This window comes from Paenibacillus nasutitermitis (genome assembly GCF_014641075.1).
In the GTDB taxonomy this organism is placed as follows: domain Bacteria; phylum Bacillota; class Bacilli; order Paenibacillales; family Paenibacillaceae; genus Paenibacillus_Z; species Paenibacillus_Z nasutitermitis.
On the sequence record NZ_BMHP01000002.1, the window covers coordinates 115343 to 230685 of the forward strand.

The following is a 115343-nucleotide window of genomic DNA, read 5'->3' on the forward strand; positions in this document are numbered from 1 at the left end:
GCAAGCACCCCCATCCAGTTTGCCATGTTGTTGTAAAGTGGAAATTCAGTGGTCCCCACTGGGAATTGCAGCAGCAGCATCGCAAATAATACGAAGCCGAAAATAAAGGTATAGACGATGGATAAAAACATAGCCCACGGAATATTGGCCCGCGGATCATGAGTCTCCTCAGCCACATAAGCGGCCGAATCAGCACCCAGGAACATCCGCTGAAGAAGCAGCATGCCCAGCAGAAGGACCGGTTCATTGCCTGAAACGGCGCCTGTCCCGGATGAGGAGCCCAGTGCAAACCCGTAAATCAGCTCCAGCGGATATGCGCTGGGCCAGGCAAGCGCAGCAAGCCCCGCCACAATCGCCACTACACTGAGCGCCTGCAGCCACGCAGCTGCTCTGAACAATCGCCCAAGTCTGCCCGCTCCTCCTAATCCGGCATACACTTGTGTAAGAAACAGGAAAAGGATTAACAAGCAGACTGTTCCTATTCTTGACTCATACCCGAGCTTTGTTTCGATCAGCCGGCTTACCCACTCTGCGCATACGATGTTCATGGTAATAATCATCAGTAGATTTCCGGCTATATGCAGCCAGCCCGTCAGAAGGCCCAGGCGGCGTCCCCCTGCCGCTCTTGCCCAATGGTAGCAGCCTCCAGCGGTCGGTATGGAAGATGCGAATGAGGCCAGCGAACAGGCTGTAATGATACCAAACAAGGCAAGAATGGGAAAGCCAAAACCGACCACAGCAGGCCCGCCGACTGATATTGCGGGGCCGAGCAGAAAGACCGCTGCCCCGATAACGGAAAGCGTGGAGAAGGAAATGCCGAATGCCGCAAAACCGCTCATACGCCTCGTCAATTGCTGGGCTAAGCCCAGTTGGTTCAATTCATGTTTATCCTGCATGAAACGGACATAGCCCGTATGCCGGGTAAAGGGCTGCTTAAGCGGGTCGGAATAGCCTCGGTTCGCTCGAATGCCAAGATACAGAGCAATTACGCAAACGATCACGAATAACAGAAGACCCAGAGCCATGATTAACAATGCTTCACCCCCATACTTGACTGTATGAGGGTATCTTGCAAATCAGCACAGCGAAGAACACGTCTGCTTTATGATTCTAATCGGGCAGGTGGAATTGCTTGGCGCTCCCGCCACTCAGACAAATCTGCGACCATGAAAAATCAAGAACAATGGGGAATGGTCTCTACGAAACAAAAAGACGTCCTTCAACCCCGACAGCGCGGAATTAAAAGTCGTCTTTATCACTTATGCTTCTCGTCCAAAACATAAATCTATTTTCTAACTCTGGCGTCAACGGCAGAGCCTATCAACTTCCTATTTTCTCCAGTTTGGTACGGGCTGGGCCCTGAAGCTCAGTCATCACAAACTGTTTGACGTGCTCAATATCAAACGGCTTTGTAAAAAAGTTCAGTACGCCTAACTGCTTGGCCGTATCTATTTTGTCAGGATCACCATAAGCCGTTATCATCGCCACTTTTATATCCCTGTCAAATTTGCGGATTTCCACCAAAGCCTCGATCCCGTCCATATCCGGCATTTTCAGATCCAACAATATAAAATCTATGGGATAGCGCTGCACCTGCTCAATGGCCATCCTCCCATGGGGCGCTTCATAAACCGTATACCCTTCCAGCTCAAACAACTCCCTTAGCAGCCTTCTTATGGCTGACTGGTCGTCAACAATAAGAATGCTGTAGGGGAGTGTGCCTGGTGTAGGGGGCAGCCACTCCTGCTCAGCCACCGGTTCCGTGGAATCGAAAGGCGAACTGGATCCAAGCGGATTAACCCCTCCGGTCTGAATGGGTTCAAAAACAGGATGTCGGCTCCGTTGCTTATTCCATTGGCGCATGCCGAAAGCAATAAGAGCTGCCGCTGCAGGCAGCAATAAGATCAAATAAATCATCATGAACTCCTCGTATTAACGTCTCTCCTAACTATTTTCGACATTTATTGCACAAAACCTGCCATCGGCGGAAAAAGATTGTTCAATCATTTACATCCATCGGCGCCAGAGGCCCGGCCGGATTAATAATATCGCTTAAATCATAGACCGAAATCGGAAAATACGGAAATCCGTAAGCGTAAGGCGTCAGCTCATACAACGAAAAATAAATGACGAGCGCCCGGTCAGCAATATAAAAAGGCTGGTCAGGACGGATGGATACAAAGGGCTCCAGCGTATCGATCTGCCGCTCTGCGATTTGCGCGGCAATCAGCGCCGACAATCTTTTGATGTAGGCGCTTCCCGGTTTGAACAAATCCGCCAAGGAATAGGATCTTCCTGTCTTGACGTCAAAGGTTAGCGACTGCTGCAGCGTTAAGCCATGCGCGCCTCCCGTAAAGGCGTAATTAAACAGCGACAGGCTGAGCACGTTTTTCTCGTTTGTTTTGATTTCGAAGTAACCTAACATTTCCGAACGCGGATCCTCCAGCGATCCTTGATCCGCAACGAGGCCGCGGACGGCACGACGGATGGATTCATTCATCGTATTTCGAGCGGATGCATGTTGTACGCCGCTAATGACGGGGACCCACAATTCCGCTTTAGGGAAGGTTACACGGGATGCGTGGATAACAGCCGGGAATTGAAATGCCATATGGACACCTGCCTATTCGGGTTGATGTTCCATTATATGCGCAGACCAAGCTTCCCTTGCTATTTCCATTTCTAACGGGAAAAGGCTATCTGGTCCCAAGCTCCCGTTTCATCTCATGCCACTGGATGCCCCCGTGCCGCGAGGATGAAAGCCTGACATATTCAAAGCCCACCCGTTCGTAAAAGGAAATCAGATGAGCCTCGCACATCAGGATTATGCTTGCAAGACGGTCCTCTTCAGCCTGTCTGACAAGCGCTTCCACAAGCTCCGTGCCTATGCCCCCGCGCCTGCTTTCGGAATCGACCGCGACGGATAATACGCATAAATGAATGCCCTCAGGGTCGGTGCCGGTATCTCCTTTAACCGACTCTTCACCGCTGTCAGGGGATGAAGTCCGTACGCCGCAGGCCAAACCGACAAGTGCCGAATTCTCCCAGGCAGACAGAAAATAGGATGGGAAATACCGCTGCCGATATATAAACGCTTCGCAGGTAGCCGCAGCCTCATGCGGATAACACGAAAGCTCAAGCCGATAGGCGGCTTCCAGCTCCGAATAAGCAATCGGACGGATAATACGAACAGGGTGGTCCGGTCTCATATCAACTGTTTTTCCCGCTCGGTCAGTCTTCTCCCCTTCACATCCAGTACAAGCTCTCCGCCGCTCAGGCCCAGTATCCGGTCTGCGAAGCGCTCCGCCCAATCTCCCTGGTGCATAACTGCAATGACGGATATCCCTTGAATTTTGCACATCCGCTTCAAATCCGATAGGACCTGCTCAGCGGCATGGGGATCAAGACCGGAAACCGGTTCATCGGCCAGCAGGGTCTGTGCTCCGTGGACAAGCGCCCTTGCGATGGCGATCCGCTGTTTCTCCCCACCACTGAGCTTATCACCTTTCTGTTTTGCCTTGTCTAGCAGACCCACCTTCTCGATCATATCCATCGCGCCCATATAATCGTCATTGCGGACCATTCCGGTAACCCTCCGCCAGATGGGAGTCTGGTAAGCGGACCCGATAAGCACATTTTTCAATGCCGTCCTGTTCGGATACAGCGTCGGCTTCTCTTCCAGATAGGCCATTTCACGGCGCACTTTCATCTTTCCTGCAAAACCCTTTTCCAGAATATTAACGCCATCTACCATATACGTGCCGCTGGTCCATTTCTCACGCAGGGCCAAACATTTCAGCAGCATGGATTTGCCACTGCCGCTTGCCCCCTTGACCGCTACGAATTCGCCGGGCTGAATTTCAAAGCTGATACCCGAGAGAACCTGCGGGCCGCCTGGTATTTGCTTCGTCAATTGAGATACTCTAATCATGAATGGCGCTCCTTTTCCAAGTAACGATATGCAGTCTATCAATCTAGTGTACGGGAAACAAAAAATAGTTTCCATCCGAACAAATGTTTGGTATAATAAAAACAGGAACACTTGTTCTAATCTTGTTTCCCAAGGAGGCTGATCATCATGAACAACTGCGAAAATTATCGATTTATTGAAAGGTACCGCCCATACCGCGATTTGACTTTCAAATTTTATTCCAATGGCTCTCTCACCATTATCGATAACACTGCAGAGGAGGTGATCACGCCACGGGAACTCAAGGGAGAGAGTTATGACTTCTACGTTCGCAAGCGGCTGGCTTTTATCAAGCAGGATCTTCGCACCAAACTGCAGAAGTTTGCGTAATTTACAGATCCTTCTCTGCCCGGCTGGCGGACATACCATCCGCCAAATGCATTCCATATCCGGCTTTCGGTCTGTTAAGTATTTGTAACCGCGTTCACTTATATTCAATTTGACGGCGAATCCCCATATACGGTAGATTGAATTTACTGCCGAATCATATGGAGAAGGAGCCTGGCTTTGATGAAGCAACAACTTTTGTTTGATCTTGATGATACACTGATCCATTGCAATCGCTATTTCTATCTCGTCATCGACCAGTTTGCCGCTGCAATGACAACCTGGTTTCGCGGCTATAGCATATCTAATGAACGCATCCGGAGCAAGCAGACGGAAATCGATATCGCCCGCGTTCAAGCTCTTGGATTCAAGAGTGAGCATTTTCCTCAATCCTTAGTCGACACTTACCGTTATTTTTCGGAATTAACGGGAAGAGCCCGTTCTGTAATAGAAGAGGATCAGCTGTGGAAGCTTGGGCGAAGCGTTTATGAGCAAGTAGTGGAGCCCTATCCGTTCATGGAAGAAACGTTGGATGCTCTTGCAACGAGCGGGCATGAGCTGCATCTGTATACCGGGGGCGAGATCCTTATCCAGGAACGCAAGATTCGCCAGCTGCAGCTTGAGCGCTACTTTGATACTCGTATCTATGTCCGTTCGCACAAGAACATGGATGCGATGGAGAGTATCTTAAGCGAAGGGCGTTTCGATCGTGACTCGACCTGGATGATTGGCAATTCCATGCGGACCGATGTGATCCCAGCTCTTACCTCCGGTATTCACGCCATTCATATGAAAAGTGAATCGGAATGGATTTATAATGTAGTTGGTATGGATGTGGAACCTAAGGGCGCATTTTTTACCCTGCACCAGTTATGTGACGTACCTGATAAAATTCACGGCTATGTCCAGCAGCGGGGAGACACGGCTGCTCCCTGATGCATCGGGATGCGGTCATTGTGCAACCTGCAATCAATCCAAATAGGCTCGCCTTACCCTTGAATCTCATCACGCAGGGTAGGCAAGCCTAATTCTGTTGGTACAGGAAGCACCTCTGTATTGCGTTCTGATCCCCAATTTGTTGACTCCTGCCCCATACTTACATCTATGGAGTACTGCGGGCTCATAAAACAACTATTCTGAACGGCTAACAGATAACCCTTAAGCGTTCACAAATTCGAGTGCACCCGTACTGGAATCCGCCAGCACCCACTTTCCTGAAACAGCTGTGTCACTACCGGCCCTATTCGTGATTTTGCGGGTCTCTCCTTTGGCAGCGAGCTGCTTGGCCATTGCCGCCGTTACAGATCGACCCTGCTGCTGCTTCCAGATAACGAAACTGCAGCCCTCACGGAACCGCAGACAGCCGTAACCTCGTTTTCCTTCCACCAGCTGCCCGCCGCAGCCGGGGCGCGGACAATCGCCTATAACGGCCGGTGAAGACGTTTCTTCCTTGATGGGTTTCGCTTTTTTGGTTGCGGGTTGCTTGCTGACCGTGGAAGCGGATTTCTTCCCGCCTTGTTCGGCTGCCGGCTTTTCCCCGGCAGCATACGGTTTGCTGCCCCGTCCTTTGCCTTTGCCGCCTCTCTTGCTCTGCTGGCTATCACCGAACAGGCTCGGAGCTGCCTGAGGCTGATGCCTGACCTTGCCGACAATCATTTGGGCAAACTCTTTCACCTTCTGCATGAACAGTTCATCGGAGGCTTCCCCTTTGGATATCTGATGCAGCCGCTGCTCCCAGCGTCCTGTCATCTCCGGAGAAGCGAGCAGCTCTACGCCAGCCCCCCTGATGAGTTCGATGGCGGCACAGCCTTTGGTGGTAATGTCCAGCCTTTTGCCTGCCGTCACGATATAACCGACATATTTGAGCCGCTCGATCGTTGCCGCCCGAGTGGCTGGTGTGCCAAGTCCGATCTGCTTCATCGCATCTCGCAGCTCTTCGTCTTCAATCGATTTGCCCGCGCTTTCCATTGCTTTAAGCAGGGTACCTTCCGTATAAGGCTTCGGCGGTTTGGTTGCTTTCTCCAGAGCAGCAGCTTCGACGCAGTGAACAGCCCCATCTTTGTTGACCTCAAATGGACGGTCGGTCAGCAGCAGCTCGTCCTCTTTCTCATCGGTCTGCTCTTCCGGTTTTTTCTTGCGGCTTTTCTCTTTGGCCGCACTTACTTCATCGTTGGCCAGTACAACACGCCATCCCGGATCCAGCTGCTGCTTGGCGCGCGTCTTAAACAGCTCCTTCTCGACTTCCGTTAGGACTTCGTGATTGTTGTATAGAGCCGGCGGATAATAATGAGACAGGAAACGGCGGACAATGAGGTCATAAATATTCTGTTCCTCTGTGCTGAGCGTTCCAGGGCGCTTTGGCGTTGGCAGAATAGCATGGTGATCCTCGACCTTCGCCGGATTACACACTGCTTTGTTTCCTTTATGAACACGGCTGCGGTCCGCTCCCTGCGCAAGCGGACCGTAGGGGGTCTGCTCAAGCATCTGGAGCACCTTGCCCATAACCGGTATGTTCTCTTCCGTCACATAGTTGGAGCTGGTCCGCGGATACGTGATAACCTTATGCTTCTCATAAAGAGCTTGGGCGATATCCAGCGTTTTTTTGGCCGGATAGCCATATTTCCCGTTAGCCTCCCGCTGCAGCAGCGTCAAATCATATAACCGAAATGGATATTCTTTGGTTTCATTGGTTTCATAGCTGAGAATCCTTGCCGGTTTGCCGCTAACCCTGGCTGCCAGCTCTTCTGCTTTTTCCTTGCTGGTGATGCGGTCGCCCTGCCACAGACCTTTATAGGTGATATCCTCCTGGCTGAAGCTGGCCTGCACCACAAAATAGGTTTCACTGTCAAACGCCGTTATTTCTTTATGTCGATCATATAAAAGCGCCAGTACAGGAGTCTGTACACGCCCGACCGACAGCAAAGTTTTGTGGCGGATTGTGAATGCCCTGGAAGCATTCATGCCCACCAGCCAGTCCGCTTCGCTGCGTGCCCGCGCAGCGCGGGTAAGCGGATCGTATTCCTGGTCGCTGCGAAGCGAGTCGAAGCCGCGACGGATCGTCTCGGGCGTCAAATCCGAAATCCACAGCCGCTGCGTCGGCTGCGACATTTTCAAATACTGCCGGATTAAATGAAAAATAAGCTGCCCCTCGCGTCCGGCATCGCAGGCATTTACGAGCCTGTCGCTGCGTTTGGCCAGCTCTCCGATCGTCTTGAGCTGCTCCCTGGTTTTAGGATTGGGCCACAGAATAAAACGGTCGGGAATAATCGGCAGGTCGGCGTCATTCCATCGTTTATATTTGGGATCGTATTGATCCGGCTCTGCAAGCGACACCAGATGTCCGATTGCCCAGGTGATGATGTAACGCTCTCCTTCCAGATAAGACCGTTTATTTTGCGCTTTCGGCTCGATGACTGCCGCTATCGTACGCCCCATATCCGGTTTCTCTGCAATGATTAATGTTTTCAATTAATCCCCTCTTTACGGCTCATTTGTCAAAGTTCCACGTATCGTTTCAAGGCAGTCAGGATGCTGCGGACACCTTTGGACCAATTCGGATCCTCGGCATACTCCCGGTTAATCCAGGTAATCGCATCCGCGCCATCAGGTCTGTCCTTGCTAATGCGCAAGATCGTCCGCGCCGCAATCGCGGCGGATTGTTCAATCGTTGTATTATAATCCTTCCAACTATGAAAGACATTAAATGGATTATTGGCAATCTCCTTGGCTTGCTTATGCGTTGTGGGTACAAAAGCCTGCTCCTGCCCCGTAATTGCAAAAAGCAGCAGCGGATGAATATTTTTTTCTTTGGCTGTTGATAATATCGCCTTAAAATATGGCGGCTCCGCCAGGAGAGATGATTTTGTCAGCAAATACTGCTTCAACCGGTTCTCATCCACCTTCGTATACCGCAGCTCAGGAGGCAGGCCGTTGGCAGGAAGTACTTCCACCGGACTGACTGCCGCCGGAGCTGCAGCATTCTGAACAGGCTGGTCTATAGCGGGGGCAGGTTTAAGCAAGCCCCCGCTATAAACCAGCGTAGAACCGATGAGAAGCGCAGACAACAAGGTGTAGAGCATCGATTTAACGCTGCGCTGTCCGGCTGCTGGAAGCAGTGGGATCACTTCCGCCATCATGTCCGCTTCGGGCTTGTCCCGAGAATCCCCTTGGAGCAGAGCCTCAGTGGCAAAAACAGACCAAGCGGTTGCTTCCTCCGCGGCGGCTTCTCCGGACATCTGCTTGGCAGATGTCATTAACTTGTTGAATGCTTTTAACGAGAGCGCAGAACCCAGCCGCTGCTGTGTCCATACATACAGCGGTTCGCTGATCGCGCTGTCTTCCAGATTCAAGGCCAGGCAGCCATGAAAAATATGCTCCGGGCCGACGGGCCGCTGCTGCCCAGCCACAACCTGGCGGAGCAGCTCATGGGTCAGCCGGAGCCTGATTTCCTCGGCAAATGCCGGGAGCTGCCGGAGCACAATACGCTGCATCGCATCGGCAACGATTTCTGCTCGGCGTTCCGTAGGCAAATCTGCGTATTTGTGCTGCACGTAATGGCGAATATTTGAAATCTCCGACTTGGTAAGCACATGGGCTGCATTGGATGGCATTACGATTCCTCCCATGCCTGGCTTATTGGTCTCTCGATTTTACCACAACTTACCTCCCTTTGGGGATCACAGATTTTGGATCGTATGCTGAATGTCCGGTTGTTCAATATAAGCGTTTATTTGTTCCTTCTCGTCCATGGTAAATTGAAATTCACAATCGCATCCCTCATCAATCAAGCGGGTCCAGTATGGGACGTAAACATGCCTTGCTCGCTGCTGCTCACACTCTCGCGGCACTGCCTACGTTATTCCTTCCGGGCATCCAGAAGGCCGGAAACCTTTGGGGTCCCCCTCTGGGGGATTTAGGGGGAGAACTTATATAAAAAGCGCCCGGGGGGCGCTTTTTTGGAAGATAAAGATTATTCACATTTAAGGAAGCATAGTCGTACCCATCAGATAACGATCAACCTCGCGGGCTGCTTCCCGTCCTTCATTTATTGCCCATACGACCAGACTTTGCCCGCGGCGCATATCGCCGGCCGCAAACACCTTGTCTACGCTCGTGCGGTACTGGCCGTAAGCAGCTTTGACATTGGAGCGGCGGTCCTGTTCCAGACCAAGCTGTTCGATAATGGTCGTTTCCGGTCCTTCGAAGCCGACCGCTATCATAACCAGATCGGCAGGCCATACCTGCTCGGTGCCTGGGATTTCTTTATAGATCCGGCGCCCTGTTTCGTCAACTGTACGTTCGATCTGTATCGTGTGAAGCTCTTTCACATTACCGCTCTCGTCACCGACGAATTTCGTGGTCAGGACGGAGAACGCACGCGGATCCTTGCCGTATATAGCCCGTGCTTCTTCCTGCGCATAGTCCAGTGTATACACATTCGGAAATTGCGGCCAAGGGTTTTTGACCGGATCACGCTCCAGTGGCGCCTTGGAAACCGTACCGAACTGGGTAATGGAACTGCAGCCGTGACGCAGTGCCGTTGCCACACAGTCGGTCCCCGTATCGCCGCCTCCGATAACAATGACATTCTTGTCTTTCGCGGAAATATAATTGCCGTCTTCCAGATTGGAATCCAGGTAGCTTTTGATGGTGCCGTTCAAATAATCCATTGCTTTATGAATGCCTTTCAGATGACGGCCTTCAATATCGACTTCACGTGCTTTTGTAGCTCCGCCGCACAATACCACCGCATCAAATTCATCCATAAGCTGGGAAGAGGAAATATCAATGCCGATTTCCGTGTTCGTGACGAACTGTACCCCTTCGGCTTCCAGCAGGTCGACCCGGCGCTGAACGACTCCCTTGTCCAGCTTCATCGTCGGAATGCCGTATACGAGCAACCCGCCGATTCGGTCGGCACGCTCATAAACGGTAACCGTGTGGCCCGCTTTATTCAATTGGGCTGCGCAGGCCATGCCGGCAGGTCCGGAGCCTACGACGGCTACCTTTTTGGAAGTCCGCATTTTTGGCGGGTGAGGCACCACCCAGCCTTCCTCAAACCCTTTATCAATAATGGCCTGTTCGATCGTCTTGATCGTTACCGGATCGCCAATCAGTCCAACTGTGCATGAACCTTCACATGGTGCCGGACAGACACGCCCTGTAAATTCCGGAAAATTATTCGTTTTATGCAAACGCTCAAGCGCTTCCTGCCATAGGCCGCGATAGATTAAATTATTCCACTCAGGGATCAGATTGTTCACAGGACAGCCCGAAGCGCCTCCCGGGAGCTCAATACCCGTGTGACAGTAAGGAGTGCCGCAATCCATGCAGCGCGCACCTTGCGTGCGAAGCTGATCATCGCTAAAATGTTTATGAAATTCTTCCCAATCCTTGATGCGCTCCAGCGGATCGCGATCTGCTGGCAACTCGCGTTTATAATCCATAAATCCAGTAGGTGTCGACATTTCGCTTATCCTCCATCTCTTTATCCCCTGGCTGCAAAGAAGAAATAAACACAGGATCCCCCAGAAACCTGCATTGCTGCGACTATTTATTCACCCTGAATCAATTTCATAATTAGGAAAAAACGCTTAATTTACACTACATATAGTTTTGTTGGAGTTATACAATCAACATATTGTGAAAAATTAAGCTGAATATGCAATTATGAAATTGATTCCCTAACTAAAAATATATCGGGATAATAAATAACATTCAATATCAAACTTTCCCATCCAGAAGGAATCTATTTATCATATCGTAGCAATTGCTACCCCTCTAGTCCAATGGATTATCCGTACAATCATTTGCACTAAATCACATAGGGTCCGTCATAAACAGGATGTCAGATGTCAGCTTTGCGGCGTTTTTCGGATATAAGTGCGGATACAGAAATCATAAGCATTCTTGTCGTCCTGCTTATAGGGCTCACTATCCATCAGCTGCCAATGATTCTCGTCAAAGGCTGGAAAATAAGCATCTCCTTCAACTACAGCTTCAACTTCCGTTAACAGCAGCTTGTCCGCAAAAGGCAGAAAAAGCTTGTATACTTCTTCCCCGCCCATGACCACCAGCTCTTCATTCGGATTTGTATTGTAACGTGACAAAGCTTCATCCAGGCTGTGAACAACCTCACAGCCCTCATGCGCGAATTGGCTGCTTCGGGTAAGAATTACATTGCGTCTGTCTTTAAGGGGCTTGCCCAAGGACTGAAAGGTTTTACGGCCCATCAGCACCGTTCTTCCCACTGTGGAACGACGGAAATGGGCACTCTCGGCTGGAAGGCGCCACGGCATGGCATTATCTGCACCGATGACCCGGTTCCGGGCCATAGCGGCTATCATCGTAATCGGCATATTGGCTTTAGCCCCCCCTTTTTAAATCGCAACCTCCGCCTTGATGGTCGGATGATGCTGATAATTCGCAATTTCGAAATCTTCATATACATAATCGAAAATGGAATCCGGCTTGCGTTTGATCACCAGCTGCGGCAGCGGCAGCGGCTCGCGGGTCAGCTGCAGCTTAACCTGCTCAATATGATTGCTGTAAACATGAACGTCTCCTCCGGAGTAAATGAAATCGCCTACTCCCAGACCGCATTGTTGGGCAATCATGTGCGTCAGAAGCGCGTATTGCGCGATATTGAAGGGCAGCCCAAGGAAGGTATCCGAGGAGCGCATGGTCAGCATACAGGAAAGCTTGCCTTCAGCTACATAAAACTGAAAAACAAAATGGCAAGGCGGCAGCTTCATTTGCTCGATCTCCGCAACGTTCCAGGCGCTGACAATATGTCTGCGCGAATCAGGACTGCGTTTAATGGATTCCACCACTTGGGCGATCTGATCGATCCGACGTCCGTCCGGCGTCTCCCAGGCCCGCCACTGCGAGCCGTATACGGGACCCAAATCGCCGTTCTCATCCGCCCACTCATTCCAGATCCGAACGCCATTCTCCTGGAGGTAGCGAACATTGGTCTCGCCTTTCAAAAACCAAAGCAGCTCGTGGATAATAGACTTCACATGCATACGTTTTGTGGTAACAAGGGGAAAACCTTGATTTAAATCAAAACGGATCTGACGGCCGAACACCGATTTTGTTCCCGTTCCCGTGCGGTCTTCCTTCACTGTTCCATGTTCCAGCACATCCTGCAATAAATCCAAATAGGCTCTCAAAGCCATTTCGGCCCCCTTTACGCATTGGTATATTCTTTTATTTTATCATTTATTGTGTGCGCTGTCTGTCCCGTTTTCGCTGCATTCGCAGTTCGTAACGACCCGGAGCCGAGGCATGCAGCGCTTTTTCTTCGTCGGTTACCGGTACAACAGCCGGCACCCTGGACGCTTTCCCCGTCTCATCAAGGGCTACAAAGGAGAAGAATGCCGTTACAGCCGTTTTGCGCTCGCCGCTGTAAACATTTTCCGTCTGCACCTTTACGAAGATTTCCATAGAGCTTTTATGAGTCCAGGTGACAAAAGCCTCTACTTCGATTACTTCCCCCACACGTATCGGCGCAACGAAATCAAGGCTGTCCGTAGAAGCGGTGACGACTGGCTTCCTAGCATGACGCATGCTGGTGATGGCGGCAATTTTGTCCATGTATTCCATTACTTTGCCGCCGAACATCGTACCATGATAATTCGTATCGGAAGGAAATATCAACTGCATCATGGTCGAGCGCGATTCGCTTGAGAGCTTGCTTTCTTCTTCCATTCAAGTAGCCTCCGGATCACTCTTATTTCATATTCTAGTTAACAAAAGAGGCCACGCGCTTTATGAAGCGGCCCGTGACCTCTTTCTATTGTCCGTTGAAATGGACTTGTTCATGCATTTATTTGCTAATGGCGTGAATCGGATGTCCAAGTGCCATTTCGACCGCATCGAGCACGATCTCGCCCAACGTTGGATGCGCATGAATGGTGAGGGCAATATCTTCAAGCGTTGCTCCCATTTCAATAGCAAGACCAAGCTCAGCAATCATGTTGGACGCTTCAATACCGGCAATTTGGGCACCGAGCACAAGACCGTTGTCCGCATCGGCAATAATTTTGACGAAACCTTCTTTAACGCCAAGCGACAATGCGCGTCCATTAATATTGAACGGGAATTTGCCGACCTTCACATTATGGCCTTTGTCTTTTGCTTCCTTCTCGGTGTACCCTACGCTGGAGAGCTCAGGATCGGAGAATACAACAAGCGGAATACATTTGTAATCGACCGCGCTAGCTTGTCCGGCAATGGCTTCAGCGGCTACACGCGCTTCATACATCGCTTTGTGGGCAAGAGCAGGTCCTTCGGTAATATCGCCAATCGCATAGATATGCGGGATATTGGTGCGGCATTGCTCGTCAATTTCAATCAGACCGCGGTCCGTCATTTTGACGTTAATCAGATCCAGGCCAAGCTCGCCGTCTGTATTCGGACGACGTCCTACTGTAACCAGCAGGTAATCAGCTGTTACTTGCTTGTCTTCGCCGCCAACCGTATACGTAACCGTGACGTCCTTGTCGGTTTGTTCCGCACTTTTGGCTTGCGCGCCCGTTACGATTTCCGCCTTGGCACCTTTGAGCTTCTTCGCGACAAGCGAGGACATATCGGTGTCAAAGCCCGGCAGGATTGATTCCGTGCCTTCGATGATGGTCACTTTTGTTCCGAAACGGGCATACATTTGGCTCAGCTCGATTCCAATGTAGCCGCCGCCGATTACAACGAGGCTTTTTGGAATCTCAGGCAGGGACAATGCGCCGGTCGAAGATACAATACGGCCGCCATACGGGAATGCTTTCAACTCGATCGGACGTGAGCCAGTGGCAATAATACAATTCTTGAAACGGTAGCGCGGAGCTTCGTTATCGTTGAAAACACGGGCTTCCGTTTCGTTGATGAACATAACTTCGCCATTGAAATATTCAATTTTGTTGGCCTTGAGCAGAGAAGCCACGCCGCCGGTCAATTTCTTGACGACACCGTTCTTGAATTCCTGCACTTTGCTCCATTCCACTTTGACATCCGAAGCGGTAATGCCGAAATCAGCAGCATGGCCGATGGAATCATATTGATGGGAAGCGGAGATCAAAGCCTTGGAAGGGATACATCCAACATTCAGACATACTCCGCCGACGTATTCTTTATCCACAACCAGAACATTTTGTCCAAGCTGGGCGGCACGAATAGCCGCGACGTAACCGCCTGGACCAGCACCGATGACCAACAAATCAATATCTAGTGATGCGTCACCTACTACCATGAGTTACACCTCCATAACAAGCAATTGGGGATCGGCGAGCAGCTGCTTGATATAATTCAAGAAATTTTGTGCTGTCGCGCCGTCGATAAGCCGATGATCGAAACTGAGTGAAAGTGCCATAACCGATGCTACAACGATTTCGCCGTTCTTGACAACCGGTTTTTCGGAAATACGACCCGTGCCGAGGATAGCGACTTCCGGGAAGTTGATGACCGGCGTGAAGAACATGCCGCCCGCCGAACCAATGTTGGTAATCGTGATCGTGCCGCCCTTCATCTCATGCGGAGCGAGCTTGCCGTCACGGCCGCGGACTGCAAGATCCTTGATTGCTTCCGCAATCATCCAGACATTCTTGCGGTCGGCATCCGGAATGACTGGTACGACCAGTCCATTTTCCGTATCCGTTGCAATACCGATGTTATAGTATTTCTTAAAGACGATTTCCTGCGCTTCTTCATCCAATGTGGAATTGAGCGCCGGGAATTGACGGCAAGCGGCTACCAGCGCCTTCACAATGAAAGGAAGATACGTCAGCTTGATGCCTTTCTTCTCCGCAACTGGCTTGGCTTTGGTACGGAGGGCGACAAGCTCGGTTACATCAATCTCATCCATTAACGTGACATGAGGGGCCGTATATACCGACTTGGACATCGCGCCGGCAATGACTTTACGGATGCCTTTGAAAGGTACGCGTTCTTCTACGCGATCACCGATCGCAGCAGGAGCCTGCGGCTTCGATTCCTTAGCCGGAGCGTTCTGTGCCGCGTCAGCTTGCTTGCCGGCTGCCTGTTTGCCTCCGCCAGATGCAAAAGCTTCAACATCTTCACGCGTGATGCGGCCGTTCTTGCCGGATCCTTCGATCGCCGAGATATCCGCACCTTTCTCGCGGGCAAATTTGCGGACACTTGGCGTAGCCAGAACAAGGCTGTCTTCTGATTTTGCCGGTTTAGCTGATCCGTCCGCTTTGGCTGCGTCTGCCACTTCAGGAGCCGCATCCTTGGCAGTATCAGCAGCTTTCGTGTCGGGAAGCTCTGTTTTAGCCGGTTCTTTTGCTTCTTTAGGAGCTTCCGCTTCCGCTTGTGGTTCTTCCTGGTAAGGAAGCTCCCCTTCCGCATCAATAATGGCAACGATATCGCCAATATGGCATACCTGCCCATCCTTCACGAGAACTTCAAGCACTTTGCCGTTTACCGGGCAAGGAACTTCCACGATTGCTTTATCGTTTTGCACTTCCATAATGATATCTTCGTCCGTTACTGTGTCACCGGGTTTAATATGCATCTTGACAATTTCGCCTTCATGCAGCCCTTCACCCAGCTCCGGGAACCGATACTCAAATTTCGCCACGTCCCGTGACCTCCTTTCAGGTCCTGTTGACCTGCTTGTCTATTAGGTACTAGTTAAATGCGAAATAAAGACAATTAAAAGTTTATCACGTTGTTTACCGCTTTGATAATACGTTCGGGACTTGGAAGCCAGATTTTCTCGATTTGCGCAAACGGATAAACCGTATCCGGACCAGCAACACGAAGTACCGGAGCCTCCAAATGAAGAATCGCTTTTTCATTGATTTGGGCAATAATTTCTGCAGCTGCTCCAGATGTTTTTTGTGCTTCCTGTACGACGATCGCACGGTTTGTTTTCTGAATCGAAGCCACGATCGTATCAATATCAAGAGGCATCAAGGTTCTCAGATCGATTACTTCTGCTTTGACTCCATCCTTCTCCAGCTGTTCAGCGGCTTTCACAGCCGTATGAACCATTGCGCCGTAGGCGATAATCGTCACGTCGCTGCCTTCGCGCACGATATTGGCTTTGCCGATCGGAATCGTATAGGCATCTTCCGGTACGTCCTGACGGAAAGCATGATATAAATTCAAATGCTCCATGAAGAATACCGGATCATTGTCGCGAATGGCCGAAACGAGCAAGCCTTTGGCATCATAGGGATTGGAAGGTACGATAACCTTGATGCCTGGCGTTTGGATAGCCAAGCCTTCCAGCGAGTCCGTATGCAGCTCGGCCGCATTAACGCCTCCGCCAAAAGGAGTACGGAATACGATCGGCGCATTATAGCGGCCGCCTGAGCGGTAACGCATGCGTGCAGCCTGGACCAGCATCTGGTCAAGCGCTTCATAGATAAAACCGACAAACTGGATTTCCGCAACCGGACGGAAGCCCTGTATTCCCATTCCAACCGCCATACCGGCAATCGCTGATTCCGCCAGCGGCGTATCGAATACGCGATCTTCGCCAAATTCGCCCTGCAAACCTTCAGTCGCACGGAATACGCCGCCGACTTTACCGACATCCTCCCCGAATACAAGCACATTCGGATCATTTTTCAACTCGACGCGCATTGCGTCGCGAATCGCTTCTTTCATATTCATTTGCGCCATTGCTGAAGTTTCCTCCTAAGAGTTTTCTTGTACTTCCTTGAATATGCTTCTCTGCAACAAGAAAGCTCGCATCGGAAGCATCGGCTTAAGTTTTCTTGTACTTCCTTGAATATGCTTTCTCTGCAACAAGAAAACTCGCTTCGGAAGCAAATACTGAGTTTTCTTGTACTTCCTTGAATATGCTTCTCTGCAACAAGAAAACTCACTTCGGAAGCAAAACCTGAGTTTTCTTGTACTTCCTTGAATATGCTTTCTCTGCATCTATATTTGCAATTTCTTATTCGAAATCCGCTTTCTGCTCTTCCAGATGCTGCGGCGTGCTTTCAAACATCGTATCAATCAGGCCGCTGACCGTCATCTTCTCGGTCGCTTCGGCTTTCTTGATGTTCTCGTTTACGGAAGCTTTCGCTTCTTCTTTCACCCGCGCCGTGTCTTCTTCCGACCACAGGCCTTTTTGTTCCAGGTATTTTCCGAAACGAACGATCGGATCTTTCAGGCTCCACTCGCCTTCTTCTTCTTTCGTGCGGTACTTGGAGGTATCGTCTGCCATGGAATGAGGACGGAACCGGTAGGTCAGCAGCTCGATCAAGGTCGCGCCTTCGCCGTTGCGGCCACGTTCGGCGGCTTCCGAAACAGCTTTGATTACAGCCAGAACATCCATCCCGTCCACTTGCACGCCCTTAATTCCGGCAGCGATGGCTTTATGGGCAATCGACGGGGCAGCGGTTTGTTTCTCGAACGGAGTCGTAATGGCATATCCATTGTTCTGAACCACGTAGATAACCGGAAGCTTGAACACGCCGGCGAAATTCATGCCTTCGTAGAAATCGCCTTCGGAAGATCCACCGTCGCCTGTAAAGGTAATAGCCACACGCTTTTCATTGCGTTTCTTGAATGCCATTGCTACACCGGTAGCATGCAGAATTTGCGCCCCGATAATAATTTGAGGCATGAGCACGTTGACGCCTTCCGGAATCTGGCCGCCATGCTGATGACCGCGCGAGTATAGGAAAGCCTGATAGAGGGGCAATCCGTGCCAAACGATTTGCGGCATATCGCGATAGCCGGGACATACGAAATCATCTTTATTCAAAGCATAGACGCTGCCCACCATCGATGCTTCCTGACCGGAAACCGGCGCATAGAAACCAAGGCGGCCCTGACGGCCAAGGTTGACGGCGCGCTCATCCCACGTGCGGGTAAATACCATACGGTACATAATTTCTTTTAGCTGATCATCCGTCAATTCGGGCAGATATTCCTTGTTAACGATTTCACCGTCTGGCGATAATACGGATAGCGGTTGAACCGGTTCTGTCTGAACTTCGTAAGGAACCTTACTCATATCGTTCACCTCAGTTAAATATTTGATAAACCGTGAGTCTCTGTTATAGAATGATTATAACCCTGTTTAACCAGGATGGTCAAAGCATAAAATAGATAAAACCTTGTATTTTTCTAAGTTTCGGACTATTTACTCCTATCATTGTATATGTAACAGTTCCAAAATTCGACTGATACAGTGTAGTACAATATCGCCGAAAACAGAGCCCGAATAATCCTTCGGCACACCAGGGACAAGCTTCTTAATCCGTTGATCTCACTCCCTTTTGTTTACCCACATCAGCGCCAAAGCATGCAGTACCGAGAGGAGATATTTACCCATGACCGATGATCGTTATTTAAAAAGGACCATTGTAAAGGAAGTTATCAGCAGCCGGTATCTGCCGGAGGGTACGCGCGAGTTGCGCGTTTATTTGCCGCCAGGATATAATGAGCTTCTATCCTATCCGGTCGTCTACTGCCAGGATGGCGAGGATTTCTTTAATTTCGGACGGATCGCCACAATTGCCAATCAGCTGATTCTGGATGAAGGCGTGGAGCCTTTTCTGATTGTCGGCGTGGATGTGGACAAGAAGAAGCGTTCGGCGGAGTATACGCCAGATGGACAGCTTTTTGCCGGATATACCGCTTTCTTCGCAGAGGAGCTTATTTCCTTTATCGAAAATAAATACCCGGCACGCCGGGAAGCGGACCAGCGGATACTGGCTGGAGACTCGCTGGGCGGTACGGTCAGCCTGCATCTTGCACTTGCATACCCGGAGCTGTTCCGTCAGGTTATTTCATTGTCCGGCGCCTTCTATCTGCGGTCACGCTCCCTCGCTTCGCAGGAGACCGATTTATCGAAGCTTGAGCTTTATATGATTGTTGGTCTGCAGGAAACCAATTATGAAACAGATACTGGCGTGTACGACTTCGTGGACATCAACCGGGAAATGAAAAGCATCCTGGAGCAAAAAGGAGCACGCATCCATTACGGCGAGCATGAGGGCAGGCATGTTTGGGGCTTCTGGCAGAAATTCATTCCCGCAGCGCTTAAGACATTCCTTCAGATCGAAGCATAAGGAAGCCATATAACGAAAGCCCGCGTCAGTTGTCTGATATGAGATCGGACAACAGATACGGGCTTTTTTCAATACTTGTTATATTTTCGCTAACTTCCCACTGGTAAATCCAAACATATTAAACCTGGGTCAGTTTTTCTTCCTGTATACGCTGCAGCAGGCGGGTGCAACCGAGTGATACCAGCTCATAGACTTCATCAAAATTACCGGTATAATACGGATCCGGAACATCGCAGGTTTTGTGTTCGGGCAGCAGGTCCATAAATTTGAATACCTTGGAATGGCCGTCCGACCGGCTTCCGAACAGCTGCCTGACATCCTGTTCATTATTGTTGTCCATGCAAACGATATAGTCATTGTTGCTGTAATCTTCAAGCGTAACTTGTCTTGAGCGCATCCCCTCGTATGAAATTCCATACCGGTCCAGCAGTACTCGAGTACCCTCATGAGGCTGTTTCCCTAAATGCCAGTCTCCGGTTCCTGCGGAATCCACAGCAATAATGCCTTCCAATCCATGCTGCACCAGTTGATGTCGAAATACAGCTTCAGCCATGGGCGACCGGCAAATATTGCCAAGGCATACGAATAATACGGAAATCATACACGACCTTCTTTCTTCTTGTTTTCCTTTGTCTCTGCAGCCCGCTCTTCCTGAAGCTCCTCCGCGTGAACGGATTGGGCAAGCACAAATTTAAGCGAGCGGCGCGGCAGCTTCCATTTGTAGTGTACCGACAACATCCTGAAAACAATCACAATAACGAAAAGAAACAGCAGCTCGAAGGTAGTCTCGAACCATCCAAGTCCGATTGCAGCCCCGGCCATCATCGCCCACACCGCATAAATCTCATCTCGCAGCACAAGCGGCTTGCGGCCTGCCAGCACATCGCGGATCATGCCCCCGCCAATTCCTGTGAGCATAGCAGCGACGATGACCGCACTGAGCGGATGTTTGCCTGTAGCGTACAAAGCCCCTTGAATGGCAAAAGCCGACAGCCCGATGGCGTCAAAAAACGCTTCACTGCGTTTCCAATGCTTGATCCATTTGACCGGCAGCACAAAGGCGATGGTCATCGCAACAACAGCTGTTTTTAGCAGCATTCCCTGCGACCATAGCATCGTTATCGGGACATCAATGAGCAAATTCCGGATGACTCCCCCGCCAAAAGCAGTCACCAATCCAAGCACATATACACCAAGTATATCGTACTCCTCTTCCATGGCCACAATGGCTCCGCTCACTGCGAAAGCAATCGTACCGATGATGCTGAACCAGGTGAAAATGTCCATGTCAAGATGAAAATTCACGTCCTATTGCCTCCGTTTGCCAACACGGCTGCATCAAGCAGATGATGCCCGATGCCTTGTTGCCGGGAGTGACTCGTTATAATCCTCTCTCATTTTAGCCGCGGTCAGCCCAATGGGCAAGAGCCAATCCAAATATTTTAAACTGGTCAATGCCATCAGCCGCGGGTATACTGACAAAAAGAATGCTTAGAGAGGAACGGTTTGCTGCAGTGACGATCAATCGGATTTTAATTTTTTCGGGCGGAGCTCTGGGCTCCTGGGCGCTTGACGAAATCAGGCAGGATGACTATATTATCGGAGCGGATGCCGGCGCTCTTTTTCTGGTCAATCATGGGACTCGCCCCCATCTGTCTCTGGGCGACTTTGACTCTGTGACACCGGAGCAGCTCATGCAGATACAGGCCAACAGCGGTGAGACTCTGCCCTGTGATCCCATCGACAAAAACTTTACCGATACCGAGCTTGCCTGGAATCTGGCTTTATCCAAACAGCCGTCCAAGATCATCCTGTTTGGTGCCTTGGGCACACGCTTTGACCATTCGCTGGCTAATGTGCATCTTCTGCGATCTGCACTTCAGCTGCAAATAGATGCCGTCATTATGGATAACCACAATCGAATATCGCTAATCACAGACTGGAAAACGATTGAAGACAGGCAATTTACCTATGTGTCCCTGCTCCCACTCAGCGAAACGGTCACCGGCATCACGTTGACCGGCTTTCAATATCCGCTGAATGAAGCCACGCTCACGATCGGGCAGTCGCTCGGAATCAGCAATGTGATGGAAGCCAGTCAAGCGGTGATCCGGATACGGGAGGGCATGCTGCTGGTCATTGAAAGCCGCGATTGATTAAGCACGAATACGTCTTTCGCTTTGCATTATGCCATCGGATCCTCCGGAGGAGATTCAATCCTCAGGCCCGGCACATATTTTCGGCTCATCGCTTTTCTGGCTTTGCGGTTCTCTTTGGTATCAAATACAATATCCATATCATATCCGCTGCCGGGATACAGCTGAACGCCAGAGATATATAAGGACAATCGTTTGTGATTGAAGCTTATTTTATTCTTCTCCACCTGAACGATGACATCACCGCGCTCGTTGGCCGGTTTGTAAACGATGCCCGTTCGCTTCAGTGGGCTGATCCAGACACAATCCCCTACTGACAATGGACGGGAAACCGATGTTTCCATGTTCTGATCCCCGGACACTGAACCCTTGATTATTTTCTCTTTAGGCAGGTCTTCTGACGAAGTCCTTACCCCTTCATAAACGGCCGGAACAGGCTCTGCCTTTTCCGTAGGCCTGTCAGGTTTATTTGACCGGTCAACGAGTTCTTCCGGCGACTCCTTGCCTGTCCGGTAAGCTGCAGCCCTTTCCTCAGCCCTGCTCACGACCCGCTCCGGCAGCCCGAATCGTCTGGCAATGGCAAAAGCATAGCTGTCCCCGGCTTCTCCGATTTCCAGCCTGTACAAGGGCTTCAGCGTTTCGGCGTCGAAGGCCATTCTTGCATTTGTGCATCCCTCTGTACGCGAGGCAAAACGCTTAATTTCATTAAAATGCGTCGTTGCCGCCACCAGTGAATGTTTGGCCAGAAAATCCTCCAATACAGCTATGGATAAAGCTATTCCTTCATCCGGATTTGTTCCGGCAGCCAACTCGTCGAGCAGGATCAGCGAGCGGCCATTTGCGGTCATCAGCATTTCACGCAGGCTTTCCATATGAGCGGAGAACGTGCTGAGCGATTGCTCAATGCTTTGCCCGTCACCCACATCAGCCATAATCTGCGTGAAGACGCCAAATGCCGTCCCTTTCCCTGCCGGAACAAGCAAACCGGATTGATTCATCAAAGCGAGCAGACCCATCGTCTTCAGCGCGACCGTTTTGCCGCCTGTGTTAGGTCCTGTAATAATCAGCTGCCGCAGCCGGCCGCCTATCTCCACATTCAGCGGGAAACAGCCAGGCCCAAGCAACGGGTGTCTGGCATCCACCAGCTTGATGAAAGGCTGATCCAGGATGACAGGCGCAATACCTTCATACGTGCGTGACATCTTTGCCCGTGCAAATATAAAATCCAGCGAAGCCATCGCCTCTACATTCCATCGCAAACGGTAGGTCTCAAGCTCCGCCAGTTCCGACAATCGGGATAAAATAACGGTCCGCTCCCGCTCTTCATCGGACTTCCACATCTGCCACTCCGCTTGAAGTTCCGCCACATCGGCCGGCTCGACAAACAGCGTCTGCCCGCTTGCCGATTCATCCCATACGGTACCGGGGACCTGCTTGCGCAGATCGCGTTTGACGGCAATCACATAATGTCCACCCCGCTTGCTCACAATCGGCTCCTGGAGCGCATTCTTGTATTTCCCCAAGGAGTGTTCCAGTTTGCGGCGGGTGCGTTCCTCAGCCGCCTCCAGGTGACGACGGATGTCGGCAAGTCCCGGGCTTGCCTGGTCGGTCAGCTGTCCATGGCGGATACATCGGTCGAGTTCTTTGCGCAGCTCCGGACAATCATTCATGGAATCCGCATATCCGCTGATGGTGGGAGCTGCTTCGCGTTTTGCATCCATATACCTTTTCATCTGGGAGACAGCAGCCAGCCATTGGCTTAGCTGACCAAGCTCAACCTCGGTGTAGATCTTGCCCTTGCCCAGCAGAGCCATGAAAGCGACCATTCCCTCCATTGCGGACAATGGTATGCTTGCTCCCGTTGCAAGCAGCCTCGCACCTTCCTCGGTTTCAAGGAGCCACGACCGGATTTGTGAGGGATTGGTGCTTGGAGAAAGCCGTTTCGCCAGGTCCTTTCCCGGATCGGAAACCGCATACCCGATCAGCTGCTCTTTCATTTTATTAAATTCCAGTTTGTTCATGCTCATTTCATTCATCACGCGCGAACGCCTCCTATAAGTTTGTGGAAAAAAGATACAAAAAAACAGGAATAGAACGCATACGCGTTCCATTCCTGTTGGTATCAAACGGTTCCTTCCGTCAATAAGAACAGCTATCGCTTACTGATTCCATGAAGGGAAGTGGCAAGCAGCAGGGCTGATTGGGGAGAGAAAATGAAAAAGCGTGCTCATAAAGAGCACGCTGATTCGCCGTTCATGCAGGCGGAAATCGTCATGTTCTTAACTCATGGCGATACTCCGTCAGGCAGGAGGGAGGAAAGAAACCTGCTGTTTCAACCGGCAGATCCATTCACTCTCTATGCTCTGCTGCGAGTCAAGGTTCTACCTAAACATCGTTCTTCATCATCGGTTCAACGATAAAAGAGCGAATGCAAACAGATTCCTTGGCATTGCAGATCCTATAAACGAATACCTAAAATGACCACACACGGATGCCGTTTCGCATAACCGGGCAATCAATAAGGAATCACATTCGTTTCTAGCCTGGGAGTATCATTATCCAATTACGAGTTAAGAATCCCGACCAACATTAAAATTTCCCCTTGCTTTTTAAATTATTACTATCATAACGCGAGCAAATGTGTACGTCAAGCGTGAAAACGCCTATCCCTGAATGGTTACTTTAAGACCTGTTGTGGCGTAGGAAACGTGATTTGGCAGCCCGTAATCGCGTCTTAAATCTATATCATGCGACAAATGGGTGAATACCGCCCGCTTTGTTTTCCACTCGCTCAAAAGCTCCAACGCTTCCGTTACATCATATACAGAACGGCTCTCGAAAGGATAAGGCTCATAATAAAAGCTCGTCCCCAGAATAAGAAGGTCCAGATCCTGCAGCGGTATGGTCTGCCCCGGGGTAAGTGCAATCGCGTCGGAGCAATAAGCCCACGAAACGCCGCTCGTCATATGTGTGAATCGAAAAGCATAGGAATAGCCGTTCTTCCCATGATTGACCCTCCAGCAATCCACATCCCATGAGCCGAATAGAAGCCGCCCTTCAATTGGGCGAAACTCGATATTCCGCTTAATCCAGGGAAAGCGCTGATTAATCTCCGCAATAACATCGGGCATTGCGTATGCTTCACCCCGGTAGCCTAACCACCGGCACATATCCGCCCATTCCGCCACACCGCCAATATGATCGAAATGTGCATGTGTAATGAGGATCCGGTCGATCCGCTTCGCTCCTGCAGCTTCCATTTGGACACGCCAATCAGGCCCGCAGTCAATAAGCATCGTACCGAATTCTGAATCATCCAGATGAACAAGGGGACGGTATCTGCGGTTAACCCCGCCTTCCACTCGGGCTTCCTCACATACCGCGCAGTCGCAATAGACGCGAGGCACGCCCATTGAGTCTCCCGTTCCCCAGAATGAGATGGTCGTGGACAACTTTTTTCCTCCTCATACTGGAACTAAAATAAGGATGCCGCTAATTGTGTGAAACAACCTTAGATTGGCTTCAGCGCAATTGTTTCCTGTTTCTTAAGGTTGTCGATCATTTTTTGCCATTCAGCAGGCTTATCTGGAAGCGCGGAATAGTAAGTAGTCAAAAATTCAGCTACTAATGCAGAAGGCAGTTCGCCCAGCTCTTCGTCCTGCGGAAGGAAACAAAGGTCAAGCCCATCAACCGCTTCCCCATTTTCCTGCCATGACGGGTGCAGATAAGGGAAATCCAGCCTTTTGTAACCAATATGCGACAGGACCTCGCGCCGGATATGAGGGTTCATCGGTGCAATGCCGCCAAACGAATAATCAACGGTTTGCGGATTGTAAATTTCGGCAAACATCCCGATGGACTTCGTTCCGCTTTCCTTGGCAAGCCGGGCAAGATGCTTCTCCCGGCTGCGCAGCAGAAACCGCCCAACTCCCGAATTGGCTTTGCCGATAATCGTAAAATCCGTCATGGCAACCCGCATACCGGAATAATACCGATATTCCGTAGCGCCTACCACTTCGTCGCCTTCTACGGCAGTATAGACGTGAATGCCACCGTCTTGAAGCGGCCCCTCCCATTTCTCAAAAGCGTATACCTCTTCCGGGGGAAATACGACCTGCATTAGCTGATGCATTTTAACAAACAAAGGATCTTTGATGGATTGTACGCGGATATATTCCATTTTCTTTCACTCCACTCTCTCCTGATTTGGGGACAGGAACGGATTGCGCCATTCCATGAGGGCTGCATAGTGGCAGGATTCCTCATCGTCCAGATAGTTTTCCATTACTCCTACGGGCATTCGGCCGCAACGCAGCAGAAATGAGATTACCGGATCGTTGTTTATCCCCGCCGTAACATCTTTCAAATACTGCACAGCCGATTTCTCGCCTGCTGCCAGAGCGTATCCCGGCATGCGTCCGCCGCCCAGCAGTCTCTTCAATCGCAAATGAACAACAAGCTCATATAAAGAAGACATCAGCCATCTTCCGATGCCGGATTTCCGAAAGGCAGGGATAACGGCAAGATCAACGACATAAAGCGTATCGCCAAGAGGGTCATGATTGCGGATATAGCCACCGTCCGTAATCGACTCCCAGCTGTGATAGCCAGTCAATGAATCCTCCCGAAGCAGCAGCGAAGTCATCGAGCCGATTAATTGTCCCTCCGCCTCCGCACAGATAGCTCCATCCGGAAAACGTGCTACATGCTCTCTGAGCTGATCCTCCCTCCACCAAAGCTCTGATGGAAATGGAGGAGGAAAACAGGCTTTTTGTATGTCGATCAAACCATCGACGTCTTCAATTGTGTAATTGCGGATTATAACCTTAACCGGCTTGCCGGAAGCAAATACAATCAGCTCCTTGCGCATGGATCTTCCCTTCTCTTTCATTTATGGTCTACCGAAATACATTTCCTTGAACAATGGTGAGAAGTCCTTCCCGATTATATTAGAAAATTCTCATGTTTTTCTAATAAAATCTCTGCAACCTTTGATAAGACTGGCATTTTTCTCAAAATGGGAAATTTTACACTGTTTATATTCTGATATAGTAGTCAAGTGACCAAACAACAAGAGATTTTCGGAGGTAATAAAAGATAATGATTAAAGGCCATTTGTTTCGTAAGATAGCAGTTGTGGGTATTAGTGCAGTTATAGGTTTTACATCGCTTTCCCTGGGGCATGCGCCCAAAGCCGAAGCGGCTAAAGTAACTACAGCGAGCAAGGTTATCAGTATTGGTGATAATTACTTGGGCGTCAAATATAAATTAGGAGCAAAAAGCGGGATCAGCACCGCCTTCGACTGTTCATCCTTCACACAATATGTATTTAAGAAGGCTGGCATTTCTCTTCCGCGTACGTCGGCAGCACAAGCCAAAAAAGGAAAAGCGGTATCCCGCAAGAATCTTAAAAAAGGCGATCTGGTATTCTTCTCAACGCCAAGCTCAGGCAAGCGTGTCGGACATGTAGGCATCTATGCAGGCAATAACAAGATTTTACATACCTATGGCAAAGGCGGCGTAAAATTCACAAGCCTTGGCAACTCCTACTGGAATTCACATTACCTGTCCGCAAAACGTGTCCTTTAAATGCATCAGAACCAACGATAAATGACCAGCCGGTTTTATAGAGAGCCCCTCGTTTAAATGCGCTAAAGGGGTTCTCCATAAAATCAGGCTATTTTTTTTGCGGCAAGATGATAGTAATCGTCGTTCCCTGCTCATGTTTGCTGGATACGTCGATTTGACCATCATGCAGCTCAACAATTCGCTTCGCAATGGACAGCCCAAGGCCAACCCCCCCGGTGGTACGGCTCCTTGCCCCATCCACCCGGAAAAACCTTTCGAACAAGTAGGGCATTTCGTCCTCGGGGATGCCAATTCCCTTGTCGGATACGGCGAATCTCACCGAAGTTCTCGTTACCGAAAAGGTAATATCGATCGGTTCTTTACTGTATTTAATCGCATTATCAAGCAGAATGACCATAAGTTGTCGCACCTTATCCTTGTCTGCGATCAGTCTGACCTCCGGCTTGGCCGAATGAACCCGAATCAGCCTCTGGAAAGTCGTATACAGCATATCGGCTGTTTCATCCGCCAACTGAACAACATTAAAGGTCTCGATATTCAACCAGGCTTCCTGCTCCGCCTGCGCCAGCATCAGCATCGATTTCGTCAAGTTTTGCAGACGCTGGGATTCCTTGCTGATCGCCTCAATAGCTTCATCCCGGATTTTCTCATCATCTCTTCCCCATCGCTTCAGCATGCCGGCATAGCTGCTGATCACCGTAATCGGAGTTTTGAGCTCATGAGAGGCGTCTGCAACAAATTGCTTCTGATGCTCAAAAGTCCGATCCAGCCGGTTAATCATTTGATTAAAGGCCCGGGCAAGCTGAAGCAGCTCAGCTGACTGTTCCTTCTGATTCAGTTCGATTAATCGGAGCTTGCCGCTGCGGTCGATCTCCCGCATCGTCTGCACCATATGCTGAATGGGTGAGGTAAGCCTCGACGTGAACCAGTAGGTGCCCAGAATGGCAAATAGAATCGCGCCGATACTGGTGATCGAAAGGGCAATTACCAGAACCTGAAGATAGCTGTCAAGCAGCGTAAGCTTGCGGTAAAGCTCAAGCGTTCCGATTACCTGGCTGTCCTGATACAACGGAACCTTCATAAACAAAGCCCTGCGGCCTTCGATAAACATGATGCCGGTATCATGCTGCGTCGTGAACTCAGGCTTTAAATCCAACAGCTGTTGGTCGGACCCCTGATGATTAATAATGCGCCCCTGAGGATCCACAATGCGGATGAGTTCATTCACATTGTAATAATCACGCAGGAGGTCATATTCCTTCAATCTAAGAGGGTCGTTGATCCGCTTGTCTTCCAACAGAATATTCACCTTGTTCGTCAGAAGCTGGTCTTCGCTGCGCGTCGAGATATTAATGACGAACAGGTAAACGAAAATATTGAAAAGGATGAGAATGAAAATCAACCAAAAAATCGTAAAAAATGTAAACCTTCTTCGTAAGGTCATGCGTCAGGCTCCTTGAGCATATACCCCACTCCGCGCACGGTATGAATGAGTTTATGCCGGTAGCCTTTGTCAATTTTCTGACGCAGATACCGGATATAAACATCGACAAGATTGGTTTCCCCGATAAAATCGTATCCCCAAACCTCGGACAGAATATCTTCCCGCGACTTTTCTTCATTCTTATGTTCAGCCAAATAAACCAGCAGTTCAAACTCCCTCGGTGTCAATTCAATAGGCAGATCCTTGCGGAAAACTTTCCTGGATCGAAGCTCAATGGACAAGTCCGCCGTCTTGATCACATCGGGGCTCTCCGATTCGCGCGGAGCTTGCTGAAAAATACGAAGCAAATTACGAACCCGTGCAAGCAATTCCTCCATTGCAAACGGCTTCGTTATATAATCATTGGCGCCATGCTCGAACCCGCTTACTTTATCGGGGATGGTATCGCGTGCCGTCAATAATATAATCGGGATCGGGTTGCCGCTATTACGAAGTCGGCGCAGCACCTCAATACCGTTTAGCTCCGGCAGCATCACATCCAGCAGAACCAGGTCCCACTCATTAGATTCCGCGTATGCGATGCCTGTCCTGCCATCTGCAGCCCGTCCCACTGTATAACCTTCGTGCTCCAGCTCCAGCTGCAGGATCCGGGCAATTCCATCTTCGTCTTCGATAACAAGGATGCGTTCGTTCATCTAGTTGTCCTCCTACTTCTTTGCAGTTTCATTAGAGGCCATTATTTCCCCAATCATAATGAAGCAAAGCATGGATTGCAAGTGGAGTCTCTGGTGTATACATGCAGCAGTTTACATAAAAAGCTCAGCCTAAAGCAATGCAGGTTAAGCTGGTCATTACAAAGAAAAATGCTTGATCTGTATCTGCCTTTGTTTAGGTTGAACATTCTTTACTATCGTTGACTGCTGCTCTGCATGGACCACGCCTCGACATCCCAAACCTTGGTTACCCAGTCCTCATAGAAATCAGGTTCATGGGACACCAGAACAATCGTTCCTTTGAAAGCTTTAAGCGCCCGTTTCAGCTCTGCTTTGGCCACAACATCCAGATGGTTAGTCGGCTCATCAAATGCAATCCAGTTGCTCTCCCGCATCATCAGCTTGCACAAACGTACTTTTGCCTGCTCACCACCGCTAAGATGGCTGAGCGACCGCGTAATATGCTCATTCTTAAGACCACAGCGCGCCAGTGCGCCACGCACTTCGCTTTGGGTCATATGCGAATATTCATTCCAAACATCATCAAGCGGCGTTAAACCGGGGGCCTTTGCTTCCTGCTCGAAATAAGCGGGAAACAGAAAATCACCGGTGTAGGTTTTGCCGTCAAGCGGCGGTATAACTCCGAGTATCGTCTTGAGCAGCGTGGATTTGCCGACACCGTTGCAGCCGACAATCGCTATTTTGTCACCGCGCTCAATGAGCATATTCATTTCCGGCAGCAGCGGCTTCGTGTATCCAATCGCAAGACCTGTTGCCTCGAATACGGTTTTGCCGCTGGAGCGTGCTTCCTTGAAATTGAAGGTCGGCTTCATGGCTTCATCCGGACGGTCGATCCGGTCGATCCGGTCAAGTTGTTTCTCACGACTTTTAGCCCGTCCGCTCGTAGATGCACGCGCTTTGTTTCGTTGGATGAAATCTTCCTGCTTCTTTATATATTCCTGCTGTTTCTCATAAGCATCTATGTGCTGTGCCTTGTTCAGATCTGCCATCTGCAGGAATTTCTCATAGTTGGCCGTGTAGCGGGTAAGCTTGCCAAACTCCAGATGGTAGATAACATTGACAACATCATTCATAAATCCTGTTTCATGGGAAATAAGCATGAAGGCATACGGATAATTCTTCAAATAATTTGTCAACCAGTTAATATGCTCCTCATCCAAATAGTTCGTAGGCTCATCCAATAATAAGACCGTCGGTTTCTCCAGCAGCAGCTTGGCAAGAAGTACCTTCGTGCGCTGTCCCCCGCTCAGGGAAGCTACGTCGCGGTCCAGACCGATCGCACTGAGGCCCAAACCGTTCGCCATTTCATCCACCTTGACATCAAGCAGGTAGAAATCGCCGATCTCCAGCTCTTCCTGGATCTCCCCCATCCGGACAAGCAGCTCTTCAAGATGATCCGAATTGGCATCCGCCATTTGTCCGATTATTTCATTAAGCTCCTTCTCCAGTTCCAGAAGCGGGAGATAAGCATCCTTTAGGACGTCCCGGATTGTTTTGGTTGGTGTCAGTTGGGTATGCTGGTCCAAATAACCATAGCGCACTCTCGGTGTCCACTCCACTTTGCCGCTGTCTTTCAACAGCTTTCCGGTCAAGATGTTCATCATTGTCGATTTGCCGGTACCATTGGCGCCAACAAGTCCGACATGCTCGCCTGCGAGCAGGCGGTAGGAAACATTTTTGAATAAGGTACGGTCACCAAAATTATGGGATAGATCTTCAACTGTCAGTAAACTCATGTTCATGTACTCCGTTTCTATATGGTCGTTAATGACCGGTACTTCCGCATTCGTGAAAATAAGCACAAAACGAAGAAGAAACGAACCTCGCCATCCTCGGACAGCAAAGCTGGTTTCTCCCTACCTAAAGATCGGAAACAAGAATGATTGATCGAATAGTTTTCTGATCTGTTAAGCAATTCCGGCGAAAATACGCCCGGCGGTTCGTGTCTTCCAATCAGCCGAATCAAATACCGCTTGCGTACCATTGTATCACAGGAGCTTGGCTATTGTGACAACTTCATGCAAAAAGGTTGCTTATCAAGGGCTGAAAAACCTTCTCAAGCGCTTTCATCCAGTCTTTCCGAGAAGTGGCCCACTGTCCGCTCCAGATCATCTCCGCCCATGCTTCTGCCGGAAGCAGCGGAATCGAAAAAGCGGGTTTGCGCGGAATCATGGACAACCATTCTGTCCGGTAGCGGAATTTCATATCCTTATTGGCGACCCAACTGGTAGCAAGACCCCGTTTGTCCCGTTCAAAGCATAGAGCTTGCGCAGCTTTGATACGCGAGGGCGTCCATTTGGCAGGAAGCGGATCGACAACAAACAGCAGAATATCGGCGCTCAGCAGCTGCTCCTGAGCTTCCCGCTCCGTCCATTGGCTTGAGAGGTCGGTTATGACCACAGGCTGTTTCATCGATTCCAGCATCATTTTGTATTTCAATCCATGATCCGCGCTTTCCCCGGGAATATCGGGCAGCAGCGAGTGCCATACAATATGCGGGTCGTTCTTTGTCCTTGTCCTTCTATATCGGGAATCCTGCGGTTTGTCCATCACCATGGGGGATGCAGCAGAATCCTCCAGATTTAATAAAGCATGCCATTCCGGCGCTAGCAGCGGATGCTCCACTGCTGAACAATCCATACCGCGCCCCTGGATCAGCCGAGCCAATGTTACCGCCAGGAATGTTGCTCCGCTCCCTGGTGCGAGGGAAGCAACCATTATATGTTTTGCAGCTTCTCCAGCATTATACCTGCTCGTTTGACGGATTCCCCCTTTTATAGAAGTAGCCTGTCCATTCGCAATATGTTCTGCATCTATTAAATGGGTCAGACAAGACTCAAGCGCTACTCTCACCTCCCCTATCGAGGAATAACGGCAATTGGGCCGGGGATCGGTCATTTTCCCGATCACGCCTCTGACCGATGGGGTGATGTGCATACTGGCTCCACTTGCTGTCAGTCCGCCTTCATGAAGCTTGGAGCCACCGGTAAGCAGATAGAACAGCAGCGCTCCAAGACCGAATACATCCGTTCTTGCATCGCTTTGCAGATCACCCTCCTGCTCAGGAGCTGCAAAGCCCGGAGTCCCCAATTTTATCGTGTCCTGATTCTGCCCGTGTTTATATCGTCTGGCGATGCCAAAATCGATCAGGCGCACAAATCCGCTTTGATCCATCATGACATTCGTCGGTTTCAGATCACGGTGAATAATTGGCGGATTTTGCATATGCAGGTAGTGAAGCGCATCGCATAGCTGAATGCAAGCATTCAGCGCCTCCGATTCCGGCATGATTCCGGCCCTGCTGAGCGTTAATCTGCACTGCAGCGTGTGCCCGTCAATATAATCCATGACCAAAATTTCCTTCCCCTCGCGATCAGGTGGAAAATAATCGACGATTAGCGGAAGATGCGGATGATTCAGACGCATGAGGAGGGCTGCTTCCTCCACGCTGTATAACCCTTCGGCTGATGGAGGCTTATTCACCTTGAGTGCGCGCAATTTCCCCTGAAGCCTCAGATCCTCTGCAGCGTATACTTCCCCCATTCCGCCTTGCCCGATCAAACCTGCAATCCGGTAACGGTCGCCGACCAGATCGCCGATTCCATACCCGCTGTCCCCGCTTGAACTCATCCCTGTTCCTCCCTGAACGAAAAAAAGCATCCTGAAAGCACAGGCTTTGTCGCCTGTACGATCAGGATGCTTTCCCGAATTTATGAAGCTGAATAGCAATGGCTGTTTTTTAGAAATAAAAGGAAAGTATAAATCTTCTCTAAAAGTCTAAGTGAAGAAGCTTGCGTCGCAGTAAAGGACGGCGTTAGCCGTTTCGTTTAATCAAGTATAACGTAATCTCATCGCGATTGTGAAACAATTGTTTGGCTTTTTTCAGCTCAAATGAGGTTTCCAGCTTGGAAATGACATCACGGATGATCTGCAGCGGTTTCTTATGCATCAGTTTCAAGGTAATAATAGCGGTCGCCCCGGATGCGAGGGCTTCGAGCTGCTCGAGCACCAGCTTCACCATTTGCATGGGACTCCAGCTCATATCGCACACAAGCAGATCGAAGATTTCCGGCTGGAATTTCACATCGGAAGCATTTTTCTTCAAATATGTCAGCCGGTGATAGCTCGCCAGCGAAGGATGCAGTTCCGCAGGATCGACGGCGGTCACTTGCAGTCCGCGCTCCAGCAGCAATTGGGTCCAGCCTCCGGGAGCCGCGCCGATATCCAGCGCTTCGTCAAATTCGGCAAAATCCAGCCTGAAGGTCCGTTCCGCTTCCAGCAGCTTGAACTTGGCCCGGGATATCTGCCCTTCCTCCCGTTGAAAGCGTACAGCGCCGCCTGGCCAGTCCGACAACTGTTCGTGCGGCGTGCCCCACCCGACATAAAATTGTTCCGTTCCCGCGTAGATGGAGAGAATCAGATCGGGCGATTGCATAGCGGGCTCGGCGCCAAGCTCTGTCAGAACCGCATCCAGAACTGCTTTCGTATCCGCAGCCGAGTAAATAAAGGGGGTACGCTCCGCACGCCGCAGATGGACGGCTGCAGTACGGCCTTCACAGCGGATACGGGCATGGCGTACAAGGTCGGATAAGGCTTCTAAATCATCAGCATTCCCATATATTGGAAGTAAACGGTCGATCGGCTGGATATGGCGCAGAAATATCGGTTCCTTAGCTTCCAAGACTGCCAATACCTCTTCACGGCTTTGCGGCAGCTCCATCCGGAATATCTCCCCAGCTGCCAGCTGCGTAAATTTAATGCCGTCAAATAATCGTCGCAGCTCTTCCATTGCATAACTGGCGAACCCATGATTGGCTGTACCTATCCACTGCGTCAACGCGCCACTCCTCCCGATTTTGCTACAGCACGGATCCAGGGTCTGCCGTCAACCCACTCCACTTCCACCGGCCAATCATAAGCCTGGCTGAGTGCTTCGGCGCTCAAAACCTCTTCTTTTGGTCCTGCTGCCGTTATCCTGCCCTCATGAAGCAGCGCGACATGGGTGAATAACGGAATAATTTCCTCCAGATGATGCGTTACATAGACGACCATCAACCCGCGATCCGTCAACCGCCCCAGATCAACCAGCAGCTTTTCGCGTTCATGCAGATCAAGGCCTGCGCAAGGCTCGTCCATAATGAGAAGCTTAGGGTTGGACATAAGGGATCGGGCGAGCAGGATTTTTTTTCTTTCACCCTGCGACAACGTCCCAAGCGATTGATTGACCATATGCCCTAAGCCGACTTCCTCTACCAGCCGGATCGCCTTCAAGCGCACATTCTCATCAATAGCCTGATAGAAACGCAAAAAAGCATATTCCCCTGTTGCGACAATTTCCCATACCGGGTCGCTGAGAGAAAGCTTCTCAATAACGGATTGGCTGATATAGCCGATTTCCTTGCGCACCTCGCGCACGTCGCATGCGCCAAAGCGGTAACCCAGCACATCAACAGTCCCGGTGGAAGGGAACATGTAACCGGTCATCATCTCCAGCAGTGTGGTTTTGCCTGAGCCATTGCGTCCCAGAATAACCCAGTGCTGTCCTTTTTCCATATGTAAATCAACACCGCTTAGAATATCCCGCTCTTCACGGCGTAATGAGATAGATTGCATATGAATCATATTTAGTATCCCCCTTTTTGTTACACCAGCATAGGTCCATTATGAATAACGATATGAGACGGAGCATGCTGAAGCAGCAGATTCATCATCTGCGCCCGGCCTGCTGGACTGGATGTATGAAAATAAATCGTGTTCGGATAATGTCCGGTTTCGACAATGTATCTGGCAACCTCAAGACCTGTCGGCTGTCCCCAGCCCAGATCGTAGTCCAGAGACAGAATGTTCACATCTTCCCGCTCCAGAAGCTGCTTGCATTCTTCTGCATTTTTGGCTAGCCTGAAGCCTTCCGGACAGGCTCTGTAGTCATCAAGATATACGTTGATCATCCGATTCCTCCATACTCGAAGATAAGCTTGAGCTGGTCTTTATGCGAGCCGTCTACACCTGTCGGCGTCTCCAAAATAAACGGAATATCTGACAGTGCCGGATAGTTGATCAGCCACCTGAAACCTTCTTCCTTTATATGTCCTTCTCCCAGGACAGCATGGCGGTCACGTTTTTCACCTGAGGGGTAGACAGAATCATTCAAATGTATGGCCGCAAGATGCGGAAGAACGCCCAGCTGTTCCGCCTTCTCCATCCAGGGAGCATCCGGGCTTCCATCCCAAACACCACTGGCGAATAAGTGGCAGGTATCCAGACAAAATCCGATTTTTTCCGGGTCGGTACATAAGTTTCTCACCTGGGCAAGCTCTTCCATCGTGGTTCCCATAAAGGAATGGTCCCCAGCCTGATTCTCGATGAGCAGCTTCGCTTTGCCCTTCCAGTTTGCCGTTACGGCGCTCAGCGTATGTACGGCATTCCGGTAACCCTCCAACGGATCCTTGCCTTTATAAATGCCAAAATGCACGACCACGCCGAGCGAGCCGCACGCTTCCGCGATGTCGAGATCATTCAGCAGAGACACAATGGTACGCTTGCGCTGATCTTCACTTTCCGCCGCCACATTGGTCGGATAGGGAGTGTGTCCAATGGAAACGATTCCTCGCTCCTGGCAGAAATTCGCGCACCTGGCCCCATCTCCCGCATCAAACTTTTTGACGCTCAGGCTTCTCGGATTTTTTGGGAAATATTGAAATGCGTTGGCGCCTAATGCTGCAGCCCGTTTAGCCGCTTCCAGGTAACCGCCTCTTGTCGACACATGACAGCCCGCCCGCATCGATTTACCGATCCTTCTGGCAGGATGGGCAGTAGAACATTTTGCGGGAATTGATTTCTCCCTGCTCCACGGTCCCGCCGCATCTAATACACGGTTCACCGCCGCGATCATAGACCAGGCAATGGTCGTTATAGCCGCCGGTCAGCGTATCATCAGCCGTCATAGGCATCTCCATATACCCGCCTAGGGATGCCGCATTCAACAGTACCTTATGCATGGAATGGTAAAGCTTCTCCCATGTTTCCGGCTCGAGATCGGAAATCCGGGCATCCGGACGAACGCCGGCATCGAACACGATTTCATCGGCATAACAGTTCCCGATTCCCGATACCACCTGCTGATTCACAAGCGCCGTCTTCAGCGAACCCCGTTTTCCGGCAAACCGCTTTCGGAACTGCTCCAGCGTTAATCGTTTATCGAGGGGATCCGGTCCAAGCTTTTCCAGATGCGCTTCCACTTCCTTGACCTTATACAGGTGGAGATAGCCCAGGCGCAATCCAATAAAGCTGAGCTCTCCGGACGGAAACTCAAGCGCAACTTGAACGGACCTGTCGGGACGCTCTCCCGGAGGACCAAAATGGATCAGGCCGCCCAGCATCAGATGAAGGAGCAGCCGTTTACCGTCATCCAGGTGGAACAGCAGCATTTTGCCTCTGCGCTCCACGAACAGAACGGTTTTGCCTATGAGCGACTCATGAAAAGCCTCAGGGCTCACATTAATCGATTTCTCGCGATTGACTTCTACTTTCGTAATTGGCTGGCCCGATATACGCTCGGCCAGCATCTTGCGATAGGTTTCCATTTCCGGCCATTCCGGCATCGTTCTCTTCCTTTCTCGTCTGCGGTACTTACGGTTTACGATTTATTTTCAGTGAAAGCGATCAATTTATGTAAGTCTTCAAGCACAACATCCGCCTCGCACCCTGCCCTTTGCAGAAGATCGGCATAATCGGCTTTGGTGGCAAGGCCGGTAAGGAGCAGAATCGTCGGGCAGCCTGCCGCGTGGCCTGCAGCAATATCCGTTGCCGGGTTATCGCCGATCACCCAGGTCTCTTCCGGAGATAGGCCAAGCTGCTCAAGTGCAACATGCATTAAAACACTCGAAGGCTTGCCGATCAAAACCGGTTCAATGCCTGTCGCGGTCCGAAGCATGGCGGCAATCGTACCCGCGCCTGGGAGCAGTTCTCCATCGGAAGGAAGCAGCACATCCGGATTGGTTAGCACATACTGTGCTCCGCCGCGTATGTGTTTGACCGCTGCCGCAAGGCGCGCATAAGTAAGCTTGCGGTCAATCCCCTGAACAACAAAATCCGGCGCTCCCTCCACTACCTGCAGTCCGGCTTCGGCAACCGACTCGTGCAGCCCCGTTTCCCCGACCACAAAAACTCGCGCTCCCGGCTGCCGTTCCGCAATATATGATGCGGCAGCAATCGCGGATGTGCAAACGTCAGTTGATTCTGCCGGAATTCCCATGCCTCTCAGACGACTGGCGACGGCTTCCGGAGCTGTGGTCGAATTATTGGTTACAAACAAATAGGGAATCTGCTTCTCGCGAAGCAAAAGAATAAACGCGTCGGCTCCTTCGATCATTGTCTGACCATTATACAGGGTACCGTCCAGATCGATCAGAATCCCTTTCAAGGCGGCATCTGCAGACGCGGCCATTTACGACCACCCCTTATTCTCGGTCATTACCCTGTCTATCCAGTATTCCGCATTAACACCATCCTCAATCGTCGGAGCAAGTCCCTTCCAATGGTCATCGCCGGCATAGCGCTTGATAAAATGATGGAGCGCTGCAAAATGGGTATCCACAGCGATACCCATCGTTGCCTTCTCATCCGGAAGCAGACTGATGGAATCCGGAGTTGGAAGCGCAGAGCGGGTTCCGCTGAGCAGATGAACAACCGGAACGGAATCGCGTTCCAGATCGCAGGTAATGGAGCCTTTCGTACCGACGATTTGAATATCGTAGGCATCGGACCCCAGAGCGATGCGGGATACTTCTGCTGTCCCGCTCACACCGGAAGCAGTCGAATAATTCATCATCGCCCAATCGTCCACATCCACGTTTACAATTTCACCGGTTACGGGATCGGGGCGCTTCTGCACATAGGTATTGGTCCGGCCGCTGACATCTGTCAGCTTGCCGAACCAGTGGTGAAGCAGGTCAATAACATGAACACCCAGATCGCTGATGGCTCCTCCGCCGGACATGCCGCTTTGCAGCCGCCAGGTGACAGGACGCTCAGGGCTCAGATAACCCGATCGGCGGTAGGATATTTTGCATTGCAGGACATTTCCGATCACGCTTTCCGAAAGCCAGTGCTTGATCCTCATAACTGCCGGGTGGTAACGGAAGGTGAAGGCAAGCTGCTCCTGAATATCCGGTTTGCTTTGAACTTTTGAGAGCAGATCACGGGAACGCTCGTAGGACTCTGTCACCGGTTTCTCGCAATATACCGCTTTGTTGCCTTGAAGAGCTGCCATCACATCGTCATAGTGGTTGGCATTGGGGGTGCAGACATCCACGATATGAACCTGAGCGTCTGCTGCCGCTTCTGCTGCCGATGAGGTCACATGGCGGAATCCGATCGCCTGCGCCTGCGCCAGATGAAGGTCGGGTCTGCGTGTGACCAGCGTATCCAGCACCGGTATAAGCGGCGGGTTTTTGATTATAGGCATCGCACGAAGTGCGGTCATATGCGTTTTAGCAATATTTCCAAAGCCAAGTATGGCAAATCGTATTTCTTTCATCCATAAAGCCTCCCTGTCTTGGTCCTGAGCCGTTCAATCCGTTTGCGGATATTATCGATTTCGGTACGGCGTTTCGTATCCATGCGTATGCCCGTGTAACGCCGCTGAATCAGCGACAACGCTTCTTCAGCAAGCAGGAGCGCTTCGTCAAGCTGTTTGGTCTTGTGTTCAAAATACATCGCCAGCTCGATATGTGCATTCCAGTCCGGCCAATCGGAGCTCCGAGCCCCTTGTACAGCCTTCTGCCACAATAACACAGCACGCGACCAATTTCCACATTTCTTGTCACGCTCTGCCAGCAAACACAGGCATGATGCCGGGCTCAGGGATTCCCGGGCAAGCCTCGCATATAATTCTTCAGCATGCTGCAATGCGCCCATCTTCTCAAGCCACAAGCCGGTCCGAATCAGCTCTTCCGGTTCGGCGGGATGCATCACATAGGTGCCGATTCTTCCTTCAAGCAGATGTCCGAAGCGGATTGCAAGACAGGTAAGCGACAGCATGTCGCTTTCGTTGTGAAGGAATACGCCAAGCAGCGGCTGCGGATCGTCATCGGCCAGATACTGAAAATAGATAGAAGGCGCGAGAGAGCCCGGAACATCGTCCGTGCGCTGGATGCCAAGCCGTTCTTCTTCCACGTGACTGAGCTTGCAGGATATCAGCGTGTTCCGCCATATACTCCGTGACGGATGAAGAAGATCAATATGCACAGGTTCCCATTTGAAACGCCGGTAGCCATTGAGAATAAACCGGTTTTGCAGCACAGGCCAGTCGAAGGTGCGCCCGTTATACGTGACCAGATGCGAGTAGCGGGGCAGTTTCTCCTGTAAATAAGCCAACATCGCCCGCTCCTCGGCCGGATGGCGGATCAGCATCTGTTCGACGATATAGGCCCCTTCCTCCATATAACCAAGTCCCACCATAAAAGGTACATTGCCCGTTCCGACCCCGAGCCCAGTCGTTTCCAGATCAAGAAACAACACGCGGTCCGGATGGACGGTGGGATATGCCAAATCATACAGCGAATCGATGTTTGGTTTCCCCGCTTTTGCTGCGGCCCTGGACTCCCGTTTGGCTTTTTCGGTGCCGGCAAGCCGCTCAAACGCACTCAGTCCGGCCACTGTTTCACTAAGCTCAGACAAATGATGAATGCCATGACGGTGTGTCAAAGGGTAACGGATCCGGCGGATCAGAAAGAACCCTTCCGAGGATTCCTGAATCACAACACCCAAGCCATCCCAATCTGCCGAAAGCGGCTCAATATCGGCAGAATCGGAATCAGCGGTCGATGCCTCCTGCTGCTCCATCTGATCATTATCCGCATTCAAATCCGGCTGGAAGGTCCTGATCAGGCCAATCCCATCGGGGGTTGACGTCTGCTGGTTATCTTCTTCTGACAGGTGGTCTGCTTCCGAACTGGCTGATGATGTCCCGGCAGCACTTCCTCTGAGGCGCAAAATCCGGTCGCGCAGCCCGCTCATGGCCTTACCCCCATTTCTTCTATCAGATCCAGCGCCAGCGATTTGCCCAGCAGACCGACTTCCTCGATCGGACCAACGCATGCGGGGCAGCCGCTGAGACATGTACAGGACCGGATCAGCGTCTTGGCTTGCTGCAGCAGTTCATCATGCACCTCGTACAGACGTTCGCTCAGCCCGATGCCGCCTGGATAGCGGTCATAGAAATAGATGGTGGGCCTCTTCGTATGTACAGCCTTGACCTGCGGAACGACGCGGATATCAAAGGGATCACACATCAGATAGAGCGGCGCCAAATGAACCAGCACGTTGGCAAGCCCCAGCAGCGCCTGCTGCATATCATTGCTGCTCTTGCGCGCTGCCGCCTCCTCGCTGAAAGAAAACCAGTAGCCGCTCGTGTGAAGCTCCTCCTCCGGCAAATGGATCGGGCCGGAGCCGATATTCTCGTGAGTGCGCAGGCGGATTTTTTTGAATATAGTCGCTTTGGCGTTGATTGTCACTTCTCCGTACTGATGGAGAAGCTCGCCGCTCTGGCGCTCCTTGTCAACATGCAGCACCTTTAGCTCCACGGCAAGATTGGCATCCGTATAATAATCGACGTCTATTTCCCGTACATATGCTTTCTTCTCCGGATAATCCAGCTTCTCGACCTGATATTGGACCCCTTCATGAATATAGATGGCTTCCTCATGAATGAGGGTGGGCGCACTGAACCGGTCAACCTCGCCCAATACGCGGCTGCCGCTCGTCATATCGACAATAATGAAATTCTCCTGTGCTGCGGAACGCAGTGAAATGCCATGCGCAGGGAAGGATTGCTCCATCCAGTACCAACGGTCCTTGACCCGGTGCAGCACCTTTTCTTCCGCCAGAAACTCGAGCATATGCTCCAGCGGCTCTTCCCCGAATTTTTCTCCTGCTTCAAAAGGCAGCTCATACGCCGCACATTTGACATGATCGATCAGAATCAGCAAATTATCCGGATGAATAAGCGCCCGCTCCGGTGGACGGTTGAAGAAGAAATCGGGATTCTGAATCATATATTGGTCAAGCGGATTGCTGCTGGCCACCAGAAATGTGACCGATGTTCCCTGCCGCCTGCCGGCCCGTCCGGATTGCTGCCAGGTGCTGGCGATTGTTCCGGGATAGCCGTTCATCACGCAGGCCTGAAGCTGTCCGATATCAATGCCCAGCTCCAGCGCGTTGGTGCTGACAACCCCGCGGATTTCTCCGCTGCGCAGCCCCTGCTCGATCTCCCTTCTAAGCTTGGGCAGATAACCGCCGCGGTAACCCCGGATGGTCTTGGTTCCCAATTCATCCTTCACAAGCTCCTGCAAATAAGTCAGCAGCAGTTCAACTCTTACCCGGCTGCGGGCAAACACGATGGTCTGGACGCCCTGGCGAAGCAGGGACGCCGCCAGCTTGCGCGACTCCAGCACACTGCTGCGGCGGATGCCCAGCTGTTTGTTGACAACGGGCGGGTTATAGCAAATAAAGTGCTTCTCACCCATTGGCGCACCGTTGTTATTGACCAGTCTCACCCGCTCGCCGATCAGCCGTTCCGCATGCTCACCCGGATTATCTATCGTGGCGGAAGCACAAATAAACTGTGGATTGGAGCCGTAAAACCGGCAGATCCGCTTCAATCGTCGGATGACATTGGCCACATGGCTCCCGAACACCCCTCGATACGAATGAAGCTCATCGATAACGATATATTTTACATTCTCAAACAACTTCACCCATTTGGTGTGATGCGGCAGAATCGCGGAATGAAGCATATCCGGATTTGTAACGACGATATGGCCGGCATTACGGATAACCTGACGCACGGTAGGCGGTGTATCGCCGTCATAGGTGTGCGTCTTTAAATCGACATCCATCGCCGCTGCCAGCTCCTGAAGCTCCGCTACCTGATCCTGTGCCAGTGCCTTCGTGGGAAATAAATACAGCGCCCTGCCGCTGTCGTTCTCCAGCAGAGACTGCACCACCGGCAGATTATAACACAATGTTTTGCCGGAGGCGGTAGGCGTTACCGTTACGACGTTCAAGCCACTGCGTACTGCCCGGTAAGCCTCTGACTGATGAACAAACAGCTGGCTGATTCCCCGTCCGGCCAGCGCCTCTGCCAGCTTGGGATGAATATCCGCCGGCATGTCCGTCGACCGCGCTTCCTTGGGCGGAATCGTATGCCAATGTGTCACATTATCCATGATTTCCGGCTGCTGCGCGAGCAGCTGCAGCCACTCATCCAAGCTTGATGCCTTACCCGTCCACCGGTTCATGTGCCATTCTCCCCTTTATATACCTATTGGATAGAGCCGGTATCGAGTCGGTACACTACCCAAATCGAAGCTGACTCCTGAAATTTAAAATAAGTCCGTTGCTGAAAACCATCCATTAGCGTTAGAAAGGGAGTTAAGTGTGTTGCGAATTCCCCTTACTACATATTGTACAGAATGCATGTTCGGTCCGCAATCGAAAATGACAAAGAACCGCCTTCAACCCGAATTGAGTTAGTAAGACGGCTCCATTAATATGCTTGTTTGTATCGTTCACATTGAACAAATCCTTATGCACAAGGGTACACTTCGCACTACACCTTAACACTTCACTCAAACAGATGAAGCATTACTCCCCATCCGCGGCACATGAATCTCCAGATAATCACGAGCGGCTACCGTATCGGGAAAAATCGTTTGCGCATCGGCAGTTAGCTTTTCTACGGCTTCATCGTCAAAGCGCGAGCTGAAATGGGTCAGCAGCAGCTGCCTCACGCCTGCTTTTGCCGCGATTTCCGCCGCCTGCAGTACAGTGGAATGGCCGTATGCCTCCGCTTTCTCCTCCATGCCTGCTCCAAATGTGGCTTCATGCACGAGCAGGTCGGCTCCCTGAGCCAGGATGACGGCGTTCCCGCAAGGTTTGGTATCGCCTAAAATAGTCACAATTCTGCCGGGAACGCTCGGGCCAACCACATCCGAAGAGCGGATGATCACGCCCCCTGCGAGCTTCACATCCTCGCCTCTTTTCAGTCTGCCATACAAAGGTCCTGGCGGAACTTTCAGCTCGGCAAGTTTTGTCAGGTCAAGATGTCCCGGCTGCGGAAGTTCCGTAATCCGGTAGCCATAAGATGGCATCCTGTGCTCCAGCGGGGCGGCTTCTACAATAAAGCCGTCATCTTGCGCAATTATTCCCGTTGAATCAATCTCAATGAAGTCCAGCTCATATTCCAAATGCACCCCGCTGTGCTCGAAGACGCCTTCCAGATACGCGCGTATCCCGATTGGACCATAAATTTGCAGGGGGCCCGCCCCGTCGAAATATGAACGGCTTGTCAAAAGTCCGGGCAATCCATAAATATGATCGCCATGGAGGTGGGTGATCAGGATGCGTTCCAACCGGTTAAGCTTCAGCTTGCTTGATAGCAAACGATGCTGCGTTCCCTCGCCACAATCGATCAGCCAAAATCCATTCGCGGGATCAGGCAGCTTAAGTGCAATCGATGTCACGTTGCGCGCTTTGGTCGGCCTTCCTGCACTTGTTCCCAGAAATATAATCCGCATAGCTGCTCTCCTCCTTAAGTCCTCTCTAATAACAATACCCTTAGCAGGGCGGGTATAATACCGAGCTGCCAAGGGTATTTCATGAGAAACAAGGCCAACCATCGGATTCCTTACAGTTTTTCCACGTTAAAATATTGCGCTTCGGGGTGTGCGAATACCATGGCGGAAACGGAAGCCTCCGGCTCCATCATGAATCCTTCTGTCAGTTCTACGCCGATATCCTCGGGTTTCATCAGGTCGAACAGAGGCGCCTGATCCTCCAGATTCGGACAAGCCGGGTATCCGAATGACACGCGGATGCCTTGGTAACGCGCCCCATGCCGCTGCTTCATTGTGAAATCATGCGGGTCCGGGAAGCCCCATGTGTCGCGTATCATATGGTGGACACGTTCAGCAAGCCCTTCCGCGATCTCAAGAGCCACGGATTGATAAGCGTGGGAACGCAGATAATCGCCATTGTCCTTCAACTGTCCCGCTAGCTCCCTGACCCCTTCGCCAGCCGTAACTACGAGGAAGCCCACATAATCCATAATGCCGCTATCCACCGATTTCAGGAAATCCGCCAGACACAGGAAAGGCGCAACCTGCTGCCGAGGAAAAGAGAAACGTTTGATTTCACGGCCGGGCTCATCGGGGCTATAAATAATAATTTCATTACCCGACGACTGGGCCGGAAAGAAACGGTACATGCCATGTGCGTGAAGCGTTCCTTTTGCTGAGGCTTCCATAAATATGGAGTCGACCGTTTCTTTTAATTGTACGGCTTTGTGGTTCTTTTCCGCAAGCAGCTGTTCCACATTGCCCTTCAAACCCAAGTGATGGCCAAGGAGCATCTGCATGTTCACATACGGAACAATCTGGGGAATCGGTACATTACGCAGCACGTGTCGGTCCAGATCAGGCGGAATATAGACCGGCTTGTCCGTCGATACATTTGACCGGGTTGCCCGCGTCAATTCAGGCAGCGGCTTCTTCACTTCCTCCTCGACACTTCCGGCGGCTTTGAAGGCGGCCAGATCATCTTCATAAGCTTGTCTTAATTCCGGGTTCATCAGTCTGTTCGCGATATCCAATCCGTCCATGGCGTCCTTGGCATAGAGCACAAGGCCGTCATATTCGGGGCTGATCCGCGTTTTGGTGAACTTACGGGTCAACGCCGCACCGCCAACAAGAATAGGAGCATCGATACCGGCACTGCGCATATCCTGCGCGGTGATAACCATCTGCTGCGCCGATTTAACCAGCAGGCCGGATAATCCGATCGCGTCCGCTTTTTCAGCACGGTACGCTTCGATCAATTTTTCAGGCGGCACTTTGATGCCCAGGTTGATAATTTTGTAGCCATTGTTGGACAAGATGATCTCTACCAGATTTTTTCCGATATCGTGAACATCGCCTTTAACCGTGGCGAGAATGATTTTGCCTTTCACGGCTGTTTCATTCTTCTCCATATGCGGCTCCAGATGGGCTACGGACGCTTTCATCACTTCGGCGCTCTGAAGCACCTCGGCCACGATGAGCTCATTGTTATTGAACAGACGTCCGACTTCTTCCATCCCTTTCATCAGAGGCCCGTTAATGACTTCAAGCGGTGAATATTTCTTCAGCGCTTCATCGAGATCCGGCAAGAGCCCTTCCTTGGTTCCTTCCACAACATAAGAACCCAGGCGCTCCTCAAGGGGCAGATTAGACAATTTTTCTTTCTTCTCTACTTTCTTGTCGCGGAAAGCGGCAACGAATTCGGCCAACGTTTCATCATTGGTATTGTAAATCAACGCTTCGGCCAGCTTTCGTTCTTCTTCCGGAATGGACGCATAACGCTCCAGCTTCTCCGTGTTGACAATGGCATAATCCAGCCCGGCTTTGGTAGAATGGTACAGATAAACTGAATTGAGCACTTCGCGTCCCGCATCGGGAAGACCAAAGGAGATATTGCTAAGTCCCAATATCGTCTTGGCTTTGGGGAACTTCTCCTTAATCATCTTGATTCCTTCCAGCGTTTCCACCGCAGAGCCGATATATTGCGGATCACCGGAGCCGACCGGGAACATATTCGGATCAAAAATAATATCCTCCGGATCCATGCCGTATTTATTGACAAGCAGATCGTAAGAACGTGAGGCTACTTCCATCTTCGCTTCCCGTGACACGGCTTGTCCGCGCTCATCAATTAGAATACAGACCACTGCCGCGCCATAACGGTGGATAAGAGGCAGGATTTTTTCGAATTTCGTTTCTCCATCTTCCAGGTTGATGGAGTTAATAATCGCTTTACCTTGGGAATACTTAAGCCCCAGCTCAATGATATGATCATAGGTGGAATCCAGCATGAGCGGGACTTTAACCTTCTTGACGACCTCCGGCAGGAACCTATTGACCGCGTAGGACTCATCGATGTCTGTGTCCTGGAGATTGATGTCAATCACATGAGCCCCGCCCTTCACTTGCGCCCGGGCCACCTCTGAGGCTTCCTCAAACTTGTCTTCCTTGATCAGCCGCTTGAATTTGCGCGAGCCGGATATGTTGGTTCGTTCGCCGATCATGATCGGGCGGTTGTCTTCTTCAATAAACACCGTCTCAATGCCTGACAATGCGGCAGGATGATCTCCCGTCTGCAGGCGCGGCTGATACTGGGCCAGCGTCTCGGCCATTGCTTTGATATGCGCCGGAGTCGTTCCGCAGCAGCCGCCGGCAATATTCAGCCAGCCCTGCTCGGCAAATGCGGCGATCTTACTAGCCAGCGAGTTCGGTGATTCATGATATTGCCCGTTCTCATCCGGCAGTCCTGCATTCGGGTAGCAGCTTACTGCAGAACGGGAAATTTGCGACAGCGAGCGGATATGGTCACGCATAAATTCCGGTCCCGTCGCGCAATTCAGCCCGATCGAGATGGGATTCAGATGCTCCAGCGAGATATAGAAGGATTCAATATTTTGTCCGGCAAGCGTTGTTCCCATCGGCTCAATGGTTCCGGAAATCATAATTGGTAGGGTAATTCCCGTCGTTTCAAACGCTTTGCTGATACCGATCGTGCCGGCTTTGACGTTCAGGGTATCCTGGGAGGTCTCCAGCAGCAGCGTATCCACTCCGCCTTCAATAAGAGCCACTGCCTGCTCGTAGTAGGTCTCGACCAATCCGTCGAACGTTACGCCCCCGGTGACCGAAAGCGTCTTGGTTGTCGGGCCCATGGCTCCAGCTACAAACCGCGGGTGGTCCGGCGTGGAGAACTTGTCGGCTGCCTGACGCGCGATTGCCGCTGCAGCCAAATTGATTTCCCTGGACTTCTCCGGAATATCGTATTCGGCAAGCACTATTCCGGTTGCGCCAAATGTATTGGTCTCCAATATATCGGCACCTGCGGCCAAATAAGCTTCATGTATGGACAGGATTACATCAGGACGCGTAAGAACGAGCATCTCATTGCAGCCGTCCAGCTCCTCGCCTCCGAAATCTTCAGGTCCCAGATCCTCCTGCTGGATCATCGTTCCCATGGCCCCGTCGAGAATGAGAATGCGTTTTTGCAGCATTTGTTGTATAGTTGGTTTTGTCATCGATGAACTTCCCTTCCACAGCTGCGACCCTTCAATTTCAGAAAAGAAGAGGCAGCAAAAAATCATTAACCTTTAGTTTATCAGAATCACAACCCGCTGAAAAGGTGTTGTCGACAGGCATTGCGAATTGTTTTATAATTAATCTTATCGGAATTAACTTCTATAGGAAAGAGGGAATAAAAATGGCTGAAATTCGTATCCGCAATACGGAAGAGCGCATATCGGGCGAAGCAAATGTCCGTGAATTTTTGGAGAAGCAGGAAGTCCTGTACGAACACTGGAATCCGGGCAAATTGCCTGCTGAGCTGCATCAGAAATTCATCCTGAACGATGAAGAGAAACAGCAGATTCTATCCACGTTTGATGAGGAGATCAAGGATTTGGCTGCACGCCGCGGATATCTTACCTGGGATATCATCGCCTTGTCGGATGCTACGCCTAATCTGGATGAGCTGCTGAAGAAATTCGAACAGGTCCACACCCATACAGAGGATGAAGTCCGTGCGATCACCGCCGGCCGCGGGATTTTTATTATCAAAGGCACCGATGATGTCGGCTATTTTGATGTGGAGCTGGAAGCAGGCGATGTCATTTCCGTACCTGAACATAAACCCCATTTCTTCACGCTGATGGACAACCGTCAAATCGTCGCCGTTCGACTGTTCATCGAAACGGAAGGCTGGATCGCCCACCCGTTCGCGGATGCGTCCTTCCAGAAAGCTTAACAGTCCCTTATATGACAAATCGGCATCTAAAAAAACCCGCTCTTCAGTACACATGATAAAATGTGTCCGGTCGAAGCGGGTTTTTATAATTGCGGTATTCTAAGTGAGCAGTGGCAGCAGTTCTTCAAGATGTTTAATTTCGTGGGTTGGAATAATGTCATCGTTTCGTTTCATCGCATGGCGATTGATCCATACCGAGGTCATCCCGATCGTGTTAGCGCCAAGGATATCTGTAGTCAACTTGTCGCCCACCATAATTCCGTCTTCCGGTTCGATTCCAAGCGATTCAAGCGCATGCCTGAAAATCGGTGTGGCAGGTTTACCCTGTCCGAAATTTCCGGAAATAATAATATGATCAAAATAGGGCTCAAGCTCCGGAACGCCGGCCAGCTTCTCCCGCTGCAAATCTGGAGATCCATTGGTCAGCAGCAATAGCTTGTACTGCCCTTTGAGCTTGTCCAGCACGCGGAATGTTTCTTCGTACACCAGAGGGCGTGCACGACGTTCTGCCGGGAACTGCTCGGCAAGCTCGGCACCGAGCTGCTCGTCATCGATTCCAAGCACCTTCAATCCTCGGGTCCATGCTTCACGCCGATAGGCGGGAGCGAGCTGCTGCAGCTTTCTGAACTCCTCCTGCTCGCCTTCAAGAAAGTTCGCCCACAAGCCTTCAAATGGATTAATGCCAATCATTTTGGTAAAAGCAAAGGTGTCGTAGGACTCGTATAACGCGCGCGCTTCGCGGCGGACCGATTCTTCCAGATCCTGCTGATTTACACCGGTTTTGTCCGCAGCCGCCTGGCAGGTCGCGGCAAACGCTTCGCTGACGCTCCGGTCATCCCATAATAGCGTATCATCCAGATCAAATAATATGGCTTTTTTTCCCATGATGAGTATCTACACTCCATTTTTTTATTTTTCTGCAAAAGGGATATCATTGGCAGCCGCAAAGGCGCGAAGCCGCTCCGTCATTTCATCCGTTGGATACCGGTTGAACAGCCGCGTGAATATCCAGTTCCCGCCTTTGGGCTGTTCGATGATGATGGAACCCTTCTGTACGCTGATTCCTTTGATCGAGCTTAGAAAAAGCGTACGGTCTCCGGTAAAACGCCGGGAGCGCACAAAATCCTTCCCTATTGACAAGTAAGGCCGGCGAAGCATAAACAGGAGCGCCAGGAAAACGTAACAAGCGATCGTGATCCAGAACATGCTCCCCGCCTGTTTGTACGCTCCTCCGGTCAGGCTGATTCCTGTGTAACCCGCTGTAAATACAAGCAAAAAAGCCGGCATCAGAATACTGCGGCCTTTATACGTATAGACTGGGTTGCTTGCCGATTTGCTGGCTACCAGAGGCGCCTTGCCCTGTTTTTTACGCTGTTTGTTTAGTTGACTCTGGTTTTTCTGGATCTTGCGTTCCCACGATCTTGACAATTCGGTTCCTCCTAAAAGTTTTGCGTAGCAAAACTTGCATCGTAAGCATTAACTTGGTTTTGCGTAGCAAAACTTGCATCGTAAGCGGTAACTTAGTTTTGCGTAGCAAAACTTGCATCGTAAGCATTAACTTGGTTTTGCGACAGTAAAAAATGCATCGTGAACGATGCAGTTGTATTATAATGGGCGGGCGAATTTGTCTATGAAGCGATTCGGATATTCCGAAGGGAGCGCACTTGCTTCATCCAGCCGGTTCCATATCTCATCCGGCATTTTCCAGCCGACCGAACCCATATTGTCAGCAAACTGATCCAGCGTGCTTGCGCCAAATATCGGGGAAGTAATACCTTTCTTACCCAGCAGCCAGGCAAGCGCAATTTGGGCTGGCGTCTTGTCCAATTCCTGCGCAGCAGCGAGAACGGCATCCAAGATAGCGAAATTGCGATCGGTAGCACGTAGCATCCATGAGCTTTCCCCGACCTTCGCCGTCAAACGCCCGGAAGAAGGTTCTTCTCGGGTATAACGGCCTGTAAGGAATCCGCCGCCGAGCGGTGCCCAAGGAATAATACCTACATTCTCCTCCAGACAAAGCGATATCATTTCCCGATCCATTTCACGGCTTACCAGACTGTATTGCGGTTGAATGGAAATAAATCGTACATACCGGTTTGCATCACTGCAGGCAAGCGACTTCATCAGCTGCCATGCGAAGAAATTGGAGCAGCCAATATAGCGGACTTTGCCCGAAGTGACCAGATCATCGAGAGCCCGAAGGGTCTCATCAATGGGCGTTATATGATCCCATACATGAACCTGATACAAATCGATGTAATCGGTTTTCAGACGGCGGAGACTCTCCTCGATGCTTTGCATGATATGCTTCCGGGAAATACCTGCTCCATTAGCATGGTCAGCAGTTTGCATACGCACTTTCGTTGCAAGGACAACTTCCGGACGGAAATCCTTGATAGCTTCGCCTACGATCTCTTCTGAACGACCGTTTACATATACATTTGCCGTATCGAGAAAATTACCGCCCTGCTCCATGAACTGATGGATCATTCGGATCGAATCGCTTTCGCTGGTTGTATTGCCAAAAGTCATCGTTCCCAGACAAAGCTCTGATACAGCAAGTCCACTGCGTCCAAGCGCTTTGATTTGCAAGGTTCCACCCCTCCCAGGCTATAAAGGATCTTACATACTAATGCTTTTTGCCTTTATTTTCTTCTTCATCTTCTACGAATTTAATGGTTTCGATCTGGTTTTTGAAATTCTGTTTAAAATTCTCCAGGTACTTCTGACGCAAGGCGTCGCGTTCGATCGTTTCTTCCGGTGTCAGACCGACGGTTTTATTTTTGCGCGACAGCTCGTTTATCCGTGCAATAAGCTCTTCCACACCCATTACGCTCCTCTCATGCTGCTGTGAACATTCATTCTTTACTTTGACATTTTTAATCCTCTATTGTCAAGGCGATAGCGCCCGGCCGGCAGGAATGAAAATAAAAAAAAGCGGACTGCATCAGTCCGCTGGTATTATCAGGGTTTGCCCAGCAGTCAACGTGCTGGAAGTCAGGTTGTTTCTTTCTTTCAGATCGTAAATAATCCGGCGGATATCCTGCCCTTCCTGCCTCAGTTCACCCGCAATCCCCCAAAGTGTCTGTCCTGCGCTGATCGTAATGAGTTTCTCACCGACAGCAGGCACAGCCGGATGATCGCTCACTGCATTCCCCTTCATAAGAGAGAATCCGATAAACAAGAGGAAAAAAAACAACATTGCAGCTATCAAACGTACTGTAAGCCTCTTAACTTTTCGTCTGTCGACAGAAGAACGCCGGGAATCATTAGCGGTCTTACGTTTAGAAAAAGTAGAGGAATTAGAGGAATAGGAAGAGATCGTCATTAACATTTAACAGCACCCCAAACGTTTGTTCTGTTTTCGATAGATTCATCCTAACACGAACACTCGTTTGCAGTCAACACATTTTGGAACATTTGTTCCCCTTAAAATACGAACCCATGTTTCTCGAACTTATGTTTGTACGAACTCCGGTTCTGTGTTATAATTTGACACAAATGAACCTTTGGAGTGATTCTGGTGTCGAAACTATCGAACCGCCAACAGGCGATTCTGGAATTCATTAAGACGGAAGTCCGGGAGAAAGGTTATCCCCCATCCGTCCGGGAAATCGGTGAAGCGGTTGGTCTTGCTTCGAGCTCCACCGTCCACGGACATCTGGACCGTTTAGAGAAGAAAGGCCTGATTCGCCGCGATCCAACCAAACCAAGAGCTATCGAAATTTTAGATCAGACCGACAACGAATTCCCTTTCCCTGTTGCAATCACTAAGGTCCCAATCGTCGGTAAAGTTACGGCTGGTGTACCCATAACAGCCACCGAGAATATTGAAGACTATTACCCGCTTCCTTCTAGCAAGGTTGGCGACCACAATGTCTTCATCCTTAACGTTATGGGTGAGAGTATGATCGATGCCGGCATTCATGATGGCGATTACGTTATCGTCCGCCAGCAGCAATCTGCTACAAATGGAGACATCGTTGTCGCGATGACGGAAGATGATGAAGCTACAGTGAAAACATTTTACCGCGAACGCGACCACATTCGCCTGCAGCCGGAGAATCCGACGATGGAGCCAATTCGTCTTCGCAATGTAACTATTTTAGGTAAGGTTATTGGCCTTTTCCGCGACATTCATTAGTAGATTTACATAAGAAGAGACTGGTTAGCCATCATGGCTTGAACCAGTCTCTTCTTTTTGTGGCATAATGCCACATTTAAACCGGCAAGACAGCAAACTTTTTCATTGGAACCCTCTATAACGCCCCGGCATCCTGAACAATTTTTAAGGCTTTTTCATAATCCGCTTCATCAATGACAACTGTCAGCAAAATATCATAACCCGTAACTCTATTTTCAGGGCTTCCTGAGCTGTACCCGCTTGCGCTCACACTTGTTGCTGCCAATATCCCTGCATCCCGATCCTCGAAATCCCCGCCAAGCGTTAGATATCCGAGGCCGGGAAAGTCACCGGTAATGGGATTCTCGATGTGATCGATCCCCTCGCCAGGGTATCCGTCAATTCGATCAACTGCACTATCTGCAACCTTTAACGATTTGATTTGTGACAACGCTTCTTCTGCTTGGTCCGGACTTTTGAAGTAAGCAAGGATGCTTCTTTCCGCCATGTTTATGACTCCTTCTCGTCTGCTCTGGTTCAATTTGGTGAAGCTGCGGCAAACGGCCCAGTTATTAGTCATAACCGGATTGGCGAAATTTTATTACGTAATCCGAACTTCAAGGTCCTTCCACCTATTGTAACCCGGGGTGCTTGGTGATTGACGAAACTAAAAAACCCCTCAACGCCATTGGCGTCAAGGGATTGAATATTCTAGTAAAGCGTCATGTATTGATCGCGTTCCCATTGGTGAACCTGCGTCCTGTACATATCCCACTCGATTTCTTTCAGTTCAAAGAAATGAGACAGGGCGTGATCGCCAAGAGCATCGCAAATGACATCGTCGCGAAGCATTTCATCAAGCGCTTCTTTAAGGTTCTCCGGCAGGCTTGGAATACCTTCATCGATACGCTCTTCCTCGGTCATAATGTAAACATTCCGGTCGGTTGGAGCCGGGAGCGGCAGCTTCTGCTTGATACCATCCAGACCTGCTCTGAGCATGACAGCCAGGGCCAGGTAAGGGTTGGCAGCCGGATCCGGGTTTCTTACTTCGACACGGGTACTGAGTCCACGGGATGCCGGAATACGAATCATCGGGCTGCGATTGCTGGCAGACCAGGCGACATAACACGGAGCCTCATAGCCTGGAACCAAACGCTTGTACGAGTTGACCGTCGGGTTCGTGATGGCGGCGAAGGCACGCGCATGACGAAGGATTCCGGCCATATAATGACGGGCATCCGTGCTTAAGCCCACTTTATCGGACTCATCGTAGAAAGCATTTTCCTTGCCTTTGAACAGCGATTGGTGACAATGCATACCCGAGCCGTTCACGCCGAACAACGGCTTAGGCATAAAGGAGGCATGAAGGCCATGCTGACGGGCAATCGTTTTAACAACCAGCTTAAAGGTTTGGATTTGGTCAGCTGCCTTGATCGCGCTGGCGTATTTGAAATCAATCTCATGCTGCCCAGGGGCAACCTCATGATGAGACGCTTCGATTTCGAAACCCATCTCCTCCAGCGTAAGGACGATTTCGCGCCGGCAATTCTCGCCCAAGTCCATCGGAGCAAGGTCGAAGTAACCGCCCTGGTCGTTCAGTTCTGTAGTGGGGTCGCCTTTCTCGTCGGTCTTGAAAAGGAAAAACTCCGGCTCAGGACCAACATTCATGGCCGAGTACCCTTGCTCTTCCGCCTCTTTCAACGCACGCTTCAGGATACCGCGCGGATCACCGGCAAATGGCGTGCCATCCGGCATATAAATATCGCAAATCAGACGGGCGATGCGGTCTTCCGCTACCCAGGGGAATATGACCCAGGTGTCCAGGTCAGGATATAAATACATATCGGATTCCTCAATGCGGACATAACCTTCTATGGAGGAACCGTCAAACATCATTTTATTATCAAGGGCTTTTTCCAATTGGCTTACCGGAATTTCCACATTCTTGATCGTTCCCAGAAGATCGGTAAATTGAAGTCGGATGAATCGAACATTCTCTTCTTTCGTCGTGCGCAGTATGTCTTCTCTGGTATAACCCACTCAAATCATCTCCTCATGGAATAATGGTTCAGATTTACTTTTTGTTATAGAAACGAGACAACTGACCTTGAATCATCGAGGCTCTGCCAGGTCTATTCTCCAACACCTGCTGCTTGAGCAATCGATGCAGCTGTGCGTCCGACAGCTCACGACGCTTCACCTCGGATTGCTCACTTAGAACGGTTGCCTCTTCCGATTCCTTGGAAACCGGATTCATCACCTGCTTGATGCCGGCGATATTGACGCCTTTCTCAATCAAAGATTTGATTTCCAGCAGCCTTTCCACGTCGTTGAACGAAAATAACCGCTGATTGCCCCCGGTTCGTGCGGGAATAATCAGTTCATGCTGCTCATAATAACGGATTTGCCGAGCGGTTAAGTCGGTCAGTTTCATGACGATTCCGATTGGAAAAAGCGCCATATTTCTACGTATATCGTCAGCCATGTCACATCAACCTTCCAGTATCCGAGATAATCCTTATTGTAACCCTCCCTCAAAAATCTGTCAAGATATGTGAGGTTTAATTACAATTAACTCTCTCTCTGCAAGCGTCATCAAAGCCTTTAAAACCCCGTATTTGACATGGGCATAGGTAAGTCCGCCCTGCATATAAGCAATGTATGGCTCGCGGATAGGTGCATCCGCAGACAGTTCCAGACTGCCGCCCTGCATGAAGGTTCCGGCGGCCATAATAACAGGGTAGTCGTAACCAGGCATTTCCGAAGGCTCAGGCACCACATGGGCATCCACAGCGGCAGCCCTCTGGACGCCCTGGACAAAGGCGATGAGCTGCCGGGCTTCCGCAAAGCGTACCGCCTGAATAAGATCTGTCCGCCCGGCGTTCCATGGCGGATTGGTCTCAAAACCGATATGCTGGAACATCAACGCGGCAAATGCACTGCCTTTCAGGGCTTGTCCTACCAAATGCGGAGCCAGAAAAAGGCCCTGATACATTGCCCGTAGCGTGCCCAGTGTCGCGCCGACTTCGCCACCGATTCCCGGAGCCGTCAGACGGTAGGCGGTCTTCTCCACGGCATCCTTCGTCCCGGCTACATACCCGCCCGTAGGAGCGATCCCCCCGCCCGGATTCTTGATCAGCGATCCCGCAATCAGATCCGCTCCAACCTGGGTAGGCTCCAGCTCTTCCGTAAATTCCCCGTAGCAATTATCGACAAAAACAAGAACATCCGGTTTGACTGCTTTGACCCGCTTCACCATTTCACCGATCTGGGCAACGGTAAACGATGAGCGCCATTCATAACCGCGTGAACGCTGAATCCCAATGACCTTCGTGCTCTCGGAGATGCTGGAAACGACATGCTCCCAGTGAATGGAGCCGTCAGCAGACAGATCCACTTCGGTATACTTGATTCCAAAATCCTGAAGGGAGCCTGTTCCGTCGCCAGGCTTTCCGATTACTTTATGTAAGGTGTCATAAGGTCTTCCTGTTATGTAAAGAAGCTCCTCGCCTGGCCGCAAAAGACCGAACAGCGCACAGCTGATCGTGTGAGTGCCAGAAACAAAATGAGGGCGAACAAGCGCCGCTTCCGCCCCAAATATATCGGCATACACCAAGTCGAGCACTTCCCGCCCGCTGTCGTTATATCCGTAGCCCGTGGAACCATTAAAATGAAAATCGCTGACACGGTGCTTCTGAAAAGCCTGAATCACTTTCCATTGATTTCGTTCCGCAATCTTGTCCATCCTTCGAAATACGGGAGCAGCCTGTTCTTCGGCCGCTTCCGCCCACTGCTCGAGTGTCGTCCAGTTGGTATTCTCCTGCTCAACCACGATGTTTTGTCTCTCCTTATGAATGTATCCATACTCTTCTTTCTTAGACGCAGAATGGCAGATCCCGTCTACTGCTCCGTAAAAGCTTCCAGCTTGTACCCGTGAACCTCATAATCCTGTTTGTTCAATTCGACCGTCAGCCGAAGCATATCGCCATCCACTTCCTGACTGGTCACCTCACCGGTCCGGTAAGCTAGAGCGATCAGATCGCCCCGCTCGGCAGGAAGCACAAAAGTACGGGTATCTCCCGTCATTTTCTCCTGGATCATTTCACGCAGCCGAAGCAGGTCATCCGCCGAAAACGCGCTTATTTCCAGGACATCCTGCCCTTTAGCCGGCAGCACTCCCAGCTCGTCAGGATTGTATTTGTCGATTTTATTAAAAATCGTAAGCTGCGGTTTGCCTGCCGCCCCAAGCTCCGAAAGAATTTTGTCCACCACGGTCATTTGTTCGTTTCGCATCGGCGAAGAGCTGTCCACCACATGAAGAACAAGATCCGCTTCGCATACTTCTTCCAGTGTTGCCCGAAAAGCAGCAATCAGGTCATGCGGCAAATTTTGAATAAAGCCAACCGTATCGGTCAGCACCACTTCTTTGCCGCTTGGCAGCTCAAGGCTGCGGGAGGTTGGATCAAGCGTAGCAAACAACTGGTCCTCCACATAGACATCCGCTCTAGTTAATTCGCGCAGCAGCGTGGATTTCCCTGCATTGGTATACCCGACCAGAGCTACCTGTTGAACGCCTGACTTGCGCCGCCGTTCGCGGTGAAGAGTCCGGTGGCGGACAACCTCATCGAGTACCGTTTTCAGATCATTGATCCTGTCGCGTATATGACGGCGGTCGGTTTCAAGCTTGGTTTCACCTGGCCCCCGGGTCCCGATACCTCCACCAAGCCGCGATAAATTTTTGCCTTGACCGGACAAGCGCGGCAGCAGATAGCTCAACTGGGCTAGCTCGACCTGAATAATCCCTTCCCGGGTTTTGGCCCGCTGGGCAAAAATATCAAGAATCAGCTGTGTACGGTCGATAATTTTTAAATCCAGCGCAGCCTCCAGATTTCTAACTTGAGCACCGGAAAGCTCCTGATCGAAAATAGCCGTAGTGGCGCCAAGTTCTTCGGCTACGGCCCTTAACTCTTCTACTTTCCCTTTACCGATAAACCATTTGGGATCCCGGGTTTCTTTGTTCTGGGTGATCGTGGAGAGCACTTCGCTTCCGGCCGTCTCCGCCAGGCTGACAAGTTCCTGCAAGGAAAGCTCGGGATCGGCGTCCCCCCTTTTTACTTCCGTCGTTACCAGGCTGACAAGTATGGCGCGGTCGCGGAGCTCATTGTCTGTATCGTATGTTGATTGTCGCATATAAAATCTGCCAACCCCTTCAACCTTGTTTTTGTTCCCATTTCAAATCCTCTGGCCGGATGGCCATCAATTCCATTTTGCTAGGCGAGGCTTGCGGATATTGATTCAACAAGCGAACCGCCTGATGACGAAAAGCTTTTTCGATCGCATTGCGGACATACCGCGCATTGCTGAATGAATATAACGAAGCGGTCTTCTCCTGCATAAGATGCTGGCGCAGTTTAAACAGGGATTGGGGCATAAGCGTGTAGTCACGCTGTGCCGCCATCAGCTCCGCAATTTGGATCAGCTGGTCAATGGAATAGTCGGCGAAATCAATCTGAATGGGAAAACGCGAGGGCAAACCGGGATTCGTCATCAGAAAATCTTCGATTTCTACCGGGTATCCGGCCAGGATCAGCACAAATTGATTGCGGTGATCTTCCATTGCCTTAACCAGCGTATCGATAGCTTCCTTGCCGAAATCCTTCTCGCCCCCGCGCGCCAGACTGTACGCTTCATCTACAAACAACACCCCACCCATCGCTTTGCGCACAAGATCGCGCGTTTTCTGGGCGGTATGGCCGATATATTCCCCTACAAGATCCGCCCGCTCCACCTCGATCAAATGTCCTTTGGTGAGCACGCCCATTTTGTTCATCAGCTTTGCAATGATGCGGGCAATGGTCGTTTTACCCGTACCCGGATTTCCTTTGAAAATCATATGATAGACATGCGAGCCGCCCGACAAACCTGCCTCTGATCGCATTCGGTTGATTTGAAGCAATGCGAAGATTTCATAAACAAGCAGCTTGACATTTTCAAGCCCCACCATGGGATCAAGCTCACGCTGAATCTCGGCATAAGGATCATTCGCAGGCATGGCTTTGAGCGCCGAACCGGCCATTTCCGGTTCTAGCGCCTGAGCGGTACCTGCAGCCGCAAAAGTCTCCTGGCTGCGCAATACGACGTTGATTTGTCTTGAGGGCCTTGTGACGCCGGACTGACCCGATGAGACGACGCGTTCGTTCATCTATACCATCACCTATCCTTCGCTTTACGCATTAATCACGTCATCATGCGTGCGGAGAAAGAATAAGGACCGAAGGACCGCCTATAAACCCGCATGCGCCGCTTGATCCATTGTATTCTAGCGAAACCGGCCATATTAACAGTTTCCAAAGACAAAGATCATAGCCGGAGTGCTAAAACGGGGTATCGGGCGACTGCAGTCCAATGCGAAGTAGCAGGGAGTCCAGCTTCCATTTGGTAAAGGCAAATAATTCCCGGGTCTGGTTCTTGGAGACCGAAAGCACCTGGGATTTGAAACCGATAACCTCCGAATTGCTATATCCCAAATACCGGGCGATATCCGCTGAACGCGCAGAATGATAATCATGCGTAATGATGAGCAAATTGTTCCAGCCCTCCCGCTTGGCTAGGGGCTTGCTGAATAGCAAATTCTCATAGGTGCTTCTGGCGTCATTTTCCAGAATCAGCTGACCAGCCGGGATTCCTTTGCTTACCAGATAATTCTTCATGCCTTCAGCTTCGGTAATCGTGGAACCGTTATGATCATGGCCGCCCGTCAGTATAAAATGCTGCGTGATTCCCTGCTTGTACAATCCAAGCGCATAATCAAGACGTTCCTTAAGCCCAGGGCTTGGAACATCGTTCCATAGGGCTGCGCCGAGCACAATAGCGGCATCTGCTTGAGGAATCGGCTTTGGCATTTCATAATTGTTAATGAGCCAGAACAAATATCCAAACCAGAATGCGGCAAATGCCGCTGCCCAAATTGCGAACCGCATCGAGATTTTGAATATGCGCAGTTTTTTGCGGGATCGCTTTTTGGTGCGCGGCTTGACCATAGGCGGGCTCAAGATTCGCTCACTTCACCGCTTTGCACAACAAGAGCTTTGCGGTGCTTCAGACTGAGCGTGAAATAACGAAAACGCCCGCTCCGGATGGTAGAAAGTACTTTTCCTGCCGTTTTGCGTGCAAGAGCAGCGTCCTTGTTCGTCACGATTCCCTGCCGCAGCGCATCTTCAAGCTCGTCTTCATCCATGAGAAACACTTCACCGCTAGGCAGAACGACGACATCCAGATATAGATCATCAAACCAGGGAACCTGCTGGTCCGTCAGGCCCTGGGTTTTGCAAATATCGATATACCATTGAACAACGCGGTTCTTGTCATCGAACATCGTTGTCACTACGAAATTCTCGCCCCGCGGAAAATGCTGCATCCATAAATAACCACGGTCAGCCAAGCAAAGCCGGCGTCCGTTATATTCCTTCCAAAGCGGCTCGCGCAGTTCGTGTATGCGGTATAACGTGACCATTCCCTTGAATTCATCGCCATCCATATTCATACAGGTATAGCTTCTTCGGAGAATGCGCCGCCAATTGGCTCGGTCAGAAAATTTACGTTTCATACGGAACGACCTTTCCGTTAGGATCACTAAAAGAAGTAGACATCTTTTGGAGTGTACGTACAACAAATCCGGTATTCAAGAAGAAACGGCTAACGCCGTCTCTTCCGGTTAAAAAAGCTTACCACAACTTACCACCCATCTCCAGCGGATTGGGATAATCACACACCGAATTCAACCAAAAAAATCTCTTCTGTCTTTATCATATGGCGCAAGCCTGCTTCTGTTGCGGAAAGCAGCTTCTTCCATTATAGAACTATTGTGCCTCAAAGCCGAGATACTAAACCGGAATCGGCAAGGCAGTCTTCTCCTGCCCCAGATTATTCGTTTACGGCTTCCACAGCTTACGGAACGGGAGTTTCGGCTCCTTCTGAAGGATTCGTTCCATCGATTGGAGGCTGATTAACGGAGCTGGAGCCGGTTCCCGGGTCAGGAACGGCCCCAGCAGGTGAGTTTTCTCCACCTTGGCTGGGCTCGCCCGTATTTGGAGACTCACCGCCGGTATCGGGATTGCCTGCACCATTGTTTTGCCCGCCGTTTCCACCCGTTCCATTGCCCGGGCCTCCATTATCGGGATTACCATTACCGGAATTTCCATTACCATTACCATTTCCATTTCCATTGCCTTGGCCACCGTTACCGGGACCGTTATTACCCGGTCCGGTGCCATCTGGACCTCCATCATCACCAGGAAGATCCGGGTTCTCAGGGTTATCCGGGTTTGTACCGGGAACCTCGGGCACCTCAAGGTCTGGTGGCAACTCTTCCGCCGGTACTTCTACCTTCACGGTAGCAGAAGGAGCGCTTTCCAATCCATCCTTGGCATTATAGGCCGTTACATAATACTCATATGAAAGCCCCTGCGCGACGCTCATATCATCGATGCCAGTTCCTACAAGGGAATCCATTAAACGCATGAAGTCCGTTTCATTTGCTTCTTTGCGGTATACCCGGTACGTGTATTCCGCCCCTGCCAGCGCATCCCAGGACAACTTGACTGTGACACTCTGCGGATCATAGGCGGCATTCAAGTTTTGAACACCTGCCGGCGGTTGTTTTTCCTCCACTTCGATATTTTTCGGTTTCGGAAAATAATTAACGGGCATTCCTTTCATCGCCGCTTTCATTACCTTGCTGAATAAAGCGGCGGACTGTCCGCTGCTGTTTTTCAGTAAATGAGTCTTGTCGGTTTTGTCATAGCCCATCCATACGACAGCCGTCCACTCCGCGGTATAGCCGGAGAACCAGGCATCGCGGTTGTAACTGGAGCTGTAGTTCGGGATACCATGCTGCGTCGTTCCCGTTTTGCCCGCCACCGGACGGTCGATTCTAGCCCTTGTGCCCGTTCCGCCTTTTTCCAGCACGCCCTGCATAATATCGGTCATGTAGTAGGCGGTTTCCTTCTTCATGACCTGCTTGACTGCGGGCGCATTATATTCATAGACCGTTTCGTCATTGGTATCGACGATTTTCAGTATGGTGTGAGGATCTACAGACTTTCCTTGATTGGCAAAAGCGCTAAAGGCCGCAGCCATTTGCATCGGTGTAACGCCATCGGTCAAACCGCCCAATCCGATTGAGAGGTTGCGGTCATTCTTCGCATCAAGATTGAATCCGAGCTTCTCGGCAAAATTCAACCCGGTTTTTACGCCGATCTCATTGAGCAGCCATACGGCAGAAGCATTTCGGGATTCCTTGATGGACTGCCGGATGCTGATCGGTCCGATATATTTTTTTGCGTTGGAATCGCTTGGGCAATAATTGCCGTAGCATTTTTTCTCATCCATGACGATTGACCACGGGAACCAGTCTCCGGAATCAATTGCAGGTCCATATACGGTAACCGGCTTGAACCCGGAACCCGGCTGGCGGGGTACATTAACGCGGTTCAGGCCTTTCTTCTCGTAATCGCGTCCGCCGGCAAGACCTTGAATGTTGCCGCTGCGGTGATCAATGATCACCATTGCGCCCTGTACCTTCTGATCATCCACACTATTCTCGAAATTTTCAGCATCCGCGAATTCCTTTTCGATCGTCGATTGCGCGTTGGTATTGAGCGTCGTGTAAATTTTATAGCCGCCAAGGCGCAGCTGCTCCTCGGTCAAATTAGCTCTCTTCTCCGCCTCGCTGACTACTGTGTCAATGAAGGCTGGATACTTCTGACTATTGGTCGTCGCAATATTCGGATTGTATTCCGCCGCATTGGCTTCATCTTTTTGTTCCTCCGTAATATACTTCTGCTCGTACATTAATTGTAAAACGACCGAACGGCGCTTTTTGGAACGCTCCGGATCGCTGATCGGATTATAATTGCTTGGCGCCTTCGGAATCCCGGCCAGGGTCGCCATTTCCCATAGCTCAAGCTGATCCAGTGGTTTATTGAAGTAGATCTTGGCTGCAGCCTTGACCCCGTATGCCGTTTTCCCAAAAAAGATACGATTGAGATACATCGTCAATATTTCGTCTTTGGTTTTTTTATGCTCAAGCGCAACGGCAATGGAAGCTTCCGTCGCTTTCCGGAAGAACGTTTTGTCCTGGTTCAGAAACAGATTTTTGGCCAACTGCTGCGTGATGGTGCTTCCGCCTTCAGCCGCGCTTCGTGAAATCACGTCCTTAACCAGCGCACGGCCAATTGACCACAGGTCAATCCCGGAATGCTCTTCAAAACGCTGGTCCTCTGTTGCGATAAAGGCACTTCTGAGCAGCTCCGGAATTTCTGCAAATTCCACATTTTCACGGTTTTCCCGGTACAGCTTGGTTACACCTTGGCCGCCGGCATCATAAATGATGGAAGCTTCAGCCAATTCCAATTTATCCTGATTATCCGCAAGGATCCGTTCCCCGTTTAGAATAATAAGCAAGTATGCAATAATACCGCACACAATGGCGACTGCCCCGGTAAAGAATAACCAGACAGCAGCTTTCTTTTTTGAAAATTTCTTTTTCCCCTTCTTTTTTACCGGTTTCTTCTTGTTGCGTGTCTCATCAACCATAGTCCGGCTCCCCTCCTGCTCGCTTGCGGGTATTCCCGCTTTATATTTATATTCTTACCTGTCTTGCAAAAAAATCCGTTTGCTGCAAAAATCCGTCCATATCAATTCCCCGCTACAACCCGGTGCGAATCCGCCTGACGATGATCCTGCGACATAGCCGGTAACGAAAAGAACAACCCTGCACGTGGGCGGGTTGCTCTGTCGTGCCGCTATCCAATTAAACGTAACACGTTTTAAAAAAGTTTCAAAACGGTCCAGTCGATGGTTTAGGCCTCGTTGTTTGTATCTTGTTGTACCAGCGAAACATTGCGTTGTGGGGTAAACGTTGAAATGGCATGCTTGTACACCATTTGCTGACGTCCATCACTGTCGATCACAATGGTGAAATTGTCGAATGCTTTAATAACTCCGCGAATCTGGAACCCATTGGTCAAATATACCGTAACCGGGACGCTGTCTTTGCGCAATTGGTTCAGAAACGTATCCTGAATATTGATTGTTTTGTTCATTAGCCGTTACCCCCATCATTATAAAGAGTGGTTAGAAATATATTCAAGCTCGCCCCTAAACTTTCCTGCTATTATAGCATGAATTGCAAGCAAATTCTTGTGAAAATTTTCAGAAGAATCGATCCATTGGATCTCCTTCATCCTGCGAAACCAGGAAAGCTGCCGTTTGGCATAGTGGCGCGTATCCCTTTTGAGCAAAACGATAGCCTCATCAAGGGTCAGATGCCCGTCCAGGTACAGCGCAATTTCCTTGTAGCCCAGACCTTGCATGGCAACGGATCCCGGTTTGACGCCTCGCTCAAGAAGTTCTCTCATTTCCCCGACAAGCCCTTCGGCGATCATCGCCTCTACCCGCTCATTAATGCGCTCATAGAGCAGCGCGCGATCCATGGTGAGCCCAAGCAAACACAATTCGTAAGGCGAAACTTTGGTTTGTCCTTCCAATTGCGTGGATTGCCTGATTCCCGTCAAATGAAGGACTTCCAGCGCTCTGATAATCCGGCGCTGGTCATTGGGATGCAGACGCCGAGCTGATTCCGGGTCGGCAGCGTGCAGCCTGGCATGAAGCGCCTCCGCTCCATATTGCAGCGCATATGCGGCCTGCTCCTCGCGGAAAGCCTCATCCGAGCCGCTGTCGGCAAACTCGTAGCCGTAGGCCACGGATTCCACGTAAAGGCCTGTTCCCCCAACGATAAATGGCAGCTTGCCGCGGCTTGTGATATCCCGTATCAAATCTCCGCACAACTGCTGAAATTCCGCTACGGAGAATGGATGATCGGGGTCGCAAATATCAATGAGATGATGGGGAATTCCTTCACGTTCATCTTCCTTGATTTTGGCCGTTCCGATATCCATGCCCCTGTATACCTGCATGGAGTCGCCGGAAATAATTTCCGCATTCCAGGCTTTCGCAATTTCCAGACTCATACGGGTCTTGCCTACTGCTGTCGGACCGATCAGCACAAGCAGCCGGGGTTTGTTGGCAGGCAGATTATTTTCGGCGCTCATCGCGTATCGATCACTCCATAAGCAATTTTATTTGCGTGTTTTCTTGTAAAACCAAGGCGTTCGAACTCCGGACTGTCCTTATGCTCTTTCATGACAACCGTTTTGCGGGCGATCCGCACCGCATGCGCCACGGATTCCGGGTCGAGCGGCAGGGGATTTGCAAGTCCCCGCAAAGGGCCAATCGAGGAGGAGTCATGCATCGGCCTGCGGAACATCGGATCGAAATAGACGATGTCCACGCTATTGTCGGGCTGCGCAGCCAACCAGTCATTATGGTCAGCCAAATGCATCTGAATCCGGCGGAATGCCCCGTTTACATCCTCATGGATGGTATGATAGCTTTGCAGCCCTTCACGCACCACCGCGAACAGCACCGGCTGGCTTTCCAGTGCGGTAACCAGTCCGCAAGAGCCTACCGCGTAGGAGAATACAATCGCATCGGACGCGAGGCCGGCCGTACAATCCACGACATGATCCCCGGGCTTGCAGCCGGTCAGTTCGATCAGTGGATCATGCTCGCCCTTGCGCATCCGCTTGACTCTCACATAAGCCATACTGGGATGAAAATACAGCGGGTCATCCGATTCTTCATAATAACGCAGTCCGCGGTCATCTGCAACAAGCAGCCGCCCATCGCCGTACCGAAGCCGAAGACGGGTTAAGGATTCCTGCTTACGGGGAACAAAACGGGCGCCGAGCTCCCTGGCAAGAGATGATGCATAATCCTCCAGCTCAGGGCTGGGCTTATGCGGGGTCGTGATAATCATGACATCACCCGCTTGAACATTTTCTCCAGCTGGTACGTGGACATATGAACGACAATCGGTCTCCCGTGAGGACAGGTATAGGGCTGATGGCAGTTGGCAAGTCTCCGAATGAGCCCTTCGCCCTGTTCCCTTGTCAGCCTGTCATTGGCTTTAATTGAAGCTTTGCATGAGCACATAATAGCCGATTTCTCGCGCAGCTTGCCAATATCCACGCCTGCTTTCTCTCCCAGCAGCCATTCCACCATTTCCTCCACGACCGACTGCTCCTCTCCCTCAGGCAGCCACTGCGGGTATGCCCTTACAAGAAAAGCATGGCTGCCAAACGGCTCAAGCTCAACGCCAGCTTGCTCCATCACCCCCAGGCGCTCTCGCAGCGCCGAAGCTTCAGTGGGAGTAAATTCAAGCGTGATCGGAACCAGCAGCTGCTGACTGGCCTGCTCGGGATGACTGAATTTCTCAAAAAAATACTCATAATGAATCCGCTCATGTGCAGCATGCTGATCGATCAGATACATGCCATCCTCATTCTGGGCTACAATATACGTTCCATGAAGCTGCCCGACCCAATACAATTCGGGGAAATCTCCGGCAGATGAAGCCGCCTGCCTGTCAGAATCCGATTGGAAAATGCCGCTGTCCGGCGAGCTGTTGTTTCCTGCTGATCCAGCATTATCGCCCGATGCCAGCAGTTGGTCCGTTAACGATCTGCCGCCATCATCCGAAGATACGGATCGCTGGTTTAATGCCGATTCATCACGACCGGAAGCTGCTGACGGATGCACAGATGATCCCGCAGTTGAGGAGTCTGACTGCATCATATCCATAGACGCGGCTGCGGCCGTTTCACGAATAACGCTGTCGCCGCGCCTTGAAGGCGGCGCATAGAGCCGCTCTGTGGCATCGGCGGGAATCTCGGATCTGCCACTCTGCCAATCCTGTGAACCTCGTCCGGCTGAGCCGCTGTTGTAGGGTGCAGCGTGTCCTGTTTTTGCGGGCATGCCCCCCCATTGCGCCTTCTCTTGCCTATTTTCGGCAGCACTTATCCGGGCATCCGGCGAAGCGGACGGCTCAGGCTGATGAAACGAAATGCGTTCCTGGATGAAGGCAGGCTTGGAGCGTTCGCCGGATGCAGGCCCAGGGATATGGCGCTGCTTGCCCAGAGCGTCGACGATGACCTGTTCGATAAATTGCCGAAGCTCAGGTTCCTTACTGAAACGGACTTCCATCTTGGACGGATGGACATTGACATCCAGCAAGCTGGGGTGCATGCCGAGTTCCAGTACGGCTAGCGGATAACGGTTAATCGGCAGCAGCGTATGATAAGCCTGCATGATCGACTGATTAATGACATAGCTCCTGATGTATCGTCCATTGACTACAACTGTAATTCCGTTGCGGTTGGCTCTGGTTTGCTCCGGCTTGGAAATGATGCCGCGAAGATCATAATCGGGATGTTCGCCTTCAACAGAGAGCATCGCTTTGGCCGTGGTAGTGCCGTAAATCGCAGCAAATGTCTGCAGTCGGTCGCCGCTCCCAAGTGTCCGCAGCAGCAGACCTCCATTATGCTTCAAAGTAATGGCAATGCCAGGATGCGCCAGTGCGAGGCGATTGACATAATCGGCAATATGTCCAATTTCAGTCTGAATTGTCTTCATATATTTAAGCCGGGCAGGCGTGTTATAAAACAAATCGCGCACGGCAATATCAGTTCCTTGCGGGGCATTGTGATCCTCGTCCTTGACGATCGCTCCGCCCTCAATAACAAGCCTTCGACCCAATCCGGTCGTTTCTGTCGATGAGATGCATTCGACCTTGGCCACTGCCGCAATACTCGGCAGCGCTTCACCCCGGAATCCGAGGCTTGCAATCCGGAACAGATCCCGCCCGGATGAGATTTTGCTCGTTGCATGACGGTAGAAAGCCAGCGGGATGTCCTCCGGATCAATTCCGGAGCCGTTATCCGTAACGCGGACCAACGACAAGCCGCCTTCTTCAATAACAATATCAATGGTTGTGCTGCCTGCGTCGATGGCATTCTCCACAAGCTCTTTGACGACCGAGGAGGGGCGTTCCACAACCTCTCCGGCTGCAATCTGGTTGGCTAGCTGCTCATCCAAGATATTAATTTTTGCCACTACTGGCCACCTCCTTCCTTCATTGCGATCCGCAGCTTATTTATCCTGTATGAGCTTTAATTTCAAGTCATTGAGTAATTGCATCGCCTGCATGGGAGTGATATTAAAGAGATCGAGCTTGCGCAGCTGCTCGGCAATCTGTTCCGCCTTCGGGCTTGCTTTGCGCGAGCGTGCCTGCCCCGCTGCAGAGTCCTCGAATATCGAGAGCTGCACAACATCTGCATGGTTCTCTTGCGCCGGCCGGCTGTCATCATCCGGACTAGACGGGGTATCCCGGACGATCTGATGTACAAAGCCATGCTCCAGAACATGCAGGTCGGTACGATTGCTGTTCGCTGACTCTGCGGACCGTTCATCCGAACCAGAATCAGTGAGATCCGGCGAATAAGCAGTTGCCGTTTCCCGCATCGCTTCAAGCACTGTCACTTCCCCGGGAGAGCTGTCCTTGCCCGACGGGTCTATAGTCCCGTCAGCATGCGAAGCCAGAAGCACATAGGCTCGGGATATAATCCGCTCCGGCAGACCGGCAAGCTGGGCGCAGTATATCCCGTAACTGCTGCTGGCTGCGCCCGGAACGAGCTTGCGCAGGAAGGTGACATTATCGCCGGTCTCCTGAACCGCCATACACACATTGCGCAGCATAGGAAGGGTCTCATCCAGATGCGCCAGCTCGTGAAAATGAGTAGAGACCAGCGCTTTGCAGCCAATCTCATGATGCACATATTCAATTACCGCCTGTGCGATTGACATTCCTTCTCCGGTCGAGGTGCCGCGGCCCAGCTCATCGATGATAACAAGGCTTTGTTTGGTAGCTTTTTCCGTCATCGTCTGGATATCCTTCATCTCGACCATGAAGGTGCTCTGGCCTCCGATCAAATCATCGGCAGCGCCGATGCGGGTGAAAATCCGGTCGATAAGCGGGATAACCCCCCTTTTTGCCGGAATAAAACAGCCGATTTGCGCCATAATGGCAATCAGCGCAACCTGGCGCATATAGGTGCTTTTGCCTGCCATATTTGGACCGGTTATCAGCAGCATCGAAGCGCCTTCGGCTTCAAGCGAGGTACCGTTGGCAATGAACGGTGAACCGTCGATTACAGCCTCGACTACCGGATGGCGCCCATCCTCCACAACCAGATCGAAACTGTCGGTTACAGCCGGCTTGACGTAACGCTGCTCCATGCTTACCGTTGCATGAGACTGGTAGACATCCATTGTGGCAATCGTCTCTGCCAGCGTCTGCAGCCTGCTCAGGTGAGCTGTCAGATGATCGCGCAGTTCGATGAATTTGGCATATTCCAGATCCACCATCTTTTCTTCAGCTTCGAGAATTAGACGCTCTTTCTCTTTGAGCTCGGGTGTCACATATCGCTCGGCGTTGGTTAAGGTTTGCTTGCGCTCATAACGGCCTTCGGGAAGCATGGAGATATTTGCCTTGGACACTTCCAGATAATAGCCGAAAACGCGGTTGTAGCCAATTTTGAGCGACTTGATACCGGTTGCTTCGCGCTCTTTGCGTTCAAGCTCGGCCAGCCATTTCTTCCCGTTCACGCTGGCTTCGCGGAGCTCGTCCAGGTAAGGATCGTAACCTGTGCGGATCAGACTGCCTTCCCGTACGGAAATCGGCGGATCGTCCACAATGACCGTCTCGATCAACTCGGCCAGATCCATGCAGGTGTCGATCTCCTCCACCAGCCTGCAGAGCGTAGTCGACTCCGACTCTTGACACAACCCGGTCAAAGCAGGAACACGCAATAGCGAGACCTTGAGTGCATTGAGATCGCGACCGTTCGCACTGCCGAATGCAACCCGCCCAACCAGGCGTTCAAGGTCATAAATCTCGTTGAGCTCGCCACGCAGCTCGTCTCTGAGAATCAAATTTCGGTGCAGCAGCTCCACCGCTTCCAGCCTTTCCTCAATCAGCTTCACCGACAGAAGGGGCTTGTCTATCCATCTGCGCAGCAGCCGCGCGCCCATCGAGGTGCGCGTCCGGTCCAGAAGCCAGAGCAGAGAGCCTTTCTTGCTGCGGCTCTGAACCGTTTCTACCAGTTCCAGATTGCGGCGGGTGAACGGGTCCAGAATCATAAACTGATTTGGCTCATATGTCCTGATCTGCCTGACATGACCAAGTGAACGCTTCTGCGTTTCTTCCAAATAGCCTGTCAGCAGACTGATGGCCAGGTGTCGTGCCGGCTCCAGTCCCTGCAGCGTCTCCGCCCCGAACTGGTCGCTCAGCTTCTGCTCGTCCATGGCTTTGCGCTCTGTGAACAGGACCTGGCGGTTCCATCCTGCAGCTGCCGGCTTCAACTGCTCAATCAGACCGGCGTCACCCACGATTTCCACGGGAAGGTAGACATTGATCTCGTCAGTAAGCAGCTCCAGCTTATCTGCAAACGAGGTGACATACAGCTCTCCGGTCGTTAAATCGCAGGCTGCAATTCCGAAAACCCCCTCCCGCCGGGAAACGCCAACAATAAAGTTGTTGGCTTTGTCGGCAATGGATTTGGTCTCCATCACAGTGCCAGGCGTGATTACCCGGACAATTTCGCGGCGGACGACGCCTTTGGCCTCGGCCGGGTCTTCCACCTGCTCGCAAATCGCCACCTTGTAGCCTTTTTCTATCAATCTTGCTATGTATCCTTCAGCGGAATGATAAGGCACGCCGCACATGGGAATCCGCGTATCTCCTCCGCCACCGCGGGCAGTCAGGGTAATTTCAAGCTCGCGTGAAGCCGCAATGGCATCCTCGAAAAACATTTCATAAAAGTCACCCAGCCGAAAGAATAAAAACGCGTCTTTGGCCTGTTCCTTTACCGCCAAATATTGTTGAATCATCGGGGTATGTACCGTCAATTTCGCCCCTCCTAAGAGTTTTCTTGTACTTACCTGAATATGCTCCTCCGCAACAAGAAAACTCACATCGGAAGCATAAGCCAAGAGTTTTCTTGTACTTCCTTGAATAGGCTCCTCTGCAAAAGAAAACTACATCGGAAGCATAACCTATACACCAGAACCCAAGTATAACAGAAAACCCGCTATGGGTGGAATGCGCCTCCGTGCTTCCCACACCAGAAGCTACACGCTAGATATAAGGCGCAATCCGCCATTTCTGCCGGATGTCGGCTTTCACGTCCCAAACTTTCCCTCTGGCAGCGGCCTCCAGCAGTGGTTCGATATATACCGCCAGTTCCCGGTATGAAGACGTTGCAGCCATAGAAGAAGCGAGCGGCTCCAGATAGTGGGTACGCAATAATTCACGGTTCCCTTTATAATAAGCAGTCACAGCTTCAGGCTCTTCTGCAGGACGGTAGCTGAGCTGGCCGCTTTCCAGTGCGCACAGCAAAGATAACGCGAACACGGCTTTCGCCGCTGCTGGGGAATGCAGCCAGCTGGGAAGCGTGCGGTATTCAAAGCCGCCATGCGGCTGCATTCGAAAATCGCCAAGGAACCCGTAGCGAGGGCGCCTGGCATGCTCCGCAGACGACTCCACCATGGCAAGCGGCATTGCCATATAGCTGTCAAGCTGGCGCAGCAGCCGGCCGCTGAGAAGCACGCCGCTCAGATGAATATGCCCGCCCAGTGCGAAGCCCCTCACGGGCATGCCGCCTGCGCTCCAGCGCAGCGAAGAATCGGTGATCCGCAGCGCAGCCTGGCCCAGCAGGCGGCGCAAGTTTGCCGCCAGCCCGATTACCGTCGAAGCTGGTTCGGGCCGCAGCTCCGCGACGGGATAACGGATGCGGCCCCCGATAATAACAGCGTCGCAACCCGCTCCCCAGCCGCCTTCCAGATAACGGGCGGCCGAAACGACTTTGCCGCTGGGACCGAGCAGAAGAAATTCAGGATCTGCTCCCAGCAGGATGCGCCCGCGGCGGGCATCTCTGTTCATCGCCGCATCCCTTGCGATTGCTGACGCGAAGCTCTGGATGGCTTCTTTCCAAGGCGACAGGCCCACCTCTTGTTGCTGCGGCAGAGTCACGCTCACAACTTCACAACGTCCGGCATCTTGGGCATGCAGCGTAACAAGTCCCATATCCAGGCCAAGAGCGTACAGCGCCTTGGCGGCAAGACGCGTAAGCGGGCGGTAAAGATGATGGGAATATGCAATTTTTTGAGTATACGGCTCCGAATTCGATATCTTGAGCACGCTGTCCGGTCTATGTCTGGTCACCGACAAAGGCTGCAAATTGAATAATGTAACTGTAAACAACCGCAGCGGCAGGGAGTTTGCCTGTTCCGCCTCTTCGCCGTCCAAAGCTGCCACAGCCACACCGGATTGCTCAAGCTTGAATCTTATCTGCTCTGGGTCTGTCAACGAGAAGGCTGACGCCCCTCCGTTTATGATTAGCGGTTCCCCCTCAAGCCGCCAGGAAGAGGGCAGCCTGGCGGCGCCGCATACGACAACCGCATCGCCGGGAGAAGGCATGCCGTCGATCCATGCCTGCGGCTTGCAGTCCATTCGGTTACCCCCATCCCAATACCATACCGTGCCGCTCATGGGTCTCTCCTTTGATCCGCCGTTCTTGCCCGCTTCAGTTTAAACCAGCCACCGCCTGCAATTATGGGCAGGGGTGGGTAAAAAAAAGAGGGCTCTCGCCCTCGAATCCGGTACCTCTGCCGCATATGATACATTAATCCATGGCTGTAACCCGCGAAAATTACAGCTCTTCGTCCAGCAAGTCAGGGTCCAGGTCTTCGTAATCGCCGTCCTCATCGCCATATTCCAGACCTTTGCCGTCGTGATCATCGCAGCCGCCTTGGCAGACCGCAACGCATACTTTCGTTTCGGCGACCATCTCGACTACAAATTCCCGTTCGACTCGAATAACGACACTTGAGCCGCTTGCCGATATACTCGCCTCCACGCAATTCGGTTCCTGTGTCGCTTCAGCCGTCACTTCTTCCGTGGAAGAGCGATGCTTCGGATCCAGGTAGGAGAGCGGCACATGCTCAACATAAGACAGTGTCTCTTTGGCTACGTCGGTTTCCGAGTTTTTGTTGTAAGAATACCAGATATTGATATCGTAAGTACCGATGACCTCAATGCCGTCTCCCGAACGTACCGCCTCGTATTGATGGTTGATAATCCACGCTCCCAAAATGCTTGTGGGATGATGAGGCGGCGTAACGGTATGGGTCACTGTTGAAAACTTACGACCTTTTCCGCAGACAGCTTTCGTTATGATTTCTCTGCACTGAAGCTGTTTATCTGCTATTGCCATGTATTTAACCTCCTCCATACAATCATTCAATAAAGTGTATGCAGGACATAGGCATTTGTTGATTAATCTGAGATGAACAAATATATATTGTTCTAAAACCCCTGATAGATCAGGGGTTTTCCCCTCTCTTCGAATACGGCAGCACATATGAGATTAGATGTTTCGCGGTCCAGGTGCAGCTAGCATAAAAAAGGTATTAATGAAAGAATCCCTGGCGCGAAATGACTGGCTGCAATTTCCGAACCATAGACACTATCGAAATATCGTTTGGTATCGGCAGCCGCTGGTTTGAAATTCCCTGCACATCGCCTATACCTTCAGGCAGGAAATTCTTCTATTGCAAAACAGCCCTCCGGCTGTTTTTTTGCTTCTTCCAGCGTTTGGCGATGCTTAAATAACGCTGCAGCTCATGCATGAGCTGCAGCAGAGCTGCACGCACCTCGAATTCTTCCCGGCTTGCCGGAAGGTCCATGGAGCGGAAGCGTTGTTCCAGCTCGGACAGCTTGCGTTCAATGCTTCCCTCATACACATCGGACTTTACATCATCCGGCAAACTTTCGAACAGCTCCGCCACTTGCTCACCCTGGGGAAGCATCTCATAGACAAATGCAAGCAGGACAAGCATATGCTGGATGGATTCCAGCTGCTGCCGCCGCATCTCGAAATACGTCGGCCATGATTGCCAGGAATCTTCATCCTGTCCCCAGAATCGGTTTTCCTTACGCATATCCGCCTTCAGGATGCCCTCGTCAATAACACGTCCGGCTGCAAGCAGCTCTTCCCCGTTCCAGACCAGTAAGGGGGTTCGAAGCGTTTGGCCCATGTAATGAAAAATTTCACCGAATAACCGCTCGGTTTCATGACGCAAAAAAGTAAGCCGCTTCTCCTCTTTGGGCATATAGATCAGGTTGATGACGGTAGCCCAGCCAAGACCTGTCAACAAAAGAAGAATTTCATTAAATATAAGTGCCTCTGTCACAGCTTCACGGGCATAAATATGAAAAACAATGACAGCACTTGTGACAATGCCGTCCTTCAACTGCAGTCTGGCAAGCACGGGGAAAACGAGCAGCACAAAAATCGAGATGGTCCACAAATGAAAACCCAGCGTCAAAAATATAAAAGAGGCGATAAAAAGGCCAAGCACCGATGCCATGAAACGTTCAAAAGCGCTTTTCAGCCCCTTCATGCGTGTCACTTCCACACCGAGAATAGCAAGTAAACCTGCAGAAAGCGGCGTTTCCAGTCCGATATAATGCGCTGTATATAAAGCTGCCAATGCGGCTAAAGCTGTTTTAATGACACGAATTCCCATGGTTTACCTCTCCGGGCACAGCTGCCAGCTGATATTTGAAGGATCAAGCAAAAAACGATTACCAGTCTTTGCTTATCTTTCATCCAGCTTCATCCTAACGTCCTTCCTTGCACTTCGTCAACTAAGATACGAGTTCCATATGCCATCCAGGCACAAAATTCATATCCCGCTGCATTTTATCCCTCACGCAGGTTGCTCGGCATGATTGGCTGCCTTTTCCGATGGAGATTCCTCCCCTTGCCAAAGCAGCTGCATCTCTGCACTGGTCGCGAGCAGTTCGGAAAGCGTCCCTTCCGCTTCCATGATACCGTCCTTCATAACAATAATATGATCCGCTCGAACCAGGGCCGCACGCCGGTGGGACACAGCGATGCAAGTGATGTCCTGTTCCTGGAAAAGCCGTTCCCACAGCGTCTTTTCCGTCTCGACATCCAGAGCGCTGGACAGATCGTCAAAGATGAACAAGCTGGATTGAGTCAGCAGCATCCGCGCCGTTGCGGCGCGTTGGATCTGCCCGCCGGACAGCATCACGCCACGGGGACCGACGAATGTCTCCAGACCGTTCTCCAGCGTCTGAAGGTCCTGTTCCATGACGGCCAAACGGATAACGCGGTCGAGAACATCCTGCGATATGCTCGTTCCCTGTGTCAGGTTCTCATACAGCGAGTCGCTGAACAAACGAGGCACTTGCGGCGTATAGGAAGCTCTCGGTGGTTTCAGGAATTCCGCGGGATCCTCCACCAGGCGTCCATTCCACAGAATCTTCCCCTCTGCCTTCGGGAGGAGCCCAAGAAGCGTTCGCACAAGCGTTGATTTGCCCGAGCCTATTCTTCCTGTGATGACGAGGAACTTGCCGCGTTCGACCCGGAAGCTGATATCCCTTATGCCGTTTTTGGAATTTGGATAATTGTAGGTGAGGCCTTGTACATCAAGGCTTTGCAGGCGATCCCCATCGCTTGCTGCCGGTTCCGGCGGATCGGGAGGTTCTGCATACAGATAAATCTCGCTATGCTCCGCGATTCGGTCCTCCTCGCCGTGACGGAATAGAATTCTCATCCGTTTAAGCGCCACTTGCAGCCGTTTATGCTGGAACACCATATAACCAAACAAGGAAATGCTGAACGAGAAAGTGCCCAGATAGGAGGTGAAAAGCGCGAAATCGCCGACGGTGAAACGGCCCGCCTTCATCTCCGAGACACACATTAAGAGAATGACGCCCGTGCAGATACTCAGTACATGCTGGTTCAGCGATTTCATCCACTGCTTGAACAGATTATCGCGAAGCGCCGCCCGACGCCGGCTTTCATTCAGCTCTTGGAACCGCTTCAGCACATGGTCTTCTGCCTGGCCCAGCTTAACGGCCTGAATGGCTCCGAACGTCTCGGCGATGAAGCCTGTAATGCGGCCGGTCGCTTCTCTATTCACCTGGGAGTATTTTCTGGCGCGGCTGCCAGACAAATTGTTGAGCAGTGTGACGACTATGAGCGGGAGGATGGCAACGCATGTGATCAGCAAATTGATCTGGACCATCACCACGACGCAGGTGACGGCATATACCACACGTCCCCAGAAGTCGACCCATGACTCCACGTATTCCACTACCTCATCCACATCTTCCCGGAAACGGGTCATGGCTTCGCCGGGGGATGCGGGCAAGTTGCGGCCGGGCCACCTCATAATTCCGTCCAGCAAGTTATAGCGAAGAACGGCTTGCAGATGATAAATGTAGGTCGCCCACTTGTAGAAGGCAGCGTAAAACATGCCGACTCTCGTAAATCTCACAAGGCCGACGATTATGAGCGGAAACACAAGCCAGAGATAATCGTGGGATTCGCCGGTGACCCGGTCGAAGAACCATTTCATCCCAAGTCCTATGCCTACGGGCAAGGAATGAAAAATACCCCATAACAGTGCATTGACGATATAAATAGAGGGGTTGTAGCGGAACAAACGCATAATGAACGAAGTGACGGTCATGCCAATTCCTCCTGTCGGTCGGTTTGCAGCAGACGGAAGTATTCCGATGACGGGTTCTGCGCCAAAGCTTCCCTCGCTCCAAATTCGATCATGCGCCCTTCACGCAATACCGCGATTTTATCGACTTTGTCGAGGGTGGATAAGCGGTGGGCGATTATAATGCCGGTGCATCGCTCCAGCAATTGGTCAACCGCTGTCTGCAAAGTAGCCTCCGTCGCGGCGTCGAGCCGCGAGGACGGTTCGTCGAGGATAACCAGGCTCGGCTTGGTCAAGAAAACCCGTGTTAACGCAAACAATTGCGCCTCACCCGCCGAAAGCGATGCTCCCCCGGCATCCAGACGGCTGTCCAGTCCATCCGGCATCGCATCGACCCAAGGACGAAGCCCGAGCTTTTCTATCGTTTCGAAAACCTCTTCGTCGGACAGATTGGAGTTGAAAAGCGTCAAATTGTCCCTGAGTGTGCCGTCGAACAGTTGAACATCCTGGGTGACCATGCCCACCCTCCTGTACAGTGCCTCCTGCCGCAAAGATCGGATATCCACGCCGCCAACCCGGATGGTTCCGTTATCAATGTTGTACAATCGGAGCAGCAGACGGCTGATGCTGGATTTGCCGCTTCCGGTGCGGCCTACCAGTCCAAGACGTTCCCCCGGCTTTAACTCGAAGCTAATGTCGTGCAGTACCCGCTGATCCTCGTTGTAACTAAAATTCACTTGTTCAAACGACACAGAAAGCGGGCCAGCCGGGAGCGATTCTTCATCTCCTTCTTCAATCTCGCTATGCAAGGAGAGCAGCTCCCTGGAACGGTTCATGCCTGACTTCGCCTTCTGGAATTCCTGTATCTGGTTGCCGAGTTGTTCAATCGGGTCGTTCAGCATCTGCGTGTATTGGAAAAAGAGAAACAATGTGCCGATTGTAATCTGGCCATGCAAATATAAGCGTACACTTATCAGAAGCACTGCCGTGACGGCGAACGTGAATAATATGACTGTGACGTTCCATGGCGTGATTCGGAGCAACCATGCTTTAAGGCCGCTCTGGAAGACGGTCCGCATCGCCCGGTGATAGCGATTCATCAGACGTGGAACGCCCCCATTTGCCTGGACGTCTTCGATACCCGAGATTCTTTCCTCGATCAGTCCGAACAGGGAAGCATTCGCCTGACGTTCCGCCTGGGAAGCTTTCACGCCCAAGTTGCGGATCGCGAACATGACACCGATAGAGAGGCAGGTGAACACAGCCATCGTGGCGGCGATCGGCGGACTGAATACAAACATATAGCCAAGAATGCCTGTAAGCAGCACGAAGCTTCCCACAATCTGTACAATGAACATCCCGAAGAAATTCGACATATGGGTCACATCTCCGTCGATTCGTTCGATCATTTCGCCAGGGGTCTTCCTGTTGTGGAATCGCATATCAAGCCGCAAAGTGTGCTGAAGCAGGCTGGCCCGAATCCGGTTGGTAGAACGCCAGGCCACATCGTTTCCGAGATAGTCAAGCGATACCGTGAACAACTGGTTAATGACGGCTATGCCGATATACAGGCCAGCCAGCGTCAGAAGGCTTGCGGCCGTGCCCGTACCGGTCGCCTGATCGATGAATCGCTGGACAATCTGCGGATTAACGAGCTGCAAAGCAATTGATATCAGCAGCATGAACAGCAAAAGGACCATTCGCCACTTGACGGGACGAAGATATTGAAGAAACCAGGACATAGAGAGGGATTGTTTTGGTGGCATGACGGATCCCCTTTCAAAGTAAAAGCAACACACAGGCATAACCGTTGTGACCGGAAGGCTGGGGGACCATAGGGAAGGAAACCAAAAAACCCCAGGCACAGCCGCCTGGGGTGGAGTATACATGAGGTAAATTAATGCATACGCACGACGGGATCAGCCAATCGAGTCAAACCTATGAGGTTGGATGCTTGGGCTTGGGATTGGTTTTGCATGAGTGGCGACCTCCTTCGACTTGAATAAAATGGATATTGAGACTATATCACGGCCTTGCGAGCAGCGTCAATCAGAAAATGTTAGCGTGTTCATATTTTGCCACAATCTGTTCCGCCCCGATGAATCTTCACTTATCCTCAAGTTTATCGATGCCTCAGCCTCAACAGGCGAAAACTATAATTTCCTGTTCAACAAAAAAGCCAGCCGGGTACATCCGGCTGACGGGATAACAGAAATTGCAAAGGCAGAGATGCAAATGGAGTTCTCGCTTAGAGTTTATAGATATCGCGATATTTCTTCTCCAAGTAGGCTACCAGATAATCGGGATCAAGCGGCTTGCCGGTGATGTCACGGATCAGTTCCGATGGCGTACGAAGCTTGCCGTATTGATATACCTTGCCGGTCAGCCATTCCTTAATAGGAAGCAGCTCGCCGCGCTCCACAAGACCCCAGAAGCCCGGAATCTCCTGTTCCATGGTAACTGTCATTTGAGCGGCATACATATTGCCCAGCGAGTAGGAAGGGAAATAACCGAACGCGCCTCCCGACCAATGAACATCCTGCAGCACCCCTTCCCCGTCGTTTTGCGGCACTACGCCCAGGTACTCGCGGTACTTGTCATTCCATAGCGCCGGCAGCTCGGATGCTTTGACCCCTTCATTGAAAATAAGCTTCTCCATTTCGTAGCGGATAATAATATGGAGATTGTAAGTCAGTTCATCAGCTTCGATGCGGATAAGCGACGGCTGGACAATATTCGTCGCCCGGTAGAAATCCTCGACTCCGACCTCCAGCTGACTCGGGAAAAGCTTCTGCAGATCGCCGAAATAGCGGTTCCAGAATGGCTTGCTGCGTCCGATCACATTTTCCCAGAAACGCGACTGCGACTCGTGAATTCCCATTGAAGTCCCCGTGCAGAGCGTCGTTCCGATAAGTTCTTTCATGATGTTCTGTTCATAAAGGGCATGGCCGCCTTCGTGAATCGTTCCGAACAGGGCGCTGGTCACATCGTCTGTCAAATAACGCGTCGTGATTCGTACATCTCCCGGATTCAGGCCGGTCGCAAATGGATGCACGCTTTCGTCCAGGCGTCCTCCGGCAAAATCAAAGCCCATCTGCTCCAGAATAAACAGGCTGAATTTCTTCTGGGCGTCCTTGGCGAAGGTTTGCTTCAAAATCCCGCTCTCCGGCTGGTGCGGCGATGCAGCAATGGCAGCAGCCAGAGGAACCAGCTTCTCTCTGAGTCCACCAAACACGCGGTCCAGCTCGGCTGTGGTCATGCCTGGCTCATAGGAGTCGAGCAGCGTGTCATAGCGGGAAGCGCCTGGTCCCCACAAATCGATAAATTGATTATTATATGTAATGATTTTATCAAGATAGGGCTGAAAGGATGCAAAATCGCTTTTTTCCTTCGCTTCTTCCCACATGGATTCCGACTGCGAAGTCAGCACAACATATTCCTGATAGAGCTTTGGCGGGATTTTTACGCTGCGGTCGTATTCCTTGCGCGTTTCGCGGACCAGTCTGTTGTCGATCTCGCTAAGACCGCTGGCAATTTCATGGTCCTCCAGCTCTGTCAGCCACTCCCCCAGCTCCGGAGCGGTGGAAAGCTTGAACATTTGACCGGAAAGCATGCCGATCGCCTCACTTCTGGCTTCCATCCCTTTACGGGGCGCTCCTGTCCGCAGATCCCAATATAATACGCCTAAAGCTTCCTCATAGCTCTTGATTTGAGCGATACGCTCGCGGAACGAGTCCAGTACCCCGTTAACGCTTGTCGTCATACCGATTCCACCTTCCTATATTAATGATGGCTTGCGCACCCGATTACTGCCGCGATTGCCGCAGCGGAACCATCTCGCTGTTAGCTCCTACTTGATCATACTTTTCTCAAAACGTATAATCAACTTTAAACCTTGATTTCGTTATAAAGTCATAGGAAAGGAGCTTCATTCATGCATTTCACCTTCACCTCCTCCGCTGTGGAGCAACTGTCCGGCCACCTCAAGAACAAGGATCGGAGTCTGCGCCTGCTTTATGATACCGAAGGCTGCGGCTGCGTCGTTAGCGGCGTACCTGCCCTGCAATTGATCAAGGCGCCTTCATCTGACGACAAACTTGGAGATGGCGAACCTTACTCCGTCTGGTACGAGCCCCGTTACGAGGTTTTCTTTGAACCCCGGCTGCGCATCGATTATGACAAGAACCGGAATGCCTTCAGTTTGAAAAGCGACAATCAGATCTACACCACGAATCTAAAACTGCTGCTTATGTAAACATTTCTAATGGGATTGGAACAGGTGAACGGCAATGAGAAATATAGAGAATATTGTAGCCTTCAACGATAAATTTGTAGAGAATCGTGATTATGAGCAGTATTTGACCGATCGCTTCCCAGATAAACGGATGGTTATCGTCACTTGCATGGATGCACGCTTGACCGAATTACTGCCCAAAGCGCTCAATCTTCGCAATGGAGATGCCAAAATCATCAAAAACGCCGGCGGAATTGTCACGCAGCCTTTTGGCAATATCATGCGGAGCATCCTGATCGCCGTCTATGAGCTTGGTGCCGATGAAGTGCTGGTAATCGGTCATCATGAGTGCGGCATGACGGGACTTGATCCGGAGAATGTGATCCAGCACATGACGGCAAGCGGCGTCAAAGATGATACGATCAATACGTTGCTGCATTCCGGCATGGATCTGAAGCGGTGGCTCACCGGCTTCGATAACGTGCATGACAGTGTGCTCAAGAGTGTCAGCATCATTCGCAATCACCCCCTGCTTCCGCCCGGAACGCCGGTCCACGGCCTGATTATTCACCCTGGCACCGGCAAGCTTGATCTTCTGACCAATGGCTATGACGCCAATCCTGCACATCCTGCCTGATTGACATTCTATTCCATAACAAAAAGTGTGCCGCCTTCAGCAATAAGGACTGCACACTTTTTTGTATTTATTGATATCAGGAGGGACCACCGGATCCCGCTCCGCCACTCTTTCTGACTGCAATGGCAGCTGCTCGTGCTTCTATAACATCGCTTCGGTCGCGAAGCTTATGCCTGTGCAGAAGCTCTTCATCATGCGGGCTCTTTGCCCCCCAAATAATATTGCGCGAACTGCAATGCTGCATGCATCTATCGAGGAGCCTCTGATCTAAAATAGGCAGAATTATGTCGCGGAATGATGCACCTTGTTCCAATTCGGACAATTTTGCCTCCACGATGCGCATCAGCCCGTCTCCGTTAAGACCCAGCTGCTCCAGCCGCTCAGGCAGCAGTCTTTCCAACGATTTCCTGAACATTTTGACTGCGCCCTGCGAATTGCCCCGGCGGTAATGATAAGAAGCTACGGCGATTTGAATCAGTCCAACCCAAGTGTCCGCCAATGCATCTCCGGGATGGCTTTTCCAATAGTCCTCCAACAGCTCATGGCATTCAAAATAATCGCGCGTTCCGTTAAATTCCACCAAAAAAGTGACGTAAGTCTCCGGATAATTGAACGTTTCCATTGTTATCCCCCCAGGTTCCGTCGTCTCTTGAATTAAAATTGAAACCATTGATCATATTAGACGTAAATGTAGAGAAAGGCAATGATCCAACTCATCGCCTAAATATCAGGAGGAGAATCGCAAATGAAAAAAAGTATTTTGGCACTCATGGCATTTACGCTTTTCTTTGTGGTCAGCGTGGGCTCAGTCGATGCCAGAAGAGGCGGGGGCGGCTTCAAGTCTCCTAAACAGAGCTACACCCAAACACCGTCCAAAAAGGCAGATAGCGGCGTCAACAAGTCGACATCCGGCACCAACGGGGCGGCAAAGTCGGGGACAGCCGCAACAGCTAACCGTGGATTTTTCAGCGGCGGAAGCTTGATGAAAGGTCTTATGATCGGTGGACTTGCAGGCATGTTGTTCGGCGGAATGTTTGGCGGAATGGGATTCTTGGGGGATTTTCTTGGCTTGGCAGTTAATGTACTGGCCCTATATATTCTTTTTGTGGCCATTCGCGGTATAATCCAATACTTCCGCAACCGGCGCAAGCCTACAAATCCGGATAATCGCGGATCCTATTAATAATGAGAATCTACACAGACGAGATCATTAACGCAGTCTGTCTGAATATGGCGGAGCGCAGAGGCGTTCCCCCGACCGCCGTTGAAGTCCAGCTTTCCTGGGACGAGCAGTATGGTTATACGGCTGAAGTCTGGGTGCAAGGGCGCAGCCAGTATCTGGTGGAAGCCAACCTGCTTGAAGCTATAGAGCAATACATGCTCAAGCATTACCAGCGGCGAGTATTCCGCTCCCAGATCAAGCTCGATTTCGATGAGGACTTCTGGGCGGATATAGAGGATTGATATTTTGGGATCGGTATGAGGATGAAGAGCGGATAAGGAGGTTTCCCTCCCTGTCCGCTCTTTTTTGTCATGCCATTCTACTGCATGCCTATGTAAATAAAGGAAGAACGCATTTCTGCCGAAACTCCCCCTCCCTCCTGGCGTCTAATACACGAGATTAAGAGAGGAGCTGGGTTTGGATCTATGCGTCAACTTTGGAAACTGCCCATTGTCATCGCAATGATTTTGCAGGCTGTATACGGGGCTGCCGCGGCATCTGCCAGAAGCGAAGATCTGTCGACACCCTACCGCGTCTATCAGAATGACCAGATGGTCATGGAATTTGCATCCGAAGCGAAAGCGGTCGCTTTTGCAAAAAAATATGCATATAGCCATGTGGAGTTCATCACCAGCCGCAAATGGATCTGGGATAACCTTCCGAAATATAAGGTCTATGAGAACGGATATTCGACGGCAAGCCGGGAATTCCGGACTTTGGCCGAAGCCAAAGCCTTTGCCGCTAAGCTGCGTTTCCCGCAAATTCGAAGCCTTGAGCTTCCCGGGTGGCTATCCGGCGTTTATCCCCGATATCAAATGTTTCAGGGAGATAAATCCTTGCCGGACTGGATTTATGCTACTCTGAACGAAGCCAAGCAAGCCGCCAAAGCTTACAGCAATATACATATCATCGAGCTCGCATCCAACCAGTGGATATGGGACAATTTGAGCGCCAAACAAAAACAGACTCAGCGCGAGGCTGCAGCCATTTACGATATTACGCTCAAAGGAAGCTCCGTCAGCGGAAAGCGATATTCCTTCCTGCTGGATGCGGTAAGAGCAGCTGCCAAACAGCCCGGAAGCCAGGTGGTTAATACCGCAACAGGACAAGTTGTATACACGACAATCAAACCCTTTACCGTCACCCAAAACGGCCGTGCAGTTCAAACATTCAGCGGGCTTGGCGGTGCGCTGGTTTATGCAAAAACGCTTTCCGGTGCAGCGATTGTGAAAGACGGGCAGGAATGGTGGACCAATCTTCCTTATTTAAGCGTGAAACAGGGGGATCGGCTGCTGTCTTATTTCCATACAAGACAAAAAGCGGTTGCTTACGCCAGGAGCTACAAAAATGCCTCTGTTTCCACCGCGGACGGCCGTATGATCTGGAAGAACCGGAGCCAGCTGGTCTACTTGGCCTGGAATGGAACTTCACACACAGACACCGTTCACGCGCAGGTCCAAAATACGCTGGGACTCGATATTGCCTCCCCTTCGTGGTTCGAGCTTGCCGATGCCGAAGGAACGCTGACGGATTATTCGGACCCTTCGCTGGCAGCTTCGATGAACCAATCGGGCTTGAAAATGACTCCACTGGTTCATAACCAGTTCGATGCCAAAATGACCAGCGCTTTTCTGCGCAATCCAGGCGCACAGTCAAAATTTATCAATTCTCTTATCAACCGCCTGGCCTGGCTGAAGGCAGCAGGCGTTAATCTGGATTTCGAGGGTCTGGCTGGAGGCGACCGTGCCCTTTATACGGCATTTGTCCGCGACCTCACGGCGGCGGCGCATCAAAAGGGATTAACTGTCTCCATCGATCTGCCGCGCGGCGATACCGCTTGGAACACCAAAACAGCTTACGACCACAAAGCGCTCGCCGATATCGTCGATATGATCATGATCATGGCTTATGACCAGCACTGGGCGGGCAGCGATCAAGCCGGTTCTGTCGCGGAGCTGACCTGGGCCGAAGAAGGCGTCAGACAGTTTCTTGAATACGGCATTCCCCGCGACAAGCTAATGTTGGGCATCCCCTTCTACGTGCGCGAATGGAGGCTCAATCCTGCGGGCCAGCTGATTGACAGCCGGGCTATCCCCATGAATGAAATTGCTGGGCTCGTGCAGCAGCGCGGCGCAATCGGCACATACGATCCTGATGCCGGGCAGACCCGTTACATGTATATAAAAGACAGTTATACCCATGTGTTTTGGGCGGAAACTTCTGAAACCATTATGGCGCGCGTCGACATTGCGCATAAATACGGCCTGGCTGGAGTTGCTGCTTGGCGGCTGGGTTATGAAAGCTCCGGTCTGTGGACCCTACTGCTACAGCAGAAATAAGCACTGGTTCTCTGATATTGGAATAATCTGCGTCTGGTATGGTATAGTGGGAAGGAATGGTTGTCTGACATGCAAATCAGTTTAAGGAGGAGAACAACATATGCCGCAATACAATGAAATAACAACAATCGAAGAATGGAATTCCGCTCTGGAGGGTTCCTCCAATCGCCCGCTGGTAGTCTTCAAGCACAGTACAACCTGCCCGGTCAGCTCGAACGCGTATGAGGAATTCAATAAATATCTGGAAAATAACCCCGAAACGAATGCGGATTATGTCCTCGTAAAGGTCATTGAGTCGCGCCCGGTTTCCAACCAGATAGCCGAAGATGTATCCGTTAAACATGAGTCTCCTCAAATTATTATGATTAAAAATAAAGAGAAATATTGGAGCGCGACTCACTGGGCGATAACCGAAGCCCATATGCGTGCCGTCATGGATTAACACTGGACAAGATAAGCGGCTTGCCATTTCGCCCTCTTCACATTGACCCGGCGTTACAGCATGAAATATTTGATCTATGTGAATGAACAATCGAACAGCCTGTCTTCAAATCGTCTTTAGACGTAGAGAAGCAAGGCTGTTCTTTCTGCTGGGTTACCGATATGATTCATAAAGTAAATAGAACAACAAATAGAAAAACTCATGTCAATGGACATAAGTTTTGATCATGGGTATGGAGGTGAACCCTGGTGGCCTTGGATTGTTACTTTAAGGACAGATCGGGACACGTAGTTTATCATTATCCGATCAATGATTCCTTACACAAAAGTATTTTCAGCAGGAATTTTCAAGCGGCTGACTATCCTGTATTTGCTGGACTCAAAGATTATTATAAGGACCATTTCATTTCAATGCATGATATTCCCATCCTGATAACAGAATTACAGAAATTAAAACCTAGGATGCCTGAACAAATACAACATCATATAGCTGAATTCCTGGAACTGCTATGTGACGCACGAATTCACAAAATCGAATGCTTCTGCGATTAAAGACTCAGAAGCGCAGCGGTGAGGGAACCTCTTCGTCGTGGTTCCCTCGCCTGATTCTAACCGACAATTCTGAAGTTAAAATCCGGGTGGCCGAAAGCTCCATACACCCTGGAGGACAGAAGCAGGAGATGTTCGGTGCCACGCGCCGAAGAAATGTCGCCCAGATCGATGATGCTTTGCCAACCCAACCATTCCTTCAAATAACCGATGACTTCTTTCTTCGCGTCCGCATCATTCCCGCTGATGAACAAATCATGCTGGCCGTCCGCCAGGCTGAGCGGATTCACCATTAAAGCGGATGTTACCGTATTCAGCGTTTTCATAACCTTCGTATCCGGGAAGGCCCGTTGAATTTGCTCCCCTAATGAATCGGAGTTGGCCACGGACAGACGAAGCTCACCATTTGAAAAATCAAGCGGCAGCGCGAGATCGATCAATATTTTCCCCGCAAGAGATTGGCTGCCTGCTTCCCGTAACGCTTCCAGAGATACAGTTCCCGGCGTCGCATTGATTACGATTTCGCCATGTGCCGCAGCTTCTTGAATGGAACCGACGCTTGCAAGTTCATTCTGCCCAAAGGTTTCAAGCCACGACACCAGCTTAGATGGCGTTCTTGCGCCCAGCATGACATCATGCCCTCGCTTGATCAGTGCAAGTCCCAACGTTTGCCCTACATTACCCGACCCAATAAATCCGATTTTCATAAACACTCTGCCTCCTCAAATTATACATACAGGTCTGTATACTTTTGCTTACATTGACAGTATACATACCGATCTGTATAATGTCAATCATATGAGGTGACGAATATGAACAAAACCAGTGACAAGAAATCCGCTGCACGCGAGCAGCTGCTCAATACGGCAAGCCAGCTCTTCTTCTCTAATGGATTCCATTCCATCGGTGTGGATCGGATTGCTTCCGAATCAGGCGTTACGAAGATGACCATGTACAAGCACTTTCCTTCCAAAGACCATTTAATCGTTGAGATTCTGGAACGTTCTAGTGAAATGTATTGGGAATGGTTCGAGAGCGCCATACAAGGAATTACCGAACCGGAACAGCAGCTGGAGGCTCTTTTCAAATCCATTTTCGGCCAGCATTCCTTGTCCCCGCAATCGAGTTTTTGTCTCTATCAGGCTGTAGCCGTCGAATACCCCTCCCCTGACCATATGGTGAACCAGGCAGCAAGCCGTCATAAAAAATCGGTTGTGAGCCGTTTGGAGGTCATCTGCGAACAAGCGCGGTTGTTATCGCCTGTCTCCCTTGCCCGGCAGCTGTTTGTCCTGATGGAAGGCTTTTGCATGACTGCCCGGCTGATTGGAACGGACTCTCCTCCGGCAGATATTGTCCAAGCCGCCACCGTCTTAATTCAATCGCATCACAAATAAGCTCTACCCTGATAAGCTGTAATTCCTAATACAAAAAAACGATCATCTCTCCATGTGAACATGGTGAAGATGATCGTTTCGTTTTTGTTGCAAATTTATTCCCTCCTAGGCCTAACAGGTCGTGTTTCTTGACGCCTTATCCCTTCGTTATCTTGCTGTAACATTCGATAAAGCGTACAAACACCGCGTATAGGGGTTATACTCTTTCAGAAACAGGGTGCCCCGCTACACGCCCGAATCCGACAGCTCATATACAGGAGGAGATCAACAGCATGAATGATCAAATCGCATCATCAGTTGCTAAACTCGACTGGGTCACGCTGCAGCAATCGCTCGATGAATACGGTTATGCGAAGTTGCCACGTTTACTGAGCCCTACTGTTTGCACAGACCTTATGGTTGGCTATGGAAATGAATTAGCTTTCCGAAATACGATTGACATGGCCCGATACCGATTCGGGATTGGGGAGTATAAATATTACGACGCCCCCCTTCCATATCCAATTCAGCAGCTGCGCGAAAGCATATACCCCGAACTATCCAAAGCCGCTAATCGCTATTTGGAGCTTTCAGGACAAACAGCCGATTATCCTGCATCGCTCGCTGCATTTGTGGAACAGTGCCAACAAAAAGGGCAAACCCGGTCTACGCCATTGATATTGAAGTACGAAGCAGGCGGTTACAATTGTTTGCATCAGGATCTGTATGGGGATATATTTTTCCCCTTTCAGGTTGTATTCGCACTTAATCAGAGGGATACGGACTACACCGGCGGCGAATTTCTGCTAATGGAACAGCGTCCGCGGGCGCAGAGCAGAGGCAGTGTGATCACGCTTGACCAGGGCGAAGGCTTGATTTTCCCGACCCGGCACCGCATCGTACCGGGGACGCGCGGATACTACCGGACTACGCTTCGGCACGGAGTAAGCACGGTAACATCCGGCACGAGATTCTCCCTGGGCATTATTTTTCATGATGCCAAATAACAATGCTTACTTACAAGCAAATGCATGCAGTCGACTCGATTTTTCAAGAGTGGCATTGGCTAAGCAATCGAAAAAAACCTTCAATCACACCTGTCAGGTGGAATTGAAGGTTTCTGCATCCAAGGGCTTGCCTTACTGATAGTTAATTGCCGCTCCTACATCTGTTGTGTCGTAGCTGTGTTCACCGTTTGCATCGACGATGAAATAAAGCACATCGCCTGTGCTGACCGACGTGTTGATGCTGAAATTATAGCCGGTCGTATTGGCAGCACCGATCAATTGCCAGCCCGTAGCCGGCCAGATTTGGGTTGTATTCTTCAACACTTTCACATTGACGCCGTTGCCCAGCGTGGAGGTCGCGCTTTTTCTGGCATTGCCGACGATGTTTATCGTCCCTGTCGTCGGGGCCGTCCAGGCACGAACGGCTTTGGAGGCATTGTTGGGATGCTGCCATGTGTTGGCAATTAGCGAGCTTGCTCCCTCCCATCTGGAATTGGCGGAGCTCCAGGTCATATTGGTATAGCTGACCAGGTCGGCTGAATATTTATACGACCACTGATTGGCTCCCTGTGTAGAGCTGAATCCGTTGGCGGAATGATACATCGTTCCCGTGCCCGAGGGACTGGTGATTCGGATGTAGTCCACACCGATGCTTCCCGCTGCCTGAGATGGATCAAAACGGATTTGCTTAATCGTTCCGATCCATGCCGCATTGGTTCCCATATCAATCACATACTCGTTATATCCGCTGGATGTGCTGATTGTGAACTTCTTCGACTTGGCCTCGGTCCAGGAGGAATCAGCTGTTGTAGTAAAGTAGATTTGACCTTGAGCGTTGCCCGTTCCGTTCTGCATGCGCACGCGGATATAACGGTTCAGCCAGGGATTCGTAATTCCCAGACTGTCGGGAGAGTGAATAAAAGGATCTCCACCGCTCGAGGTAATGGAGAGTAACCCACCTGACACGGAACCGGTCGCCTGATTCACCATACTCCAACCCTCGAGATTGCCATTGGTATTAAAGTTCCAATCCTTCCCGCTTGTATAAGTCATGGGCACTGCCGATACTTCCGAAGAATTCATGCTTTCCCCGGCGGCGGTTTTGACTGCAGATACTACATAATAATAAGTTGTTCCGTTAGTCAGCCCGGTATCGGCGTAGCTTGGAGTGGTGACGCTGCCTGCGGTCGAAATTGTAGTATAGGGTCCTCCCGCTGTCAGGCTTCGTTTGACATTATAGCTTGTCGCTCCGACGATCGGCGACCAGTTCAGATTGACCTGAGCGTTGCCGCTTCCCGCCTTTACATCTAATGGTGGAGCGGGCAAAGCGGGAGCTTCCGTATAGACGTAATTCAAGCGTCCGAATGGAGCCGTATCCCCGTTGACATAAAAGTCCATGACATTGCCGTCGGTCTGCATATTATCGGACCATTTGAATTGAATCGTCATGGGGCTGCTCAAGCTTCCCAAGCCGATCATGCTGCGCGGTATGGCGAAATGTATTTTATTCCCGCTCAACTTGTAGTTGACCGTTCCAGCCGGCGTCCAGTTCCAGCCTCCTGTGCTTTGTTCCACGGTAGCCGTCGTTGCTGTCGTTCCCGAACGGTTGATGATGTAATCATAACCCTTCCACCCATTCGATGAATTGCCGTCCGTATTGATCAGCAGCCGCATCCATTTGGCGTCCGTATAGGCAGTAATCGGATTAACGGTGCTTGCATAGAAATACAAATTATTATCATCCCTCGCCACCTTCATGATGTCAAAATCATTGCGTCCTGTATTATTCGTATAGGTCGCCGAACCCCAACCGCTGTTGTTTCGCGCCACGGTATCGCCCGTGTAATCCCGGTACTCAGGCGTTACATTGTCCCACTGGGTAAAGTCGGTATTGATCGTGATCGTTTTCTTCGCACTTGGCGTTAGTTGCGGCGACAGCCCCTTGAACTTGCGGATATATCCCATCATCTGCATGTAATAATTATCGCCGTAGCCGCCGCTCATGGGCTCGATATCCCGGCTGAATTCCAATGTTGCCGCATCGACAAATTTGATTGGACGGCTTGCAGTATCCGCGGGCTGACGCTGGGCTACCCATTCATTCCAGCCGGTCACGAAAATAATCTGGGGATCCTGCGAAATCGCGTAGTCCCACTGCTCGACTGCATTATAGCCCCAATTGACGGCTCCTGCCGTATTGTCGTTGGCCCCGTTATGATAGTTCCTTCCCCAGTTCTGACCGTATCCGTAGAACGGCGTGTCGCTCATGCTGATTGTATCCTGATGCTGCGCAACCGAAACATTGATAATTTCCTTCTCGGACTGGTCGTTGTAGAACACCCGCTGCGGCCGCTGGAATTCAATCCAGGGAAACCCGTTCGTTTTCTGGGCTTCATTGGGCCACTGATTCAGACGGAAGGTGAAGAAATTCCTTATGGTCGTCGACACCTGGGTAGGATCGCCGATCATAAGCGGTTTTCCTTTCCAGTTAAACCACAATTCCGGGTACCTGCCCGGCGCATAAATATCATTATACAAGCTGGTTATAGTCGTTCCGGAGCTGCTGTTCGTATAAAAGGCCACTTTTGGCACTTTGTAGCCTTTCAGCCGGTATTCGTCCATAATAGCAAACAACTTGTCGTACACTGTTTTGTATGTGAAAGCATTCGTTGCGTCGAAAACGAGAAAATCAACCTTGGCGTCGGTCAGCATTTGCACATGTTTTCTCAGCACCCATGCATCGTCGGACAAATAATAATCATACAGCGGTTTTCCCCAGAAATGCCAAGCCTGCAAAGCCCCCCATAGCGGACTGCTGCCATTATTGACCGCACCAGGGTCCGTTGCCCGAATTTGCGTCACATCATAAGGGCCTGCCGTTCCATGCGAACCCATCCATAAAAAATAAAATATGCCCACATACTTGCCGCTGCGCTCGGCGGGCACCTGTCCGTCCCTTGGCAGAATCCGTCCCAAATCGTCCATTCCAGCCAGGTTGCCGTAAGATACTTCACCGTCCGCACTTGCCGTAGATGGAGCCGGAAGCATGCTGCCCGCCGGGACAAGACTGCCAAGCAAAGAAAATGTAAGCAGCATAATCAGCGCAGCGCCCCCTTTCTTCAACATTGCTTTCCTTCCGGTAAACGCGATTCTTTGACCTGTCATTGATCATTCCTCCCGTTTAATTTTGACTTCATGCTTGACAATAACTTGTCCTCCGCCTCCTTCTCCAAGAATTTGTAAGCCCTTACATTTTGATCATAGCAATTAACCCCATCGCTTTCAATTTTTTATAAAAATATGACAAATATGGGCTAAATTCGTTTAAATTTGGCCGCGAACGCTCACAACTTTGATTGCTGGACGAAATATAGATTTCACAAAATACACCTGAAACCGGTGCTTTCTTATTGTTCGGAATCGTCAACGAACCGTTCCACGATGCTGTCTTCAAACCGATGGGGCAAAACAATCTTCCCCCCGTACTTGGCAGTATGATAGATGGCCATAATAACCTGGTAGGAGAGCATTGAATGTTCAAGATCGCAGCTATGACCGGCATCTGGATTCGACACGTATCCTTCGATCGACTCCAGATAGAGAACCAGCGCATCCATATAGCTTTCTTCCCAACTGGACTTCTCGATCACGTGTTTGTGCGTGAGATAGTTTCTCATTTCGAGAGTCTGATTAAGAGCAATCTTCACATGCCCCTCCGTACCGTAGACGTCAATGCCAATATGATAAAAAGGATTCGTTTCTCCCGGAATGGATCTGGCAAATGCACCACATTCGAACATCGCACGCACCCCATTGTCAAAAAGAACCGTTGCCATCGATTCATCGGGCGCAATGATGGAGGAATTATCCTTTCCTTCATAAGGACCCGCTTGTCCCATTACCCAGGCAACCGGACTGAAATCATTAAAAAACATCACCATATCTATGAGATGCGAGCCTTGCTCCATGATGTTGACTTTCGTAGAAGCGCGAATGAACTCTATGTCCCCGATAGCCCCCTCCTGGAGCCAATTGCGGGCCTTGCTCCAAGCCGGCAGAAATTTATGCTGGTGATTGACTAACAGTAATTTTTGATGGGATTTACAAATATCTGCGATTTCATAAGCTTCAGAAGGCGTGAGCGCTAACGGTTTTTCGATATTGATGACTTTGACTGCTGATACCCGGGCAGCCACTTTCACCAATTCCAGCCTGGCATCGGGGCTGCTGACGATATCCACTACATCCGGGTTTGTTTCATGCAGCAATGGCGCTAAGTTCAAAGACCGGTGCGGGATCTGATACCGGTCCGCCAGTTCGTTCAATCTATCGATATTGGAATGTCCGCATATCCCAACCAACTCGATGCTCTGGCATGCTTGATAAGCTCTGGCATGGGCATCCGCCCAGCCTTTCGTGCCGACAAGCACAGCTTTTAATTTCACACCATCCACTCTCCCTCTCTCATAAACAAATAAATCCTCTTTAACGCTGCCAATTACACCGTAAACCGATACTCGATATGACTCTTCGGATTAATGAAGGATTCCCACTGATCCGGCGGCACCAGATCGACAACCGCCTTCATATTCAACCGGCTGAAATCGATGAACGGCACTTGTTCGATCGTGCAGACGTCCGAGGCTATGCTTTGAAGCAGCCCCGGATATTGCTGTTCAATTTGCTGCAAACGATAAACACCGGTTTCAAAATCCACCCGGGAGGCGTTCACGGAACCGATCACACATTTGTTTTTCATAACCAGCTCCTGATTGATTCGGTCTACGGGAAGCATCTGCTGCCGATTGTCTCCAGTGACTCCGAGCATAGCCAGAACGCCATTATTCCCAAGGGCCTGCATCGCGTGAAAAGCATTCGGGGTATATCCGCTGCATTCCCATACCATATCCAGCCGCACTCCTTTTTCAACACCGAATCTCTCTGCCCCATCTTCATGAGCCTGCATATACCGTGCTCCGCATTGCCGGACCAGTTCGGCGCTGAAGCTGCCGGGATCATTCAACGACCATACATACGTTTCCATACCGAGGGACCGGCAAGTCGCCGCAGCCAATAAGCCAAGCGGACCGGAACCGATAACCAGTGCGGTTTTCGGCTGCCATATCATCCGCTGCTGAATTCTAAGCACCTCGTGCCAGACTTTTTCGACAATGCTTTGCGGCTCAACCAATACACCGTAATCCATACAGGATGGGGGCAGCTTGACAAGATATGCTGCTTCTACCACCACATACTCGCTCAAGTAACCATGTGCCGCCTTAATGCCCCGCTCCGTATATTCATCGGTTACGCAAAAATCCGGCTGGCCGTTGCGGCAGTTTACACAATCGAGATGCCGGCAGGGTCTGCGGACCAAAGCCGTAACCAGGTCGCCTTGGGCATATCCGGATTGTTCGCCGGCTTCTACTACCGCTCCCAGCAGTTCGTGGCCGATAACAAGCTGATTTTCCCCTTCAGGCGGAATTCCGTACTGCTCCTGAATAATTTCCCGATCCGTGCCATCAAGTCCAACCCGCAGTACCCGGATGAGGACATCTGTCGGAAAACGGATTTGCGGTTTGTCTATTTCAACCAACTCTGTGAAGCCCTGTTCTCCATCCATTCTCAAAACAATCGCTTTCATTCCCGTCAGCTCCCCAACCCTGATTGATCTATTTGTTGTTTAACATAAGCAATTGAATCACGCAGCTCTTCAAGGCCGTTAACCCCGTCTTCCACGGATATCCATCCTTGAAAGCCGGCGCTGCGAAGATGTTCAAATATAACGGGATAATCATTTAATCCCCGGCCAATGACCCCATGTACCAGAATGGAGGCATAACCTTCAGATTGATGCTGCTGTAATTCGGACATGGAATGGCCCGGCATTAAGTAACGGTCGCTGGCATGCATCGTAAGCACGCGCTCCTTAACCCTCTCCAGCAAAGCGATAGGGTCTTCACCAGCTACTACTGCATTCGACGGATCGTAATTGATACCGAACCACGGGGATTCGATCTGATCGGCAATAGCGAGAAATATATCGGATTGCTGGGCAAATTCAGGGGCCGTCCAATAACCGTCTTTATAATGATTTTCCATCACCAGATGGATGCGATGACGCTCTGCGGCAGGGAGCAGCTCGCGAATCGATTCGACGGTCCAACGTATACCCTGCTCCCTGGACACATTCTCCCTCCGTTGGCCGGATAACACGCGGCAGCTGCGAAAATCGTCCGGGCCCAGGACAGCCATCACCTGGATCATATGCTTCATATGGTCGACTTGCTGCTTGCGGAATTCCGCATCCGGATGTGTGAAATCAGGAGAGGAGCACATCATTGGAATTTGCAGTCCCTGCTGCTGCGCCTCGGACTTAATCAGGTTCAGGTAGGCTTCGTCCCATTGCCTGAAGAATCTCGGGTACATTTCCAGTCCATCCGCTCCCAGGGTACCCGCCTCTTCAATCCATTGATGCAGGCTCATCCTTCCTTCGGAGAGCGCTTCAATATAACCTTTCGGAAATACGGCGACTTGCGGTTTCCCTGCTATCCCTTGCTCACTCATGGCCTACACTCCCCGATCCTCCGCGCTTGACATTCTCAACAACTTGCTCCAGAATGCTTTTTATTTGTTCCCGGTTCGTGCTCGGCTTGAATTCCTGCTTGTCTATGACCAGCGGGGCGCCGATGACGACGAGCGGCGCACCATGTGCGGGCATGTCTGATGCCTGGGCGATAGTCAAGCCGCCAACTGCCTGTACCGGAATCGATACCGCTGCAACCACGTCATGCAGATGGTCGAAAGGCGACCGGTCAGGGTCTTCCCCTCTCTCATCAAAGCCAGTATGCACAATGATAAAATCCACTCCATTGCCTTCAAGCATTCTCGCGCAGGCAACCGGATCCGGAGCCGCCATAATATCTCCCATCACGCGGATGTTGTAATCTCTGGCTGCTTGCACGACCGCCCGGATGGTAGCCTGATGAGCAACGCCCATGACGACGACATGCGTGGCCCCTGCTTTCGCCATCATCTCCGCTTCCAGATAGCCTCCGTCCATCGTCTTCAAATCCGCGACGATCGGATGGTTCGGGTAAGCTTTGCGCAGCGCCGCGACGGCGTGCAGCCCCTCCCCCAGCAAAAGCGGCGTTCCGGCCTCAATCCAATCCACCCCTGCCTCCACGGCTACCTGGGCCATCTCCAGCGCTTCCTCAATTGTGGTTACATCTAATGAGATTTGAACAATCGGCTCCATTTCCCCATCTCCTCTACTCAGGATTTGTCATTTCGCTGATGTTTGGGCAAATAATCGACTTCGCCTGCTGCAGCGACACCATGTCATCGAAAGCCGTCTTCCAGTCGTTGATGCCATACATGCGGGCCATTGGCAGGGGATTTATTTTCCCTTGAGCCATCAAGAGGAGCACCTTTTCCCACATCGGGTAATTATGGCTGAAGGAGCCTTTCAGTGTAACCGCTTTCTGAATTAACGGGTCCAGTGAAAACCCTACCGGAGCCGGCCCCCATCCGATTTTCGTAATTTGCCCGTTCGGACGGATGCAATCTATGCTCTGCTTCAGCGTTGCCGACACTCCAACTGCATCCAGTATGAGATCCGGACCATAACCGTCGCCGTAAGCAAGTATGCTCTCCATCACCTGCTCCTCTTCTGCTACAATGATCTGATCCGCGCCGAATTGCCGGGCCAGCTCCAGGCGGCTTCCGTCTCTCTTCGTTCCAACGACAACCAGATGTCCCGGCGAGAACAGCCTGGCGATTTGCACGCACATGAGTCCAATCGGTCCAGGTCCGAACACAACAACATGATCGCCCGGACGAATGGAGGAATGGCAAGCGACCGCATTATACGCCACACATGCCGGCTCGGTTAGCGCTGCCATTTCAAACGAAACTGTATCGGGAATATGATGAATGATCGACTCACGCGATTTGACATACTCCGCCATTGCGCCATTCTCGAGAACGCCGAAGCCGCGGCGGTTCGGGCATAAATTATATTGCCCAGTCCGGCAGTATAAACATGTCTCGCACAGGTAGGCGGGAGTCTCGCTTACAACTCGGTCGCCGACACGGAACCCTTTCACTTCGCTCCCGACAGACGATATGACACCGGAAAATTCATGTCCCAGAGTCACCGGCCGATTTACCGGAAATCCCTGGATGTCGTGGTACATATGCAGATCGCTTCCGCATACTCCTGCGGCTTGTACGCGAATAACGACCTCACGCGAACCGGGCTTATCCGGCATGGAAACATCTCTAAGCTCTACACTGCCGCTGCCGGAACCATAATTGACTACCGCTTTCATATCGTCCTCTCTCCTTCACCATCATCGTATTTGATTCCCTGCCGTCTTAACACGACCCTCTTTCCATAGCCTTGTTTCCCTTGAAATGGAATTCAGCTCGATTCAACGAAGCTGAAGAGGAAATCCAAACATAGGGAAAGCAAGAATCTCGATCTACATTTTAATGACATTGTATTCTATCTGGATTCTAATTCATAGAGCGGATTTCATACCTGTCCCCACCAGATGTTCCTTATAACAGGTTGACTCCGCTTGTCAAAAAAATGATCGTTACGCGTATATGTCCAAGCCGCTGAAGGCACCCCCTTGTATCTTCCAGCTGAATCAGCATGGAGCAGATTTCCCCACAGCATGGTGCCAGCTCCTCTCCCCTTTTTACAATATCATGAAATCCCGAAAACATTCCCTTAATGAACAAGCACTAGTATGAAACAGAAAACTACTTTTGTCAGGAGGGATTATGTGAAATTTTCGAATAAGAATATTGTGATGACTGTTGTTGCGGGAGCAGCGGCTGCAGCTCTGTTGGTCACGAGTCCGATCATTCCGCAGCCAGCCAGCCAGGCGGACGCCGCATCTCCACAAACGAAAAATGTCATTCTATTCGTCGGCGATGGAATGGGAACCGCTCAACGTAATGCCATCCGGCTAGCCACTGTGGGATTAAAAGGCAGCCTGGCCATGGACTCCATGCCATACACCGGACTCCTGCATACCAGTTCCACCGTTCCGGTTACGGATTCGGCTGCTTCGGCTACCGCTTACGCCAGCGGTGTGAAAACTTATAACGGTGCGATTGGCATGGATGCCAATCGATCCAAAGTAAAAACAATCATGGAATACGCGAAAGAAGCCGGGAAATCAACAGGGATTGTAACGACAAGCCAGGTTACGGATGCTACGGGCGCTGCATTCGGCGCGCATGTGGAAGACCGTTCCAAACAAAGTGAGATAGCGTTGCAGTTGATCACGCAAAGCAAAGTTGATGTCATTCTCGGAGGTGGCGAGGATTTCTGGTATCCGGCCGGTGAGACTGGCATGTTCCAGGATGAGCCCAGCGAAGACCCTTCGGAGAAAAGCAAAGGGACACAAGGCAATCTGGTCAACAAGGCCAAACAGTTAGGCTACAATTATGTATCGAGCAAAACCGGGCTGCAGAACGTTAAAAAAGGCAAGATACTGGGGCTTTTTGCTAATGAGGAAATGTTTCAGCAAAAACCGGAAGGCGAAGGCGATCTCTATCATCCGGTTGTTTCCCTGGCAGAGATGACTAAAACGGCGATCGATACGCTTTCCGCTAATAAAAAGGGCTTTTTCCTGATGGTCGAGGAAGAAGGGACAGATGAATTCGCTCACCAGAACAATGCCAAAATGACGATCAAAGCCGGTCAGGAGCTGGATAAATCCGTTCAGGTAGCCAAGGATTTTGCCAAGAAACACCCGGAAACGCTGGTTCTCGTATTAGCCGACCATGAGACTGGCGGGTTCTCCATCGAGGAAGTGAATGCCGAAGATGAGTCAGGCGACGGGATCTCCAAAGAAGACGGGCCTTTCGCAATCGCAAACAGCACGTTTAATTTTGTCGTAGACTGGACAACATCAGGCCATACGGCTGTTGATATTCCCATCACCGCAATGGGCCGGAATGCCGACCTGTTTACCGGGTTCTATGAGAATACAGAAGTGTTCAGCAAGCTTATGCAGGCTATGGGATTGAAAGTCAAGAAATAACAAGTATTCATTACATTCAAAAAGACGTAAGGATGGAATCTCCATTCTTACGTCTTTTTTATTAAATCTTATTTTCTCCGTTTGCAGCGGCAGCACATTCGGCAGCTCGTCTCAACAGCAGTTCACGCTCACGTGCATTCCGCGTCAATGAAGCGGCATGCTCGAACTCCCCCTGCGCTTCAGTGATACGGCCCACTTTCAACAGAAGATCTCCCCGGACGCTTGGCAAAAGATGATATTCCTTCATCGACGGCTCAGATACTAACTCATCCACCAGGCGCAGACCGAACTCAGGGCCGAAAGCCATGGAGATCGCAACCGCCCGGTTCAGTTCCACAATGGGCGACGGTGCTGTCTGTGCCAAAGCTTCATATAAGGCGGCAATCCGCGCCCAATCCGTGTCCGAAGCCGTAAGAGCCTGCGCATGGCATGCAGCAATCGCAGCTTGAAGCGCATACGGGCCAAGCGGACGCCCGAGCCTGCGAGCACGCTCCAGCGCTGCCAGGCCACGGCGGATCAGAAGGTGATCCCATAGCGCCCGGTTCTGATCCATGAGCAGTACCGGTTCGCCGGTCTGACTCACGCGCGTTTTGAAACGCGAAGACTGGATCTCCATCAGCGCGACCATGCCGTGCACCTCAGGTTCAGATGGAGCGATTTCGGCGAGAATACGCCCCAGACGCAGCGCTTCCTGACAGAGCAGCGGGCGAATCCAGTTTCCCCCTGCCGTTGCTGTATATCCTTCATTGAACATCAGATAGATAACTTCAAGTACTGACGAAAGCCGGTTTATCATCTCTTCGCCTGCCGGCAATTCAAAGGGAACCTGCTCGGCAGACAAAGTCCGCTTAGCACGAACGATCCGCTGTGCGACAGTCGATTCCGCTACGAGAAAAGCGTGAGCGATCTCATCGGTCGTAAGGCCGCCTAGCAAACGGAGCGTCAAGGCAACCCGCGCCTCTCTGGAAAGTACCGGATGGCAGGTAGTAAAAATCAGACGCAGGAGATCGTCGCCAATCTCTCCGTCCATTGCCGATTCCAGGTCCAGTTCCGAATACAACTCGCTGCCGCGCCCAATTTCCTCATATTTCTGGTCGCGCCGCTTGTTTCTGCGCAGAAGATCGATTGCACGGCGTTTGGCGGTCGCCATCAGCCAGGCACCCGGGTTGTCCGGAATACCTGTAACCGGCCAACGTTCAAGCGCGATTACAAGCGCGTCCTGCGCCATATCTTCGGCAGTGCCAACATCGCGCACCATTCGCGCAAGTCCGGCGATAAGCTTGGGCGATTCGATACGCCAGATCGCATCAATAGTACGGTGTGCAGCGGATGTATTCACGCTTTTCTCCTTTGCTCCAACTGTTCTTGAATGGCAGTTTTCTTGGCCAGCGATTCGGGGTCTTTTACAAACCTCATAAAACGCAATTCGTTTTCCTCCTTATTATTCAATCGACATTATTTTTAAACTTTCATTAAATATATTATCAGATAGCCTACCTGTTTTTGTAAAGCCGAAGATGCTTCATTATTCCGCCATGAAGCGAGGATAGACTGCAGCTGCCCCACCGAACGCCCCAAATGAAAAGGCCTTTCTCTCCGCTTGGAAAGAAAGACCTCTTTGTCATTTACGATAAAAAAAGTTGATGATGATTTCATGACTCGCTTTCATGTATATATACCTGTCTCTGGCCATAGCTCCACGGCTCCGCTGAATCGAAGACGGGCTCTTGCTCACCGGCAGCGACCATTCTTCGTATCAATCGTTTACGCAGAACCTCGGTCACTTCATGATGCGATTCCAGCCCGATCAGGTTGGACAACTCGTAGGGATCGGAGAGGAGATCGTACAGATATTGGTCTTGATAACGGTCGGAGGACGCATCGATCCATCCATCCTTATCCGCAGCGGTCACCCCGTATTTCCAGCGCTTCGTTCTGATTGCACGCCCAACCTGGGATTCACTGATCTGAATAAACACCTCCTCCTGCCCCCTTTCATTCTGACTGCGCAGCAGCGGCACAATGGATGTTCCCTGCATCTCTTCGGGGATAGCGATTCCTGCCGCTTCCAGCAAGGTTGGCGGAAGATCAATGAGACTGACCAGCGAACGAAGCTGCCCGCCGCCTTCGAATCCGGGCCCTGTAATCGCCGTAGGTACACGGATAGAGCTATCGTGGCAGGAGCGTTTGTATTCATCATTCCTCGTCTTGAAATGATTCCCGTGATCGGAGGTGAACAGGATAATCGTCTGATCGTCAAGCCCGAGACTTTTGAGCGCGTCCAGCAGTCTGCCAAGCGCTTCATCCAGACGCTTCACCATTCCGAAATACCCGCCCAAATGCTGATGCGCGCTGCCGCCAAGAGCAGCCAAATCCGGCGGAATCCACCGGCCGGTATACGGCTCGCGATAACCATCAGGCGGTGGATAGTCGTCGAGATGGTTCTGATGATGCGGCTCCAGAAAAGACAGAAAGAGGAAAAAAGGATCCGCATCGCTGCTTTTTCCATCTATAAAGCGGATTGCCGCATCCGTCATGGCGTCTACCCGGTATCCCGGCAAATGAACGGGCTCATTGTCATTATCGTAAACGACCGTGCGGTACGTATCCGACGTGAATTCCAGCAGATTGCTGCCGAGCCAATATTCATAACCGCCCCGCTTGCTCACCGGAACCGGCTCTTCATCAGCCAAATGCCATTTTCCGATATAGCCGGTCTGGTATCCGGCAGCTTTGAAATGATGGGCGAGCGTCAGCTCCGATTCAGGCAGAGGAATTCCGTTTCGGTAACAGCCGGATTGTGTCGCATATTTGCCTGTTTGCAAACAAGATCGGGCCGGACCGCAAACAGGCTGGCAGGTAAACGAATGATAAATATGGGTCCCCTGCTGTGCCATCCGGTCAAAGTTGGGAGTTAAGTTCAACGGGTTGCCATGTATGCCCGTCGTGTCCCATCTCTGCTGATCGGTAAAAAAAACGACTACGTTGGGACGTTTGGAAGCGGAATCCAAGACCATGTCTGACCTCCTTCGTTGTCTAAGCCAGCGATTATTTTTTACTGCTATGATAGGCTTCATTTACATCTTTCAATATTTCGTCGCCGCCCTGCTGTCTCCATTTCTTGCTCAGCTCGGCAAGGCCTTTGTCAATTTCGACTTTTCCGCTCAAGATATCCAGGAAATATTGATTGTAAATATCGTTGACGGTCGAGCCCAATTCGATTTCCGCATCTGTTTTGCGGGGTACAAGATTGGGAACAAAATATTGGGTGGCCAGCTCGACCGATTGCTGCGCCCGATCCCGCTGCGGTTCAGTCTGGGGCAGGTAATCATCATCGATCGGCCAGGTTACATTCCCCCATGCCAGCGGATGTGCCCAACCGTTGTCGGCAAACCCGTCTTTTTTGCGCTCCTCTTCGTTGTAGTTGATCTTGTCCCCATCTTTCGTGTAATGGATCCCTTCGATACCAAGCTCCAGCAAATCCTTGCCTTCCCGGGAAAGCAGAAACTCGATGAACTGGGCTGCTTTTTGCGGATTTTTGGCTTCTTTCGTAACAGCGGTAAAAATCCCGCCTTTCGATTTTTGCGCCATGCCGCGTTTGCCGTCCGGTCCGGCGGGAGGTGCGGCCCATTCCAGTTTCCCATCAGGGTTGACCTTCTGCAGGCTGCTTTCGATTCGGTTCACGTGCCGGAACAAAGGACCGTCCATAAATACGGCTTTGCCCTGGTAGAATTTCTGTTCCTTGGTCGGCCGGTCGATGGCCATAAATTCCGGATCGATGAGCTTTTCATCCCACAATTTCTTTAAGTAAACCATTCCCTCTTTATAAGCCGGGTGTTCAAAAATAGGAACGGCATTGTCGCTGCTGTCCAGCGCCCAGTCGCCATAGGGAAGACCGTAAGCGAAAAAGACAAAGTTAAACGCGGTAAACGGATTGCCGGCATCCGGTTTGTTCGTTGTCAAGCCGTAAGTATCTTTATTCGATACGGCTTTAAGCGCACTGTAGAACTCGTCGAGTGTATCCGGCGGCTTAATTCCCAGCTTCTCCAGCCAGTCGCCTCTAAACTGCACGGTATAATTGGACCTTGTGCCACCTATAAAGGGGTAACCGTAATATTTTCCGTCAACAGCCGTCCATTGCAGGTTGAATTCTTCGATATTTTTCTCAAACGTAGGCATATCGCTTAAATAATCGTTCAATGGGACAATCAGCCCCTCCTTAATCCACTGGGTTACGGCATTGGTCGGATAATAGGTGGACACCACATCTGGGAGATCGCCTGACGCGAATGCAGCGTTGATTTTATCGATTGACCCTTCAGGTACGATTTTGACAGTCAGCTTGATGCCCAGACGCTTGTTGATTTCCGCAATGATGCGGTCGTTCGGCTGGAGGGGCTTTGCGGCTTGATCGCCGGTAGTCAAATAGGTCAGCTCATAGGGCTCTTCGGCAGCCTGCTTTTGACCGTCTTTATTATTTTTCTGTGCTTCGCCCCCGTTGTTATCTGTTTGATTCCCCCCGCACGCGCTCAGCATAACGGATATAATTGAGATAAGTATCATAGCGGAAACGATTCGGATTTTTCTTGGCATGTTGCATTCTCCTCCATTGTCGAATATCTGTTTTGCAGCGATGCCTGGCACGAGTACCCGGCCCCTATTCTTTTACAGCTCCAAGCAACGCCCCCTTCGCGAAATATTTTTGGAAGAACGGATAGACCAGCATGATCGGAACCGTAGCAACCATCAAGGTTGCCATCTTAATAGCAGGTCCCAGCAGGAAAGGACTATCTCCGCCGCCTGAATAGGTGGATTCATTCTCAAACAGCATCCCTCTAAGAAACAGCTGAAGCGGGTACAGATTTTTATCAGAAATATAAAACACGGCATTAAAAAATTCATTCCAGTGCGCAACCGCATAAAACAGCGTAATGGTCGCGATGCCGGGCAAGGACAATGGAATCACGATCCGGAACAAAACGCCGATTTCATTGCAGCCGTCAATTTTCGCGGAGCTTTCCAGTTCTGGAGGAAGCGATTGAAAAAAGCTGCGCAGCACAATCAAATTGTAAGTATTAATGGCGCTTGGAATCATCAACGCCCAAAGCGAGTTCATCAGTCCTAAATTTTTCACAATAATATAAGAAGGGATTACGCCGCCGCTGAACATCATCGTAATGAGGATAAAAAACATGATGATTCGGCGCCCCTTTAATTCCTGTACGGAGAGCGCATACGCCGCCGTAATGGTTAGCAGCATATTGATCAGTGTACCTCCGGCAGTAATGATAAAAGTCACCATATACGAACTCCAAAGCTCCTTCATCGATAACAAATAAGAATAGGCTTCGAATGTCACGGTTTTGGGAAACAGATGGATATTCGAACTTAAATATTCTTTCATCGGGATGATGGAAACGATAAATGAATCCCAGAATGGATATAGAGTAATGAAAGCCAGGAACGCTAGAAATGAATAATTGAACATGTCGAACATATATCCGAATTTCCCTTTGTGCTGTACCATGAGGCACCTCCTTTTTAATAGACGCCCTGTTCGCCCATCATTCTTGAAAGCTTGTTGGCTATCATCAGCAGTACAAAATTGATCAGGGACTTAAACAATCCGATTGCGGCAGCCAGACTGAAACGCCCTTCGGCAAGCCCGATCCGATAAACATACGTATCGATAATGTCAGCAACCGAATACACGCCGGGATGGTATAATACGAATATTTGCTCGAATCCGGCTTCCATCATATTCCCCAGTCTGAGAATGAGCAGAATAACGATTGTGCTGCGTATGCAAGGAATCGTGATGCGCCATATCCGGTCCCAGCGGCTGGCCCCATCGATCACAGCCGCTTCATATAAATGCGGATTGACCCCTGCCAACGCAGCCATAAAGATAATGGAGTTCCAGCCGAATTCCTTCCATACCATTGAAAATACCATCGTTGCGCGAAAATACTTTTCGTCGCTCATGAAACCCACGGCATCGCTGCCCATCGATTTGATCAAATTGTTGACCACTCCGCCGTCAATCGACAAGAAATTGTACATGAGCCCGCCCAGGATCACCCATGAGATGAAATGGGGAAGATAAATGATCGTCTGCACACTTTTCTTGAACAACGCCAGTCTGATTTCATTCATCAGCAGCGCGACCAGCAGCGGGAAAGGAAATCCGACGCAAAGCCTCAAGAAGCTGATGATGATGGTGTTCATCACAACCTCCCAGAACTTATCCAATCCAAACAGATACTGAAAATGCTTGAAGCCCACCCAGGGGCTTCCCAATATCCCCTTCGTAATGCTGAAATCCTTGAATGCGATCGTCGCTCCATAAAGGGGCAAATAATGGAACAAAGCATAATAAACGACGGCCGGCAGCAGCATCAGATACAGATAACGATGGCGCCGAACATACACCCAGGCCGAATTTCTTCTTATACCCAGCCTCCCTTTTCGATGTGAGGCTCCACGGCCGACACTCCGTAACGATTTCTCGGCAAAGACTTCTCTCATACTCATCCTCCTGTCGGTTAATGACGCTGACGCAAAAAAAGACACAGGCATCTTTTCAGATACGGCTGTGTCTCCAGTTTTCCGGTCGACATATTAGGTGACGTTCCAAGCGCAACCCTAATTCTCATTAATCCGATTTGGTTAATGTATATTACAATATCAACGGATATGGATGATGTCAATCTTAAATTTCGAATCCGATTTCAGCGTTGGATAAACGAATAAAATTATTAGCAAATAAAAATAATCGAATAAAATTTGTCGATTATTTTTATTCTTGACAAGAAGCATTCTCCCAGATAATATGGGGTTATGTCATTTCCGAGTTTGTCAATCGGAATACAATTTTATAATTGTCATGTGTTGACTAGTTCACTGGAAACACCATGACCGGTTTGTTTTTGAAACCGGGCGTGGTGTTTTTATATTTATTCTATGGAAGGAGAATGTCCATTGACTGAAAGCGCAAATGTAAAAGTCAGACAGCTTCAAACACCCGACCGGGGTTTTCATTCCCGCATTCATCTGCTTCGCCGTTTGCCGGATCATGCGGAGGAACATCCATACGCGTTATTCGGTGTCAAACCGCTTGGCCCTCTCATCGGAGCGGAAATCACAGGCGTCGATTTGAGTCAGCCTGTTTCTGCCGAGCTTCAGAAGGAACTGAACAGAGCGCTATTGGAATGGAAAGTGATTTTTTTTCGCAACCAGCTTATCACAAGTGAGCAGCAGCGGGATTTCGCACGGTTGTGGGGGGAGCTTGAGACACACCCGTTTCTCCCTCCGGGCGATACTCAGGATGTGGTGCGATTCACCGCTGACGAGAATCGTCGCGGTGGCGCGAACAATTGGCATACCGATGTGACCTGGCGGCTCGAGCCGGCGCTGGGTGCGGTTCTCCGGTTAATCGAGGTCCCTCCTTATGGAGGCGATACCCTTTGGAGCGATACGGCAGCGGCCTACGATAACTTGCCGGATGAAACAAAGGAACGCATCGAAGGCCTCCAGGCCGTTCATGATTTCACGCATACTTTCGGCCGCCACATGGCACCGGATGTATTAGCCGCCTGGCAGGCCAAATTACCGCCCGCGGTACATCCGGTCGTCCGGACTCATCCCGAGACCGGACGCAAAACATTGTTTGTGAACGCTGATTTCACCTCTCACATCGTCGGCCTCGATCCGGAGGAAGGCGAGCAGCTTCTGCAATATTTGTTCCGTCAGATTCTGGTTCCCGAATTTCAGGTCCGCTTTCACTGGGAAGCGAACACTGTCGCCTTCTGGGACAACCGCGCCACCCAGCATTATGCAGTGTCGGACTATTTTCCGCACCGCCGCGTCGCCGAACGGGTTGCCATTTGCGGTGACCGTCCCTATTAAGTTTATAACCATCTCAAACGGTCCATTCAGACCGAAACCAAGGAGGATAATAAGATGACAGAAAATCGCAATGAAACTTCCCAAGGTATTGAAATCATTCCGGTCGCCGGAGCACTCGGCGCAGAATTGAAAGGCATTCGGCTGTCCGCAGATCTCAAAGGCGAGGAGCTTGAAACAATCCGTAAAGCTATATTGGAGCACAAGGTCGTCTTCTTCCGTGATCAGCATCATCTGGACGATGCGGGCCAGGAGGCATTCGCCAGCCTGCTGGGGGAACCGGTAGCGCATCCAACCGTGCATGTGAAGCAGGGAACTGATTACTTGCTGGAGCTTAACTCCCAATATGGCGGGGGAGCTAACTCCTGGCATACCGATGTCACCTTCGTTGATGCTTATCCCAAAGCATCCATTCTTCGCTCTGTCGTCATTCCGCCGGCAGGCGGGGATACCGTCTGGGCGAATACGGCGACTGCCTATCAGAATTTACCTGCTGAGCTGCGCAGCCTTGTCGATCAGCTTTGGGCTTTGCACAGCAACGATTATGACTATGCGGCACGGCATCAAAAGGAATTGACTGAGAAAGACCCGCAGCGTTATCAGGATGGCGGTTTTGTATCCACGGTATATGAAACGGAGCATCCCCTTGTCCGGGTGCACCCCGAGACGGGCGAGCGCACTTTATTGCTGGGCCATTTTGTCAAAAAAATTCTGGGGCTCTCTGCTGTCGATTCCGCTCAACTGTTCTCCTTATTGCAAAATCATATTACCCGTCTGGAAAACACGGTGCGCTGGCGCTGGACCATTGGCGACGTCGCCATCTGGGATAACCGCGCCACCCAGCATTATGCGATTTCCGACTATGGAAAACAGCATCGCATCGTGCGCAGGGTCACTCTTGACGGAGACGTGCCTGTGAGCATTGACGGCCGCCAAAGCGTCACAGTGAAGAAAGCCAAACCCGATCCCGTCTCCAACGCTTCTTAGTATAACTTCGAAGCCTTCAATAATATGAAACAAGAAGACAGCCGCTCATGATTAGAGCGGCTGTCTTCTTTGTGTGCATATACAATAAAGAGCGCAGTGTCATTTTGTTCTGGTACTCCGGTCTTTTCGCTGCTATACTGGAATCGCTTTTATCCGATCGTTTTCGTTTGAGCTCCGAAAAAAAATATGGAATTGGGGATGAAGTTTTTATGCCGGAACCGTCAAAATCTGTTGATGCTGTTAAGCTTGATAAGAATATGGCCCTTGAGAAGCGCGTTATGGATGATCTGCAATGGTTGTCACCGCTTGAAGCCCCTTTTCATATAGCCGGTTTCGCATGGCTGAAGCAGGAGAAGCTCTACCGCCGCCTTCCATCCTCGCCTGCCGAGCTTCTGCCGCCGGCCGTCGATATACTCGCAAACTGTACCGCAGGGGGGCAGATCCGGTTTACCACCAACTCTTCCCGTCTGTCAGTCAGAGTCAAGCTTACCGGTCCCTCCAATATGTATCATATGCCTGCAACGGGACAATGCGGATTCGACTGCTATTTGGGCGAACCCGGCAGCCAGCATTATTTGAGTACAACCAGATTTGATCATTCGAAGTCCGAATACGAAGCATCCTTGTTTAATTGGACAATACAACGAGATGTTTGCGTTACGCTGAATTTCCCGTTGTATCAAGGAGTCGAAGAAGTATTGATCGGTGTTGATTCGGATGCGCTGATCCGCTCAGTCCCACCGTATCCAAGCATCAATCCGGTCGTCATATACGGGACGTCGATCACGCAAGGAGGCTGCGCAACAAGGCCGGGAATGGCCTACTCCAACATTCTGAGCCGTTCTATTCCCCTTGAGTTTATTAATCTTGGATTTTCCGGCAGCGGCTTAGGAGAAATCGAAGTGGCTCGAACTATTGCCGATATTCCCGATCCTGCTCTTCTCGTTCTCGACTATGAAGCCAACTCGGGACCTGCCGAAAAACTAGCTGCTACTTTGACACCATTTATCCGCATTCTCCGTGAGCGCCATCCGATTGTCCCGATTCTGGTCCTTTCCAAAATTCAATACGCCGGGGAGCGCTTCTATCCCGATCTCTTGGAACTCCATGAGGACCGGAAGGCAATTCAGAAATCAACGGTAGAGCGACTGCGAGACGAAGGGGACCTCCATATTCATTACGCAGACGGCTCCTCCCTGCTTGGCGAGGATGATGCGGAAGAATGTACCGTAGACGGTGTTCACCCTACGGATCTTGGTTTCCTGCGCATGGCCAGATCCCTAGAGCCCATATTCAGAGAACTGCTGAAAGATAAATTGGAGGTTGAATGACAAACCTTAAACCTGACCATGCGATTTGTAGCGGCTCATTCATGAACCCGGGTAATAACCTTCGCCCTCTCCTTTATTGAAAGTCGCAATATACCAATGGTTTCCAAAAGGATCCTGCACCCCTCCGCTGCGTTCGCCATAAGGCATATCGGCCGGTTCATACAAGGATGTCGCACCGGCAGATATCGCCCTATGGTAGCAATCATCCGTATCAGAGACAAACACATGAAGGGTATTCACTCTGGCCGGGAACCTTTCATTACCCTCGGATAATTCGACGATCGTATCGCCAATACGGACTTCAGCTTGCAGGATAGAACCGCCGTCATCCGTTCCAAGGTTTAACATTTCGGCGTTAAACACGTTTGTCAGAAATTCAATCATCTTGGCTGCATCCGATACGATAAAATAAGGTGTTACTGTCTGGTAACCGTGCGGAGCATTATGGCTTGACATTTCAGCATCCTCCTTCAACGTTCATCATGTAAATAAAGTGGGCTGCCCCTCAGTCCTGACAGCGAAATCAATCTTGAAACCGGTAGTTACTGCTTAATCGTCATCCTGGTTAAGAGGACGGATTGCGATCACTGCTGCCCGGAATCAGCACACGCAAAGCGAAGTCAATCCACCCTTGCGCCGCATGGGAAATGTAGCCGCCCTTCTTCCAAATGATTGCTAAATCCCAATGGATGCCTGGTTCTATTTGACGAATGACACGAACCTTGGCTGGATCAAGCTTCGCGCATATCGTTTCCGGAAGCAAAGATATGCCCTGGTTGGCACAGATCAGTTCGTAGATGAAATCCCACTGCGAACTCTCGTAAGCTACCCGGGGCTCAAACCCCTCACCAATGCAAGCTTCCTTAACGCGATCATGCAAATTAAATTCCTGTCGAAACAGAATAAATGGTTCTTCCTTTAATTCTGCAAGGCGAACTTTCCGTCTATTCGACAGGGGATGCTCGAGCGGCACAACCAGATTAAGATGACGCTTCACGATCGGAACAACCTCGAATACGACTTCATCTACTGGCAGTACGACAACCCCCAAATCGATTTCCCCCTCCAGGAGAAGCTGTTCAATCCGTTTGCCTCCTTCCTCCACGATCTGAATCGTGATATCCGGATGGATCTGGTGGAACTCCGCTATAACTTTTGGGAAGAAACTCGCTCCAATAACAGGGGGTAATCCAAGCGTAAACTGCCCCTGCCTCATCTCCTTCAAATCCAATACCGCCGCCAGTAGCTGCTGTGAGGCATTGATCACCGTCTGGGCATGCGCCTGCACGACCCTGCCCGCTTCTGTCAGTACAACTCTTCGCGTTGAACGGTCCAGCAGCACCAAGCCCAGCTCATCCTCCAGATTTTTTACCATTTTACTGAGCGTTGGCTGCGAGAGATGAATCGCTTGACTCGCTTTGGAGAAACTGGCATACCGTGCGACCTCCAGAAAATAACTTAATTGCCGCAAATCCATCTTTTCCCCACCCATATATATAGCTATCTGGAATAAATAATATTCTATATATGTATTTTACTCATAGAACTGCCCCATGTAAAATAAATCTATAAATCCCATTAGGAGGTTTATTATGATCACGACTATTACCGTTCTTGGTGCAGGAACGATGGGCCTTGGAATCGCCCGGCTTTTTGCCAGTCATGACTATCACGTGACTTTGTACGATCCGAATCTTCCCTCGCTTCCCGAAAGCGTGCATCAATCATCCAAAACATTTTCCATCGTACTTATGAGCGATTTTGAGAAAGCGGTTGTAGAAGCGGATCTGATTGTCGAGTCCGCTCCCGAACAATTGGCTGTAAAACGTGAAATATTTCAAAGATTGGGGTCTCTCATTAAACCACAAGCCATCGTCGCCTCCAACACATCCACTTTCGCTCTTGAAGAATTGGCTTCGGATTTAACGATTGGCAATCGAATGATGATCACCCATTTCTTTAATCCGGCGGACCACATCCCATTGGTCGAGATTGTCGGCTTGCCATCCACTTCTCCAGACATCTTGGATGAGGTTACCTCCGTGCTGCAGCGGTGCGGCAAATCACCTGTTGTTTTGCGTAAGGATATTCCCGGTTTTATCGCCAATCGCCTGCAAGCTGCTCTCATGAGAGAGGCCTGTTATCTGTTGGAAAAAGGTGTAGCCGATGCTGGGCAGATCGATACGGCCGTAAAAGAAGGTCTTGGACTGCGTTGGGCTTTCAAGGGTCCGTTCGAAATTGCTGATCTTGGCGGCTTGGATATTTGGTCCAAGGTCACCGGAAACCTTTTTCCTAAGCTCGCTAACAGTTCTCAGGCACCGCAGTCCATTCTGGAAAAGGCCGCCAGCGGCGAGCTTGGCGTTAAGAGCGGCCGTGGCTTCTATGAATACGAGGATTCTTCACGCACTTCTGAGCAGCTGGCGGGAAATATGCAGCGATTGGTTTCATTCAAGACGAACATAAATCAGGAGGGATGATTGCATTGGACGAAAGGAACGCAGCAAACACCGTGGTTATTGCCAGCGCGGTACGCACCCCCATCGGCAGCTTTAATGGAATATTTAAGGACGTATCTGCCGTTCAACTTGGCTCCATCGCTATCGCAGAAGCTGTCCGGCGTGCAGGAATCGATGCCCGGCAAGTTGATGAGGTTATTATGGGCAATGTCCTGCAGGCCGGTCTTGGTCAGAACCCTGCCCGGCAAGCCGCCATGGGCGCAGGGCTTACCGTTGAAACCCCCGCGATGACCATTAACCATGTATGCGGCTCAGGAATGAAGGCAGTCAGCATGGGATACAACGCCATTCTTTGCGGCGATAGCGAAATTGTTGCAGCCGGGGGCATGGAGAATATGTCTCTCGCCCCCTATTTGCTGCCGGGTGCGCGTTCCGGATACCGGTTGGGCAACCAGACCGTTGTAGACACCATGATTCAAGATGGGCTATGGTGTGCAGCAAACGACTACCATATGGGCATCACCGCCGAGAACATTAGCGGGCATTACGGCTTCACGCGTCAGCAGCTCGACCAATTCGCATGGGAAAGCCAACAAAAAACCAAGGCAGCAGCCGATGCGGGAAGATTCGATGACGAAATAGTCGCCGTGAGCATTCCGCAAAGAAAAGGCGACGCAATCGCTGTAAGCAAGGATGAACATCCGCGCCCCGATACGACTCTGGAGGCCCTTGCCGGACTTCGCCCCGCATTCAAGCAGGGTGGCATCGTGACTGCAGGCAACGCTTCTGGGATTAATGACGGTGCAGCCGCGCTCATCTTGATGTCCGAACGGCGTGCAGCGGCGCTCGGCATTAAGCCGCTTGCCATTCTGCGTTCCCACGCTTCAGCTGGTGTGGAACCATCGATGATGGGGATCGGTCCGGTTCCGGCAACCGAGCGGGCGCTCTCAAAAGCTGGCTTGACCATGCAAGATATTGGGCTGCTTGAAGTGAACGAAGCCTTCGCCGCTCAAGCTTTAGCCTACAGCAAGCATTTTGATTATGATCCCGGGATTTTTAACGTCAATGGCGGAGCGATCGCCCTCGGCCATCCGATCGGCGCAAGCGGTGCCCGCGTACTCGTCACCTTGCTGTATGAAATGCAGCGCAGAGGCACTCGCCTGGGATTGGCTTCCTTGTGTATCGGCGGCGGGCAAGGCATTGCAACGGTTGTTGAGGGCTTTTATGCCAAGCATTAACTGTTATACAAGCATCGAAATCCGGAAAGGAGACCCTTCTCATGAAGCAAATTTTGAATTCGTTTACCGAGGCGGTTAAAGCAATCCCCGACGGCGCGACACTGATGGTCGGAGGCTTCGGCCTCGTCGGCATTCCGGAACAGCTGATCGCAGCATTGGCTGAAAGCGGAGTCAATAGCCTAACCGTGATCTCCAACAACTGCGGTATCGACGATTGGGGACTTGGCCTGCTGCTTAGAAACAAACAGATCAAAAAAATTATCGCCTCTTATGTTGGGGAAAACAAAGAGTTCGAGCGTCAGGTGCTCAGCGGTGAAATCGAGGCACAACTGGTGCCGCAAGGTACGCTTGCCGAGCGCATCAGAGCCGGTGGCGCGGGCATACCTGCATTCTATACTCCAGCAGGTGTCGGAACCCCCCTGGCAGAGGGACGGGAAACCCGTATTTTCGATGGCAAGGAGTATATTCTGGAACAGGCATTAACGGCCGACTTCAGCTTGATTCGCGCAGCCCGGGCGGATCGGATGGGCAATCTCGTGTTTAACAAGACCGCCCGCAACTTCAACCCGATGATGGCAAGCGCAGGCCGCGTAACGATTGCAGAAGTCGAGGAATTGGTGGAAATCGGCAGCCTGGATCCCGAAATGATTGATATTCCGGGCATCTATGTGCAACAAATCATCGTTGGTGCGCAAGAGAAAAGAATTGAACGGCTTACGACACGTTCATAAAAATCAAGGAAAGGAGATGGATGAAATGAATGATCAAAGGGGGATTCGGGAGCGCATTGCGCGGCGCGCGGAAAAAGAATTGCTAAACGGCTATTATGTCAATCTGGGTATCGGGATTCCTACTCTGGTAGCCAACTACATCTCCCCGGACAAACAGGTCGTGCTGCAATCAGAAAATGGACTGCTTGGCATCGGACCTTATCCGCTTCCCGACCAGGTTGATCCGGATCTTATAAACGCCGGCAAGGAAACGGTGACAGCCATTTCGGGCGCTTCCTATTTCAGCAGCGCGGATTCCTTCGCCATGATACGTGGCGGACATATCGATCTGGCCATACTGGGCGGCATGGAAGTGTCCGAAGCAGGAGATTTGGCCAACTGGACAATTCCGGGCAAGATGGTCAAAGGTATGGGAGGCGCGATGGATCTGGTTCATGGCGCGAAAAAAATTGTTGTTATTATGGATCATGTTAATAAAGCAGGTCAGCCCAAAATATTAAATCGATGCAGTCTGCCCCTTACAGGCAAGCAAGTTGTCAACCGTGTCATTACAGACCGCGCTGTCATCGATATCACAATCCGAGGTTTGCTTCTCGTGGAGGTTGCCGACGGTTATACAGTCGATGATATCCGGGAGGCCACGCAGCCAGAGCTGATTGTTCCGGAGCATGTTCTGATGGGGGCTTATTAATGGACAGTTCCTCATTCGCAGGGCGCACCGTCATCGTGACCGGTTCCGCGCAGGGCATCGGATTTAGGATTGCTGAAGCTTTCGCCCATCAAGGCGCTGCTGTCGTATTATCGGACCGCAATGGTCCGGTATTGGAGGCAGCGGTGCAGCAGCTCGCCCGCTCTGGCAGCAACGTTGCTGCCATCCAGGCAGATGTGACCCTGGAAGAAGATATCTCCGGGCTCATTGCCCGGACCGCCCAGCGTTTTGGAAGATTGGACGTCCTGATCAACAATGCAGGAATCCAGCATGTAGCTCCCATTGAGGATTTCCCGACGGAGAAATTCGAGCTGATGCTCAAAATTATGCTCACAGCCCCCTTCATCGCCATTAAACACGCACTCCCCTATATGAAGCAGCAAGGATACGGCCGAATTCTTAATCTTTCTTCCATTAACGGACTGGTCGGATTTGCGGGCAAAGCGGCTTATAACAGCGCCAAACATGGCGTCATCGGCTTAACGAAGGTCGCCGCATTGGAAGCTGCCCCGTATGGAATAACCGTTAACGCGCTTTGTCCGGGTTATGTGGATACCCCATTGGTTCGGGGACAGCTTCAAGAGCTTGCCCAGACTCGCCAGGTGGCGCTGGAGAATGTATTGGAAGACGTCATCTACCCACTTGTCCCCCAACGGCGTTTACTGGAAGCGGACGAGGTTGCAAATTATGCCTTATTCTTGGCAAGCGAGCAGGCCAAAGGCGTGACAGGCCAGGCCATCGTGCTGGATGGAGGTTATACGGCGCAATAAGGATAACCTCCTTTCATTATTTCGTTATCACGTTCCAACATGGAGGGAGAATCTCGAGAGTCCCCCCGGGAGTTTATCGCTTTTTTGTTGATCCATGCTACCTTTGCAGCTGGGATTTGCCTATGCTGCTTTTTTTGTTGTTTATAAAATCGTTATCCCTTGACAGACCAGGCCGAGCGCGATATTGCTGCGGGGAATGAAGCATTTCCAATTGATATCAAAAAAAGCTGCACCTATTGGCGCAGCCCGCAGTTAAACATTATGTTGTGATTACCGATCCACCCGCTAGATCCTTGTACACTTCATCGAACAGTTTGCCCGAGAAGGTGCACCCTTTTGAGCCCGACACGACGGGATATTCAAAATAGGCTTTTTTGGTCGAACCGTCCAGGTAAACGATGTTGTCAATGTTAACCACGTTGTTTCTGTCTACTACTTTAAAATTAAAGCCGCTGTTGTTTAACAGCTCCACAAAGTACTTTAAAGTGCCCATGGTGTAAAACTTTTCTTTTAACGTGTGAATCATAATTCTGTTAATAATCCCGTCATACTCAAAATAGATCATGTCATTGATATTAATAAGCTGAAGCCCTTTTTTTCCGTCAATATCGAGTGAGACAGACAATTGTTTGCATTGCTGCATGGTTTACCATCCCCTGAAACTTTATTACTTGAGAAGCTCTTCAGGTGTTTCTGGCTGATGAATGAACGCCCAGCTAGCTGTGCTTACAACCACTACAGCAGCGGAAGCAAGCACTGTTGCCAGTAAAGAGTACAGATTTTTTTTCATTTGATATCACCTCCTTGTCCGAATCAAAGTCAGAGCTTGTACAAAAAAAGCAGCTGCAAGCACAGAGTAGCCGACGAAACCGCTTATGACAATCAGTGCCATGGATCCAAGCTTCAGGTAACCGAAATACTCTTTAGGGATTCTCGTCTGCCGGTCTATCCGTGAAGGCGCAAACACGAGGGCCAGCAGTAAAGCGCCTGCGTTAAGGATCAACGTAACCAGAGAACCAAAATCCGCAAAGGTTATCGCGGTGATACCCGCAGTGGATACCAGAATGCACATGATACCAGATTTCAAATGGTATCCGCCGGATATTTGGCGCAAAGCGGCAAATCCGGCAAGAGCAACTAATGTTTCCAAAGATCTGCCGGTAAACAGCGAAATCAGGAAAGACAGACCTAGGATGAAGACGGTATTCAGAACCATAGATAACGAGTATTGAAGCACCGCAATGCTTGCCGGATGGTCAGGCACCTTGGACTTAATGCCGACGGCTAGTTTATGAGACAACGCGTTAATCAATTGTTGTCAGTAGCCTCCTTCCGGATCGCGTAATACAAGAACACCATAAGAGCCAGCAGAAAACCGATCAGGCTTGCAAACACATTCATGAAATACATCATCAGACCCAGCAATAAAATGAACACGATGATCAGCGTGATGACAAGCAGATGCTCCCAATGGAATCTCAAGTGCTCGAAATCCTTCGTAAACCCGTAGCCTAATCTGTATATCGCCCATCCGACAAACATGACCAACGCTCCGGTAGCCAATTGGATGATTCGCCCTTTAACCGGATCGGACTGGACC

The 115343-nt window shown here is 50.8% G+C and carries 105 protein-coding genes (2 of these 105 running past the window's edge); 25 read left to right on the top strand and 80 right to left on the bottom strand.

What is annotated here, in order from left to right; all coding sequences use genetic code 11:
* The 5 genes from IEY46_RS10600 to IEY46_RS10620 form a co-directional block, all read right to left on the bottom strand.
* On the bottom strand, positions 1 to 1025 hold the 5' portion of the coding sequence (locus tag IEY46_RS10600; RefSeq protein ID WP_229750371.1) for an amino acid permease. The gene continues 697 nt to the left of window position 1, outside the view; only the first 1025 of its 1722 coding nucleotides appear in the window; the start codon lies at positions 1023 to 1025; its stop codon lies beyond the left edge, outside the window.
* A 295-nt stretch (positions 1026 to 1320) separates the two neighbouring features.
* Positions 1321 to 1920, bottom strand: coding sequence for a response regulator (locus IEY46_RS10605; RefSeq protein ID WP_229750224.1), 600 nt, complete (start codon positions 1918 to 1920; stop codon positions 1321 to 1323).
* Between the two features lie 79 nt (positions 1921 to 1999).
* Positions 2000 to 2611, bottom strand: a complete 612-nt coding sequence (locus IEY46_RS10610) for a DUF3298 and DUF4163 domain-containing protein (protein ID WP_188992005.1) — start codon at positions 2609 to 2611, stop codon at positions 2000 to 2002.
* An 85-nt stretch (positions 2612 to 2696) separates the two neighbouring features.
* Entirely contained in the window at positions 2697 to 3209 is a 513-nt protein-coding gene (locus IEY46_RS10615; protein ID WP_188992006.1) for a GNAT family N-acetyltransferase, read from the bottom strand.
* On the bottom strand, positions 3206 to 3931 hold the full coding sequence (locus IEY46_RS10620) for a phosphonate ABC transporter ATP-binding protein (RefSeq protein ID WP_188992007.1): 726 nt from the start codon (positions 3929 to 3931) through the stop codon (positions 3206 to 3208). Before IEY46_RS10620 ends, IEY46_RS10615 begins: the two co-directional genes overlap by 4 nt.
* A gap of 147 nt (positions 3932 to 4078) precedes the next feature.
* On the opposite strand from IEY46_RS10620, the gene IEY46_RS10625 reads away from it, so the two are divergent.
* On the top strand, positions 4079 to 4300 hold the full coding sequence (locus IEY46_RS10625; protein WP_188992008.1) for a hypothetical protein: 222 nt from the start codon (positions 4079 to 4081) through the stop codon (positions 4298 to 4300).
* Positions 4301 to 4480: 180 nt separating this feature from the next.
* Positions 4481 to 5233, top strand: a complete 753-nt coding sequence (locus tag IEY46_RS10630) for an HAD family hydrolase (RefSeq protein ID WP_188992009.1) — start codon at positions 4481 to 4483, stop codon at positions 5231 to 5233.
* Positions 5234 to 5455: 222 nt separating this feature from the next.
* Here IEY46_RS10630 and IEY46_RS10635 read toward each other — a convergent pair whose 3' ends face one another.
* The 10 genes from IEY46_RS10635 to pdhA all read right to left on the bottom strand — a co-directional run bounded on the left by IEY46_RS10635 (position 5456) and on the right by pdhA (position 18287).
* Positions 5456 to 7765: a type IA DNA topoisomerase gene (locus tag IEY46_RS10635; RefSeq protein ID WP_188992010.1), complete on the bottom strand. Its 2310-nt coding sequence runs from the start codon at positions 7763 to 7765 to the stop codon at positions 5456 to 5458.
* 26 nt (positions 7766 to 7791) lie between these two features.
* The gene (locus IEY46_RS10640) at positions 7792 to 8907 is read right to left on the bottom strand and encodes a glucosaminidase domain-containing protein (protein WP_188992011.1); all 1116 of its coding nucleotides are present in this window, start codon (positions 8905 to 8907) and stop codon (positions 7792 to 7794) included.
* 369 nt (positions 8908 to 9276) lie between these two features.
* The gene (locus IEY46_RS10645) at positions 9277 to 10764 is read right to left on the bottom strand and encodes a glutamate synthase subunit beta (RefSeq protein ID WP_188992012.1); all 1488 of its coding nucleotides are present in this window, start codon (positions 10762 to 10764) and stop codon (positions 9277 to 9279) included.
* A 387-nt stretch (positions 10765 to 11151) separates the two neighbouring features.
* A complete protein-coding gene (locus tag IEY46_RS10650; protein WP_188992013.1) occupies positions 11152 to 11655 on the bottom strand; it encodes a dihydrofolate reductase in 504 nt (167 codons plus the stop codon).
* A 21-nt stretch (positions 11656 to 11676) separates the two neighbouring features.
* Complete coding sequence (gene thyA / locus IEY46_RS10655; RefSeq protein WP_308422812.1) at positions 11677 to 12471, bottom strand: thymidylate synthase; 795 nt, start codon at positions 12469 to 12471, stop codon at positions 11677 to 11679.
* Positions 12472 to 12520: 49 nt separating this feature from the next.
* Positions 12521 to 13009 (bottom strand): acyl-CoA thioesterase, encoded by a 489-nt coding sequence (locus tag IEY46_RS10660; RefSeq protein WP_188992015.1) that lies wholly within the window; start codon positions 13007 to 13009, stop codon positions 12521 to 12523.
* A 118-nt stretch (positions 13010 to 13127) separates the two neighbouring features.
* A complete protein-coding gene (lpdA, locus tag IEY46_RS10665) occupies positions 13128 to 14543 on the bottom strand; it encodes a dihydrolipoyl dehydrogenase (RefSeq protein WP_188992016.1) in 1416 nt (471 codons plus the stop codon).
* 3 nt (positions 14544 to 14546) lie between these two features.
* Positions 14547 to 15890, bottom strand: coding sequence for a dihydrolipoamide acetyltransferase family protein (locus tag IEY46_RS10670; RefSeq protein ID WP_188992017.1), 1344 nt, complete (start codon positions 15888 to 15890; stop codon positions 14547 to 14549).
* Between the two features lie 74 nt (positions 15891 to 15964).
* Complete coding sequence (locus tag IEY46_RS10675; RefSeq protein ID WP_188992018.1) at positions 15965 to 16942, bottom strand: alpha-ketoacid dehydrogenase subunit beta; 978 nt, start codon at positions 16940 to 16942, stop codon at positions 15965 to 15967.
* A gap of 277 nt (positions 16943 to 17219) precedes the next feature.
* Positions 17220 to 18287: a pyruvate dehydrogenase (acetyl-transferring) E1 component subunit alpha gene (gene pdhA, locus IEY46_RS10680; protein WP_188992019.1), complete on the bottom strand. Its 1068-nt coding sequence runs from the start codon at positions 18285 to 18287 to the stop codon at positions 17220 to 17222.
* Positions 18288 to 18606: 319 nt separating this feature from the next.
* Here pdhA and IEY46_RS10685 point away from each other — a divergent pair, with 319 nt between their 5' ends.
* Positions 18607 to 19347, top strand: a complete 741-nt coding sequence (locus IEY46_RS10685; RefSeq protein WP_188992020.1) for an alpha/beta hydrolase — start codon at positions 18607 to 18609, stop codon at positions 19345 to 19347.
* 118 nt (positions 19348 to 19465) lie between these two features.
* Here IEY46_RS10685 and IEY46_RS10690 read toward each other — a convergent pair whose 3' ends face one another.
* On the bottom strand, positions 19466 to 19948 hold the full coding sequence (locus IEY46_RS10690) for a low molecular weight protein-tyrosine-phosphatase (RefSeq protein WP_188992021.1): 483 nt from the start codon (positions 19946 to 19948) through the stop codon (positions 19466 to 19468).
* Complete coding sequence (locus IEY46_RS10695) at positions 19945 to 20634, bottom strand: trimeric intracellular cation channel family protein (RefSeq protein ID WP_188993697.1); 690 nt, start codon at positions 20632 to 20634, stop codon at positions 19945 to 19947. The genes IEY46_RS10690 and IEY46_RS10695 overlap by 4 nt, the downstream gene beginning before the upstream one ends.
* Before the next feature lie 227 nt (positions 20635 to 20861).
* Between IEY46_RS10695 and IEY46_RS10700 the strand changes: the two genes are divergently transcribed.
* Positions 20862 to 21503: a thiamine diphosphokinase gene (locus tag IEY46_RS10700; protein ID WP_188993699.1), complete on the top strand. Its 642-nt coding sequence runs from the start codon at positions 20862 to 20864 to the stop codon at positions 21501 to 21503.
* Between the two features lie 29 nt (positions 21504 to 21532).
* Here the strand turns inward: IEY46_RS10700 and IEY46_RS10705 are convergent, their stop codons facing one another.
* A complete protein-coding gene (locus tag IEY46_RS10705) occupies positions 21533 to 23539 on the bottom strand; it encodes an endonuclease MutS2 (protein WP_188993701.1) in 2007 nt (668 codons plus the stop codon).
* A 177-nt stretch (positions 23540 to 23716) separates the two neighbouring features.
* Here IEY46_RS10705 and IEY46_RS10710 point away from each other — a divergent pair, with 177 nt between their 5' ends.
* Positions 23717 to 23923 (top strand): hypothetical protein, encoded by a 207-nt coding sequence (locus tag IEY46_RS10710; protein ID WP_188992022.1) that lies wholly within the window; start codon positions 23717 to 23719, stop codon positions 23921 to 23923.
* Positions 23924 to 24166: 243 nt separating this feature from the next.
* Here the strand turns inward: IEY46_RS10710 and IEY46_RS10715 are convergent, their stop codons facing one another.
* From IEY46_RS10715 to IEY46_RS10725, 3 genes are read right to left on the bottom strand one after another with little or no spacing between them, the layout of a single operon-like run.
* Positions 24167 to 24955: an MBL fold metallo-hydrolase gene (locus tag IEY46_RS10715; protein WP_229750225.1), complete on the bottom strand. Its 789-nt coding sequence runs from the start codon at positions 24953 to 24955 to the stop codon at positions 24167 to 24169.
* Between the two features lie 59 nt (positions 24956 to 25014).
* Complete coding sequence (locus IEY46_RS10720) at positions 25015 to 25683, bottom strand: GNAT family N-acetyltransferase (protein WP_188992023.1); 669 nt, start codon at positions 25681 to 25683, stop codon at positions 25015 to 25017.
* 6 nt (positions 25684 to 25689) lie between these two features.
* Positions 25690 to 26373, bottom strand: a complete 684-nt coding sequence (locus IEY46_RS10725) for a GNAT family N-acetyltransferase (RefSeq protein ID WP_188992024.1) — start codon at positions 26371 to 26373, stop codon at positions 25690 to 25692.
* Positions 26374 to 26603: 230 nt separating this feature from the next.
* Between IEY46_RS10725 and IEY46_RS10730 the strand changes: the two genes are divergently transcribed.
* Positions 26604 to 27092, top strand: a complete 489-nt coding sequence (locus tag IEY46_RS10730) for a C40 family peptidase (RefSeq protein ID WP_188992025.1) — start codon at positions 26604 to 26606, stop codon at positions 27090 to 27092.
* A gap of 88 nt (positions 27093 to 27180) precedes the next feature.
* Here IEY46_RS10730 and IEY46_RS10735 read toward each other — a convergent pair whose 3' ends face one another.
* The 15 genes from IEY46_RS10735 to metH form a co-directional block, all read right to left on the bottom strand.
* Positions 27181 to 28536 (bottom strand): HAMP domain-containing sensor histidine kinase, encoded by a 1356-nt coding sequence (locus IEY46_RS10735; protein ID WP_188992026.1) that lies wholly within the window; start codon positions 28534 to 28536, stop codon positions 27181 to 27183.
* Positions 28533 to 29231 (bottom strand): response regulator transcription factor, encoded by a 699-nt coding sequence (locus tag IEY46_RS10740; protein ID WP_188992027.1) that lies wholly within the window; start codon positions 29229 to 29231, stop codon positions 28533 to 28535. The genes IEY46_RS10735 and IEY46_RS10740 overlap by 4 nt, the downstream gene beginning before the upstream one ends.
* Positions 29232 to 29443: 212 nt before the next feature.
* Positions 29444 to 31006 carry an ABC-F family ATP-binding cassette domain-containing protein gene (locus IEY46_RS10745; protein ID WP_188992028.1) on the bottom strand — a complete coding sequence of 521 codons (1563 nt, stop codon included), beginning with the start codon at positions 31004 to 31006 and terminating at the stop codon, positions 29444 to 29446.
* A gap of 280 nt (positions 31007 to 31286) precedes the next feature.
* Entirely contained in the window at positions 31287 to 32900 is a 1614-nt protein-coding gene (locus tag IEY46_RS10750) for a serine/threonine protein kinase (RefSeq protein ID WP_188992029.1), read from the bottom strand.
* Positions 32901 to 33084: 184 nt separating this feature from the next.
* The gene (locus tag IEY46_RS10755; protein ID WP_229750226.1) at positions 33085 to 34107 is read right to left on the bottom strand and encodes an SAM-dependent methyltransferase; all 1023 of its coding nucleotides are present in this window, start codon (positions 34105 to 34107) and stop codon (positions 33085 to 33087) included.
* A complete protein-coding gene (locus tag IEY46_RS10760) occupies positions 34104 to 34892 on the bottom strand; it encodes an ABC transporter ATP-binding protein (RefSeq protein ID WP_188992030.1) in 789 nt (262 codons plus the stop codon). The genes IEY46_RS10755 and IEY46_RS10760 overlap by 4 nt, the downstream gene beginning before the upstream one ends.
* Before the next feature lie 20 nt (positions 34893 to 34912).
* Entirely contained in the window at positions 34913 to 35218 is a 306-nt protein-coding gene (locus IEY46_RS10765) for a cyclic-phosphate processing receiver domain-containing protein (RefSeq protein ID WP_188992031.1), read from the bottom strand.
* On the bottom strand, positions 35215 to 36033 hold the full coding sequence (locus IEY46_RS10770) for a deoxyribonuclease IV (protein WP_308422789.1): 819 nt from the start codon (positions 36031 to 36033) through the stop codon (positions 35215 to 35217). The genes IEY46_RS10765 and IEY46_RS10770 overlap by 4 nt, the downstream gene beginning before the upstream one ends.
* A gap of 22 nt (positions 36034 to 36055) precedes the next feature.
* Positions 36056 to 36871 (bottom strand): Fpg/Nei family DNA glycosylase, encoded by an 816-nt coding sequence (locus tag IEY46_RS10775; protein WP_188992032.1) that lies wholly within the window; start codon positions 36869 to 36871, stop codon positions 36056 to 36058.
* Between the two features lie 35 nt (positions 36872 to 36906).
* Positions 36907 to 37716 (bottom strand): TIGR01457 family HAD-type hydrolase, encoded by an 810-nt coding sequence (locus IEY46_RS10780; protein WP_188992033.1) that lies wholly within the window; start codon positions 37714 to 37716, stop codon positions 36907 to 36909.
* The gene (locus tag IEY46_RS10785) at positions 37717 to 38808 is read right to left on the bottom strand and encodes a Gfo/Idh/MocA family protein (RefSeq protein ID WP_188992034.1); all 1092 of its coding nucleotides are present in this window, start codon (positions 38806 to 38808) and stop codon (positions 37717 to 37719) included.
* Positions 38805 to 40289, bottom strand: a complete 1485-nt coding sequence (locus IEY46_RS10790) for a ribonuclease H-like domain-containing protein (protein WP_188992035.1) — start codon at positions 40287 to 40289, stop codon at positions 38805 to 38807. The genes IEY46_RS10785 and IEY46_RS10790 overlap by 4 nt, the downstream gene beginning before the upstream one ends.
* A complete protein-coding gene (locus IEY46_RS10795; RefSeq protein ID WP_188992036.1) occupies positions 40286 to 42571 on the bottom strand; it encodes a DEAD/DEAH box helicase in 2286 nt (761 codons plus the stop codon). The genes IEY46_RS10790 and IEY46_RS10795 overlap by 4 nt, the downstream gene beginning before the upstream one ends.
* A gap of 330 nt (positions 42572 to 42901) precedes the next feature.
* A complete protein-coding gene (gene rnz / locus IEY46_RS10800) occupies positions 42902 to 43849 on the bottom strand; it encodes a ribonuclease Z (protein ID WP_188992037.1) in 948 nt (315 codons plus the stop codon).
* A 110-nt stretch (positions 43850 to 43959) separates the two neighbouring features.
* Positions 43960 to 47400 (bottom strand): methionine synthase, encoded by a 3441-nt coding sequence (metH, locus tag IEY46_RS10805; protein WP_188992038.1) that lies wholly within the window; start codon positions 47398 to 47400, stop codon positions 43960 to 43962.
* A gap of 182 nt (positions 47401 to 47582) precedes the next feature.
* Here metH and mtnD point away from each other — a divergent pair, with 182 nt between their 5' ends.
* Positions 47583 to 48125: an acireductone dioxygenase gene (gene mtnD / locus IEY46_RS10810; protein ID WP_188992039.1), complete on the top strand. Its 543-nt coding sequence runs from the start codon at positions 47583 to 47585 to the stop codon at positions 48123 to 48125.
* A 99-nt stretch (positions 48126 to 48224) separates the two neighbouring features.
* Here mtnD and IEY46_RS10815 read toward each other — a convergent pair whose 3' ends face one another.
* The 5 genes from IEY46_RS10815 to IEY46_RS10835 all read right to left on the bottom strand — a co-directional run bounded on the left by IEY46_RS10815 (position 48225) and on the right by IEY46_RS10835 (position 51459).
* Positions 48225 to 49010 (bottom strand): HAD family hydrolase, encoded by a 786-nt coding sequence (locus tag IEY46_RS10815; protein ID WP_188992040.1) that lies wholly within the window; start codon positions 49008 to 49010, stop codon positions 48225 to 48227.
* Positions 49011 to 49034: 24 nt separating this feature from the next.
* Entirely contained in the window at positions 49035 to 49553 is a 519-nt protein-coding gene (locus IEY46_RS10820) for a hypothetical protein (RefSeq protein ID WP_188992041.1), read from the bottom strand.
* Between the two features lie 177 nt (positions 49554 to 49730).
* Positions 49731 to 50717, bottom strand: a complete 987-nt coding sequence (locus IEY46_RS10825; protein WP_188992042.1) for an aldo/keto reductase — start codon at positions 50715 to 50717, stop codon at positions 49731 to 49733.
* Between the two features lie 37 nt (positions 50718 to 50754).
* Positions 50755 to 50955, bottom strand: a complete 201-nt coding sequence (locus IEY46_RS10830; RefSeq protein WP_188992043.1) for a DUF896 domain-containing protein — start codon at positions 50953 to 50955, stop codon at positions 50755 to 50757.
* A gap of 117 nt (positions 50956 to 51072) precedes the next feature.
* Positions 51073 to 51459 carry a LysM peptidoglycan-binding domain-containing protein gene (locus IEY46_RS10835; RefSeq protein WP_229750227.1) on the bottom strand — a complete coding sequence of 129 codons (387 nt, stop codon included), beginning with the start codon at positions 51457 to 51459 and terminating at the stop codon, positions 51073 to 51075.
* Positions 51460 to 51648: 189 nt separating this feature from the next.
* On the opposite strand from IEY46_RS10835, the gene lexA reads away from it, so the two are divergent.
* A complete protein-coding gene (gene lexA / locus IEY46_RS10840; RefSeq protein ID WP_188992045.1) occupies positions 51649 to 52269 on the top strand; it encodes a transcriptional repressor LexA in 621 nt (206 codons plus the stop codon).
* 115 nt (positions 52270 to 52384) lie between these two features.
* On the opposite strand, the gene IEY46_RS10845 is transcribed toward lexA, so the two are convergent.
* From IEY46_RS10845 to IEY46_RS10940, 20 genes are all read right to left on the bottom strand, one after another.
* Positions 52385 to 52756 carry a hypothetical protein gene (locus IEY46_RS10845; protein WP_188992046.1) on the bottom strand — a complete coding sequence of 124 codons (372 nt, stop codon included), beginning with the start codon at positions 52754 to 52756 and terminating at the stop codon, positions 52385 to 52387.
* A gap of 203 nt (positions 52757 to 52959) precedes the next feature.
* A complete protein-coding gene (gene glnA / locus IEY46_RS10850; RefSeq protein WP_188992047.1) occupies positions 52960 to 54288 on the bottom strand; it encodes a type I glutamate--ammonia ligase in 1329 nt (442 codons plus the stop codon).
* A gap of 34 nt (positions 54289 to 54322) precedes the next feature.
* Complete coding sequence (locus IEY46_RS10855; protein WP_188992048.1) at positions 54323 to 54733, bottom strand: MerR family transcriptional regulator; 411 nt, start codon at positions 54731 to 54733, stop codon at positions 54323 to 54325.
* Positions 54734 to 54793: 60 nt separating this feature from the next.
* The gene (locus IEY46_RS10860; protein ID WP_188992049.1) at positions 54794 to 56080 is read right to left on the bottom strand and encodes a methionine gamma-lyase family protein; all 1287 of its coding nucleotides are present in this window, start codon (positions 56078 to 56080) and stop codon (positions 54794 to 54796) included.
* Between the two features lie 68 nt (positions 56081 to 56148).
* Positions 56149 to 57438, bottom strand: a complete 1290-nt coding sequence (gene hflX / locus IEY46_RS10865; protein ID WP_188992050.1) for a GTPase HflX — start codon at positions 57436 to 57438, stop codon at positions 56149 to 56151.
* 19 nt (positions 57439 to 57457) lie between these two features.
* The gene (locus tag IEY46_RS10870) at positions 57458 to 58450 is read right to left on the bottom strand and encodes an AAA family ATPase (protein WP_188992051.1); all 993 of its coding nucleotides are present in this window, start codon (positions 58448 to 58450) and stop codon (positions 57458 to 57460) included.
* 172 nt (positions 58451 to 58622) lie between these two features.
* Entirely contained in the window at positions 58623 to 59300 is a 678-nt protein-coding gene (locus IEY46_RS10875) for a YdcF family protein (RefSeq protein WP_229750228.1), read from the bottom strand.
* Positions 59297 to 59854: a ribonuclease FAU-1 family protein gene (locus tag IEY46_RS10880; protein ID WP_188992052.1), complete on the bottom strand. Its 558-nt coding sequence runs from the start codon at positions 59852 to 59854 to the stop codon at positions 59297 to 59299. The genes IEY46_RS10875 and IEY46_RS10880 overlap by 4 nt, the downstream gene beginning before the upstream one ends.
* A 341-nt stretch (positions 59855 to 60195) precedes the next feature.
* The gene (locus tag IEY46_RS10885) at positions 60196 to 62844 is read right to left on the bottom strand and encodes a transglycosylase domain-containing protein (RefSeq protein WP_188992053.1); all 2649 of its coding nucleotides are present in this window, start codon (positions 62842 to 62844) and stop codon (positions 60196 to 60198) included.
* Between the two features lie 266 nt (positions 62845 to 63110).
* Positions 63111 to 63353, bottom strand: coding sequence for an RNA chaperone Hfq (gene hfq / locus IEY46_RS10890; RefSeq protein WP_188992054.1), 243 nt, complete (start codon positions 63351 to 63353; stop codon positions 63111 to 63113).
* An 18-nt stretch (positions 63354 to 63371) separates the two neighbouring features.
* Positions 63372 to 64361: a tRNA (adenosine(37)-N6)-dimethylallyltransferase MiaA gene (miaA, locus tag IEY46_RS10895; protein WP_188992055.1), complete on the bottom strand. Its 990-nt coding sequence runs from the start codon at positions 64359 to 64361 to the stop codon at positions 63372 to 63374.
* Positions 64358 to 65128: a class I SAM-dependent methyltransferase gene (locus tag IEY46_RS10900; RefSeq protein WP_188992056.1), complete on the bottom strand. Its 771-nt coding sequence runs from the start codon at positions 65126 to 65128 to the stop codon at positions 64358 to 64360. The genes miaA and IEY46_RS10900 overlap by 4 nt, the downstream gene beginning before the upstream one ends.
* Positions 65125 to 67263, bottom strand: a complete 2139-nt coding sequence (gene mutL, locus IEY46_RS10905; protein WP_188992057.1) for a DNA mismatch repair endonuclease MutL — start codon at positions 67261 to 67263, stop codon at positions 65125 to 65127. The genes IEY46_RS10900 and mutL overlap by 4 nt, the downstream gene beginning before the upstream one ends.
* A 36-nt stretch (positions 67264 to 67299) precedes the next feature.
* Complete coding sequence (gene mutS, locus IEY46_RS10910; protein WP_188993710.1) at positions 67300 to 70098, bottom strand: DNA mismatch repair protein MutS; 2799 nt, start codon at positions 70096 to 70098, stop codon at positions 67300 to 67302.
* A 247-nt stretch (positions 70099 to 70345) separates the two neighbouring features.
* The gene (locus IEY46_RS10915) at positions 70346 to 71758 is read right to left on the bottom strand and encodes a putative amidoligase domain-containing protein (RefSeq protein ID WP_188992058.1); all 1413 of its coding nucleotides are present in this window, start codon (positions 71756 to 71758) and stop codon (positions 70346 to 70348) included.
* Between the two features lie 160 nt (positions 71759 to 71918).
* Complete coding sequence (locus tag IEY46_RS10920; protein ID WP_188992059.1) at positions 71919 to 72482, bottom strand: outer spore coat protein CotE; 564 nt, start codon at positions 72480 to 72482, stop codon at positions 71919 to 71921.
* 334 nt (positions 72483 to 72816) lie between these two features.
* Positions 72817 to 73797 (bottom strand): aromatic acid exporter family protein, encoded by a 981-nt coding sequence (locus IEY46_RS10925; protein ID WP_188992060.1) that lies wholly within the window; start codon positions 73795 to 73797, stop codon positions 72817 to 72819.
* Between the two features lie 183 nt (positions 73798 to 73980).
* Entirely contained in the window at positions 73981 to 75774 is a 1794-nt protein-coding gene (locus IEY46_RS10930) for an ABC transporter ATP-binding protein (RefSeq protein ID WP_188992061.1), read from the bottom strand.
* Complete coding sequence (locus IEY46_RS10935; RefSeq protein ID WP_188992062.1) at positions 75771 to 77516, bottom strand: ABC transporter ATP-binding protein; 1746 nt, start codon at positions 77514 to 77516, stop codon at positions 75771 to 75773. The genes IEY46_RS10930 and IEY46_RS10935 overlap by 4 nt, the downstream gene beginning before the upstream one ends.
* A gap of 482 nt (positions 77517 to 77998) precedes the next feature.
* Positions 77999 to 79513, bottom strand: coding sequence for a carboxypeptidase M32 (locus tag IEY46_RS10940; protein ID WP_188992063.1), 1515 nt, complete (start codon positions 79511 to 79513; stop codon positions 77999 to 78001).
* 171 nt (positions 79514 to 79684) lie between these two features.
* Between IEY46_RS10940 and IEY46_RS10945 the strand changes: the two genes are divergently transcribed.
* Both IEY46_RS10945 and IEY46_RS10950 read left to right on the top strand, forming a co-directional pair.
* Positions 79685 to 80005: an iron-sulfur cluster biosynthesis family protein gene (locus IEY46_RS10945; RefSeq protein ID WP_188992064.1), complete on the top strand. Its 321-nt coding sequence runs from the start codon at positions 79685 to 79687 to the stop codon at positions 80003 to 80005.
* Positions 80006 to 80039: 34 nt separating this feature from the next.
* Positions 80040 to 80621: a beta-class carbonic anhydrase gene (locus IEY46_RS10950; protein WP_188992065.1), complete on the top strand. Its 582-nt coding sequence runs from the start codon at positions 80040 to 80042 to the stop codon at positions 80619 to 80621.
* 76 nt (positions 80622 to 80697) lie between these two features.
* On the opposite strand, the gene IEY46_RS10955 is transcribed toward IEY46_RS10950, so the two are convergent.
* Positions 80698 to 81243, bottom strand: a complete 546-nt coding sequence (locus tag IEY46_RS10955) for a DUF309 domain-containing protein (protein ID WP_188992066.1) — start codon at positions 81241 to 81243, stop codon at positions 80698 to 80700.
* Between the two features lie 123 nt (positions 81244 to 81366).
* Between IEY46_RS10955 and IEY46_RS10960 the strand changes: the two genes are divergently transcribed.
* The 4 genes from IEY46_RS10960 to ytxJ all read left to right on the top strand — a co-directional run bounded on the left by IEY46_RS10960 (position 81367) and on the right by ytxJ (position 84624).
* Positions 81367 to 81804 carry a hypothetical protein gene (locus IEY46_RS10960; protein ID WP_188992067.1) on the top strand — a complete coding sequence of 146 codons (438 nt, stop codon included), beginning with the start codon at positions 81367 to 81369 and terminating at the stop codon, positions 81802 to 81804.
* Positions 81805 to 81806: 2 nt separating this feature from the next.
* Positions 81807 to 82085: a YxcD family protein gene (locus IEY46_RS10965; RefSeq protein WP_188992068.1), complete on the top strand. Its 279-nt coding sequence runs from the start codon at positions 81807 to 81809 to the stop codon at positions 82083 to 82085.
* 183 nt (positions 82086 to 82268) lie between these two features.
* The gene (locus IEY46_RS10970) at positions 82269 to 84182 is read left to right on the top strand and encodes a glycosyl hydrolase family 18 protein (RefSeq protein WP_229750230.1); all 1914 of its coding nucleotides are present in this window, start codon (positions 82269 to 82271) and stop codon (positions 84180 to 84182) included.
* A 100-nt stretch (positions 84183 to 84282) separates the two neighbouring features.
* A complete protein-coding gene (gene ytxJ / locus IEY46_RS10975; RefSeq protein WP_188992069.1) occupies positions 84283 to 84624 on the top strand; it encodes a bacillithiol system redox-active protein YtxJ in 342 nt (113 codons plus the stop codon).
* Between the two features lie 607 nt (positions 84625 to 85231).
* On the opposite strand, the gene IEY46_RS10980 is transcribed toward ytxJ, so the two are convergent.
* Positions 85232 to 85879 (bottom strand): NADPH-dependent F420 reductase, encoded by a 648-nt coding sequence (locus IEY46_RS10980; protein WP_188992070.1) that lies wholly within the window; start codon positions 85877 to 85879, stop codon positions 85232 to 85234.
* 105 nt (positions 85880 to 85984) lie between these two features.
* Here IEY46_RS10980 and IEY46_RS10985 point away from each other — a divergent pair, with 105 nt between their 5' ends.
* On the top strand, positions 85985 to 86566 hold the full coding sequence (locus tag IEY46_RS10985) for a TetR/AcrR family transcriptional regulator (RefSeq protein ID WP_188992071.1): 582 nt from the start codon (positions 85985 to 85987) through the stop codon (positions 86564 to 86566).
* Positions 86567 to 86838: 272 nt separating this feature from the next.
* Positions 86839 to 87552: a 2OG-Fe(II) oxygenase gene (locus IEY46_RS10990; RefSeq protein WP_188992072.1), complete on the top strand. Its 714-nt coding sequence runs from the start codon at positions 86839 to 86841 to the stop codon at positions 87550 to 87552.
* Between the two features lie 132 nt (positions 87553 to 87684).
* On the opposite strand, the gene IEY46_RS10995 is transcribed toward IEY46_RS10990, so the two are convergent.
* From IEY46_RS10995 to IEY46_RS11020, 6 genes are all read right to left on the bottom strand, one after another.
* On the bottom strand, positions 87685 to 90717 hold the full coding sequence (locus IEY46_RS10995) for a fibronectin type III domain-containing protein (protein WP_188992073.1): 3033 nt from the start codon (positions 90715 to 90717) through the stop codon (positions 87685 to 87687).
* Between the two features lie 242 nt (positions 90718 to 90959).
* Positions 90960 to 91997, bottom strand: a complete 1038-nt coding sequence (locus IEY46_RS11000; protein WP_188992074.1) for a Gfo/Idh/MocA family protein — start codon at positions 91995 to 91997, stop codon at positions 90960 to 90962.
* Positions 91998 to 92050: 53 nt separating this feature from the next.
* Positions 92051 to 93196, bottom strand: a complete 1146-nt coding sequence (locus tag IEY46_RS11005) for a glucose 1-dehydrogenase (protein ID WP_188992075.1) — start codon at positions 93194 to 93196, stop codon at positions 92051 to 92053.
* Between the two features lie 5 nt (positions 93197 to 93201).
* On the bottom strand, positions 93202 to 94119 hold the full coding sequence (locus tag IEY46_RS11010) for a sugar phosphate isomerase/epimerase family protein (RefSeq protein WP_188992076.1): 918 nt from the start codon (positions 94117 to 94119) through the stop codon (positions 93202 to 93204).
* The gene (locus tag IEY46_RS11015) at positions 94112 to 94810 is read right to left on the bottom strand and encodes an orotidine 5'-phosphate decarboxylase / HUMPS family protein (protein WP_188992077.1); all 699 of its coding nucleotides are present in this window, start codon (positions 94808 to 94810) and stop codon (positions 94112 to 94114) included. The genes IEY46_RS11010 and IEY46_RS11015 overlap by 8 nt, the downstream gene beginning before the upstream one ends.
* A gap of 13 nt (positions 94811 to 94823) precedes the next feature.
* On the bottom strand, positions 94824 to 95885 hold the full coding sequence (locus tag IEY46_RS11020) for a zinc-binding dehydrogenase (RefSeq protein WP_188992078.1): 1062 nt from the start codon (positions 95883 to 95885) through the stop codon (positions 94824 to 94826).
* Between the two features lie 489 nt (positions 95886 to 96374).
* On the opposite strand from IEY46_RS11020, the gene IEY46_RS11025 reads away from it, so the two are divergent.
* On the top strand, positions 96375 to 97616 hold the full coding sequence (locus tag IEY46_RS11025; protein WP_188993714.1) for an alkaline phosphatase: 1242 nt from the start codon (positions 96375 to 96377) through the stop codon (positions 97614 to 97616).
* A gap of 61 nt (positions 97617 to 97677) precedes the next feature.
* Here the strand turns inward: IEY46_RS11025 and IEY46_RS11030 are convergent, their stop codons facing one another.
* From IEY46_RS11030 to IEY46_RS11050, 5 genes are all read right to left on the bottom strand, one after another.
* A complete protein-coding gene (locus IEY46_RS11030; RefSeq protein WP_188992079.1) occupies positions 97678 to 98955 on the bottom strand; it encodes an RNA polymerase sigma factor in 1278 nt (425 codons plus the stop codon).
* 313 nt (positions 98956 to 99268) lie between these two features.
* Positions 99269 to 100633 (bottom strand): sulfatase family protein, encoded by a 1365-nt coding sequence (locus IEY46_RS11035; RefSeq protein ID WP_188992080.1) that lies wholly within the window; start codon positions 100631 to 100633, stop codon positions 99269 to 99271.
* 31 nt (positions 100634 to 100664) lie between these two features.
* Positions 100665 to 102209, bottom strand: coding sequence for an extracellular solute-binding protein (locus IEY46_RS11040; protein ID WP_229750231.1), 1545 nt, complete (start codon positions 102207 to 102209; stop codon positions 100665 to 100667).
* Between the two features lie 64 nt (positions 102210 to 102273).
* On the bottom strand, positions 102274 to 103143 hold the full coding sequence (locus IEY46_RS11045; RefSeq protein WP_188992081.1) for a carbohydrate ABC transporter permease: 870 nt from the start codon (positions 103141 to 103143) through the stop codon (positions 102274 to 102276).
* Between the two features lie 14 nt (positions 103144 to 103157).
* Positions 103158 to 104144, bottom strand: coding sequence for an ABC transporter permease (locus tag IEY46_RS11050; RefSeq protein ID WP_188992082.1), 987 nt, complete (start codon positions 104142 to 104144; stop codon positions 103158 to 103160).
* 435 nt (positions 104145 to 104579) lie between these two features.
* On the opposite strand from IEY46_RS11050, the gene IEY46_RS11055 reads away from it, so the two are divergent.
* From IEY46_RS11055 to IEY46_RS11065, 3 genes are all read left to right on the top strand, one after another.
* Complete coding sequence (locus IEY46_RS11055) at positions 104580 to 105524, top strand: TauD/TfdA dioxygenase family protein (protein WP_188992083.1); 945 nt, start codon at positions 104580 to 104582, stop codon at positions 105522 to 105524.
* Positions 105525 to 105578: 54 nt separating this feature from the next.
* Positions 105579 to 106508 carry a TauD/TfdA dioxygenase family protein gene (locus IEY46_RS11060; RefSeq protein ID WP_188992084.1) on the top strand — a complete coding sequence of 310 codons (930 nt, stop codon included), beginning with the start codon at positions 105579 to 105581 and terminating at the stop codon, positions 106506 to 106508.
* Positions 106509 to 106717: 209 nt separating this feature from the next.
* Positions 106718 to 107839 (top strand): SGNH/GDSL hydrolase family protein, encoded by a 1122-nt coding sequence (locus tag IEY46_RS11065; RefSeq protein ID WP_188992085.1) that lies wholly within the window; start codon positions 106718 to 106720, stop codon positions 107837 to 107839.
* 39 nt (positions 107840 to 107878) lie between these two features.
* Here the strand turns inward: IEY46_RS11065 and IEY46_RS11070 are convergent, their stop codons facing one another.
* Together IEY46_RS11070 and IEY46_RS11075 are read right to left on the bottom strand one after the other, a co-directional pair.
* The gene (locus IEY46_RS11070) at positions 107879 to 108295 is read right to left on the bottom strand and encodes a VOC family protein (RefSeq protein ID WP_188992086.1); all 417 of its coding nucleotides are present in this window, start codon (positions 108293 to 108295) and stop codon (positions 107879 to 107881) included.
* Positions 108296 to 108404: 109 nt separating this feature from the next.
* A complete protein-coding gene (locus IEY46_RS11075) occupies positions 108405 to 109316 on the bottom strand; it encodes a LysR family transcriptional regulator (RefSeq protein ID WP_188992087.1) in 912 nt (303 codons plus the stop codon).
* A gap of 115 nt (positions 109317 to 109431) precedes the next feature.
* Between IEY46_RS11075 and IEY46_RS11080 the strand changes: the two genes are divergently transcribed.
* Genes IEY46_RS11080 through IEY46_RS11100 form a run of 5 tightly spaced genes read left to right on the top strand, consistent with a single transcriptional unit; the run spans position 109432 to position 113743 of the window.
* Complete coding sequence (locus IEY46_RS11080; protein ID WP_188992088.1) at positions 109432 to 110316, top strand: 3-hydroxyacyl-CoA dehydrogenase family protein; 885 nt, start codon at positions 109432 to 109434, stop codon at positions 110314 to 110316.
* Between the two features lie 5 nt (positions 110317 to 110321).
* Positions 110322 to 111533, top strand: coding sequence for an acetyl-CoA C-acetyltransferase (locus IEY46_RS11085; RefSeq protein ID WP_229750232.1), 1212 nt, complete (start codon positions 110322 to 110324; stop codon positions 111531 to 111533).
* Between the two features lie 41 nt (positions 111534 to 111574).
* Positions 111575 to 112264, top strand: coding sequence for a CoA transferase subunit A (locus tag IEY46_RS11090; protein ID WP_188992090.1), 690 nt, complete (start codon positions 111575 to 111577; stop codon positions 112262 to 112264).
* Between the two features lie 16 nt (positions 112265 to 112280).
* The gene (locus IEY46_RS11095) at positions 112281 to 112955 is read left to right on the top strand and encodes a 3-oxoacid CoA-transferase subunit B (RefSeq protein ID WP_188992091.1); all 675 of its coding nucleotides are present in this window, start codon (positions 112281 to 112283) and stop codon (positions 112953 to 112955) included.
* Entirely contained in the window at positions 112955 to 113743 is a 789-nt protein-coding gene (locus IEY46_RS11100) for a 3-hydroxybutyrate dehydrogenase (protein WP_188992092.1), read from the top strand. Before IEY46_RS11095 ends, IEY46_RS11100 begins: the two co-directional genes overlap by 1 nt.
* A gap of 259 nt (positions 113744 to 114002) precedes the next feature.
* Here IEY46_RS11100 and IEY46_RS11105 read toward each other — a convergent pair whose 3' ends face one another.
* The 4 genes in view from IEY46_RS11105 to IEY46_RS11120 are tightly spaced (at most 24 nt apart) and all read right to left on the bottom strand, a layout consistent with a single transcriptional unit that may run on beyond the window.
* A complete protein-coding gene (locus tag IEY46_RS11105) occupies positions 114003 to 114386 on the bottom strand; it encodes a LytTR family transcriptional regulator DNA-binding domain-containing protein (protein ID WP_188992093.1) in 384 nt (127 codons plus the stop codon).
* A gap of 24 nt (positions 114387 to 114410) precedes the next feature.
* Positions 114411 to 114533, bottom strand: coding sequence for an AgrD family cyclic lactone autoinducer peptide (locus IEY46_RS11110; RefSeq protein WP_188992094.1), 123 nt, complete (start codon positions 114531 to 114533; stop codon positions 114411 to 114413).
* A 6-nt stretch (positions 114534 to 114539) separates the two neighbouring features.
* Entirely contained in the window at positions 114540 to 115055 is a 516-nt protein-coding gene (locus IEY46_RS11115) for an accessory gene regulator B family protein (protein WP_188992095.1), read from the bottom strand.
* Positions 115052 to 115343, bottom strand: partial view of a hypothetical protein gene (locus tag IEY46_RS11120; RefSeq protein ID WP_188992096.1) — the final stretch only. 335 nt of this gene lie beyond the right edge of the window; only the last 292 of its 627 coding nucleotides appear in the window; the start codon falls outside the window, past its right edge; it ends in the stop codon at positions 115052 to 115054. The genes IEY46_RS11115 and IEY46_RS11120 overlap by 4 nt, the downstream gene beginning before the upstream one ends.

Coding starts and splice junctions, on each gene's coding strand:
- IEY46_RS10725 (WP_188992024.1), bottom strand. CDS start 26,373: ATGCGCAAGGAGCTGATTGTATTTGCTTCCGGCAAGCCGGTTAAGGTT.
- IEY46_RS10640 (WP_188992011.1), bottom strand. CDS start 8,907: ATGCCATCCAATGCAGCCCATGTGCTTACCAAGTCGGAGATTTCAAAT.
- IEY46_RS11100 (WP_188992092.1), top strand. CDS start 112,955: ATGGACAGTTCCTCATTCGCAGGGCGCACCGTCATCGTGACCGGTTCC.
- IEY46_RS11095 (WP_188992091.1), top strand. CDS start 112,281: ATGGATGAAATGAATGATCAAAGGGGGATTCGGGAGCGCATTGCGCGG.
- IEY46_RS10995 (WP_188992073.1), bottom strand. CDS start 90,717: ATGACAGGTCAAAGAATCGCGTTTACCGGAAGGAAAGCAATGTTGAAG.
- IEY46_RS10830 (WP_188992043.1), bottom strand. CDS start 50,955: ATGGGTGTGGAAGAGCTTATTGCACGGATAAACGAGCTGTCGCGCAAA.
- mtnD (WP_188992039.1), top strand. CDS start 47,583: ATGGCTGAAATTCGTATCCGCAATACGGAAGAGCGCATATCGGGCGAA.
- IEY46_RS10940 (WP_188992063.1), bottom strand. CDS start 79,513: ATGACGACAAGCGTTAACGGGGTACTGGACTCGTTCCGCGAGCGTATC.
- IEY46_RS10720 (WP_188992023.1), bottom strand. CDS start 25,683: ATGGAATATATCCGCGTACAATCCATCAAAGATCCTTTGTTTGTTAAA.
- IEY46_RS11025 (WP_188993714.1), top strand. CDS start 96,375: ATGACTGTTGTTGCGGGAGCAGCGGCTGCAGCTCTGTTGGTCACGAGT.
- IEY46_RS10785 (WP_188992034.1), bottom strand. CDS start 38,808: ATGAAAGAAATACGATTTGCCATACTTGGCTTTGGAAATATTGCTAAA.
- IEY46_RS10880 (WP_188992052.1), bottom strand. CDS start 59,854: ATGAAACGTAAATTTTCTGACCGAGCCAATTGGCGGCGCATTCTCCGA.
- IEY46_RS10685 (WP_188992020.1), top strand. CDS start 18,607: ATGACCGATGATCGTTATTTAAAAAGGACCATTGTAAAGGAAGTTATC.
- IEY46_RS10945 (WP_188992064.1), top strand. CDS start 79,685: ATGCATTTCACCTTCACCTCCTCCGCTGTGGAGCAACTGTCCGGCCAC.
- IEY46_RS10935 (WP_188992062.1), bottom strand. CDS start 77,516: ATGCCACCAAAACAATCCCTCTCTATGTCCTGGTTTCTTCAATATCTT.
- IEY46_RS10765 (WP_188992031.1), bottom strand. CDS start 35,218: ATGATCAACGTATATCTTGATGACTACAGAGCCTGTCCGGAAGGCTTC.
- IEY46_RS10690 (WP_188992021.1), bottom strand. CDS start 19,948: ATGATTTCCGTATTATTCGTATGCCTTGGCAATATTTGCCGGTCGCCC.
- IEY46_RS10780 (WP_188992033.1), bottom strand. CDS start 37,716: ATGGCCGCGTCTGCAGATGCCGCCTTGAAAGGGATTCTGATCGATCTG.
- IEY46_RS10965 (WP_188992068.1), top strand. CDS start 81,807: ATGAGAATCTACACAGACGAGATCATTAACGCAGTCTGTCTGAATATG.
- IEY46_RS10625 (WP_188992008.1), top strand. CDS start 4,079: ATGAACAACTGCGAAAATTATCGATTTATTGAAAGGTACCGCCCATAC.
- IEY46_RS11105 (WP_188992093.1), bottom strand. CDS start 114,386: ATGCAGCAATGCAAACAATTGTCTGTCTCACTCGATATTGACGGAAAA.
- IEY46_RS11015 (WP_188992077.1), bottom strand. CDS start 94,810: ATGGAGCCGATTGTTCAAATCTCATTAGATGTAACCACAATTGAGGAA.
- IEY46_RS10885 (WP_188992053.1), bottom strand. CDS start 62,844: ATGGTTGATGAGACACGCAACAAGAAGAAACCGGTAAAAAAGAAGGGG.
- IEY46_RS10735 (WP_188992026.1), bottom strand. CDS start 28,536: ATGACCTTACGAAGAAGGTTTACATTTTTTACGATTTTTTGGTTGATT.
- miaA (WP_188992055.1), bottom strand. CDS start 64,361: ATGAGCGCCGAAAATAATCTGCCTGCCAACAAACCCCGGCTGCTTGTG.
- IEY46_RS10745 (WP_188992028.1), bottom strand. CDS start 31,006: ATGAGTTTACTGACAGTTGAAGATCTATCCCATAATTTTGGTGACCGT.
- IEY46_RS10930 (WP_188992061.1), bottom strand. CDS start 75,774: ATGACCGTCACTTCGTTCATTATGCGTTTGTTCCGCTACAACCCCTCT.
- IEY46_RS10790 (WP_188992035.1), bottom strand. CDS start 40,289: ATGAGCGGGCTGCGCGACCGGATTTTGCGCCTCAGAGGAAGTGCTGCC.
- IEY46_RS10815 (WP_188992040.1), bottom strand. CDS start 49,010: ATGGGAAAAAAAGCCATATTATTTGATCTGGATGATACGCTATTATGG.
- IEY46_RS11005 (WP_188992075.1), bottom strand. CDS start 93,196: ATGAAAGCGATTGTTTTGAGAATGGATGGAGAACAGGGCTTCACAGAG.
- IEY46_RS11055 (WP_188992083.1), top strand. CDS start 104,580: ATGGAAGGAGAATGTCCATTGACTGAAAGCGCAAATGTAAAAGTCAGA.
- ytxJ (WP_188992069.1), top strand. CDS start 84,283: ATGCCGCAATACAATGAAATAACAACAATCGAAGAATGGAATTCCGCT.
- IEY46_RS10705 (WP_188993701.1), bottom strand. CDS start 23,539: ATGAATGAAATGAGCATGAACAAACTGGAATTTAATAAAATGAAAGAG.
- IEY46_RS10675 (WP_188992018.1), bottom strand. CDS start 16,942: ATGGCGCAAATGAATATGAAAGAAGCGATTCGCGACGCAATGCGCGTC.
- rnz (WP_188992037.1), bottom strand. CDS start 43,849: ATGCGGATTATATTTCTGGGAACAAGTGCAGGAAGGCCGACCAAAGCG.
- IEY46_RS10615 (WP_188992006.1), bottom strand. CDS start 3,209: ATGAGACCGGACCACCCTGTTCGTATTATCCGTCCGATTGCTTATTCG.
- IEY46_RS10990 (WP_188992072.1), top strand. CDS start 86,839: ATGAATGATCAAATCGCATCATCAGTTGCTAAACTCGACTGGGTCACG.
- IEY46_RS11060 (WP_188992084.1), top strand. CDS start 105,579: ATGACAGAAAATCGCAATGAAACTTCCCAAGGTATTGAAATCATTCCG.
- IEY46_RS10900 (WP_188992056.1), bottom strand. CDS start 65,128: ATGATTATCACGACCCCGCATAAGCCCAGCCCTGAGCTGGAGGATTAT.
- IEY46_RS11070 (WP_188992086.1), bottom strand. CDS start 108,295: ATGTCAAGCCATAATGCTCCGCACGGTTACCAGACAGTAACACCTTAT.
- IEY46_RS11035 (WP_188992080.1), bottom strand. CDS start 100,633: ATGGTCTTGGATTCCGCTTCCAAACGTCCCAACGTAGTCGTTTTTTTT.
- metH (WP_188992038.1), bottom strand. CDS start 47,400: ATGACAAAACCAACTATACAACAAATGCTGCAAAAACGCATTCTCATT.
- IEY46_RS10915 (WP_188992058.1), bottom strand. CDS start 71,758: ATGAGCGGCACGGTATGGTATTGGGATGGGGGTAACCGAATGGACTGC.
- IEY46_RS10650 (WP_188992013.1), bottom strand. CDS start 11,655: ATGCCGATTACGATGATAGCCGCTATGGCCCGGAACCGGGTCATCGGT.
- IEY46_RS10710 (WP_188992022.1), top strand. CDS start 23,717: ATGAAAAAGCGTGCTCATAAAGAGCACGCTGATTCGCCGTTCATGCAG.
- IEY46_RS10855 (WP_188992048.1), bottom strand. CDS start 54,733: ATGGCTGACGATATACGTAGAAATATGGCGCTTTTTCCAATCGGAATC.
- IEY46_RS10950 (WP_188992065.1), top strand. CDS start 80,040: ATGAGAAATATAGAGAATATTGTAGCCTTCAACGATAAATTTGTAGAG.
- mutS (WP_188993710.1), bottom strand. CDS start 70,098: ATGATTCAACAATATTTGGCGGTAAAGGAACAGGCCAAAGACGCGTTT.
- IEY46_RS10630 (WP_188992009.1), top strand. CDS start 4,481: ATGAAGCAACAACTTTTGTTTGATCTTGATGATACACTGATCCATTGC.
- IEY46_RS11075 (WP_188992087.1), bottom strand. CDS start 109,316: ATGGATTTGCGGCAATTAAGTTATTTTCTGGAGGTCGCACGGTATGCC.
- IEY46_RS10795 (WP_188992036.1), bottom strand. CDS start 42,571: ATGAACCGGTGGACGGGTAAGGCATCAAGCTTGGATGAGTGGCTGCAG.
- IEY46_RS11020 (WP_188992078.1), bottom strand. CDS start 95,885: ATGAAAGCGGTAGTCAATTATGGTTCCGGCAGCGGCAGTGTAGAGCTT.
- IEY46_RS10925 (WP_188992060.1), bottom strand. CDS start 73,797: ATGGGAATTCGTGTCATTAAAACAGCTTTAGCCGCATTGGCAGCTTTA.
- IEY46_RS10835 (WP_229750227.1), bottom strand. CDS start 51,459: ATGTTAATGACGATCTCTTCCTATTCCTCTAATTCCTCTACTTTTTCT.
- IEY46_RS10760 (WP_188992030.1), bottom strand. CDS start 34,892: ATGATTCATATGCAATCTATCTCATTACGCCGTGAAGAGCGGGATATT.
- IEY46_RS10870 (WP_188992051.1), bottom strand. CDS start 58,450: ATGAACGAACGCGTCGTCTCATCGGGTCAGTCCGGCGTCACAAGGCCC.
- IEY46_RS11090 (WP_188992090.1), top strand. CDS start 111,575: ATGAAGCAAATTTTGAATTCGTTTACCGAGGCGGTTAAAGCAATCCCC.
- hflX (WP_188992050.1), bottom strand. CDS start 57,438: ATGCGACAATCAACATACGATACAGACAATGAGCTCCGCGACCGCGCC.
- IEY46_RS11080 (WP_188992088.1), top strand. CDS start 109,432: ATGATCACGACTATTACCGTTCTTGGTGCAGGAACGATGGGCCTTGGA.
- IEY46_RS10970 (WP_229750230.1), top strand. CDS start 82,269: ATGCGTCAACTTTGGAAACTGCCCATTGTCATCGCAATGATTTTGCAG.
- IEY46_RS11045 (WP_188992081.1), bottom strand. CDS start 103,143: ATGGTACAGCACAAAGGGAAATTCGGATATATGTTCGACATGTTCAAT.
- pdhA (WP_188992019.1), bottom strand. CDS start 18,287: ATGAGTAAGGTTCCTTACGAAGTTCAGACAGAACCGGTTCAACCGCTA.
- IEY46_RS10920 (WP_188992059.1), bottom strand. CDS start 72,482: ATGGCAATAGCAGATAAACAGCTTCAGTGCAGAGAAATCATAACGAAA.
- IEY46_RS10610 (WP_188992005.1), bottom strand. CDS start 2,611: ATGGCATTTCAATTCCCGGCTGTTATCCACGCATCCCGTGTAACCTTC.
- IEY46_RS10730 (WP_188992025.1), top strand. CDS start 26,604: ATGATTAAAGGCCATTTGTTTCGTAAGATAGCAGTTGTGGGTATTAGT.
- lpdA (WP_188992016.1), bottom strand. CDS start 14,543: ATGGTAGTAGGTGACGCATCACTAGATATTGATTTGTTGGTCATCGGT.
- hfq (WP_188992054.1), bottom strand. CDS start 63,353: ATGAACAAAACAATCAATATTCAGGATACGTTTCTGAACCAATTGCGC.
- IEY46_RS10960 (WP_188992067.1), top strand. CDS start 81,367: ATGAAAAAAAGTATTTTGGCACTCATGGCATTTACGCTTTTCTTTGTG.
- IEY46_RS10620 (WP_188992007.1), bottom strand. CDS start 3,931: ATGATTAGAGTATCTCAATTGACGAAGCAAATACCAGGCGGCCCGCAG.
- IEY46_RS11050 (WP_188992082.1), bottom strand. CDS start 104,144: ATGAGAGAAGTCTTTGCCGAGAAATCGTTACGGAGTGTCGGCCGTGGA.
- IEY46_RS11065 (WP_188992085.1), top strand. CDS start 106,718: ATGCCGGAACCGTCAAAATCTGTTGATGCTGTTAAGCTTGATAAGAAT.
- IEY46_RS10660 (WP_188992015.1), bottom strand. CDS start 13,009: ATGGAAGAAGAAAGCAAGCTCTCAAGCGAATCGCGCTCGACCATGATG.
- IEY46_RS11110 (WP_188992094.1), bottom strand. CDS start 114,533: ATGAAAAAAAATCTGTACTCTTTACTGGCAACAGTGCTTGCTTCCGCT.
- IEY46_RS11010 (WP_188992076.1), bottom strand. CDS start 94,119: ATGAGTGAGCAAGGGATAGCAGGGAAACCGCAAGTCGCCGTATTTCCG.
- IEY46_RS10605 (WP_229750224.1), bottom strand. CDS start 1,920: ATGATGATTTATTTGATCTTATTGCTGCCTGCAGCGGCAGCTCTTATT.
- IEY46_RS10750 (WP_188992029.1), bottom strand. CDS start 32,900: ATGAGTTCAAGCGGGGACAGCGGGTATGGAATCGGCGATCTGGTCGGC.
- IEY46_RS10980 (WP_188992070.1), bottom strand. CDS start 85,879: ATGAAAATCGGATTTATTGGGTCGGGTAATGTAGGGCAAACGTTGGGA.
- IEY46_RS10740 (WP_188992027.1), bottom strand. CDS start 29,231: ATGAACGAACGCATCCTTGTTATCGAAGACGAAGATGGAATTGCCCGG.
- IEY46_RS10695 (WP_188993697.1), bottom strand. CDS start 20,634: ATGGACATTTTCACCTGGTTCAGCATCATCGGTACGATTGCTTTCGCA.
- IEY46_RS10985 (WP_188992071.1), top strand. CDS start 85,985: ATGAACAAAACCAGTGACAAGAAATCCGCTGCACGCGAGCAGCTGCTC.
- IEY46_RS10775 (WP_188992032.1), bottom strand. CDS start 36,871: ATGCCGGAATGGCCGGAAATGGAAACCTATCGCAAGATGCTGGCCGAG.
- IEY46_RS11040 (WP_229750231.1), bottom strand. CDS start 102,209: ATGCCAAGAAAAATCCGAATCGTTTCCGCTATGATACTTATCTCAATT.
- IEY46_RS10645 (WP_188992012.1), bottom strand. CDS start 10,764: ATGTCGACACCTACTGGATTTATGGATTATAAACGCGAGTTGCCAGCA.
- IEY46_RS10955 (WP_188992066.1), bottom strand. CDS start 81,243: ATGGAAACGTTCAATTATCCGGAGACTTACGTCACTTTTTTGGTGGAA.
- IEY46_RS10845 (WP_188992046.1), bottom strand. CDS start 52,756: ATGGCGGAAAGAAGCATCCTTGCTTACTTCAAAAGTCCGGACCAAGCA.